This is a genomic window from Chromobacterium sp. Beijing (assembly GCF_021496765.1).
Lineage (GTDB): Bacteria > Pseudomonadota > Gammaproteobacteria > Burkholderiales > Chromobacteriaceae > Chromobacterium.
Genome location: NZ_CP053750.1, coordinates 1,634,707 through 1,750,049, shown reverse-complemented (window position 1 = coordinate 1,750,049; position 115,343 = coordinate 1,634,707). Strand labels below are relative to the sequence as shown.

Annotated in this window: 92 protein-coding genes, 1 pseudogene and 1 riboswitch (2 of these 94 only partly in view); of the genes and pseudogenes, 56 read left to right on the top strand and 37 right to left on the bottom strand. The window is 64.7% G+C overall.

Annotation, left to right across the window (positions count from 1 at the left end):
• On the top strand, positions 1-33 hold the final stretch of the coding sequence (locus HQN78_RS08210) for a YceI family protein (protein WP_107801784.1). Its footprint begins 537 nt before the window's first position; the window shows 33 of its 570 coding nt (coding positions 538-570); its start codon lies beyond the left edge, outside the window; its stop codon occupies positions 31-33.
• Positions 34-125: 92 nt separating this feature from the next.
• Here the strand turns inward: HQN78_RS08210 and HQN78_RS08205 are convergent, their stop codons facing one another.
• From HQN78_RS08205 to HQN78_RS08185, 5 genes are all read right to left on the bottom strand, one after another.
• A complete protein-coding gene (locus tag HQN78_RS08205; protein ID WP_107799387.1) occupies positions 126-695 on the bottom strand; it encodes a hypothetical protein in 570 nt (189 codons plus the stop codon).
• Positions 692-1,345, bottom strand: a complete 654-nt coding sequence (locus tag HQN78_RS08200) for a DUF484 family protein (protein ID WP_235088928.1) — start codon at positions 1,343-1,345, stop codon at positions 692-694. Before HQN78_RS08200 ends, HQN78_RS08205 begins: the two co-directional genes overlap by 4 nt.
• A 67-nt stretch (positions 1,346-1,412) precedes the next feature.
• Positions 1,413-2,243 (bottom strand): diaminopimelate epimerase, encoded by an 831-nt coding sequence (dapF, locus tag HQN78_RS08195; RefSeq protein ID WP_107799385.1) that lies wholly within the window; start codon positions 2,241-2,243, stop codon positions 1,413-1,415.
• A 145-nt stretch (positions 2,244-2,388) separates the two neighbouring features.
• Positions 2,389-2,820: a hypothetical protein gene (locus tag HQN78_RS08190; protein ID WP_235088925.1), complete on the bottom strand. Its 432-nt coding sequence runs from the start codon at positions 2,818-2,820 to the stop codon at positions 2,389-2,391.
• Positions 2,821-2,882: 62 nt separating this feature from the next.
• A complete protein-coding gene (locus HQN78_RS08185; protein ID WP_235088924.1) occupies positions 2,883-3,536 on the bottom strand; it encodes a hypothetical protein in 654 nt (217 codons plus the stop codon).
• Positions 3,537-3,848: 312 nt separating this feature from the next.
• Between HQN78_RS08185 and HQN78_RS08180 the strand changes: the two genes are divergently transcribed.
• From HQN78_RS08180 to HQN78_RS08125, 10 genes and pseudogenes are all read left to right on the top strand, one after another.
• On the top strand, positions 3,849-4,709 hold the full coding sequence (locus HQN78_RS08180) for a methionyl-tRNA formyltransferase (RefSeq protein ID WP_107799382.1): 861 nt from the start codon (positions 3,849-3,851) through the stop codon (positions 4,707-4,709).
• Positions 4,710-4,816: 107 nt separating this feature from the next.
• Positions 4,817-10,171 (top strand): RHS repeat domain-containing protein, encoded by a 5,355-nt coding sequence (locus HQN78_RS25695; RefSeq protein ID WP_304502846.1) that lies wholly within the window; start codon positions 4,817-4,819, stop codon positions 10,169-10,171.
• Between the two features lie 895 nt (positions 10,172-11,066).
• Positions 11,067-11,258: pseudogene (locus HQN78_RS25810) on the top strand (hypothetical protein); the annotation flags it as partial.
• 9 nt (positions 11,259-11,267) lie between these two features.
• Complete coding sequence (locus HQN78_RS08155; protein WP_235088919.1) at positions 11,268-13,697, top strand: hypothetical protein; 2,430 nt, start codon at positions 11,268-11,270, stop codon at positions 13,695-13,697.
• A gap of 458 nt (positions 13,698-14,155) precedes the next feature.
• Positions 14,156-17,638, top strand: a complete 3,483-nt coding sequence (locus tag HQN78_RS08150; RefSeq protein ID WP_235088917.1) for a LysM peptidoglycan-binding domain-containing protein — start codon at positions 14,156-14,158, stop codon at positions 17,636-17,638.
• The gene (locus tag HQN78_RS08145; protein ID WP_235088914.1) at positions 17,635-19,410 is read left to right on the top strand and encodes a hypothetical protein; all 1,776 of its coding nucleotides are present in this window, start codon (positions 17,635-17,637) and stop codon (positions 19,408-19,410) included. Before HQN78_RS08150 ends, HQN78_RS08145 begins: the two co-directional genes overlap by 4 nt.
• A 5-nt stretch (positions 19,411-19,415) precedes the next feature.
• Positions 19,416-19,922 (top strand): hypothetical protein, encoded by a 507-nt coding sequence (locus HQN78_RS08140; RefSeq protein ID WP_235088913.1) that lies wholly within the window; start codon positions 19,416-19,418, stop codon positions 19,920-19,922.
• A gap of 518 nt (positions 19,923-20,440) precedes the next feature.
• A complete protein-coding gene (locus HQN78_RS08135) occupies positions 20,441-20,923 on the top strand; it encodes a hypothetical protein (protein WP_235088912.1) in 483 nt (160 codons plus the stop codon).
• Between the two features lies 1 nt (position 20,924).
• Entirely contained in the window at positions 20,925-21,194 is a 270-nt protein-coding gene (locus HQN78_RS08130; RefSeq protein ID WP_235088911.1) for a hypothetical protein, read from the top strand.
• A 66-nt stretch (positions 21,195-21,260) separates the two neighbouring features.
• The gene (locus tag HQN78_RS08125) at positions 21,261-21,782 is read left to right on the top strand and encodes a hypothetical protein (RefSeq protein ID WP_235088910.1); all 522 of its coding nucleotides are present in this window, start codon (positions 21,261-21,263) and stop codon (positions 21,780-21,782) included.
• 118 nt (positions 21,783-21,900) lie between these two features.
• Here the strand turns inward: HQN78_RS08125 and blaCRH are convergent, their stop codons facing one another.
• Positions 21,901-22,773: a CRH family carbapenem-hydrolyzing class A beta-lactamase gene (blaCRH, locus tag HQN78_RS08120; RefSeq protein WP_235088909.1), complete on the bottom strand. Its 873-nt coding sequence runs from the start codon at positions 22,771-22,773 to the stop codon at positions 21,901-21,903.
• A 273-nt stretch (positions 22,774-23,046) separates the two neighbouring features.
• Here blaCRH and HQN78_RS08115 point away from each other — a divergent pair, with 273 nt between their 5' ends.
• The 3 genes from HQN78_RS08115 to HQN78_RS08105 all read left to right on the top strand — a co-directional run bounded on the left by HQN78_RS08115 (position 23,047) and on the right by HQN78_RS08105 (position 25,366).
• Entirely contained in the window at positions 23,047-23,457 is a 411-nt protein-coding gene (locus tag HQN78_RS08115) for a CesT family type III secretion system chaperone (RefSeq protein ID WP_081544576.1), read from the top strand.
• A gap of 54 nt (positions 23,458-23,511) precedes the next feature.
• The gene (locus HQN78_RS08110) at positions 23,512-24,483 is read left to right on the top strand and encodes a hypothetical protein (protein WP_235088908.1); all 972 of its coding nucleotides are present in this window, start codon (positions 23,512-23,514) and stop codon (positions 24,481-24,483) included.
• 622 nt (positions 24,484-25,105) lie between these two features.
• Positions 25,106-25,366 (top strand): hypothetical protein, encoded by a 261-nt coding sequence (locus HQN78_RS08105; protein WP_227108020.1) that lies wholly within the window; start codon positions 25,106-25,108, stop codon positions 25,364-25,366.
• A 52-nt stretch (positions 25,367-25,418) separates the two neighbouring features.
• On the opposite strand, the gene HQN78_RS08100 is transcribed toward HQN78_RS08105, so the two are convergent.
• From HQN78_RS08100 to HQN78_RS08065, 9 genes are all read right to left on the bottom strand, one after another.
• On the bottom strand, positions 25,419-26,810 hold the full coding sequence (locus tag HQN78_RS08100; protein ID WP_235088906.1) for an efflux transporter outer membrane subunit: 1,392 nt from the start codon (positions 26,808-26,810) through the stop codon (positions 25,419-25,421).
• A 5-nt stretch (positions 26,811-26,815) separates the two neighbouring features.
• Complete coding sequence (locus HQN78_RS08095; protein ID WP_235089772.1) at positions 26,816-29,893, bottom strand: multidrug efflux RND transporter permease subunit; 3,078 nt, start codon at positions 29,891-29,893, stop codon at positions 26,816-26,818.
• A gap of 180 nt (positions 29,894-30,073) precedes the next feature.
• Entirely contained in the window at positions 30,074-33,160 is a 3,087-nt protein-coding gene (locus HQN78_RS08090; protein ID WP_235088903.1) for an MdtB/MuxB family multidrug efflux RND transporter permease subunit, read from the bottom strand.
• Positions 33,161-33,175: 15 nt separating this feature from the next.
• Entirely contained in the window at positions 33,176-33,682 is a 507-nt protein-coding gene (locus tag HQN78_RS25500; RefSeq protein ID WP_255701225.1) for an efflux RND transporter periplasmic adaptor subunit, read from the bottom strand.
• The gene (locus HQN78_RS25495; protein ID WP_255701224.1) at positions 33,622-34,380 is read right to left on the bottom strand and encodes an efflux RND transporter periplasmic adaptor subunit; all 759 of its coding nucleotides are present in this window, start codon (positions 34,378-34,380) and stop codon (positions 33,622-33,624) included. Before HQN78_RS25495 ends, HQN78_RS25500 begins: the two co-directional genes overlap by 61 nt.
• Before the next feature lie 163 nt (positions 34,381-34,543).
• Positions 34,544-35,797, bottom strand: a complete 1,254-nt coding sequence (locus tag HQN78_RS08080) for a nucleotide disphospho-sugar-binding domain-containing protein (RefSeq protein ID WP_235088902.1) — start codon at positions 35,795-35,797, stop codon at positions 34,544-34,546.
• 61 nt (positions 35,798-35,858) lie between these two features.
• A complete protein-coding gene (locus HQN78_RS08075) occupies positions 35,859-37,595 on the bottom strand; it encodes an L-tyrosine/L-tryptophan isonitrile synthase family protein (protein ID WP_235088901.1) in 1,737 nt (578 codons plus the stop codon).
• Between the two features lie 35 nt (positions 37,596-37,630).
• Complete coding sequence (locus tag HQN78_RS08070) at positions 37,631-38,611, bottom strand: isocyanide synthase family protein (RefSeq protein WP_235088899.1); 981 nt, start codon at positions 38,609-38,611, stop codon at positions 37,631-37,633.
• Positions 38,612-39,420: 809 nt separating this feature from the next.
• The gene (locus HQN78_RS08065) at positions 39,421-39,621 is read right to left on the bottom strand and encodes a hypothetical protein (protein WP_235089934.1); all 201 of its coding nucleotides are present in this window, start codon (positions 39,619-39,621) and stop codon (positions 39,421-39,423) included.
• Between HQN78_RS08065 and HQN78_RS08060 the strand changes: the two genes are divergently transcribed.
• From HQN78_RS08060 to HQN78_RS08030, 7 genes are all read left to right on the top strand, one after another.
• Complete coding sequence (locus tag HQN78_RS08060; RefSeq protein ID WP_304502845.1) at positions 39,611-41,077, top strand: amino acid permease; 1,467 nt, start codon at positions 39,611-39,613, stop codon at positions 41,075-41,077. The genes HQN78_RS08065 and HQN78_RS08060 overlap by 11 nt on opposite strands.
• A 267-nt stretch (positions 41,078-41,344) precedes the next feature.
• Positions 41,345-42,046, top strand: a complete 702-nt coding sequence (locus HQN78_RS08055) for a MarC family protein (RefSeq protein ID WP_107801780.1) — start codon at positions 41,345-41,347, stop codon at positions 42,044-42,046.
• Positions 42,047-42,145: 99 nt separating this feature from the next.
• Positions 42,146-43,276 (top strand): L-threonine dehydrogenase, encoded by a 1,131-nt coding sequence (gene yiaY, locus HQN78_RS08050; protein ID WP_235088894.1) that lies wholly within the window; start codon positions 42,146-42,148, stop codon positions 43,274-43,276.
• 270 nt (positions 43,277-43,546) lie between these two features.
• Positions 43,547-43,966, top strand: coding sequence for a DUF488 domain-containing protein (locus HQN78_RS08045; protein ID WP_107799369.1), 420 nt, complete (start codon positions 43,547-43,549; stop codon positions 43,964-43,966).
• Between the two features lie 4 nt (positions 43,967-43,970).
• Complete coding sequence (locus HQN78_RS08040) at positions 43,971-44,399, top strand: MarR family transcriptional regulator (protein WP_107799368.1); 429 nt, start codon at positions 43,971-43,973, stop codon at positions 44,397-44,399.
• 72 nt (positions 44,400-44,471) lie between these two features.
• Entirely contained in the window at positions 44,472-45,122 is a 651-nt protein-coding gene (locus HQN78_RS08035) for a response regulator (protein ID WP_107799367.1), read from the top strand.
• Complete coding sequence (locus tag HQN78_RS08030; protein WP_235088892.1) at positions 45,119-46,504, top strand: ATP-binding protein; 1,386 nt, start codon at positions 45,119-45,121, stop codon at positions 46,502-46,504. Before HQN78_RS08035 ends, HQN78_RS08030 begins: the two co-directional genes overlap by 4 nt.
• A 33-nt stretch (positions 46,505-46,537) precedes the next feature.
• Here HQN78_RS08030 and HQN78_RS08025 read toward each other — a convergent pair whose 3' ends face one another.
• From HQN78_RS08025 to HQN78_RS08010, 4 genes are read right to left on the bottom strand one after another with little or no spacing between them, the layout of a single operon-like run.
• Entirely contained in the window at positions 46,538-47,938 is a 1,401-nt protein-coding gene (locus HQN78_RS08025; protein WP_235088890.1) for an efflux transporter outer membrane subunit, read from the bottom strand.
• Entirely contained in the window at positions 47,935-48,855 is a 921-nt protein-coding gene (locus HQN78_RS08020; RefSeq protein WP_235088887.1) for an HlyD family secretion protein, read from the bottom strand. The genes HQN78_RS08025 and HQN78_RS08020 overlap by 4 nt, the downstream gene beginning before the upstream one ends.
• Positions 48,852-49,571 carry an ABC transporter ATP-binding protein gene (locus HQN78_RS08015; protein ID WP_107799363.1) on the bottom strand — a complete coding sequence of 240 codons (720 nt, stop codon included), beginning with the start codon at positions 49,569-49,571 and terminating at the stop codon, positions 48,852-48,854. Before HQN78_RS08015 ends, HQN78_RS08020 begins: the two co-directional genes overlap by 4 nt.
• 10 nt (positions 49,572-49,581) lie before the next feature.
• Complete coding sequence (locus tag HQN78_RS08010) at positions 49,582-50,709, bottom strand: ABC transporter permease (RefSeq protein WP_107799362.1); 1,128 nt, start codon at positions 50,707-50,709, stop codon at positions 49,582-49,584.
• A 714-nt stretch (positions 50,710-51,423) separates the two neighbouring features.
• Between HQN78_RS08010 and HQN78_RS08005 the strand changes: the two genes are divergently transcribed.
• From HQN78_RS08005 to HQN78_RS07950, 12 genes are all read left to right on the top strand, one after another.
• Complete coding sequence (locus HQN78_RS08005) at positions 51,424-58,131, top strand: type I polyketide synthase (RefSeq protein WP_235088886.1); 6,708 nt, start codon at positions 51,424-51,426, stop codon at positions 58,129-58,131.
• Positions 58,132-58,372: 241 nt separating this feature from the next.
• On the top strand, positions 58,373-62,719 hold the full coding sequence (locus HQN78_RS08000) for a beta-ketoacyl synthase N-terminal-like domain-containing protein (protein ID WP_235088880.1): 4,347 nt from the start codon (positions 58,373-58,375) through the stop codon (positions 62,717-62,719).
• Positions 62,720-64,021, top strand: a complete 1,302-nt coding sequence (locus HQN78_RS07995; RefSeq protein ID WP_235088879.1) for a nitronate monooxygenase — start codon at positions 62,720-62,722, stop codon at positions 64,019-64,021.
• On the top strand, positions 63,925-65,811 hold the full coding sequence (locus HQN78_RS07990) for an aminotransferase class III-fold pyridoxal phosphate-dependent enzyme (RefSeq protein WP_370646605.1): 1,887 nt from the start codon (positions 63,925-63,927) through the stop codon (positions 65,809-65,811). The genes HQN78_RS07995 and HQN78_RS07990 overlap by 97 nt, the downstream gene beginning before the upstream one ends.
• Positions 65,808-66,572, top strand: coding sequence for an SDR family NAD(P)-dependent oxidoreductase (locus HQN78_RS07985; RefSeq protein ID WP_107799358.1), 765 nt, complete (start codon positions 65,808-65,810; stop codon positions 66,570-66,572). The genes HQN78_RS07990 and HQN78_RS07985 overlap by 4 nt, the downstream gene beginning before the upstream one ends.
• Positions 66,573-66,795: 223 nt before the next feature.
• A complete protein-coding gene (locus tag HQN78_RS07980; RefSeq protein WP_107799357.1) occupies positions 66,796-68,052 on the top strand; it encodes a thioester reductase domain-containing protein in 1,257 nt (418 codons plus the stop codon).
• Positions 68,053-68,263: 211 nt separating this feature from the next.
• Positions 68,264-68,896, top strand: a complete 633-nt coding sequence (locus HQN78_RS07975) for a hypothetical protein (RefSeq protein WP_107799356.1) — start codon at positions 68,264-68,266, stop codon at positions 68,894-68,896.
• Positions 68,878-69,657, top strand: a complete 780-nt coding sequence (locus HQN78_RS07970) for an amidohydrolase (protein ID WP_227108047.1) — start codon at positions 68,878-68,880, stop codon at positions 69,655-69,657. Before HQN78_RS07975 ends, HQN78_RS07970 begins: the two co-directional genes overlap by 19 nt.
• A gap of 94 nt (positions 69,658-69,751) precedes the next feature.
• The gene (locus HQN78_RS07965; RefSeq protein ID WP_107799354.1) at positions 69,752-70,699 is read left to right on the top strand and encodes an ABC transporter ATP-binding protein; all 948 of its coding nucleotides are present in this window, start codon (positions 69,752-69,754) and stop codon (positions 70,697-70,699) included.
• Positions 70,692-71,801, top strand: coding sequence for an ABC transporter permease (locus HQN78_RS07960; protein WP_107799353.1), 1,110 nt, complete (start codon positions 70,692-70,694; stop codon positions 71,799-71,801). The genes HQN78_RS07965 and HQN78_RS07960 overlap by 8 nt, the downstream gene beginning before the upstream one ends.
• Positions 71,802-72,203: 402 nt before the next feature.
• The gene (locus HQN78_RS07955) at positions 72,204-74,369 is read left to right on the top strand and encodes a penicillin acylase family protein (protein ID WP_235088878.1); all 2,166 of its coding nucleotides are present in this window, start codon (positions 72,204-72,206) and stop codon (positions 74,367-74,369) included.
• Between the two features lie 110 nt (positions 74,370-74,479).
• Positions 74,480-74,624: riboswitch (yybP-ykoY riboswitch) on the top strand.
• Positions 74,625-74,680: 56 nt separating this feature from the next.
• The gene (locus tag HQN78_RS07950; RefSeq protein ID WP_107799351.1) at positions 74,681-75,661 is read left to right on the top strand and encodes a sodium:calcium antiporter; all 981 of its coding nucleotides are present in this window, start codon (positions 74,681-74,683) and stop codon (positions 75,659-75,661) included.
• Between the two features lie 199 nt (positions 75,662-75,860).
• On the opposite strand, the gene HQN78_RS07945 is transcribed toward HQN78_RS07950, so the two are convergent.
• The gene (locus HQN78_RS07945; protein WP_235088877.1) at positions 75,861-76,184 is read right to left on the bottom strand and encodes a DUF3761 domain-containing protein; all 324 of its coding nucleotides are present in this window, start codon (positions 76,182-76,184) and stop codon (positions 75,861-75,863) included.
• A 216-nt stretch (positions 76,185-76,400) separates the two neighbouring features.
• On the opposite strand from HQN78_RS07945, the gene bla reads away from it, so the two are divergent.
• On the top strand, positions 76,401-77,288 hold the full coding sequence (gene bla / locus HQN78_RS07940) for a class A beta-lactamase (protein ID WP_107799349.1): 888 nt from the start codon (positions 76,401-76,403) through the stop codon (positions 77,286-77,288).
• A 117-nt stretch (positions 77,289-77,405) separates the two neighbouring features.
• Here bla and astE read toward each other — a convergent pair whose 3' ends face one another.
• Positions 77,406-78,404, bottom strand: a complete 999-nt coding sequence (gene astE, locus HQN78_RS07935) for a succinylglutamate desuccinylase (protein ID WP_227108055.1) — start codon at positions 78,402-78,404, stop codon at positions 77,406-77,408.
• A 655-nt stretch (positions 78,405-79,059) separates the two neighbouring features.
• Here astE and speA point away from each other — a divergent pair.
• The 3 genes from speA to HQN78_RS07920 all read left to right on the top strand — a co-directional run bounded on the left by speA (position 79,060) and on the right by HQN78_RS07920 (position 82,313).
• Complete coding sequence (gene speA, locus HQN78_RS07930; protein WP_107799347.1) at positions 79,060-80,940, top strand: arginine decarboxylase; 1,881 nt, start codon at positions 79,060-79,062, stop codon at positions 80,938-80,940.
• A 263-nt stretch (positions 80,941-81,203) separates the two neighbouring features.
• Entirely contained in the window at positions 81,204-81,659 is a 456-nt protein-coding gene (locus HQN78_RS07925; protein WP_107799346.1) for an RICIN domain-containing protein, read from the top strand.
• 219 nt (positions 81,660-81,878) lie between these two features.
• On the top strand, positions 81,879-82,313 hold the full coding sequence (locus HQN78_RS07920) for a hypothetical protein (protein WP_107799345.1): 435 nt from the start codon (positions 81,879-81,881) through the stop codon (positions 82,311-82,313).
• A gap of 44 nt (positions 82,314-82,357) precedes the next feature.
• Here the strand turns inward: HQN78_RS07920 and HQN78_RS07915 are convergent, their stop codons facing one another.
• Positions 82,358-83,218 (bottom strand): LysR family transcriptional regulator, encoded by an 861-nt coding sequence (locus tag HQN78_RS07915; protein ID WP_107799344.1) that lies wholly within the window; start codon positions 83,216-83,218, stop codon positions 82,358-82,360.
• 136 nt (positions 83,219-83,354) lie between these two features.
• Between HQN78_RS07915 and HQN78_RS07910 the strand changes: the two genes are divergently transcribed.
• The 3 genes from HQN78_RS07910 (at position 83,355) to HQN78_RS07900 (ending at position 84,832) form a co-directional block, all read left to right on the top strand.
• On the top strand, positions 83,355-83,804 hold the full coding sequence (locus tag HQN78_RS07910) for a multidrug/biocide efflux PACE transporter (protein ID WP_235088875.1): 450 nt from the start codon (positions 83,355-83,357) through the stop codon (positions 83,802-83,804).
• Positions 83,805-84,046: 242 nt separating this feature from the next.
• Positions 84,047-84,499, top strand: a complete 453-nt coding sequence (locus HQN78_RS07905; protein ID WP_227108057.1) for a multidrug/biocide efflux PACE transporter — start codon at positions 84,047-84,049, stop codon at positions 84,497-84,499.
• Entirely contained in the window at positions 84,500-84,832 is a 333-nt protein-coding gene (locus tag HQN78_RS07900) for a multidrug efflux SMR transporter (RefSeq protein ID WP_081544619.1), read from the top strand.
• 96 nt (positions 84,833-84,928) lie between these two features.
• Here HQN78_RS07900 and HQN78_RS07895 read toward each other — a convergent pair whose 3' ends face one another.
• From HQN78_RS07895 to HQN78_RS25485, 4 genes are all read right to left on the bottom strand, one after another.
• Entirely contained in the window at positions 84,929-86,764 is a 1,836-nt protein-coding gene (locus HQN78_RS07895) for an amidohydrolase (protein ID WP_235088873.1), read from the bottom strand.
• Between the two features lie 138 nt (positions 86,765-86,902).
• The gene (locus HQN78_RS07890) at positions 86,903-88,789 is read right to left on the bottom strand and encodes an amidohydrolase (RefSeq protein WP_235088871.1); all 1,887 of its coding nucleotides are present in this window, start codon (positions 88,787-88,789) and stop codon (positions 86,903-86,905) included.
• Positions 88,790-88,968: 179 nt separating this feature from the next.
• Entirely contained in the window at positions 88,969-89,166 is a 198-nt protein-coding gene (locus HQN78_RS25490) for a diguanylate cyclase domain-containing protein (protein WP_255701223.1), read from the bottom strand.
• Complete coding sequence (locus tag HQN78_RS25485; RefSeq protein WP_255701222.1) at positions 89,130-90,194, bottom strand: response regulator; 1,065 nt, start codon at positions 90,192-90,194, stop codon at positions 89,130-89,132. The genes HQN78_RS25490 and HQN78_RS25485 overlap by 37 nt, the downstream gene beginning before the upstream one ends.
• A 116-nt stretch (positions 90,195-90,310) precedes the next feature.
• Here HQN78_RS25485 and HQN78_RS07880 point away from each other — a divergent pair, with 116 nt between their 5' ends.
• The 6 genes from HQN78_RS07880 to HQN78_RS07855 all read left to right on the top strand — a co-directional run bounded on the left by HQN78_RS07880 (position 90,311) and on the right by HQN78_RS07855 (position 98,567).
• Positions 90,311-93,142, top strand: coding sequence for a valine--tRNA ligase (locus HQN78_RS07880; RefSeq protein ID WP_235088870.1), 2,832 nt, complete (start codon positions 90,311-90,313; stop codon positions 93,140-93,142).
• A gap of 207 nt (positions 93,143-93,349) precedes the next feature.
• Complete coding sequence (dgt, locus tag HQN78_RS07875) at positions 93,350-94,588, top strand: dGTP triphosphohydrolase (protein ID WP_235088867.1); 1,239 nt, start codon at positions 93,350-93,352, stop codon at positions 94,586-94,588.
• A gap of 446 nt (positions 94,589-95,034) precedes the next feature.
• On the top strand, positions 95,035-95,547 hold the full coding sequence (locus tag HQN78_RS07870; RefSeq protein WP_235088866.1) for a hypothetical protein: 513 nt from the start codon (positions 95,035-95,037) through the stop codon (positions 95,545-95,547).
• Between the two features lie 119 nt (positions 95,548-95,666).
• On the top strand, positions 95,667-96,785 hold the full coding sequence (locus HQN78_RS07865; protein ID WP_235088865.1) for a hypothetical protein: 1,119 nt from the start codon (positions 95,667-95,669) through the stop codon (positions 96,783-96,785).
• 38 nt (positions 96,786-96,823) lie between these two features.
• Positions 96,824-97,732, top strand: coding sequence for a tetratricopeptide repeat protein (locus tag HQN78_RS07860; RefSeq protein WP_235088864.1), 909 nt, complete (start codon positions 96,824-96,826; stop codon positions 97,730-97,732).
• A 121-nt stretch (positions 97,733-97,853) separates the two neighbouring features.
• Positions 97,854-98,567, top strand: coding sequence for a hypothetical protein (locus tag HQN78_RS07855; protein WP_235088863.1), 714 nt, complete (start codon positions 97,854-97,856; stop codon positions 98,565-98,567).
• Positions 98,568-98,691: 124 nt separating this feature from the next.
• Here the strand turns inward: HQN78_RS07855 and HQN78_RS07850 are convergent, their stop codons facing one another.
• Positions 98,692-99,765, bottom strand: coding sequence for an alkene reductase (locus HQN78_RS07850; protein ID WP_235088862.1), 1,074 nt, complete (start codon positions 99,763-99,765; stop codon positions 98,692-98,694).
• Between the two features lie 102 nt (positions 99,766-99,867).
• Here HQN78_RS07850 and HQN78_RS07845 point away from each other — a divergent pair, with 102 nt between their 5' ends.
• Complete coding sequence (locus HQN78_RS07845; RefSeq protein ID WP_235088859.1) at positions 99,868-100,737, top strand: LysR family transcriptional regulator; 870 nt, start codon at positions 99,868-99,870, stop codon at positions 100,735-100,737.
• Here the strand turns inward: HQN78_RS07845 and HQN78_RS07840 are convergent.
• Entirely contained in the window at positions 100,706-101,230 is a 525-nt protein-coding gene (locus tag HQN78_RS07840) for a hypothetical protein (RefSeq protein WP_227108081.1), read from the bottom strand. The genes HQN78_RS07845 and HQN78_RS07840 overlap by 32 nt on opposite strands.
• The gene (locus tag HQN78_RS07835; RefSeq protein ID WP_235088857.1) at positions 101,227-101,703 is read right to left on the bottom strand and encodes a MarR family winged helix-turn-helix transcriptional regulator; all 477 of its coding nucleotides are present in this window, start codon (positions 101,701-101,703) and stop codon (positions 101,227-101,229) included. Before HQN78_RS07835 ends, HQN78_RS07840 begins: the two co-directional genes overlap by 4 nt.
• A 263-nt stretch (positions 101,704-101,966) precedes the next feature.
• Here HQN78_RS07835 and HQN78_RS07830 point away from each other — a divergent pair, with 263 nt between their 5' ends.
• On the top strand, positions 101,967-102,641 hold the full coding sequence (locus HQN78_RS07830) for a hypothetical protein (RefSeq protein ID WP_146176637.1): 675 nt from the start codon (positions 101,967-101,969) through the stop codon (positions 102,639-102,641).
• Between the two features lie 447 nt (positions 102,642-103,088).
• Positions 103,089-103,364, top strand: a complete 276-nt coding sequence (locus HQN78_RS07825; RefSeq protein WP_107801776.1) for a hypothetical protein — start codon at positions 103,089-103,091, stop codon at positions 103,362-103,364.
• 4 nt (positions 103,365-103,368) lie between these two features.
• Here HQN78_RS07825 and HQN78_RS07820 read toward each other — a convergent pair whose 3' ends face one another.
• Positions 103,369-104,274, bottom strand: coding sequence for a LysR substrate-binding domain-containing protein (locus tag HQN78_RS07820; protein ID WP_235088855.1), 906 nt, complete (start codon positions 104,272-104,274; stop codon positions 103,369-103,371).
• A gap of 120 nt (positions 104,275-104,394) precedes the next feature.
• Here HQN78_RS07820 and HQN78_RS07815 point away from each other — a divergent pair, with 120 nt between their 5' ends.
• Positions 104,395-105,318 carry a DMT family transporter gene (locus tag HQN78_RS07815; RefSeq protein WP_235088854.1) on the top strand — a complete coding sequence of 308 codons (924 nt, stop codon included), beginning with the start codon at positions 104,395-104,397 and terminating at the stop codon, positions 105,316-105,318.
• An 18-nt stretch (positions 105,319-105,336) separates the two neighbouring features.
• On the opposite strand, the gene HQN78_RS07810 is transcribed toward HQN78_RS07815, so the two are convergent.
• Positions 105,337-105,885, bottom strand: a complete 549-nt coding sequence (locus tag HQN78_RS07810; RefSeq protein WP_235088853.1) for a disulfide bond formation protein B — start codon at positions 105,883-105,885, stop codon at positions 105,337-105,339.
• Between the two features lie 10 nt (positions 105,886-105,895).
• Positions 105,896-106,051, bottom strand: a complete 156-nt coding sequence (locus HQN78_RS07805) for a DUF5993 family protein (protein ID WP_158274275.1) — start codon at positions 106,049-106,051, stop codon at positions 105,896-105,898.
• Positions 106,052-106,317: 266 nt separating this feature from the next.
• On the opposite strand from HQN78_RS07805, the gene HQN78_RS07800 reads away from it, so the two are divergent.
• The 4 genes from HQN78_RS07800 to HQN78_RS07785 are packed head-to-tail and all read left to right on the top strand — an operon-like array spanning position 106,318 to position 109,098.
• The gene (locus tag HQN78_RS07800; protein ID WP_235088852.1) at positions 106,318-107,175 is read left to right on the top strand and encodes a hypothetical protein; all 858 of its coding nucleotides are present in this window, start codon (positions 106,318-106,320) and stop codon (positions 107,173-107,175) included.
• Positions 107,172-107,828 (top strand): urease accessory protein UreF, encoded by a 657-nt coding sequence (locus HQN78_RS07795; RefSeq protein ID WP_235088851.1) that lies wholly within the window; start codon positions 107,172-107,174, stop codon positions 107,826-107,828. The genes HQN78_RS07800 and HQN78_RS07795 overlap by 4 nt, the downstream gene beginning before the upstream one ends.
• Before the next feature lie 30 nt (positions 107,829-107,858).
• Entirely contained in the window at positions 107,859-108,524 is a 666-nt protein-coding gene (gene ureG / locus HQN78_RS07790) for an urease accessory protein UreG (RefSeq protein WP_235088850.1), read from the top strand.
• Positions 108,508-109,098 (top strand): HupE/UreJ family protein, encoded by a 591-nt coding sequence (locus tag HQN78_RS07785; protein ID WP_235088849.1) that lies wholly within the window; start codon positions 108,508-108,510, stop codon positions 109,096-109,098. Before ureG ends, HQN78_RS07785 begins: the two co-directional genes overlap by 17 nt.
• 143 nt (positions 109,099-109,241) lie before the next feature.
• Here HQN78_RS07785 and HQN78_RS07780 read toward each other — a convergent pair whose 3' ends face one another.
• The 4 genes from HQN78_RS07780 to HQN78_RS07765 form a co-directional block, all read right to left on the bottom strand.
• A complete protein-coding gene (locus HQN78_RS07780) occupies positions 109,242-109,484 on the bottom strand; it encodes a hypothetical protein (protein WP_235088847.1) in 243 nt (80 codons plus the stop codon).
• Between the two features lie 8 nt (positions 109,485-109,492).
• Positions 109,493-109,765 (bottom strand): hypothetical protein, encoded by a 273-nt coding sequence (locus HQN78_RS07775; protein WP_107799305.1) that lies wholly within the window; start codon positions 109,763-109,765, stop codon positions 109,493-109,495.
• A 120-nt stretch (positions 109,766-109,885) separates the two neighbouring features.
• Complete coding sequence (locus tag HQN78_RS07770; protein ID WP_107799304.1) at positions 109,886-110,332, bottom strand: hypothetical protein; 447 nt, start codon at positions 110,330-110,332, stop codon at positions 109,886-109,888.
• A gap of 166 nt (positions 110,333-110,498) precedes the next feature.
• On the bottom strand, positions 110,499-111,023 hold the full coding sequence (locus HQN78_RS07765) for an ATP-binding protein (RefSeq protein WP_107799303.1): 525 nt from the start codon (positions 111,021-111,023) through the stop codon (positions 110,499-110,501).
• A gap of 226 nt (positions 111,024-111,249) precedes the next feature.
• On the opposite strand from HQN78_RS07765, the gene HQN78_RS07760 reads away from it, so the two are divergent.
• The gene (locus tag HQN78_RS07760; protein WP_235088846.1) at positions 111,250-111,939 is read left to right on the top strand and encodes an SOS response-associated peptidase; all 690 of its coding nucleotides are present in this window, start codon (positions 111,250-111,252) and stop codon (positions 111,937-111,939) included.
• A 194-nt stretch (positions 111,940-112,133) separates the two neighbouring features.
• Here the strand turns inward: HQN78_RS07760 and fumC are convergent, their stop codons facing one another.
• The gene (gene fumC, locus HQN78_RS07755; protein ID WP_235088845.1) at positions 112,134-113,513 is read right to left on the bottom strand and encodes a class II fumarate hydratase; all 1,380 of its coding nucleotides are present in this window, start codon (positions 113,511-113,513) and stop codon (positions 112,134-112,136) included.
• A gap of 324 nt (positions 113,514-113,837) precedes the next feature.
• On the opposite strand from fumC, the gene acnA reads away from it, so the two are divergent.
• Positions 113,838-115,343 carry the 5' portion of an aconitate hydratase AcnA gene (gene acnA, locus HQN78_RS07750; RefSeq protein ID WP_235088844.1) on the top strand. Its footprint extends 1,167 nt past the window's final position, so 1,506 of the gene's 2,673 nt are visible here — the first part of the coding sequence; the start codon lies at positions 113,838-113,840; the stop codon falls past the right edge of the window.

Sequence of the window (115,343 nt, the reverse complement as noted above, 5' to 3'; positions counted from 1 at the left end):
CTGAACATCACCATCGAAGCCGGCAAGAAGTAAGCGGATTCGATAAAGCGCCGGAGACCTTGCCCGGCGTCAAAAAAACCCGAGTCGAAAGACTCGGGTTTTTTTATGGACGCCGTTGCGGGGGATCAGGTCAGGCCCAGCACGATGGGGGCCAGCCAATCGGACAGCCACATCACCAGCAGGGGGCTGATCACGGTCATGCCGCCGAACACCGTCCAGGGCAGACGCGCTTCCGGCTGACGGCGCATCACGTACAAGAGCGCGCGGTAACAGGCGTAGCTGACGACCATGATCAGCGGCGGAGCCATCAGGTAGGACAGCAGCGGCCGCCAGTCCAGCAAGCGTGAAAAAGCGACGATGCCCAGATGCAGGCTGAGCTGGCTGGCCATCAGCGCCGCCAGCTGCGGCTGGCGTTCGGGGAAGGCCAGGCCAAGCCGGCTGACCCGCAAGCTGCTGGCGGACCACAGCACGGCGGCGATGCCCAGCCAGGCGTAGGCGTAACAGAAGGGCAACAACACCGGCGACAGCACGGTGAGGAAGGGGTCCGCGCGGAAGATCAGCGCCAGGATGAAGAAGGACGCCGCGAAGCATAGCTGGGCGATGCCGTCGCGGCTGGCAATCAAGCGCCACAGAATGTGCAGGTAGAACAGCGCGACCAGAACGAGCAGGAACCAACCGGTGGGCGTCGCCGTCATTGAGCCTCCAGTACGCGGACCAGGACGGCGGACACCTGCTCGCCTATCTGGGCCAGGTAGTGGGTGTGCATGTCGAAGGTGAAGCGTTGCGGATCGTCCGACGCCAGCGCCAGCAGGCCGAAGGCCTGGCCCTTGCCGTCGCGCAGCGCCAGTTGGGCGAAGGACTGCAATACCGGCGCGGCCGGGAACCAGGCCAGCACGTCGTCGTTGACGTAGGGGCCGCAATAGGGCGCGGACAGATTGCGAGCCAGCGCGGCCACCTCGCTGCGGGCGTCGTAGGCCGGGCCGGCGGACTCCGCCGCCGGATGCCACAGCCGCAGCGCCACGCGCTTCAGCTTGAAATGCTCGGCGAAGCAGGCGGGCAGCGCGTTCAGCACGTCTTGCAGGCTCAGGCAGGCTTGCAGCGTCAGCGCCAATTGATGGGCGCTGGCGATGATGCGGTCGTTGGCTTCGCTGTGACGGATCAACTGCTGCAAACGCGATTCCAACTGGCGGTTGCGGTCCTTCAGGTCCAGCATTTGGCGTTCCGCCAGCGAGACCACCACGCGGTCTTGCGGCGCGCCGCCCGGCTTCAGGCCGAGTCTTTCGGCATGGTGGGCGAGAAAGTCCGGGTGTTGGTCCAAAAACGCCAGCACATCATCTGTCTGCATGATTCATAACCCCCTATACGGCTGTGTTGTTGTTGCGAGCCCGCCGCCGTTTGCCGGCGGCGGGCCGTTAAATCTCGATTTCGCCCTGGAACACGGTGACGGCGGGGCCGGTCATGGTGACCGCGGCGTCGTCGGCCGGCCATTCCACCGTCAGTTCGCCGCCGCGGGTGTGCACCCGCACGCGCCGGTCCAGCAGGCCGCGGCGGATGCCGGCCACCACCGCCGCGCAGGCGCCGGTGCCGCAGGCCAGCGTTTCGCCGGCGCCGCGTTCGAACACGCGCAGACGGATTTCATCGCGGGCGAGCACCTGCATGAAGCCGGCGTTGACCCGTTCCGGGAAGCGGGGATGGTTTTCGATGGCCGCGCCGACGCGCGTCACCGGAGCCAAGGCTACATCTGCGACTACCTGCACCGCGTGGGGGTTCCCCATCGACACCACGCTGACCGACAAGGTCGCATCCTCGACTTGCAAATCGTGACATACCGCCTCGCGCTCGGCCTGGAACGGAATCTCGTCCGGAGCGAAGCGCGGCCGGCCCATGTCCACCCGGGCCTGGCCGTCGCCCAGATACTCCGGCGCGATCACGCCCTTGGCGGTTTCCACCCGGATCCGCGATTTGGCGGTGAGGCCGCGGTCGGACACGAATTTGGCGAAGCAGCGCGCGCCGTTGCCGCATTGCTCCACCTCGCCGCCGTCGTTATTGAAGATGCGGTAGCGGAAATCGTTGTCCGGTGAGCGCGGGGGCTCCACCAGCAGTAATTGATCGAAGCCGATGCCGAAGTGGCGATCCCCCAGCTGACGGATGCGCTCCGCGCTCAGGGGAATGGTTTGACTCACGCCGTCGACAACCATGAAGTCGTTGCCGAGGCCGTGCATTTTGGTGAAGTGCAATTTCATTGGCGCGCCAGATCCTGCGTAAACAAGCGGCCCGCTATCGGGCCGGCGGTCGGGCGGCGGGCCGCGCGCGCGGAAGCGCGGACGGGGCGTCGCCGCCAATAAGGCAGGTTAGCACAGTGGCGTAGATAGAGGTACAGGCGCGCGCTCAGGCGCTGCTCAGCGGCTTGCCGGGCGGGGCGCCCGCGCCGGCGTAGGCCTGCAGGGCCGCGCTGGACGCGGCCGTCTGCGGCATGGCTTCGCCGCCGGCTTGAACTGCGGCGGCTTGCGCGTCGGCGGCGGCGGCCTGGCCGGCGTCGTCGATCAGCGAGCCGGACGAAGATGCCGGCGCGTCTTGTCCGGTGGCGAGTTTGAGAGTGTCCTCGGCGGCGTCGCCGGACTGGCTGAGCTTGAGCTGCATTTGCATCAGCAGCAGCCGGACCAGCGTCGCCATGTCCAGGCGTGGATGGCTGGTTTGAGCGGGCTCCGGCGTCGGCTCCGGGGCGGCCGGCGCAAGTTCGGGGTCGAAGGCGGCGGCGTCCGCGGCGCGGGGCCTTGGGGAGAGGGAGGGCGGCGTTATCGGCGTGGAATGGATTTTCATTTCAACGGTAAAAATAATAAGCCGGACCCGGCTTAAACCGAGGTCCGGCGGGAAAAGGGCGCTCAGCCCGCGGAAGCTTGAGTCTGGCCGGCGTCGCCGCTATTGGCCTGGTAGGCCGCCAGCGCCGCCTGAACCTGAGCGCCGCCATGGTGATGGTGGCGATGGTGAGGCGGCTGGTTTTGCGCCGCCGTCTGCAAGCTTTGCTGCAACTGCTGGTAATCCTGCTGCGCCTGCTTAAGGTTGCCGCTGCCCAGATCCTGGCCCAGGTTGTTGAACAGCGAGTTGGGCGATGAGGCCGAGGAAGCGCCGCTCAGCGCGCTTAAGGCGTCGTCGGCGTCGCTATTGCCCGAACCGCCGAAGCTGGCCGCCTGCAACTGGCTCAGCATCTGCTGGAACAGCACGGCCAGATCGCCGTTGCCGCCGGCATTGCTGGCTGACGCGTCACCGGCGCTGGCGACGCTGCCGTCGGTCTGCATGGAGTTGATCAGGCTGGCGAAGTCCTGGCCGCCGGCGTTGGCGGCGTTTGAGCCGCTTGTCGCGCCGCCGGACGCCGCGGACTGCAGGCTGGCGAGGGCTTGCTGCGCGCCGCCCAGATCGCCTTGCCGCACGTCGTTGATCATGGTCTGGAAATCCTGGCGGCGCTGCTGGTGAACGGCTTTACGTTGTTGCCAGGCGTTGCCGCCGGCGTCGATGCCGCTGGTATTGCTGACTGACATGAATGTTCTCCCGCAAAGTCATGATGGAGTTGTCGGTCGTGAGCCTCACGGAGCAGCTCGACTTCCATTGCCGGCCTGGTTCTGACGTTTTGCCGGCGCGGGCGGCAATCCATGCCGCCGTGGCGGAGAGAATTGCCGTCTGGCGGCGAGTTTGGCCTGTTTTCCCGTCAGAACAAGGGCTTGACCCGTTGCCAGTTGCAAACGGCGTGCCAGCCTTGCGGGGAGATTCTGTTAATTTCCGTGAGACAGGCAGTCTCGTTCGGATGGTCTTGTTATAAACAAGTCAGCCCTCTGAACCGCCGGGATGCCGTCATGCGTTTTGCCATTACCTTGTCCGATCGCTTCAAGCCGGTGCTGGACGTGTTCCTGCACGCCGGCTGGCAGCCGTTGAAGTTGTTCTGCACCCCGGTGGACCATCGCATGCATCACCACAAGGAGTCGCTGGCGGCGGCGGAGCGCCTGGGCGTGCCGGTGCAGCTGTCGCGGATGCGCGAGCGCGATTTGCTGGAGCTGGCGGAGCAGGATTGCGAAGTCCTGCTGGTGGCCAGCTACAACTGGCGGGTGCCGGACTGGGAGCCTTATCTGAATTACGCGGTCAACTTCCATCCGTCGCCGCTGCCCATCGGCCGCGGGCCTTACCCCATGGTGAAGGCGATCCTGGACGGCCATAGACAATGGGGCTGCAGCTGTCACCAATTGACCCGGGAAATGGACGCCGGCGATGTGCTGGCGCAGGAGCAGTTCGCGCTGAGGCCGGATGAAACTCATGAATCGCTGGACGCGAAACTGCAACTGGCGCTGTACCGGCTGGCGGGGCGAGTGGCCGGCGACTTCGCCTCCTTATGGGATCAGGCCCAGCCGCAAGGCGAAAACAGCAGCTATTGGCCGCTGTGGCGGGACGAAGAACGGGTGTTGGATTTCAGCCTGCCGGTGGAGGACGTCATGCGTCGAGTGCGCGCCTTCGGCGATTTCGAATGCCTGGCCGCGGTCAACGGCGTCACCGTGCACGTGCACCGCGCGCAAGGCTGGCGAGAGAGCCACGCTTACCCGCCGGGCTCCTTGATCCTGTCCAATGCGCTGAGCCTCCTGGTGGCCGCCGCCGACGGCATGGTGCTGATCAGCGAATGGAGCCTGAACCCGCCCGGCGGCGTCAGCGGCCGGCTGAGGGGGTGAGGTGAGGCGGTGTAGACCTTCGCTGAAATTTTTTTCATTGGCCACCTAAACTTTTTATCGATCGCCTAGATAAGACTCTCCGAACAGTCCAATTTCCGGGGGTCAGCATGGTTGCAGTGGTGGCGGGTGTGGGTTTGGGTTTGCAGAACAGTTCGTTGGCGGCCTTGGGCGGGCAGGGTCAGTTGGGCGAGGCCGCCTTCGGCCGCGGCGGCGAACGGGTCTACGTCAACGCCGGCAACGGCAACCTGGTGCTGCAGCGCCGCGACGAATTCCTCGCCGGCAACGGGCTGCCGATCCAGCTGGTCCGCACCTATAACAGCCAGGGGCAGAGCGGCGACGCCGGCAACTGGCGCCTGGGCTACAGCCGCCAGCTGTTCGACTTCAGCGGCGCCCCGGGCAGCGCCGGCTCGCAACTGCGCCGTCAGGCCGAGGACGGCAGCGACACCCTGTACCGCTACGACGCGGCGCGCGGCCTCTACCTGGCGCAAGGCGCCGCCGGGGCCGAAGACACCGTGCGCTGGGACGGCCAGGCCTGGATCTGGACCGACGGCGACAGCCAGAGCCAGGAGCGCTACGACAGCGCCGGCCGGCTGCAGCAAGTGCAAAGCCGCGACGGCCAGACCGTCGCGCTGGGCTATGACGATGCCGGCCGCATCGTCAGCCTGCGCAGCGCCGATGGCGAGACGCTGTTCATCGACTACGACGCCCAGGGCCATCTGAGCCAGCTGCGCAGCGTGTACCGTGACGGCGAGCAGAACAAGACCCTGACCCGCACCCGCTACGGCTACGACGAGCAGAACCGGCTGAGCAGCGTCACCACCGACCTCAGCCCCGACGACAACAGCGTCGCCGACGGTCAGGTCTACACCACCCGCTATGTGTACGACGGCGCCAGCCAGCGGCTGGCCAGTCTGCAGCAGAGCGACGGCAGCCGGCTGGACTTCGCTTATGCGCAGGTGGACGGCGATTACCGCGTGCTCAGCGTCAGCGACGTGCGCGGCGAGCAGACGCTGACCACCACCTTCGACTACGACGCCGCGGGGCAGCGCACCGTGGTCCGCGACGCCGCCGGACTGCGCACCGAACTGAACTACCGCGACGGCCTGCTGCAACGGGTGGCCGGCGGCGGCGTCGAGCAACGCTTCGACTACGACGGCCACGGCCGGGTCAGCGCGATCACCGACGGCCGCGGCCAAACCGCCCGTTTCGACTACGACGCCGCCGGCAACCGCGTCGGCGTGCGCGACGCGCAGAACCAGCAGACCCGACGCCGTTACAACGCCCAGAACCAACTGCTGAGCGAAACCGTCGACGGCGCCGGCACCCGGCGCAACGTCTATGACGCCAGCGGCCTGCGGCTGCGCTTCAGCCTCAGCGCCGAAGGCCGGGTGGAAGAGCGCCGCTACGACGCCCAGGGCCGCGAAGTCAGCCGGCTGCTGTACCAGGGCGGCGTGTTTGCCGGCGCTGACGACGCCACCGGCGAAGCCGAACTGCAAGCCTGGGCGGCAAAGCAGGACCTGTCCCGCGTCGAACGCAGCGACACCGGCTACGACCTGCGCGGTCTGGTGGCCAGCACCACCCGCTACGCCACCCTGGACGCCGAGGGCAAGGGCGTGGCCGACGGCCGGCACAGCAGCGTGCGCTACGTCTACGACCCGGCGGGCAATCTGCTGCAGAAGCTGGACGGCGTCAGCGGCGCGGTGCTGGCCGACTACCTCTACGACGGCCTGAACCGCGTGGTGCGCAGCCGGGACGGCGCGGGCGTGGCCACCACCACCGTCTACCAGGACGCGCAGCGGCAGACCCGGGTCAGCCTGAGCAACGGCCTGAGCACGGTGAGCAGCTACGATGCGGCCGGCCAGTTGCTGGCCGTGGTGCAGCAAGACGCTGGCGGCCCGCTGGGCACCGCGCGCAGCGAATACAATGCGCGCCACCAGCCGGTCAGGCTGATCGACGCCAACGGCGCGGCCAGCGTCCTGCTCTACGACGAACGCGGCCGCAAGGTCGGCCAGATCGATCCTGCCGGCGACGTCACCGAATGGCGCTACAACGGCAACGACCAGATCATCGCCAGCCTGCGCTACGCGACCCGGATCGACATCGCCCGGCTGAGCGGCGACCCGGCGGCGCTGTCGCTGGCCGCGCTGCGTCCGGCGGCGAATCCGGCGGAAGACCGTATCGAACGCCGGCTATACGACAGCCTGGGCCGCCTGATCCAAACCATAGACGCCGAAGGCGGCGTCGAGCGCCACCAATACGACGCCGCCGGCCGGCTGACCAGCAGCACCCGCTACGCCACGCGGCTGAGCGCCGAACAACTGGCGGCGCTGGCGAGCCAGCCCGGCGAACTGGACCCGTCCGACGCCCAACTGCAGCCGACGGCCGATCCGGCCGGCGACCGCGTCAGCCGCCGCTACTACGACCGCGACGGCCTGCTGCTGGCCAGCCTGGACGGCGAAGGCTATCTGAGCGAAACCCGCTACGACGGCGCCGGCCGCGCGATCGAAACCGTGCGCTACGCGCAGCGCGCCCGCGCCGGCGACACGCTGGAGGCCCTGCGCCCGGCCAGCGACGGCGCCGACCAACGCACGCGCAGCCTGTACGACGGCGCCGGCCGGCTGGTGGGCCGGATCGACGCCGAAGGCTACCTCGACGAAACCGTTTACGACGCCCAAGGGCGCATTGCGCAAACGATACGCTACGCCACCCGCGTCGGTGGCGGCGACACGCTGGCCGCGCTGCGCCCGGCGGCCGACCGCAACGACCGCCAAGTGCAGCGCCAATACGACGCCGCCGACCGGCTGCTGCGCGAAGAACACCGGCCGAGCGGCCTGATCGTCCGCTACCAATACGACGCCCAAGGCCAAGTGATCGCCGTCACCCGCCAGGCCGGCGACGACGCGCGCAGCCAGCTCAAGCGCTACGACAGCCAGGGCCGGGTGACGCAAGAACTGGCCGGCGAAGGCGCCCAAGCGCTGGCCGCGCTCGGCGCCGACGCCGGCGCCCCGCAAATCGACGCCGTCTGGGCGCGCTGGGGCACCCGCCACTACTACAACGCCGGCGGCCAACGCACCGCCAGCCTGGGCCCCGACGGCCAGGGCGGCGCCGGCGCGCGCACCCTGTACTACTACGACGCCGCCGGCCGCCTCAGCCACACCCTCAACAGCCTGGGCGAAATCAGCGAAGTGCGCTACAACGCCTTCGGCGACGTCGTCGCCACCCAGCGTTACGCCACCCGGCTCGGCGCCGGCGCGCTGGCCGCGCTGAACGGCGGCAACCAAAGCGGCCTGCCCGGCGGGCTGAGCAGCGAGGCCGACCGCCTCGAAACCAGCCAATACAACCGGCTGGGCCAACGCCTCGCCGCCGGCGACCGGCTGGAAGCCGAACGCGAACAATGGCGCTACAACGCCTTCGGCGAAGCCGTGGCTTACCGGCAGCGGCTGGACGCCGCGCGCAGCAGCGTGCAGACCAGCGCCTACGACCGGCGCGGCCTGCTGCAAAGCCAGACCCGCGACGCCGAAGGACTGGCGCTGGGATCAAGCTCGAGCTACGACGCCTTCGGCCGGCAGACCGAGCGCGTCGACGCCAACGGCCACCGCAGCCGGATCGACTACGACAAACTGGGCCGCCAGATCAGCGTCCAGGACCCGCAAGGCGGCCGTCAAAGCCACGCCTACGACGCCTTCGGCCGGGTGCTGCGCCAGATCGACGCGCTGGGCCGCGCCACCACCACCGCCTACGACGAAGCCAGCGGCCGCGTCACCGTCACCCAGGCGGACGGCGTCCAGACCATCACCCAGAAGAACGGCCACGGCGACACCGTGCAACTGATCGACGGGCTGGGTCAGGCGACGATCTACCAATACAACCGCGACGGCCAAGTGCTGAGCACCACCACGCCGGCGGGAACCACCCGTAGCGGCTACGACAGCGCCGGTCATCAGATCGAGAGCGTCGACGCCAACGGCACCCGCACCGTCTACCAATACGACGCGGCGGGCCGGGTGCTGCAACGCACCGTGGACCCGGACGGCCTGAAGCTGAGCAGCCGCACCGAATACGACGCGGAGGGCCGCGTACTGCGGCAAACCGAGCCCAACGGCCGGGTGACCGAACAGCGCTACGACGCGGCGGGCCGGCTGCACAGCCTGATCGTCGATCCGGACGGGCTCAAGCTGACGACCACCTACGGCTACGACGCCCAGGGACGGCAGATCCGGGTGACGGAAGCGGCGGGGACGGCGCAGGCGAAGACCACCGAATACGAATACGACGGCGCTGGTCGTCGGGTGCGGGAGACGGTGGACCCGGAGGGGCTGAAGCAGAGCACGGTGTACCAATACGACGGCCAGGGCAATGTGGTGTCCAAGACGGATGCGGCGGGCAAAATTGCTCGCTACGTGTATGACGTTGTGGATCGCCAGACTTTTAGCATTGATGCTGCAGGCTATGTGACCGAACGCATCTACGACGCCGTCGGCAATGTCGTCGAAACCCGGCGTTACGCCGACAAACTCGACGCCAGCGCGCCGCGAGGCCCGACAGCGACCACCCACAGCGGCAAACAGGCGGTACGCATCGGGCATCAGGCCGGCACCAACAATGCGATCAACCACGACATCGGCCGTTTCCAAAAGGGCGACACCGTTACCGCCAGCGTTTGGTTCAAAACCGACAGCGAGACCAAGGGGCATCTGTTTCTGGGCAATCTGGGCGGCTCCCAGCCCTATAACAACGCTGTCGAGAGCATCGAGTATGGCAACGACGGCTGGCGTAAGCTGACGGTCAGCCGCACGTTGAGTGAAGACCTGGCCCTCAACATCCATATCTACGGCCCTCGAGATGGCGCACCGAATCCGGCGGGCCACTCGGTGTTCTACGACGATTTGAGAGTGGAGAGCGTACAGCGCGGCGTGGTGCTGATCGATGGTTTCGAAGATGGCATCAACGGTTGGCATAAAGATGGCACCAGCGAACTGAGCGTGGCCAGCGTGCCGTTGAGTTCGGAAGATTGGACCGATGCGACGCTGCGGCAATATCTGAGCAGCCGGCCGGGCGGGGTGCAGCAACGGAGCCGTACGGTTTACGACACAGTGGGACGCGCCACCTACAGTCTCGATGGCGAAGGCTATGTGACCGAACGCGTCTACGACGCCGTCGGCAATGTCGTCGAAACCCGGCGTTACGCCGACAAACTCGACGCCAGCGCGCCGCGAGGCCCGACAGCGACCACCCACAGCGGCAAACAGGCGGTACGCATCGGGCATCAGGCCGGCACCAACAATGCGATCAACCACGACATCGGCCGTTTCCAAAAGGGCGACACCGTCACCGCCAGCGTTTGGTTCAAAACCGACAGCGAGACCAAGGGCATCTGTTCCTGGGCAATCTGGGCGGCTCCCAGCCCTATAACAACGCTGTCGAGAGCATCGAGTATGGCAACGACGGCTGGCGTAAGCTGACGGTCAGCCGCACGCTGAGTGAAGACCTAGCCCTCAACATCCATATCTACGGCCCTCGAGATGGCGCGCCGAATCCGGCCGACCATCCGGTGTTCTACGACGATCTGAGAGTGGAAAGCGTGCAGCGCGGCGTGGTGCTGATTGACGGTTTCGAAGACGGCATTAATGGCTGGCATAGAGATGGCGTGAGCGAGCTGAGCGTGGCCAGCGTGCCGCTGAGTTCGGAAGATTGGACCGATGCGACGCTGAGGCAATATCTGAGCAGCAGGCCGGGTGGGGTGCAGCAACAGAGTCGCATCGTTTACGACGCTGCCGGGCGGCAGCGCTTTGCGATCGATCCTCAGGGCTACCTGACGGAAACGCGCTACGGCGCGGCGGGTCAAGTCATTCAGACCCGGCGTTACGCGCAGGCCTTGAGCCTGGATCGTTCCCTTAGCCTGGCTCAACTCGAAGCCATGACGGCTCAGGCGTCCAGCCCTCCCACCTTCAACGGTACCGCGGGTACCCAGGACAACGGCCGTCTTCACCTTATCAGCAAGTCGGAAACCGGCGGCAGTTGGGCCTCCCTCAACAGCGTGCGGCAAATGCCGGCGGGTAGCGCTTACCAGTTCGACCTGACGCCGAACCAGATTCAGTCTTCGCTGCATGCGATGCTAGAGAACGTGGGGGGTAAAACCGCACGTCTGGCGATCCTGCTCCAGCCCGACGGCCTCGTCTACGCCCAAATCGCCAACGCCAACGACCAATGGCGCGCCGTGCCGATGGGGGCGTACCAGGCGGGCGTCACCTACACTGTTGAACTGACGACGAACAAGACCGGCGGAACCATACACTTCTACCCCAAAGGCGGCGATCGCCGGCAAGGCTACCGCTATGACGTCACGGGTGAGTATGACTGGTCCACCGTGCAACTGCGCTTTGCGACCCAGCGCGACCCTGGCTTGACGGTGGAAACCACTGCCGATATCGACAATATCGAAGAGCGGGGCTTGAAGCGCAGAGCACCTCCTATGCTTACGACGCCGCCGGCCGCCTGATCGGCGAAACTCGCGGCGACGGCAAACAGCAGGCCAGCACCACCTACCAGCTGGACGCCTTGGGCAAACGCATCGTCGAAACCGACGCGGGCGGCCACACCACCTGCCGCGACTACGACCTGCTCGGCCGGCTGACCCGCGAAACCGACGCGCTGGGCGGCGTCACCGTCACCGAATACGACGCGGCCGGCAACGCGGTCAAGATCACCGACCCGCGCGGCTACAGCGGCTACAACTATTACGACGCGCTGGGCCGCCAGACCCTGCACATCGATCCCGAAGGCTACGCCACCGCCACCGAGTACGACGCGCTCGGTCAGACCACCCGCATCACCCGCTACGCCCAGCGCGTCGACACCGCCGCGCTCAAACCCGGCCTGACGCCGACCCTGATCGTCGATGCCCAGCGCGACGCGGTGACCCGGATCGAACACGATGCGCTGGGACGGCAAACCGTCCTCACCGACGCCGAAGGCGGCATCGAGCGGATGGAGTACGACGGCCTGGGCAACAAGACCGCCTACACCAACCAACTGAATGGCGGCTATCGTTACGTCCACGACGCGCAGGGTCGGGTACTCAAAGAGACCAGTCCGCTGGGCATCGTCAAACGCTTCGAATACGATGGCTTCGGCAACCGCACGCTGCAAGTGGAAGCCGAAGGCAAGCCGGAGCAGCGCACCACCCGCTACCAATACGACGCCAATAACCGGCTGATCCGCCAGACCGGCGACGCGCTGCCGATCTACACCCTGGACGGCGGCGAAGCCACGGTCAGCCCCAGCCAAAGCTGGCGCTACGACGCCGCCGGCCGGCAGATCGAATTCACCGACGCCAACGGCAAGATCACCCGCAGCCGCTACGACGCGCTGGGGCGCAAGGTGGCGGAGCGCAACGGCGACGGCGTGTTGAGCGAATGGGACTACGACGCGGCGGGGAACGTCCTCGTCCAGCGCGTCTACGCCAGCCCGGTGGGCCTGTCGGCGGACGGCGGCGTGCCGGCGCCGGCGAATGCCGACGTTCGCGAAACCCGCTACGTCTACGACGGCAACAACCGCCTGATCGAAACCCGCCTGCCGGCGCAAAGCGTCGGCCAGGGCACGGCCAACGGCGGCTACACCGAGTCAACCCAAGACCTGATCAGCCGCCAGCGCTACGACGCCAACGGCAACCTGATGGAAAGCATTGACGCCCGCGGCGGCAGCCAACGCCACTACTACGACCGCGCCGGCCGCAAACGGCTGAGCGTCGACGCCGCAGGCTACGTCACCGCCTGGGACTACGACGCCGCCGGTCGGGCCATCCGCGAAACCCGCTACGCCAGCGCCCTGAGCGGCGCTTACGACAGCGCCACCCCGCTGGACACGCTGCGTCAGCAACTCAAGCCCCACGCCGACGACCGCGTGCGCGAAACCGACTACGACCAGATGGGCCGCATCAGCGTCGAGCGCAGCCTCGGCGTCCAGATAGCCAGCGCCGACGGCCAAAGCCAGAACGTGGTCACCGCGACCACCCGCTACCAGTACAACGCGCTGGGCAAGGTGACGCAAAAGACCGACGCCGCCGGCCAGGTCACCGACTGGCGTTACGACGCGCAAGGCCGGGAAACCCGACGTCAGGACGCCGCCTATACCGACTACGAAGGCCGCAGCGTGCGGCCGACCAGCGACAGCGAATACAACGGCCTGGACCAGCTCAGCCGCCAGATCCGTCGCGGCCTGGACGAGGCCAGCGAAGCCGACGACCAGATCGTGCGCTATCAATACGGCGCCGGCGGCCGGCTACTGAGCCAGACCGACGCGATGGGCAATGGCATCCGTTACGACTACGACGCCGCCGGTCAACTGACCCGCAGCCAGCGGGCGCGGCGCCAGGCCGACGGCAGCGAAGTCAACGACGTGACCGGCTACCGCTACGACGCGGCCGGCCGCCAGAACGAAAGACGCGACCAGGCGACCGGTATGCGCTTTGAAACGCGTTACAACGCCTACGGCGAGATCGTGGGCAAACGCACCAGCGCCGATGGTCAGGGCGCGTGGCAGGAGTTCGCCGACTACGACGGCGCCGGCCGGGTGTTTCGTCGCAATGAAGGCGGGGTGACGCGCGCCTATTTGTACGACGCCAACGGCAACGCCACGCTGCAGATCGAATCGGACAGCGTGGATCTACGGCAATTGAGCCGGGATCAGATCCTGGCGGCGATCAACCGGCCGGACAGCGGCCTGCGGTTGACGATCAGCGAATACGACGGCCGCAACCAACGGGTACAGACCAAACAGCCGAAGATGGTGAACGCGCGGGACCAGGCCTTGGTGCAGGCGGAGCGCTGGGTGAGCGCGGTGCCGCAGGAGGGCAGTGGAGGGGTGGTGACGGCGGGGTCTACGAAGGCGCCGGGCGTGGCGGTGGAGAAGAATCCGCTGGCGGGGGGGCCTCAAATGCTAATTTACCAATGGGGGAAGTATTTCTTTGACCCCGGATTTTATGTTTGAGCCGCTAGAGTATTCTAACTCGGAGTTTGAGGGGGGCGTAGTAGTAGGGGAGGATCTGAATATAAAGCCTACCTTACAAGTATTAGTTTGAATGCTAATTTGCCGAATTTGAGCGCGTATGGAGATGGAGCATATGAAATTGAGTTGACTCTAGGAGAGGACTATGGAAAACCACAAACAGATACCATACAGGTAGACGCTAATGGTAAAGGGGTAAGGCAGGCCGGGTTCTGGCTTCAATTCCAGTGGGGGGGCCATATCCGACTAGAATGCCGAGTTTCAAATTCAGAGTAAATGTCTATAAGCAAGTCGGTGGTACTCGGCAGAAGTTACCGCTATATAGCAGTTCGGGAGTGCTTCCAGCTGTGGATCTGAGAAATCTGGCTCCCGTAGTTGTATCGGGCTCTTTTGGAGGGAGGGACTTACTGTTTAAAGCGCAGCCCACTGACACCACTCAGATGCTGCTCTATACCCGCCCTGCGGGCAGCAATGCCGGCTGGCAGTATGTCTATGTGCCGCAACTCAAGGCCAATGGAGAGAATGTGAAGGGCCAATTCGCCCTCGACTGGTCCGGCATGGCGCGCCAAGCGTACGAATTCCGCTACGTCGCCATGGATGCCGCCGGCAAGGTGCTCAACACCCGCCAGGGCACGATGAACCTCAACGACAGCGCGCCCACCATCTCTCAGAGCGAGGCCGCCGTCGACAGCGCCTTCATGTACAACACCGGCTGGGTCAATCTGACCCAGCTCGGCGAGGCCGCGGTGTCCTCGCGGCTGCGTTTCCGCACCCCGGGCGGCGAGTGGGGCGCCAGCCAGGTGCTGGCCGCCACCGGCTTTAAGGGCTGGTTCCAGTTCCTGCCGTCCAACTACGGCCTGGCCGCCGGACAGACCTGGGAGTATGAGCTCGATCGTCTCGACGCCAACGGCCAATCGCTGGGCGCGGTGGTCGGCGCCTTCCGTCCGGGCGAAGCGGCTTCCGTCACCCAACCGGTCGCCTGGCGCGACCAGCCGCAGATCGTTCACATCGGCGGCAATCAGCCGGCGGCGGCCACTCGCGGCCTGATCCGCTATCGTACTGCCGGCGGCGCCTGGGCCGAAGCGCCGCTGAGCCGCGCCGCCAACGGCGAATGGGACTGGGACAGCAGCGCGCTGGCCAAGGGCCTGAGCGCGCCGACGGTCTACGACTTCGAATACCAGTTGTTCGACGCCAACGGCCTGATGCTCAACCGCGCCGGCGGCCAGCTGACGCTGGGCGGCGGCGCCGTCAGCGTCAATACCAAGGGCCTGACGCTGCCGCTGATGGTCAGCTTCAATCCGCCGCAGACCCAGGCCGCCCAGCTCTTGCTGTCCTACCGGAGCAAGGGCAGCCAGGGCGCCTGGACCCAGGCGGCGCTGAGCCGCAACGCCCAGGGCCAGTTCGCTTTGAACGCCGACGCGCTGGCCGCCGGCGACTACGAGTACCGCTACCAGCTGGCCGACGCCCAGGGCGCCTTGCTGACCGGCGCCGACGGCGCGGCGCTGGACGTCAGCGGCTATCTGCGCCGCCACAGCGGCGTCGACAGCGCCCGCCTCAACTGGGTGATCACCGGCACCAGCCAGAGCGAGCACAACATCATTCGCCGCCAGCAGTACAACGCCTTCGGCGAAGTGAGCAGCGAAACCGACGGCCGCGACAACACCACCACCTTCGAGTACAGCGCCTTCGGCCAACTGCTGGCCAAGCAAGACCCGCAAACCGTGATCGTCGCGGCCGGCGACAAGGCCCCGCCGCCGGTGCGCACCCTGTACCGCTACGACGCGCTGGGTAATCTGGTGGCCACCGTCGACGCCAACGGCCAGCTTAACCGCCAAAGCTGGCTGGCCGGCGGCGAACGGGGCCAGGGCAAGAGCGGCGGCGAGGCGCACGCCGACGGCGGCGTCAAGCAACTGGGCTACGACGTGTTCGGCAATCTGCGTGTCAGCGTCGACGAAATCGGCCGCCGCAGCGATTACCGCTACAACGCCAACAACCAGCTGATCCGTCAGGACCGCGCCGCGCGCGCCGACGGCCGCCGCGGCTACGACGAATACGACTACGACAGCGCCGGCCAGCGCATCGTCCACCGCAGCACCAGCGACGGCAAGGACAGCCTGGCCGACACCACCCAGTACGACAGCCTGGGCCGGGTGCTGGCCACCGTCAGCGCCGCCGGGCGCCGGGTGAGCTACCGCTACCAGTGGGACGCCGCCATCGCCGGGGCCGGCGGCATCGTCGTCGGCGGCTGGCGCAGCGTCAAGACCGACGCCAACGGCCGCAGCCAGACCGACGACGTCAGCCTGTTCGGCCATAAGGTGGCCCATGTCGACTTGGGCAACCACCGCTTCAGCTACCGCTACAACCATGCCGGCCAGGTGGCTGAACAAAGCGGCAGCACCGGCCAGCGCATCACTTACCAGTACTACGGCAACGGCTATCTGAAGAGCCTGTCCGACCACGCGCTGGACAGCTACACCCTGTACGAGTACGACAACGACGGCAACAAGACCTTTGAAGGCTATACCAGCCTCAACAGCCAGAGCCGCGAGTTCTACCAGTACGCCAGGATAGAGTACGACGCGCGCAACCGGGTGACTCTGATCGAGGATCCCAAATTCCTGATCACCTACCGCTACGACGCCGTCGGCAACCGCATCAACGTCAACAGCGTCTATCACGACGGCGTCGACGGCCAGAAGCGGACCCAGGACTACTGGTACCGCTACGACAGCATGAACCGCTTTGTCACCACCAAGGGCAGCAAGATCGACGGCCAGATCAGCCGCGGCCCCCAGGGCGGCGACGGCGTCGACATCCTGTACAACGCCGCCGGCGAACGGGTGCAGGCCATCAACGCCTCTGATGGAACCACCGAGACCTACAGCTACAGCGCCGACGGCTATCTGGAGAGCACCCGCATCAACGGCAAGCTGGCCTCCCAGCGCGACAACGACCTGCTGGGACGCGCCACCGCATACCGCCAATACCGCTGGAACGGCGACGGCGGCGTCAGCAGCCAGACCCAGTCCCGTTACGACGCCGACCACAAACTGCTGCAGCAAACCCGGGACGGCGCCACCACCACCTACACCCTGATGGCGGACGGCACCGTGGCCAGCAGCGCGCAGAGCAGCAGCGGCACCACCACCACCAGCTATTACGGCTATGAATGGTGGGACGAAGCCAAGCAAAGCACCATCACCGCCCAGCCCTACAACAAGGACGCGCCGGGCTGGGAAAAGGGCTACTCCCATCTCAGCTACAACGTCAACGGCCATCTGGCCGAAGCGCGCGACGAAGTGGGCCAGCGCAGCCTCCGCTACGTCAACAATGCCCAGGGCCTGGTGCTCAAGCGCGAGGAAATCGCCAAGGGCAGCACCTACAAACGGCAGGACTACTACTACCTGGACGGCAAGCAGATCGGCTCGGTGGGCAACGATGGCGCCAGCCGCGTCGACTACGCCCAGGCCTTGGCGCAAAGCCAGATCGGCAACCGCAAAGACCAGTACCGCGAAGGCCAGCCGGTGAACAGCGCCGACTTCGACCAGAACTACGAGCCGATCGGTCCGAGCTACCCGGGCCAGACGCCGGGCTTCGTCACGGTGAAGGCGGGGGACACCCTGCAAAGCCTGGCGGCGGCGCTGTGGGGCGACCAGGCGATGTGGTATCTGCTGGCGGACGCCAACAGCTTGAGCGGCAGCGAACCCTTGGCGGCCGGCCAAGTGCTGAAAGTGCCGAACAAAGTGACGAATGTGCACAACAACAGCGGCACTTACCGGGTGTACAACCCGGGCGAGGCAATAGGCGATGTGACGCCGACGCTGCCGGATCCGCCGCCGCCGCCGCAGCAAGGCGGGGCGGAGGGGGCTGCGGCGGTTTCGGCGCTATCTTCGTTGTTATTGTCGCCGTGGTGGCGGTGGTGACGCTGGGTCCGATTTTTAGCCAGGCGCTGATCCCCCTACTAGGGGCGGCGCCAGCGGCAGCAGGTGTAGCCGCGACAGCGAGCGCCGCGGCCACCTTTGCCGGCTATGCGGCAGCGGGCGCGGTGGCTTCAATGGCCAGCCAGGGCGTGGCGATGGCGATGGGGATGCAGGATCAGTTCTCGTGGAGCCAGGTGGGCTTGAGCGCCCTTGGCGCGGGGGTGAGCGCCGGCGTGGGCGCTGGGATGTTGGGCGACTCGCTGAAAAACGCGCCGATCGCGCTGCGGGCGGCGGCGGGTAACGCCTTGACCCAGGGCGTGGCGGTGGCTACCGGCTTGCAGAAGCGCTTCAGCTGGACCGCGGTGGCGGCCAGTGGCGCGGCGGCCGGGGCCAGCGGCTGGATGGCGGAGGGCTTGGGGTGGAGCAGCGAGAATCCGGTAGCCAGTGTGGGCTACGGCACGCTGCGCGGCCTAGTGTCGGGTGGTATCCAGTCGCAGCTGACCGGCCAACGTCCTAACTGGAGCGCGATCGCAGCGGAATCGTTTGGCAGCGCGCTGGGCGATCAGGTGGTGAATGGTATCCAAGCCCGGGATAAGGAGCAGTCCAAGTCTAAGCTAGAGCAAGAGCGCATGGCTCAAGCGATGGAGGAGACCAAGCAGCCCCGCTACGATAGGCGTGGGGTGAGGGTGATTGGTGACGCCGGTCCTGGCTTCTTTGTGGAAGGGGCCGCGCAACGGGCAATAGCGACCAAGGCGAGCTCGACTGAGGGATTTAATTGGGAGGACACCATAGAGCTTGAGCCGGTCACGGTGAGAGCCTCCCGTCCGGGCACTCTGCAACGCTTTGCAGGCAGCATGTTGGACACAGTGATCGATGGCAGCCTGGGAATGGCCCAATTGATCAGCGACCAAGGCTATCTGGCGGCGAGTCTGCTCAGCGGAGGCTTGATCGATGACCGCGGCGCTGCCGCGCGTAATGCTGCGTTGGTACGAGGTTTGCCGGATGCGCTAGGCAGGACTGCGGGCGAGCTGATGTATTATGCGAAGAATCCCGGAGAACTGAGTGCGGAGCAGGCAGGCGCATTGGCCGGCAATGCCTTGCTGTCCTGGGCGCCAGGGTCACGTTTGCTACGAGGGTCCAGTCTGAGCGTTGAAGCAGGTATGGGCACGCGTTTGCTGGCAAGGGATGCTGTGGAAGCGTTTGGGCCGAGGCTGGATCGCTTGGCGGAGCAGAGCACACCGGGGCTGAGGATGTATGCGGTGCAGGAAGGGCGTGTGGTTCCAAGCAAGGGACTATTGGTACAAAGTAGTGATGGCGCTGTACTAGATATGTTCGGTAGCAACATTTCACCTCGTACTCAGTCGATTCTAGATAAATTTAGTGATGCAAGGCGCGTACTTGTCGAAGATGCTGGCGGGAAACAATCAGTTGTAAACATTGTTGACAATTTAGGACGCCGAGAAGTAAAGGTTAGCGATCTAGGAAGATTGCAGGCTGCAACAGGTAACGAGTTTTCACTATTGCGAGGCCCAGAGGGGCAGCGTGTATTGCTACAGGGTGATCCAACGCAAATGATGATTCCGGAACAGTATGTTGGGAATGGCTGGAAATGGTCTGGTCACTCTCATCCATATGGTATTGATCCAAGCTCGAGTGATCGATTTGTGCTGCGAGCCTTTCAGCAAGAGCAGTCAATTATTAAGAGTGCAGCAGATGGTCGACAAAAATCTTTCACACAGTTTGAAGATTGGTCTAGCTGGCTGCCGGGGATGTAAACATAATGAGTAACAATCAAATTTGTGAGCTGTGTCAGTCTGAAATCTTAAGTGGTCAACCTAGATTTTACTTTCCTAGGCTGCCACCAAATCATGCATTAGCTGACATAAAGGGGGTTTTGCATACGTCATGCTTGTTGGTGGCGGATAATTCTCGAAATATAGGGGCGTCTTTGGCTCAGATTGCGGAAAGTGTTGCGCGCCATTCTGAGTCTGCTCCTCATATTTCCAGGAATGGAAATGTGACTTTACGGAATCGTCTTGATGAAGGTCGAATTGAAGTTCTTGACTTCGAGGATTTTTGCGAAATTAGCATTCCACTCGCAGCCTTGGATAGGCTGAGAGTTATTGCACCTGGTGCATCAGTCTCCTTAGGTATGCAGGTATTGCATGTAAAAGCCGATGGGCAACTAGTGCTTGAGCACAAGTCCCCTGCGTTTGACGTACATCTGTCCGCATTGAGTCTCGAACGATTGCAAGCGATTTTGGCTGATATTGACAAAGTTAGGTAGGGCGGGCTGACCGGAGGTCATGCCCGTGAGTTGAACGAGCAACACTACCTGATCATGACTTGCTATCGAAGATCGGCGTATTCCCATAGGGGATGCGCCGATTGTTGCTCACAACACGGGAGCTACTAGAGTCGCCGTGCCTGGGTAAGCTGATTTTATAGGGCCGCTTCGGCTACTAGCTCAGCTAAAGGTATCAATAACTCTTTAGCAAGTAGGGGGGCAAGCCACAAGGCTTGCCCACGCGGTAGCTTGGCAACACTACCTTTAGGCCGCGCCGTAACTTATAAGCCCAAGCCTCACCAAAAGCCCCTCCCGGAGCTTTGGTCGTTCATAAGGCTCAAGCCAGTTTCTGTATTTGCATTGTGGTTTGCGGTAAGCGGCGGGCGAGCTGATGTATTATGCGAAATCCTGGGAAACTGAGCGCGGAGCAGGCAGGCGCATTGGCCGGCAATGCCTTGCTGTCTTGGGCGCCAGGGTCACGTTTGCTACGAGGGTCCAGTCTGAGCGTTGAAGCAGGTATGGGCACGCGTTTGCTGGCACGGGATGCTGTGGAAGCGTTTGGGCCGAGACTGGATCGCTTGGCGGAGCAGAGTACACCGGGGCTGAGGATGTATGCGGTGCCGGAGGGCAGCAGTCTAAGACCTCCTTATTTATCGTTATCGGAGTTTGCAGATCTTCCAAGAGCAGGAATGATTGATCCTAGAGTTGTGCGGTACAGTCAAAATAACGCTAGTGCATATTTTAAACCTCCATATGGTTCTGTGGATGATTTCATTGGAGAGCTTAAGGCAGGAAGAATTGAACCTAATGCTATTGCCCCGATTCGAATTGTGGAACGAAGTGGGAAGATCTTTACGCTGGATAATCGCCGTTTATATGGTTTTGAACAGGCGGGAATTAATGTTCCGTATGAGAAGTTAGACGTAGTTCCAAAGCGAGAGTTGTTTAAGTTTAGTACGGAAAATGATGGTGTTTCCATTTCTATTCGTAGAGGTAAGTAGAATGACTGGTGATGAATTGTATGAATGTGCAAAGGCGGTGGTCTCAAGGGCGGATTTTATTCGATTTGTTGAATGCCTGAATCAAGATCATAAAAACAATGGCGATGAGTGGCAGAATCTTACCCTTGATCAATTTCTTGCAGGGCTTTCTGGGTTTTCAAGGGATATGAGTGGATATTATAAGAATATGGGTGAAGTTGTGGATGTAGAAGAAATTACTTGGAAGATGGCTGCAGAGATGCTGCTGGCTGCTACTGTTTATGGGGCATGATGACTATATCCTCATCAGGTATATTTCGCCTGGTTGATCAACAGTCTTTTGCATGGTTAGCATAGTGTGGCTTCTGGTTTTTCAGAAAGGGCGCTGGAGAAATTGGAAAATAAAATTGAGCTTGACAGGGTTAGGCTAAAAAGAGGGCTTGACTCAATGCCCTCTAATCCGTGGGAATTTGATGTTGACCTAGGGGGCGATTCTGTAAGTGCTATGGAAAGGTTGCTGAGCATTGTCAGAGCCGTTGCTGAAAATTCCGTGGGAAGTTGGCCATCTGATGATGAGTGGAAAGCGATGCTTCCCGATTGGCTGAAGCATGAAGTACCTGAGCTTTCAAAGGAGCAAACAGATAAACTACTTTCAGTCACTTCTCCTCAAGATTGGGATTCTTTGCCGTGGGAATTTTTCTCTTGGCTTGATGCCATTCGTGATCGAGGATGGCGGTGGTGGGGTTATCAACGGAAGGGGTCAACGGCAACTATTGTGCTGCATATTGCTATGTTCCCGGAGCGAATTGATGCTTTCAGAGAGTTGCTTCGTGCTGTAGGCATGCATATCACTGATGAGCGTTATACAGCGCTAGCTTAGCAAGTAGGATGAGCAAGTCATTTGGCTTGCCCACCCCATGCCGATATCTATTAGAATTGTCATCCGGCCCACTGGCCTTTCCAATCAACGCGGCCCCTCGGCCGCGCCTCATCCCGCCTTATTTCTTCACGTTGAACGCTTCCAACGCCGCCCGCGCCGCGGCGGCGATCACCTCGTCGCTGTGCTTGGCTTCTTTCTTGGCGTGCTTGGTGTAAACCGCCAGCACGATGGGCGCGCGTTTGGGCGGCCAGATCACTGCGAAGTCGTTGGCGGTGCCGTAGACGCCGCAGGTGCCGGTTTTGTCGCCCACTTCCCAGCCGGCCGGCACTGCGGCGCGGATTCTGGCGTTGCCGGTGGTGTTGCCTTTCAGCCAGTTCGCCAGCTGTTGGCGCTGCGGTTCCGGCAGCGCCTTGTCCAGCGCCAGTTTTTGCATGCTTTCCGCCACTGCCTTGGGGGTGGAGGTGTCGCGCGGGTCGCCGGGGATGGCGGAGTTCAGTTCCGGCTCCCGGCGGTCCAGGCGGAAGCTGGCGTCGCCGATGGAGCGCATGAAGGCGGTCAGGGCGGCGGGGCCGTTGATTTCCTCGAGCAGCAGATTGGCCGCGCCGTTGTCGCTGTATTGCACGGAGGCGGCGTTGAGTTCGGCCACGGTCATGCCGCTTGCCTGATGTTTGGTGGTAATCGGGGACCAATTAGGCAGAGTCGTCTTGCTGTAGCGGATGCGTTTGTCCAGCAGGCCCGGTTTTGCTTGGCTCTGCGCCAGCACCCCCGCCGCCAGAAAGCCTTTGAAAGAGCTGCACATGGGAAAGCGTTCGTTGGGACGATTGGCCACGGTGGCGCCGGAACCGGTGTCGATGGCGTAGACGCCGATGCTGCCGCCAAAATCGCGCTCCAGTTTGGCCAGCTTGTCGGCGGCGACGGCGAGCGGGTCCGCGGCGACGGCCTGGGTCAGCGGCGCGGCTAGCGATGCGAATAAAATCAGATGCTTGAACATGGTTTGGGTCCTTCTGTCTGGTGGGAAAGTGTGGCGCTATCCTGATGGCGAAGGCTTGGGCTGTAAATCGCGCAAACTGTAACGTCTGTAACTTTTTGCGCCGGCGGCAGCGGTGAGGCGGGGTGTCGCCGCCGGGCGTAATCAGGCGCGGGGCCGTCTGAGGAGGGGCTGCGTCATGCCGGCGCAGGCGGCGCGCTTGGGCGAATTCTGGAAGTGCGCCGCGCACCGGCGAAGGTATAAAGCGGCATTCGCCATTTCGCTTGTAGGATTTTCATGCCGGACCTGATCGCTTTTCATCGCTGCGTCGCGGAGCTGTTGCAACACCTGGGTTTTGACGCGCCGGAACTGGCCGCGGATCAGGAGGTGCTCAGTCTGCAGTTGGAGCAGCGCTTCTCCCTCCATTTTGTCTGCCTCGATCAGGATAGCTGGTTCATGCAGGCGGACCTTGGCGACGCCTTGCCGTCGCCCGGTCCCGCCGTGTTGGCGCAGGCCTTGCGCCGCAATCAGCTGGCGATTCAAGCCTGGCAGCCGGTGGTCAGCCTGGATCAGGACGAGCGGTTGGGCTGCTGGTTGCGTTTGCCGTGCCAGGGCTGCGATTTGCCGTCGATGGCGTCCGCCCTGGACGCCGTGATTGTCTGCGCCGAAGAGTTGTTGTCGGCGGTGGACGAACTTGTCGTTTGTTAAACCCTTGTTCCGCCTATAAGCCCTGATGGGCAAACTCCTAAGAAAAGGACACTCATGAGCACGATTTCCACCCATATCCCCATGCGCGGGCTGCACTCCGCCCAGGCTTTGCGCGAGAGCTGCGCCGATGTGAACGCCGACAAGGCGCGTATCGGCATGCGCAAGGACGGCACTTTGGTGCTGTATACCGGCCGTTCTTATTTGCTGCATCCGGATCAGACCCGACGCGCCAGCGAGTTTCTGCGCCAGCTGGACCCGCAGCAGGCGGAGTCGGGGTCGCGCCGTTTCCGCCTGGTCGATCTGATCACCAGCCTGAATACCGTCTCCAATGGCCGTCGCGCCGAGCCGCAGGCGGATGAGCCGGCTGCCGCTAGCCGTACCCGCCGTTTGCGTTTTGCCGACGAGACCGCTTCAGTGGCGGAGAAGCGGCCGGTTCAGTCCGCGCCGCGCGCCGAGGCCGATGGCGTCGGCAAGGGTTTCAGCGCCGCCGGCTCTCGCGGCCGAGTGCAGCAGGCCGGCGATATGGTGGTCAAATCCTTCAAGGCGATGGACAAGGGCGCCGTCGCTCATGAGCTGGCGATGTGCAATAGCCATCTCAAGGCCAGCCAGCGGGCCTTGCCGGAGGCGCGGATGCAGGGCGATACGCTGGCGATGCCCTTTATCGCCGGCTCGACGCCGACCACGGAGGAGGTGAAGGGCGCGGTGGGCGACTTGTTCCGCCTGGGCTTCATGATGGGGGACCCGTCGTCGGCCAATTTCGTCAAAACCGAGGGCGGCAAGGTGGTGCCGGTGGATTTCGGCCTGATGTTCAAGACGGGCGAGCGCGGCGCGGTGTGCCGCAGCGTGATGAGCGAGATCGTGCATGACTACGTCAAGGGCGGTTATCGCTTTGTGCCGGAGCCTTTGAAGGGCGATTATCTGGCGGCGATGCGCGAGTTCGATCAGGTGTTGGGCAAGGACAGCCCGGCGCGCAATGTCAACGTCAAAAAGCTGCAGATGGCGGGCTGGTTCAATAAGACCCGCTAACAAAACCCCTGATCCTGCGTTGCGCCTCCTTGCCGTACTACTTGTACTGCCTGCGTCGGCGCGCCTTGGCTCAGGTACGCTGCTCGGTTTTGTTAGCGGTTCTAAGAACGGCTGACAAAACGCCTGATGCTGCGTTGCGCCGACTTGCCTAGGTCGTAAAACTGAGTTTTGTTAGCCATGGCCCATCCGCCTGATGGGTGGCGGTGGAAACGGCGTGCTCCCGCATGGGAAGCACGCCGTTTGGCTTTCTTTCCGCCCGAGACGCCGGCGCCTTGACGCTGCTTGCCCGGCTCAGTACCCTGTGGCTCGCGCTGCGCCCAATCACGCCGCGCCGGGAGTAGAAGCCCAGAGTCACTTGATCGCAGACAGGAGGTGTCCGCTTTGGCACTTCTACGTCTGCTGCCATGCATGCCCATCCTGGGCGGGCCGTGGCAGGGAGCCTTAACGGGCTACCGGTCTTTGGTCGAGTGAACCGGTCTTCTACCCTTGTCACGAGCCTGCTCAAACCTGCCGCTCGAGCGGGCCTTCTCTCAGGAAACGACTTGGAGGCCGCGATGCGATCCTTCCTTTTTTCTCCCCGTTTTTCTCTTGATCCGCTGTCCTGGCCACAGGAGGCGCGGCTATGAACGCCCTATGCGAGGTAGACGAGCGCCGGCAGTTGCTGGGCCGCGTGCTGGACGCGAGCCAGCTGGGGCTGGAGGCTTTGGACCTGGTGATCCCCGCCGTGGAGGCGGCGGAGCGCTTGTGCCTGAGTCTGGATGCCGAGGACGGTGTGCCGATTGCCGGGCTGTGCCGGCTGGTGCGTTGGGCGATGGAGGACTACCACGGCATGCTGGACAATGTGCGTGAGGAGGCGGCCACGGCTTTGAGCGATGAGGGGTGAGAGGGGGCGCTCCGCGAGTCTTGCAATCTCCCGCCCTAGGCGCCGCCGCTCGCTATGGGGCCGGCGTCGGCACCTGCCAGCCGCCGCCCAGCGCGGCGATCAGCGCCACGCTGCCGGCGTATTGCCGGTTCTTCACGTTCCACAGCGTGCTTTCCGCGTTGATGCGGCCGCTTTGCGCGCTTAAGACATTGAGATAGCTGACGGTGCCGGCGCGGTACTGGTTCAGCGCGATGGTTTCCGCGCGCCGGGCGGCGTCCAGCGCGGCCTGTTGCGAGGCGGCTTCCTCGCCCAGCAGTCTTTGCGCGGCCAGATTGTCTTCCACGCTCTGGAAGGCGGACAGCACGGTCAGGCGGTAGCCGGCGACGCTGGCGTCGTAGGCGGCGACGGCTTGCTCTTTCTGGGCGCTGCGCAGGCCGGCGTCGAACAGGCTGAGCGCCAGCGCCGGGCCCAGCGACCAGACGCGGTTGGGCAGGCTGACCCAGTCGGCGAAGCTGGCACCGCGATAGCCGCCGCTGGCGGACAGGGTGAGGGTGGGGAAGAAGGCGGCCTGGGCGACGCCGATTTCGGCGTTGGCCTGCGCCACCGCGCGTTCGGCGGCGGCGATGTCCGGGCGGCGTTCCAGCAGTTGCGAGGGCAGGCCGGCGGGGATGCTGGGCAAGCGCGGTTCGGCGCCGGGCGCCGGCAGGCTGAAGCTGGCCGGTGTCTGCCCCAGCGCGGCGGCGATGGCGTGTTCCAGCTGGGCGCGGGTTAGCTGTTTGTCCGCCCGCTGCGCCTGGGCGCTTTGCCATTGGCTTTCGGCCTGGGCCACGTTGGCGTCGGAAACAATGCCGGCCTGGTATTGATTGCGGGTCAGCTTCAGCGTTTCCGCCAGCGCTTGTTCATTGGCTTGCAGTTGCCGCAGTTGCAGGTCGGCGACGCTGATTTGCAGATAGGCGGTGGCCAGCTGCGCCTGGGCGCTGAGGCGTATCGCCGCCAGTTGCGCGGCGCTGGCTTGGGCTTTGGCGGAGCCGGCTTCCACGGAGCGGCGCAGGCCGCCCCACAGGTCCAGCTCCCAGCTGGCGTTGGCGCTCAGGTTATAGCTGGTGGACGTGGCCTGGCCGGGGGAACTGACGCCGCGGCTTTGGCCGGCGCTGAGGCCCAGGCTGGGAAAGAGCCCGGCTTCGGCCTGCTTCAGCAAGGCCTGGGCCTGGCGGTATTGGGCTTCGGCCTGGGCGATGCCTGGGCTTTGCCGGTTCAGGGTGTCCATCAACTGGTCCAGCCGCGGGTCTTGGTAGATGCGCCACCAGTCGCCGCGAGGCACTGCATCTTGCGGCTGGGCGCTTTTCCAGCGGCCGTCCTCTTTGTATGCAGCCGGCACGTCCAGCTTGGGCTTGGCGTAGTCCGGGCCCAGCGCGCAGCCGGCCAGCAACAGCGCGCAGGCCAGCGTAAGGCTTTGTGTTTTCATGGGTTTCATTCCTCGGCTCCGCGGTTCAGCGCGGCGCGCGCGGGCCGCCAGCGGCGGCACCACAGCCGGAAGCGGTCCAGATACAGGTAAACGACGGGGGTGGTGTACAGGGTCAGCAGCTGGCTGAGCAGCAGGCCGCCGACGATGGAGATGCCCAGCGGGGTGCGCAGCTCGGCGCCGTCGCCGCGGCCCAGGGCCAGCGGCAGCGCGCCGAACAGCGCGGCCAGCGTGGTCATCATGATGGGGCGGAAGCGCAGCAGGCAGGCCTGGCGTATCGCCTGTTCCGGCGTCATCTGCTGTTCGCGCTCGGCGTTGAGCGCGAAGTCTATCATCATGATGGCGTTCTTTTTGACGATGCCGATCAGCAGCAGCACGCCTATCAGCGCGATGACGTTGAATTCGCCGCCGGTGGCGATGATGGCCAGCAGCGCGCCGACGCCGGCGGAGGGCAGGGTGGAGAGAATGGTGACCGGGTGCACCACGCTTTCGTACAGCATGCCCAGCACGATGTAGACGGCGATCAGCGCGGCCAGGATCAGCAGCGGCTGGCTGTCCAGCGAGGCCTGGAAAGTTTTGGCGCTGCCCTGGAAGCTGCCGTGAATGCTGCTGGGCAGGCCGACGCCGGCCAGCGCCTGGTTGATGGCGTCGGTGGCGTCGGACAGCGCGGCGCCCGGCGGCAGATTGAAGGAGACGGTGGCGGCGGCGAACTGGCTTTGGTGGTTGACCGACAGCGCGGTGTTGCCGGGCGCCCAGCGGGCGACGGCGGACAGCGGGGTGGGCTGGCCGCCCGGCGTTTGCAGGAAGATGCTGTCCAGGCCGTCCGGGCCTTGCCAGTATTGCGGCGCCACTTCCATCACCACGCGGTATTGGTTGAGCGCGTTGTAGATGGTGGATACCTGGCGCTGGCCGAAGGCGTCGTTGAGCGCGGCGTCCACCTGGGCCTGGGTCAGGCCCAGCCGCGCCATGGCGTCGCGGTCGAAAACCAGGGTGGTTTGCAGGCCTTTGACTTCCTGGTCGGTGTTGACGTCGGCCAGCATGGGCAGCTTCATCAGCGCTTGCTGCACCTTGGGCGTCCATTCGCGCAGTTCGGCCAGATCATCGCCTTGCAGGGTGTATTGGTATTGGGCGTTGCTGGAACGGCCGCCGATGCGGATGTCCTGCACCGCCTGCAAAAAGAGCTGGGCGCCGGGTTCGCGCGCCAGGGTTTTGCGCAGCCGGGCAATGACTTGGTCCGAGCTTTCTCCGCGTTGGCTCAGCGGCTTGAGGCTGACGAACATATTGGCGCTATTGCGTTGGCCGCCGCCGGTGAAGCCGAGCACGGCGTCCACCGCCGGGTCTTGGCTGACCACGGTGATGAAGCGCTGCAGCTTTTGCTGCATGGCCTGGAAGGAGATGTTCTGGTCCGCGCGTATCATGCCGTTGAGCCGGCCGGTGTCTTGTTGCGGGAAGAAGCCCTTGGGCACCGCCAGATAGAGGTAGACGTTGAGGCCTATGGTGGCGGCCAGGATCAGCATCATCAGCGGGCCGTGGCGCAAGGCCCAGTCCAGGCTGCGGCGGTAGCCGTCCAGCATGGCGTCGAAGACGCGTTCGCTCCATTGAAACAGCCGGCCGGGAGGCCGTTCTTCGCGTGGTTTGAGCCAGCGCGCGCAGAGCATGGGCGTGGTGGTCAGCGAGACCAGCAGCGACACCAGGATGGCCACGGACAGGGTGACGGCGAATTCGCGGAACAGCCGGCCGATCACGCCGCCCATCAGCAGGATGGGAATGAAGACGGCGATCAGCGAGACGCTCATGGACAGCACGGTGAAGCCCACTTCGCGCGCGCCGCGCAAGGCGGCTTGCATCGGTTTCATGCCGTCTTCGATGTGGCGGGCGATGTTTTCCAGCACCACGATGGTGTCGTCGACGACGAAGCCGGTGGCGATGGTCAGCGCCATCAGGCTGAGGTTGTTGAGGGAGAAGCCGGCCAGGTACATCACGGAGAAGGCGCCCACCAGGGACACAGGCACGGTGATGGCGGGGATGGCGGTGGCGCGGCCGTTGCGCAGGAACAGGAAGACCACCAGGATGACCAGGGCCACCGAGATCAGCAGCGAGCGCTCCACTTCCTGCAGCGAGGCGCGGATGGTGGGGCTGCGGTCCATCACCACCTGCATGTTGATGGCGGCGGGGATGGAGGCTTGCAGCTGCGGCAGCAGCGCCTTGACCCGGTCTATGGTTTCGATGATGTTGGCGCCGGGCTGGCGGAACAGCATCAGCATCACCGCCGGCTGCCGGCCCAGGAGGCCGGCGTTGCGTAGGTCCACCACGGAGTCCTTGACCTCGGCCACGTCGGCGATGCGCACCGCGGCGCCGTTTTTGTAGCTGACGATCAGCGGCAGGTAGTCGCTGGCCTTGGTGGCCTGGTCGTTGGCCTGCACCTGCCAGTGGCGCTCGTCGTTTTCCAGAAAGCCCTTGGGCCGGTTGGCGTTGGTGCCGGCGATGGCGCCGCGCACGGTTTCCATGCCGATGCCGTAGTGGTTGAGCTGGCGCGGGTTCAGCTCCACCCGCACCGCCGGCTGCGCGCCGCCGCCCACGTTGACGTCGCCTATGCCCTCCACCTGGGCCAGCTTCTGGCCGAGTATGGTGTCGGCGGCGTCGTACATCTGGCCGCGGCTCAGGCTGTCCGAGGTCAGCGCGATGATCATGATGGGCGCGTCGGCGGGGTTGACCTTGCGATAGGTGGGGTTGGACGGCATGCCGGTGGGCAGCAGGGAGCGGGCGGCGTTGATGGCCGCCTGCACGTCGCGCGCGGCGCCGTCGATGTCGCGGTCCAGCTCAAACTGCAAGGTGACGCGGGTGGAGCCCAGGGAGCTGGACGAGGTCATTTCGGTGACGCCGGCGATGCGGCCCAGCGCCCGTTCCAGCGGGGTGGCCACGGTGGCGGCCATGGTTTCCGGGCTGGCGCCGGGCAGGCGTGCGCTGACGGAGATGGTGGGGAAGTCCACCTGCGGCAGCGGCGACACCGGCAGCAGCTTGAAGGCCAGCAAGCCGGCCAGCAGGATGGCCAGGGTCAGCAGAGTGGTGGCCACCGGGCGGCGGATGAAGGGGCGGAGGGGATCACGAGAAAATCCTCATCGGCCACGGAAACACACGGAAGGACACGGACAAAAACCAGTCATGCAAGAGCTTGATGGCGGTTAGCGTTGTTTGGCTAAGGGCGATCATGTCGGAAATGTCACGGAATTCCGTGTTTTTCCGTGTGCTTCCGTGGCGAATAAAAATCATGCTTCCGCCTCCGCCGTCTTGGCGCCAAAGCGTTTGCCCAGCCGGTCAAAGGCCAGGTAGATCACCGGGGTGGTGAACAGGGTCAGCACCTGGCTGAGCAGCAGGCCGCCCACCATGGCCACGCCCAGCGGCTGGCGCAGCTCGGAACCCATGCCGCCGCCCAGCATCAGCGGCAGCGCGCCCAGCAGCGCGGCCAGCGTGGTCATCAGGATGGGGCGGAAGCGCAGCAGGCAGGCCTGGTAGATGGCGTCGCGCGGGCTCATGCCGCGCTCTCGCTCGGCCTCCAGCGCGAAATCTATCATCATGATGGCGTTTTTCTTGACGATGCCGATCAGCAGAATGATGCCGATGATGGCGATGACCGATAGATCGTTGCCGGATAGCAGCAAGGCCAGCAGCGCGCCGATGCCGGCCGAGGGCAGGGTGGAGAGAATCGTGATGGGATGAATATAGCTTTCGTACAGCACGCCCAGCACGATGTACATGGTGACGATGGCGGCCAGGATCAGCCACAGGGTGTTGGACAGCGAGGCCTGGAAGGCCAGCGCCGCGCCCTGGAACTTGGTGTCTATGCTGGCCGGCAGGCCCAGTTCGGCCTCGGCCTGGCGGATGGCGTCCACCGCCGCGCCCAGGGAGGCGCCGGGGGCCAGATTGAAGGACACGGTGGCGGTGGGGAATTGCCCCAGGTGGTTGACGGCGAGCGCGGCGGGGCGCTCCTCTATGCTGGCCACCGCGTCCAGCGGCACCGGCCCGCCGTTGGCGGTGGGCACGTACAGGCTTTTCAGCGACAGCGGGTCTTGCTGGTGCTGCGGGTCCACTTCCAGCACCACGCGGTATTGATTGGTCTGGGTGAAAATGGTGGAGATCAGCCGCTGGCCGAAGGCGTCGTAGAGCGCGTTGTCGATGGCGGCGGTGCTGACGCCCAGGCGCGCGGCGGTGTCGCGGTTGATGTTGACGTAGGCCTGCAGGCCCTGGTCCTGCAAATCGCTGGCCACGTCGGCCAGCTGCGGCAGCCGGCGCAGCGTCTCCACCAGCTTGGGCGTCCAGGCGGACAGGTCCTCGGCGCTGGTGGCTTGCAGGGTGAACTGGTATTGGGTGCGGCTGACGCGGGAATCTATGGTCAGGTCCTGCACCGGCTGCAGGTAGAGCGCCATGCCCGGCAGCGCGTCGGCCTGGCTTTGCAGCCGGGCGAGCACGGTGCGGATGTCGTCGCGCTCCGCCTTGGGCTTGAGGTTGATCAGCAGCCGGCCGTTGTTGAGCGTGGCGTTGTTGCCGTCCACGCCGATGAAGGAGGACAGGCTGTCCACCGCCGGGTCTTTGAGCAGACGCTGGGCCAAGGCTTCCTGCCGGCGCGCCATGGCGCTGAAGGAGATGGATTGCGAGGCCTCGCTGACGCCCTGGATGGCGCCGGTGTCTTGCAGCGGGAAGAAGCCCTTGGGCATGGCCAGGTAGAGCGCGGCGGTCAGCGCCACGGTGGCCAGCGCCACCAGCAGGGTTAGCGTCTGCCGCTCCAGCACCCAGCTGAGCATGCGGCCGTAGCGGGCGATCACCCGGTCGAAGAAGCGGCCGCTGGCGTGGTAGAAGCGGCCTTGCTTGTCTTCCGGCACGTGTTTGAGCAGGCGCGCGCACATCATCGGCGTCAGCGTCAGCGAGATGAAAGCCGAGATCAGGATGGACACCGCCAGGGTGACGGCGAATTCTCGGAACAGCCGGCCCACCACGTCGCCCATGAACAAGAGCGGAATCAGCACGGCGATCAGCGAGATGGTCAGCGAGATGATGGTGAAGCCGATCTGCTTGGAGCCTTTCAGCGCCGCGGCCATCGGCGTTTCGCCGTCTTCGATGTAGCGCGCGATGTTTTCTATCATCACGATGGCGTCGTCCACGACGAAGCCGGTGGCGATGGTCAGCGCCATCAAGGTGAGATTGTTGATGGAGAAGCCGGCCAGATACATCACGCCGAAGGTGCCCACCAGGGACAGCGGCACCGCCACCGCGGGGATGACGGTGGCCGGCACATTGCGCAGGAACAGGAAGATGACCATCACCACCAGGGCGATGGCCAGCATCAGCTCGAACTCCACGTCCGCCACCGAGGCGCGTATGGTCACGGTGCGGTCGCTCAGCACCTTGACGTCCACCGCGCCGGGCAGGGCGTCGCGCAGCTGCGGCAGCAGGGTCTTGATGCGGTCCGCCACCTGGATCACGTTGGCGCCGGGCTGGCGCTGCACATTGAGAATGATGGCCGGGGTGGCGCCGGCCCAGGCGGCCAGGCGGGTGTTTTCCGCCGAATCCACCACCTGGGCCACGTCGGACAGGCGGATGGGCGCGCCGTTGCGGTAGGCGATGACGACGCCGCGGTATTCGTCGGCGGACTTAAGCTGGTCGTTGCCGTCTATGGTGGAGGCCTGGCGCGGGCCGTCGAAGCTGCCCTTGGCCTGGTTGACGTTGGCGCTGGCGATGGCGGTGCGCACGTCTTCCAGCGTCAGGCCCAGCGAGGCCAGCTGGCGCGGATTGGTCTGGATGCGCACCGCGGGGCGCTGGCCGCCGCTGATGCTGACCAGGCCCACGCCGGGCACTTGCGACAGCTTCTGCGCCAGCCGGGTGTCGACCAGATCCTCCAGCTTGGTCAGCTGCAGCGTGGGCGAGGTGACGGCGATGGTCATGATGGGGGTGTCCGCCGGATTGACCTTGCTGTACACCGGCGGATTGGGCAGATCGGAGGGCAGCAGATTGCCGGCGGCGTTGATCGCCGCCTGCACTTCTTGCTCGGCCACGTCCAGGCCCAGTTCCAGGCCGAACTGCAAGGTAATCACCGAAGCGCCGCCGGAGCTGGTGGACGACATTTGCGACAGGCCGGGCATCTGGCCGAACTGGCGCTCCAAGGGCGCGGTGATGGAAGAGGTGATCACCTCCGGGCTGGCGCCCGGGTATTGGGTGACCACCTGGATGGTGGGATAGTCCACCTCCGGCAAGGCGGACACCGCCAGCATGCGCCAGGCGGCGAGGCCGGTCAGCAGGATGGCGACCATCAGCAAGGTGGTGGCCACCGGCCGCTGGATGAACAGGCGCGAGGGGTTCATGCCGTCTCTCCGCGCTTACTGCGCCGCCGAGGCGCGGCGTTTGCCGGCCGGGCCGCTGCCGTCGCGCTTGTGGCGCCCGTTTTTGCCCGCGCCCTGGGCGGCCTGGCGGTTTTGCGCGGCGCGGTCCACCACGGTGACCTTGGCGCCGTCGCGCAGCTTGTCCAGGCCGTCCACCACCACGCGCTGGCCGGGCTGCAGGCCTTGCTCGACGATGACGATGTCGCCGACGCGCGCGCCGGCGCTGATCTTGTTCAGGCTGACGCTGCTGTCGGCGTTGACGGTGTAGACGTAGCTGCCCGCCTTGCCCAGCTGCACCGCGGCGGCCGGTACGGTGACGGCGTTTTCCTGCTCGCCCAGGCTCAGGCGCACATTGACGAATTGATTGGGGAACAGGGCCTCGTTGGCGTTGGCGAAGCGGGCTTTGAGGTTGACGGTGCCGGTGCTGGTGTTGAGCTGGTTGTCTATGGCCAGCAGCGCGCCGTCGGCCAGCTTGTTGCGGTTGTCGCGGTCCCAGGCTTCCACCGCGAGGCCGGGCTTGGCGCGGCTGGCCCGCAATACCGGCCCAGGCTGACTTCCGGCACCGAGAACAGCACGTTGATGGGCTGGGTTTGGGTGATCACCACCAGGCCGTTGGCGTCGCTGGCGTGGACGATGTTGCCCGGGTCCACCTGACGCAGGCCGGCGCGGCCGGACACCGGCGCGGTGACGCGGCTGTAGCTGAGCTGCAGCCGGGCGTTGTCCACCGCGCCCTGGTCCAGCTTGACCGTGCCCTGGTACTGGCGCACCAGCGCCGCCTGGGTGTCCACCTGTTGTTTGGCGATGGAGTTCTGCTCCAGCAGCTGGCGGTAGCGGTTCAGGTCCAGCTGGGCGTTTTGCAGCAAGGCCTGGTCGCGCAGCAACTGGCCTTCGGCCTGGGCCAGCGCGGCCTGGAACGGGCGCGGGTCCAGTTCCGCCAGCAGCTGGCCTTGTTTGACCGGCTGGCCTTCCTCGAAATGCAGTTTGTCCAGCTGGCCGTCCACGCGGCTGCGCACGGTGACGGTGTAGGTGGAGTTGACGGTGCCCAGCGCGCTGATCTGCAAGGGCACGTTTTGCCGCTGCGCGGCGGCCACGCCCACGGCCGCCGGCGGCGCGGCGCGGCGTTGGCCGGCGGCGTCCGCGGCCGCGTGCTGCCACCACCACCAGCCGCCGCCCAGCGCGAGCGCGACGACAAGGCCCAGCACAGCGGGGAACGGTAAAACGGGCGGCGAGGCGCGGCGGATTGGGTCACGGCGGGGCTCCAGAAAAACGGCCTTGGAGCGGCGAGGGCCGCTCCGGATCATTCGAAGGCGACCGCCGGCGCGGATGGGGCGAGGGATGGCGCCGCAGCAGGCTGAGGGTCGATGCTTACGGCATTATGCGCTCCGTGTTTGAACCGGGCTTTGCTTGCGCCGGCGATTGTATGTCGAATTGTTGCAAGACTTGACGGAATGTAAGGTGAGGCCGGGCTGCGGCGAAATGCCAGGCCAGTTGCTGCGCGCGCTGGCGGTAGGACGGCGTGGCCAGCATGCGCCGCAGCAGCGGCGGCAGCTGACCGGTTTCGATGTGGCGGCGGCGCAGCGTGGCGCCGGCGCCGTAGGCTTCGATATGCCGCATCGCCAGCAGCTGATCCATATTGGACGGGATGCCGATCACCGGCCGGCCCTGTTCCAGCGCCTGGTAGCTGGTGGGGCTGCCGCCGTTGCAAATGACCAGGTCCGCGCGGGCGGCGGCGGCCTCGCCGGGCAGGAAGTCGGCGCTGAACAGGCCGGAGCGTTGCGGCAGCCGCTGGCGGCGGCCGGTGCTGGCGATCACTTGCAGGCCTTCGCCCAGAAGCTGCTCAATCAGCGTGGGCAGCAAGGCCAGGTTGCCGGAAGAGCCCAGCGACAGGTAGACGGTGGGACGGTCTTGCAATTGCGGCCACCAGTCCGGCAGCGCGCCGCCGGGCGACCAAGTGACCGGGCCCAGATAGCGGTGGTGGGCGGGCAGCGGATCCAGCGGCACCAGTTCCGGGGAATCGTAGTAGAGCACTTGATCGCCGTGGCTCCAGGCTTCGAAGCAGTTGGCGAAGGGCGCCAGGCCGTAATGGGCGCGGGCGCGGTTGAGCGAGCGGGCCAGCAGCCGGGTGGCCAGCGGGGTGATCCAGCGCATCAGCGCGGGCATGACGGGCAGGCGGTGCAGATTGATCTTGGCCAGTTCCGGCACCGGCAGCGGCTGCGGCCGGCGGTAGGGGCTCCAGTAGGCGTTGATCAGATTGATCAAGGGCTTGCCGGAGAGCGCGGCGCTGATGCCCAGCGAGTGGCGGAAGTCGCCGACGATGATGTCCGGGTCCAGGCGTTCGATCAGGCGCAATTCTTCTTCGACGTAGGCGATGATTTCCTCGCGCCGGTACAGCGGCTTGCCGTTGTCCACGGCGTCAAGAAAGTCTTCGCAGCGCTTGGTGATCAGCGGGTGGTATTGGATGTCCTGGCGTTGGTAAATATGATCGAAGCGCGGCGCGGCGGCCAGGTGGATGTCGTAGTCCGCTGCGGGCAGCGCGGCGGCCAGGGTGTAGGGGCGGGCGACATGGGCCAGGGTGACGGCCTCGCCGACGAAGAGGATTTTCTGCTTGCGTGGGTTCATGGCGGTTTTCGGGGGATGGGGGGCGATGCCGCCCGGCGGGCCGGACGGCGCGGGGCGGGCCTTAGCCTTTGTGGACCTGGACACGCCACAGCTCGCGTCCGCGCGAGGCGCGGGTCATCGCGCGGCGGCCGTGCAGGCTGTTGTAGTTGTCTATCAGCGCCAGGTCGCCGTCGTGCCAGTCGTGCTCGATCAGGTTTTCCGGCGCATAGGCCCGTTCCAGCAGTTCCTGCACCAGGTTGGGATAGTCGTCGGCGCGCTCTTCCACGTCGACGAAGAACTTCTGCAGTTCGGAGTTGCTGTTTTCCTGGAAGCGCAGCACGGATTCGCCGGTGTCCGGGTGGGCTTCCACCAGCGGGTAGACGCGGGCGTCGCCGCCGAAATAGGTGAACTTGGTGTGGTAGCGGATTTCCAGCCGCTCCCATTCGGCCAGGGTGGCCACCGGCACCTGGCGCAGGATGTTGCGCGCGTCCACCAGGGTGGTCTGGCCTTCGCCGTGCTGCGGCGCGGTCTTGCAATACAGCGCGAACAGGCTGGCGCTGAAGCGCGGATTCTTGCGCACGAACGCATTGTCGGCCGGCAGCATGCTCAAGTCCCAGTGCAGCGGCAGCTCCTCGAAGGAGTGGACGAAGCCGTCGGCGTCTTCCTCCGGCTTGACCTTGTGCACCGCGCCGAACTGCCAGATATACGGGGTGCCGAACTGGGCGCTGAAGTCGATCAGATTGTCCTCGTCGGCCACGGCGAAGCCGCGCAGGGCGACGAAGCCGAACATCTGGGCCAAGCGGGTCAAGGCCGGGCGCGGCAGAGACAGGCAGTTGGCGCCGGGACGGCGGTTTTCTATCAGCAGGCCGAAGCGGCCGGCCCGCATCACCGACAACTCGCAACCTTCCCATTCCGCGCCGGCCTGTTCCAGATAGAGCCAGGGCTGCCCGTCGAAGCGCACCGCCTTGGCGCGGCGCGTATCCAGCGCCTGGCGCTTGGAGACCAGCTCGCCGTGACCGGCCAGGTTCAGCAGGTAGACGCGGTGCCAGGGCAAGGCCGCCTCGGCCTGGGCCGGAGACAGGCGGATGGGGAATTTGCCGCCGGGCGCGCCGGATTGGTGGATGGTCAGCCGGATGGCTTCCGGGAAGTGCTCGGCCAGCATCGCGTCCAGCGCGATGCCGCGCCAGGCCAGGCGCCGCGCGCGCTGCGGCCAGTCCTCGGCCTCGGCGATGCCGCGCGCCGCATTGTCTTCGCGCAGCAGGTCCAGCCATTGCGGCTGGCGTCCGGCCTGGTTTTCCGGCAGCGGCTGGGAGAAGTCCGCGGCCGCGGCGGGCAGGTAGCGGCGCAGCACGCTTTCCGCGCGGTCGCGCAGGCGGTCGAAGCCGGGGCTGACGCTGGCGTAGTCATGCCAGCGCAGCACCGGGCTGGCCAGCAGCTGGCGCAGGCGCAGGTGGTAGTCGTTGGCGGTGTCGCGCGGGATGTCCAGCAGGTCGTGGAAGCTCAGGCCGTCGCTGAACAATTCCAGCGCGCAACCGGCCGGGTAGACGCGGCCGACGGCGCGGCACAGCCGGTCCAGCCGTTCCAGCGCCGCGTATTCGGCGTAGTCGGGGCGGTCGGACGCGGTCTTGTCGCGGGTGTTGGGCGATTTCAGCGGAAAGCCCGGCAGCAGCAATTGCAGCGGCTGTTGCCGGCGCACGAAGCCTTCCACCTGGACGCTCAGCGCCTGGCGGTAGGATTCGCGCTGCGGGTGGTCGGCTTCGCCCTGGAAGGCGTCGAGCAGAATGGAAACAATGGAAGCGACAATAGGTTCGTTTTGCATGGCGATACTCGAAATGAACAATGAAAGGCGGGGCTTCAGGCGGCGGTGGCGATGAAGTGGCTGGGCCGGCCGTCGACAAAGACCAGCGCGGACTGGTTCTCGTCGATGTCGCTGCGTTTTTTCAGCATCACGCCGTGCTCGTGCTTGATCGCGGCGGCGTGCCAGGGCGTCAGCCAGGCGTCGGTGCTGTCCACCAGGCGCACGCCGATTTTGGCGGAGACGCGGAATTGCGGATGAATGGACAGGCGCAGGCTGTCCGGAAACGCGCGCTCCAGCAGCCGGCTCCAGGCATTGCTGCGCTGGATCACCCGGTAGGCGTTGGCGCGCGCCATTTTCTGCAAGCTGGTCTTGCTGTGGCCGGCGAAGCGCGGCATGCCTTGCGCGTCTTCGAACAGGAAACGGGTAATGCCCTGGTACATCGCGCGCATCGCCGGTTCGTCCTGGCATTGGCGTTTGATCTGTTCGATGGAGTCGCTGTAAAGAATCAGCAATTCCTCGCGCTGGGAATCCAGATCGCCGATATAGCTGAAGTGGTCTTTCAGGTCGTAAAAACGGAAGCTGTCGCCATGGCGTTGCCGCGCGTAGCGAATCAAGTCGTCCATATAGGCGGCGACTTCCGCGTCCGGGATATACACCACGTCGGAAAAGCAATAGCCGTCCGAGCAAATGGCGACTTGAGCGCCCGGCGGGTAGATGCTCTGAATGTCCCGGCAGAGTTGGTGCAGATTATCCAGCGCGTGGCGTTCGGCCAGATCGGGCATGGCGCCCAGGGTTTTATTGCGGTTGGGCGATTTGCCGGGAAAGGCCGGCAAAATCATTTGCAGCGGCTGACGTCGGCTGACGGCGGCCTGAATCTTGGGCAGGTGAGGGGCCATTTCCGCGGCAAGGTCCTCCGGCGCGGCAAGGTCTTCCGGGTGGACGCGGCGCAGCTTGAAAACCCGTTCCAGTATTTGCCGGGCGAGATCCGGGGCGGAAACTCCAAAAGGGTGAAAAACAGGGTCGACAATGGCGTTCATGGTTTATCTCAAATGGTTGTGGAATCAAAAGCGATTGAATTGCGACTGGCCCGCGTTCATGCGCGGGCGTTTCACTTATCGTTATGTGATAACCAAAATAAAAATGATGGAAAGAACAGGTTTAGCTTCAGTTAGCGCGGCCATTCTATGGCAGATGTCGGGAGCGGGCGAACAAATTAGCCGCTATAGGGTTATGAGCAATCGTTATATTGATATGTCGAAGGGATTGGATGAATAAAGGCGGATGGAAATTTTATTTGTTTTAGGTGAGTTTTTATTCAATGGGGCGGTGTGAAAATTGTAAATGCGATTGTGACGGTTTGTGATGTCTTATTTGTTTTAATTTGGATTAAATTTAAATTTGTCTTTATATGACAAGATCTTATTTGTCATTTTTGCAAATGAGATTCATTCCTATTTGTAAACGACGGGAGACCGTCGGAGACTGTGAGTTTTCCCATGCAACCACGTTGCGGCGCTGCGGTCGCGGCGCCTTTCCTGCGGCGAGCCGGCGCGGGCGGGGCGGGTGAAAACTGTATGATTCACGCGACAGATGCTGCACGCAGCGACGGCGAAGCGCGGCGAACAAACCTCGGATGCCGCGTTGCGCCGACTTGTCGTACTCAAGGTCCGCCGCGTTTCAGAGCGCCGCGCCGCGGATGGGCAAAGCCGCGTCTTCCGCCGCAGGCCCGGCCCGTGCCGGCCGGCGGGGCTTTGGGCCGGCTTTGGGCCGCAATCCAAGCGGGTGCGGTATTCCTTTGCGAACATGACATTTTCGTTTTTTAAGCTTCAAAGCCATGTTTGACTAGTCAACAGTCGTGGTTGCTGTCATTCTTTTGCGTTTCGATTACGACTGCCTGTCGTAGCGACAGCAGGCCGCCGGCTGGCCGCAGCGAGCCGAAAGCAATGTCGCCGAGCAGGCGCACTTGAGACAAAGAGATGGAAAAAAAGCAAGAAAGCCAAGAGCTTAGGCGCACCTTGCAGGCGCGCCACCTGTCGATGATCGCCATCGGCGGCTCCATTGGCACCGGCCTGTTCCTGGCCTCCGGCGCCACCGTGGCGTCGGCCGGCGCCGGCGGGGCCTTGATCGCCTACGCCCTGATCGGCCTGATGGTTTACTTCCTGATGACCAGTCTGGGCGAAATGGCCGCCTTCATGCCGGAATCCGGCTCTTTCCAGGTATACGGTTCGCGCTTCGTCGATCCGGCCTTCGGCTTCGCCCAAGGGTGGAACTACTGGTACAACTGGGCCATCACCGTGGCGGTGGAGCTGGCCGCGGCCGCCATCATCATGCATTACTGGTATCCGGCGGTGCCCGGCATCGTCTGGAGCGCCGGCTTCCTGTTGATCATCTTCGTGCTCAACTATTTCTCGGTGAAGGGCTTCGGCGAGGCCGAGTTCTGGTGCTCGATGCTCAAGGTGGCCACCATCATCGCCTTCATCGTCATCGGCTTTTTGATGATCTTCGGCATCATGACCGACCCCAATCCGCAGCGCATCGCGCCGGGTTTGTCGGTGATGCAGCAGGGGCAGGGGCCGTTTGTGGGCGGCATGGCCGCTTTCGTGGGCGTGGCCATGATTGTGGGCTTCTCCTTCCAGGGCACCGAGCTGATCGGCGTCGCCGCCGGCGAATCCGCCAATCCGGGCAAGACCATCCCGCGCGCGGTGCGGCAGATCTTCTGGCGCATCCTGATGTTCTACATGCTGTCCATCCTGATCATCGGCCTGATCCTGCCGTACAACGATCCGCTGCTGCTGAAGAACGATATGAAGGATGTCGGCGCCAGCCCGTTCACCCTGGTGTTCAACCGCGCCGGCTTCGCCATGGCCGCCAGCCTGATGAACGCGGTGATCCTGTCCGCCATCCTGTCCGCCGGCAACTCCGGCATGTACGCGTCCACCCGCATGCTGTACACCATGGCGCGCAACAAGATGGCGCCCAAGCGCTTTGCCGAGCTGTCCAGCAACGGCGTGCCGCGCAATGCCTTGTACGCCACCAGCGTGATCGCCGCGCTGTGCTTCCTGACCTCCTTGTTTGAAACCAACGCGGTCTATCTGTGGCTGCTGAACTCTTCCGGCATGACCGGCTTCATCGCCTGGCTGGGCGTGGCCATCAGCCACTACCGTTTCCGCCGCGGCTACGTCAAGCAGGGCCACGATCTGGCGGACTTGCCCTACCAGGCCAAGTGGTTCCCGCTGGGGCCGCTGTTCGCCTTCGCGCTGTGTCTGCTGATCATGCTGGGCCAGAACTACGAGGCCTTCATCGGCGGCCATATCGACTGGAGCGCGGTGATCGCCACCTATCTGGGCATCCCGCTGTTCCTGGCGCTGTGGCTGGGCTACAAGTACAAGCACAAAACCCGGATGGTGGCGCTGGAAGAGATTGATTTCAGCGAGGCGCTGGTCAAGGCTCGCGCTTTGCGCCAAGAGAATAAGGACGGCAAGCTGGCCGCCGCCACGCGCTGATCCTCTGTGAATTCTGCCAGCCTTAGCGCGGCAGTTCGCCAACAGCCCGGCCATGCCGGGCTGTTTTGCGTAAGGGCTTGATTGTTTTGGATTCGGCGCCGGCCCATGCCGGCGCCGCGGACGCGCGCGGCGCGCTGGAAGCGGGGCGGGGCGTCGCAGTCCGAGCGAGAGCCGGCTTGCAATACTGATGAATTGTGTAATATGGCGGCTGGCGCGGCGCCGCCCGCCGACGTTCCCGATCTGAATTCGATGGCTTCGGAGTCATTCATGCAGTTGCTGACAATATTCATAACAAAGTTTCTGTTTGTGATGGCCGCCTTGCTGCCGATCATGAACCCTCCGGGCCTGGTGCCCATCTTCATCTCGATGACGGCGCGCAATACGCCGCAGCAGCGCCGCTACCTGGCGCGCCGCATCGCCATGTATTGCGCCTTGCTGCTGCTGGGCAGCATGTTCACCGGCGGCTATGTGCTGTCCTTCTTCGGCGTGTCCTTGCCGGTGGTGCAATTGTCCGGCGGCCTGCTGATCACCTTCGCCGCCTGGCGCATGCTCAACGACGCGCCGCCGGAAAGCAGCCCCACCTCCACCGATCAGCCCATCCAGGCGGAAAACCAGGACGCCTTGAAGCAACGCGCTTTCTATCCGCTGACCTTCCCGCTGACGGTGGGGCCGGGCTCCATCTCGGTGGCCATCACCATGGGCGCCTCCTTGACCGATACCGGCAAGGGCATCGTCAAATACGCGATCTCGCCGCTGGCCGGCAGTTTCGCGGTGCTGGTGTGCAGCTTGCTGGTCTATCTGTGCTACCGCCACGCCGACAAGCTGCTGCGCTATCTGGGCCAGACCGGCTCGGTGGTGTTCCTGCGCTTGTCCGCCTTCATCCTGCTATGCCTGGGCGTGCAGATCATGTGGGACGGCTTCGGCGCCCTGATCACCCAGCTGGCGCAGGATGTGTTGCCGCATAAGTGAGCGGGGCGATTGGACATCTTTTGATGTGAGGCAAATGCCGCATCGGCCAAATTGAGCATACTGCGATTATGACAAATGTCTTAAGAACAGGAGTTTGCCATGGCCACCAGCGCTTTCTTCATCCCCTGCGTCAATCTGATGGGCGCGGGCTGTCTGCAACAAGCCGTTGAAACCATGCGCGGCTACGGTTACCGCAAGGTCTTGATGGTGACCGACGCCGGCCTGGTGAAAACCGGTCTGGCCGGCCGAGTGACCGAGCTGCTGGGCGGCGTCGGCATCGCCACCGTGCTGTTCGACGGCGTGCATCCCAATCCCACCACCGCCAACGTAGGCGCCGGCCTCGCGCTGTTGCGCGAGCACGGCTGCGACGCCGTGGTGTCCTTGGGCGGCGGCTCGCCGCACGACTGCGCCAAGGGCATCGCCCTGGTGGCAGCCAACGGCGGCAAGATCCAGGATTACGAGGGCGTGGACAAGTCCGCCAAGCCGCAACTGCCCTTGGTGGCGATCAATACCACCGCCGGCACCGCTTCGGAAATGACTCGCTTCTGCATCATCACCGACGAGAGCCGTCACATCAAAATGGCCATCGTCGACAAGCACACCACGCCGGTGCTGTCGGTCAACGATCCGGAAACCATGGCCGGCATGCCGGCCGGGCTGACCGCCGCCACCGGCATGGACGCGTTGACCCACGCGGTGGAAGCCTATGTGTCCACCATCGCCACGCCCATTACCGACGCCTGCGCCTTGAAGGCGGTGACGCTGATCGCCGGCCATCTGCGCCGCGTGGTGCGCAACGGCATGGACATGGAGGCGCGCGAGCAGATGGCTTACGCGCAATTCCTGGCCGGCATGGCCTTCAACAACGCGTCGCTGGGCTATGTGCACGCGATGGCGCACCAGCTGGGCGGGTTTTACGATCTGCCGCACGGCGTGTGCAACGCGGTGCTGCTGCCGCATGTGCAGGCTTACAACGCCAAGGCGGCCGGCCAGCGGCTGGCCGATGTCGGCGCGGCGCTGGGCGTGGAAGCCAGCGCCGAGGCGGCGATCGCCGCCATACGCCAATTGGCGGCCGATGTAGGCATTCCGGCGGGATTGACGCAACTGGGGGTCAAGGAAGAGGATATTCCTGAACTGGCCGCCAACGCCTTGAAGGACGCTTGCGGTCTGACCAATCCGATCCAGGCCAGCCACGAGGAAATCTGCGTGATCTTCAAGGCCGCGCTGTAGCGGTAAAGGGCCGCGGCGATTCGCCGCGGCCTTCACGATCTGCTGCGCTGCGGCGATACGACGTTAACAACCCGCTCAAAATGCTTATGTGCCACGAGTACATTCCGCTTTTGCGCTCGTTTTCGCCTTGTCTCGCTCTAGCTCGCAAGATTTTGAACACAGCTTCCAATGGCGGCCCAGCCGCCTTTTTTTGACCATTAAATATCGTAATACGATATTTCTGACGACGCCGCACCGCCTCCGCCGCCAGATGAAATAAGGAGTGACGCAATGGACGCAACCATTCGCCTATTGCCGGTGAGCGAATACCGGCCGGGGCTTGATAACGCTTTTCTGATCGAGGAGACCTGGCCGAAGGGCTTGCCGCGGCAGGCGCTGGACGCCGCCCACTGGCTCAAAAGCGTGGCGCCCGCGCCCGGCTTGCTGAAATGGCTGCGCCAGGACGACCGTCATTGGCCCACCTTCTGCGAGGTGTATTGGGCCGACCTGGCGGCGAACCCGCAGCGCTGGTGGCCCTTGTGGAAGGCCAGCCGCCGCGGCGGCCTGGTGCTGCTGCACGCGGGCGGCGGCGACAAGCAGCCGGCGCAGGCCTTGGCGCAATTCCTGGGCGACAAGCTGGACGAGATAGCGCGCATCGAGGCCGGAGAGCTGGCGTCGCCGGTGTGCTACCGCGCCTTGCTGGATCATTGACCGCATGCCCGAGCCATCCAGCTTCTCCAAACAGGATTTCGAACGTCTGGCGGACTTCCGCTATCGTTTGCGCCGCTTCCAGCGTTTCAGCGAGGAGGCGGCCCAGCGCCACGGCATCACCATGCTGCAATACCTGCTATTGCTGCAGATCAAGGGCTTTCCCGGCCGCGACTGGGCCACGGTGGCCGAACTGGCCGAGCGGCTGCAGTCGCACCACCACAGCGTGGTGGGCCTGATTAGCCGCTGCGAGCAACAGCGGCTGGTGGCGCGCAGCCCGGGGCGGGACGACCGCCGCTGCGTGGAAGTGCGGCTGCTGCCCAAGGGCGAGGCGCTGGCGGAATGTCTGGCGCGAGAGCATCGCGAGGAGTTGCAGGCCCTGCGGCGGCTGGGCGATGTGCTGTCGCTGGATCATCTCTTGCAGCCCGAGGATTGACGCCGGCGCGGTAGCTTTTGCCATGGCGCTCTGGCATGATTTTGACATTGTTTTGGCGAGCGGAGATATCCCGTGAACATACTGTTGGTGGAGGACGATCTGGCATTGGGCGAGGCGCTGGGGCAGGCTTTGCGCCAGGCCGGCTTTCGCACCGTCTGGGTGAGGCGCTTGAAGGAGGCGCGCACCTTTCTGGCCGAGGAGCCGCAGGACGCGCTGCTGCTGGACCTGGGCTTGCCGGACGGCGAGGGCCTGCATTTGCTGCAGGAGCTGCGCGGCAACGGATCGACGCTGCCGGTCATCATCCTGACCGCGCGCGACGCGCTGGAGAGCCGGCTGGCCGGCCTGCACAACGGCGCCGACGATTACCTGGTCAAGCCCTTCGCGATTCCCGAGCTGCTGGCCCGGCTGCAGGCGGTGACCCGGCGCAGCAGCGGCTTCGTGTCGGCCAATTGGCAGATCGGCGATTTGTGCATCAACGCCGAAACCCGAGAGCTGTCGATGGGCGGCGCGGCGGTGGCCTTGTCGCCGTCCGAGTTCGCGCTGGTGTTCGAACTGGTGCGCAAGGCCGGCAAGGTGGTCAGCCGCGAGCACCTGGTCGAGCATCTGTGCTGCGAGTCCGACAACGCGCTGGAAGTGCATGTCCATAATCTGCGGCGCAAGCTGGGTTCGGACTGGATCCGCACCATACGCGGCGTCGGCTATCTGCTGCCCAAGCCGGCATGATCATCCCCTCGCTGGCGCGGCGCTCGCTCTACCGGCGGCTGCTATGGACCAGTCTGAGCACCCTATTGGCGGTGTGGCTGGTCCTGTTCGCCTGGTTTTATTGGGAAGTGACCCGGGTCGGTTCCGGCTATCTGGACGGCGATTTGCGCGGGCTGGCGCGCACCCTGGCCACCGTCTACAGCGCCGACATCAAGGAAAGCGAGCGGGCCCGCGTCGTCGATCAGTTGATCGGTCAGTTCGGCCACGGCTATAGCGAAAGGCCGCCGGTCAAGGACGAGCTGGCCTACCGCATCGTCGATAAGCGCCAGCGCCTGCTGGCGGTGTCCAGCGCCTGGCCGGAGCTGGAGCAGCCGCCCAGCGGCGGCGCGCCGGCCAACCAGGGGCGCTGGCGCATGCTGACGGCGAGCGGCGACGAGGTCCGGGTGCAGTTGGCGATCGCGCGCAGCTTCGTGCAGCGGGTGCAGGCCGAAATCCTGATCTTCTTCCTGCTGCCGCTGATCGCCGCGGTGCCCATCATCATGCTGCTGCTGCGCGTCGGTTACGGCCGCGCCCTGCAGCCCTTGGCGACGCTGGCCACCACCATCACCTCGCGCGATGTGCAATCGACGGCGCCGCTGGCCTGCGCCGACCCCGAATACCAGGAACTGCGGCCGGTGTTCAATTCCGTCAACGAGTTGTTGTCGCGGCTGGCGACCTTTCGCGAGGGCGAGCAGCGCTTCTTCGCCGACGCGGCGCACGAGCTGCGCACGCCGCTGGCGGCGATAGGCGCGCAAGTGCATCTGCTGGCGCGCGCGGAGTCCGAACAGGAGAGGGCGGCGCTGGCGGCCTTGCTGGACGCCAGCATAGGCCGCAGTGGCGAACTGGTGGGCAAGCTGTTGACGCTGTCGCGGCTGGACGCGGAATCGGCGCGGGTGCTGCCGGTATCCTTCGATCTGGCGGCCTTGGCGCGCGCGGCGCTGGCGCGCCAGGTGCCGCGAGCGATGGAGCGCAACATCACGCTGGCCTACGACGGCGCGCAGACGGCGGCCTGCTGCGGCGACGCCAGCGCGATGGATAGCCTATTGGACAATCTGCTGGACAACGCCATCCGTTACTGCCCGGACGGCGCTTGCATCAATGTGGAAGTCAGCGAGGGGTTTTCCAATGTAAGGCTGGCGGTGCTGGACGACGGGCCGGGCATCGAGCCGCAGTGGCGGGAGCAGGTGCTGAAGCGTTTCGTGCGCCTGCCCGACAATACCGTGACCGGCAGCGGCCTGGGGCTGGCCATCGTCAAGCGGGTGGTGGAGCTGCACGGCGGCAGCCTGCTGTTGACCGACGGCCTGCACGGCAACGGCCTGGGCGTGGAAATCCGCCTGCCGCGCTGCGACGCGCGGCAGGCTTGAGGCCGCCGCGCTCCCGCATCGCTTCATCGCTTCTCAGGGCGCGGTCTTGTCCGCGCCCTCCCAGCCGCCGCCCAGCGCGGCGATCAGATTGGCCGCCGCCAGCAATTGCTGGCGGCGCGCGCCTTGCACGCCCTGTTCCGCCTGCAGTTCCGCCAGTTGCGCGCGCCATTCCGCCTGACCGTCGCTGAGCCCCACGCCGCGCGCGTCGCGCTCGGCGCGCAAGCGGCGGCTGGCGTCCACGTATTGGCGCTGCCTGGCCTCCTGATCGGTTTTGGCGAAATGGGCGGAGGCGGCGGCGTCTTCCACCTCGTACACCGCGCGGGTGACGGCGCCGCGCCAGGCCGCGTATTGCTCGGCGGCGGCGGAGCGCGCGCGCTGGGCCTCGGCCTTGCGCTTGCCGGCGTCGAACAGCGGAATGTCCAGCTGCGGCAGCAGCGACCAGTTCAGCACCTTGCTGCCGCGCAGACCGGACCAGCTGCCGGCGCTGATGCCCAGCCCGCCGTTCAGGGTCAGCGACGGCCAGCGGGCGGCCTCGGCTTCGTCGATGCGCGCGCGCGCGGCGTCGTAGCGGGCCTGGGCCGCGTTCAGATCCGGCCTGCGCTGCAGCAGCCGGGCCGGCACGTCGCCGCCCACTTCCGGCAGCCGGAGTTCACGCAGCGGACGCGCCGGCGGCAGCCCGCAGGCGTCCGGCATCTTGGCGGCCAGCTGGCACAGGCTGCGCTCCACCCGCTTCAGCGCGTCGCCTTGTTGAGCGACCAGGCGGGCGGCTTCGCTGGCCTCGCTGTCCGGTTCCAGCAGTTGCCGGCCGCTGGCCAGGCCGACGCGGCGTTTGGCGGCGACGCCGGCCAGCAGCCGCTGGCGCAGCCGCGCGGCCTCCTGGACCAGTTCGATGTCGGCGGCCAGCTCCGCCCGGGTCAGCCACAGTTCGGCGGTTTGCCGCGCCAGGCTCAGGCCCAGCGCGTCGAGGTCGCCGCCGCTGGCCTTGAGGTCTGCGCGGCCGGCGCGCGTCGCGGCGCTGACCCGGCCGCGCAAGTCCACTTCATAGCCCAGCGCCAGCCGCGTGCTGTAGCGGGTGCTGGGATTGGCGGTGTCTTCGCTCACTTCGCCCAAATCGAATTTGGACAGTTTGCGCCGTTCCACCGATTGTTCGAAGTCCAGCTTGGGATAGCGGTCGGCGTTGAGCACGCCCAGTTCGGCGCGCGCGGCGTCCAGCCGCGCCAGGCTGGCGGCGAGATCGGTGTTGCCCTCGCGCACCGCGGCTATCCAGCGGCTGAGGCCGGGATCGCCGAAACCGTCCCAGGCCTGGGCGTCCGGGCTGGCGCCGGGCAGGGTCCGGCCGTAGCGTTCCGGCAGCGCCGGCGTCGGGTGCGAAGGCTCCAGCCCGGCGCAGCCGCCAAGCGCCAGGAGCAGCAGCAGAGCGATGGGGCGCATCATGGCTTGCCCGCCTTGTCTTGTCGGGCGATGCGCACCAGCACTCGCTGGCCGATGCGGATTTCCGGCGCGTCCACCAGCGCCAGCACGCATTCGATCACGCGCACGTCCTGTTTCTCATTGGGGTCGTCGTTGTCCGGGCGGTTGCCGAACACCTGGCCCAGCCGCAGCACCTTGGCCTTGTAGACCTTGGTTTCGTCCGCTTCCAGCGTCACCTCGGCCGCCTGTCCCGCCGTCACCAAGCCCACATAGCGTTCTTCCAGGTCGGCGCGAACGATGCGCGGCCCGTTGGGGGCGAACATGAACAGCGGCGTCACGTTCAGCGTGGAGGTGCCGTCGCCGGGGCGGGCCTGGCGGCGGATGATGCGGCCGGCCAGCGGCGCGCGGACCACGTGTTGATCCACTTCCAGCTTGCTGGCCGCCACTTGCGCGTCGGCGGTGGCCACCGCCGCCTGCTGGCGGGCCAGTTCGGACGCGCTGAGCTTGACCTGATCGCGGGCGTTGTCTTTTTCCTGCTTGGACACCACCTCGTCGCCGCTCAGCGCGGACACCCGTTGCAGCTCGCGCTGGGCGATGGCGTGCTTGACCTGCAGCAGCGTCAGCGCCTGCCGCGCCTCGTCGCGTTCCTGCTCGCGCACCTTCATCGCCAGATTGGCCTCGCGGTCGTCGATGCGGGCCAGCACCGCGCCGGGTTTGACCTCGGCGCCTTCTTCCACCGACACCTCGCGAATGATGCCGGCGCGCGGCGCGGCGATATTGATCACCCCGCCTTCTATGCTGACGCGGCCCTTGGCGATGGCGGCCCACGGCGATTGCTGGACCGGCGCGGGAGGCGGCGGTTCGGAGCAGCCGGCCAGCAACAGGCTCAAAGCCAGCAGCGGGCCCAGGCGCAGCGGGGTCTTGGGAATAGGGCTGCTCATGCTACCTCCATCGGCGTGTTATGGACGCGCAGGTCTTTGACCACCTGGCCGTCTTCCAGGGTGATGACGCGGTCGGCGTGTTTGATCAGGCGGTTGTCGTGCGACACGCCCAGCACCGTGGTGCCTTGTTCCTGGGCGATCTGGTGCAAGAGGTCGATCACCACTTGGCCGTTATGGCTGTCCAGCGCGCTGGTGGGCTCGTCGGCGAACATCAGCTTGGGCCGCTTGACCAGCGCGCGGGCGATGGCGACGCGCTGCTTTTCGCCGCCGGACAATTCCATGGGCCGCAGCTTGGCGCGCGGGCCCAGGCCCACCAGTTCCAGCGCCTCCTGGGCGCGCTTCTCGGCTTCCGGCTTGCTGATCTTGGGGCCGTAGTTCAGCGGCAGCAGCACGTTTTCCAGCGCGGTCAGCGAGGCGAACAGATTGAAGCCCTGGAACACGAAACCGCAATGCTCCAGGCGGAAGCGGCTCAACTCCTCGATGGAGCGCCGGGTCAGCTCCAGCCCCAGCGCGGTGACGCGGCCGGAGCTGGGCGGCAGCAGGCCGGAGAGCACGGACAGCAAGGTGCTCTTGCCGGAGCCGGACGGACCGATGATCAGGGTCAGTTCGCCGGGCAGGATGGACAGCGAGATATTGGTGAGCACGGTTTGCTCGGTCTTGCCGTTGCTGAACGAGCGGTTCAGGTTTTCGCCGACGATGGCGGGAGAGGCGGACATGAGAGTCTCCTTATCGCAATAGGGTGGAGGGTTCGGCCTGGTTCAGCGCGCGCAGCGCGGACAGACCGGACAGCAGAGCGATGCCCAGCACCAGGGTGCCGGTGGCCAGGCAGCCCCACACCGGCACTTCCAGCGCGATGTGGGCGTGGCGCGCGGCCATCACCAGCAGCGCGCCGACCACGGCGGTGATCACCAGGCCGGCGAGGCCGACCCAGAAGGACTGCTCCAGAATCACGGCGCGCAAGGAGGAGGAGGACACGCCCAAGGCGCGCAGGGTGGCGTATTCGCGCAGTGCGGCGACGATGGCCGCCATCAGCGTCTGGCTGGTGATGACGATGCCGACCAGCAGGCCCAGCGCGGAGGAGAACAGGAAGCCGGAGCCGGCGCCGGACTCGAACAGCCAATACACCTGCGACTGGATGGAGAACTCCTCGGCGGTCCACACCTGGAAGGGCTTGAAGCTGCCGGCCGGTTGCAGCTGGTCGCGCACCAGTTCGGCGCGGCTGGGGTCGCGCAGCCGGGCCAGGAAGTAGTCGGTGGCGTCGTTGCGCAGATTGGGGTCGATGCGGCGCGCGGTGTTCAGCGAGGTCAGGATGTTGGCCCCGCCCATTGCGCGCATGCCGTTGACGGTGCCGCCGATGCGCACCCGCTTGCCGCTGAGTTCGGCGTAGTCGCCGATCTTGACGCCCAGCTTTTCCAGATCGCTCTCATCCACCAGCACGGTGCTGGGCACCGTCAGCTCCTGGCGCAGCGCCGGGGTCAGCAAGGTGGCGAAGGTCATCGCCTGCGGACGCGGGTCGATGCCGATCAGCACCGCGCTGAGCTTGCCGCCGCCGGGACGCTGCCAGTCCGCCATGGTCCAGGTGAAGCGTTCCACCGAGGTGACCTCGGGATGCGCCCAAAGGTTGTTCTCGGTCTTGCCGGGAATCGGCCGGGCCAGATCCACGCTCTGAGTGGCCGGGTAGCCCACCCAGAGGTCGGCGCTGGAGCGGTCTATGTAAACGCCTACCGAGCTGAACATGCCCAAGAGCAGGCTGAGCTGCACTTGCACCAGCAGGCCGGCGAAAGCCACCGCCAGCACCGCCGGCAGGAAGCGGCGCCACTCGTAGATCAGCGAGGCGCGAGCGAGGGAGACCATGGTCAGGCCTCCGCGCTGTCGCCGGGCCGGCAGGGGGATGGTTGGGCTGGGGCATGACTGTCTCCGGGGTGAAATGAGGGCAGTATGCCTATTCCTGCTTAGGGTTTTCTGAGCGCGGCCAAGCGTGAATAAGGCGGAGTCGGCGTACGGGATTTCCCTAGTATTAATACCACTGGTATTAGTCTGGATATTGAATTTGAATGCCAATTCAATAAGCCGCTGTTCTTATTGCCTGCTCAGACTCTCCTCAGTTTTCTTTTTCAAGCTTGGTTTTTTTATTTTTCAGTAATGGATTTACTAAAAAATAATGACTTTGGCATTGGTGTGTCAATAAAGATACATCATTAAAATCAATGACTTGCTTTGTTCTGCATATATTTTTCTCCAGATATGTGGAGGTAAATCAGTCAACTGCAAGAAAGCCCTAAGGAAACACTAAGATTTCAACGTCATAATTTTCCAAAACCGGATTTGACAGTTTCGGTTGTAAAGATTTTGTCAAGTTGAGATCGCGGTTTTGGATGTGGTTTGCGTAATAGGCAGCAGGCGCGTGCGGCGGTTCGCCGGACGCGAATTCGATCCAGGCTTTGCGTGCGGGACCGGATTTAAAGAAAGGCAGTCGACCCTGGCCGTGCGGCCGGCGATTGCGCTTCCCGGTTGGTGCGCGGCGGCAAGCGAATGATGCGAAACAGCAGGTTCACCGCGGGAGGAGCAATGAGCAAGACCGTAGCTAGCAGGATAGGACCGGGCACGGTGGATATCGCGATTGTGGGCATGGCCAGCCACTTTCCCGATGCGGCCACCTTGTACGATTTCTGGACCAATATCGTCGACAAGAAGGATTCCCTGACCGACATCGACCAGAAGAACGGCGATGAATACTGGCGCAAGGAAGACTATTACAGCGCGGACCCGAGCGCCGCCGACAAGACTTACGGCCATCGCGCCGGTTTCGTGCCGGCCATCGATTTCGATCCGGTGGAATTCAAACTGCCGCCGCTGATGCTGGAGTCCATCAGCACCGCGCAGATCTTCGCGCTGCACGTGGCCAAACAGGCGATGCTGGACGCCAGGCTGGTGGGCGAGGACGCCTTGCCGGTGGATAAAGACCGCGTGGGCGTGATCCTGGGCGGCGCCGGCAACGGCAACACTTCCTTCTCGCTGGCCTTCCGTCAGCAGGAGCCGTATCTGCGCAAGGTGCTGAACCACGCCGGCCTGCCCGGCGCGGTGGCCGACGAGGTCATCGACCGCGTCAACCATCTCTATCTGGAATGGAACGAGGACAGCTTCCCCGGCTTCCTCGGCAATGTCGCCTGCGGCCGCATCGCCAGCTACTTCGATCTGGGCGGCACCTCTTATATGGTGGACGCCGCTTGCGCCAGCAGCCTGGCCGCGATCAAGGCGGCGGTGGGCGAGCTGGTGGACGGCAGCTGCGACGTGGTGCTGACCGGCGGCGTCAACCTGGAAAACTCGATCTTCTCCTTCCTGTGCTTCAGCAAGACGCCGGCCCTGTCCAAGAGCAATCTGTCGCGGCCCTTCGACGAATCCTCGGACGGCATGATGCTGGGCGACGGCGTGGGCTTCCTGGTGCTCAAGCGCCTGGAAGACGCCGAGCGCGACGGCGATCGCGTTTACGCGGTGATCAAATCCTTGCAGGCCTCCAGCGACGGCCGCGCCAAGAGCATTTTCGCGCCGCGTCACGAAGGCCAGGTCAAGGCGATGCAACGCGCTTACGCGCGCGCCGGCATTTCTCCGGCCGAGATCCAGCTGGTGGAGGCGCACGGCACCGGAACCCAGTCCGGCGACGAGACCGAGATCAAGAGCTTGCGCGCGGTGTTCGAGGCCGGCGGCGCTCAGCCCGGCTCGGTGGCCATCGGCAGCGTCAAATCGCAGATCGGCCATACCCGTTGCGCCGCCGGCGCGGCGGCGATGATGAAGGCCGCGCTCGGCCTCTATCACAAGGTGTTGCCGCCCACCATCAACGTCAGCCAGCCCAGCCACGAACTGGCGGACAGCGCCAGCCCCTTCTACGTCAACATCGACAGCCGGCCCTGGCTGAGCCCGGTGGACGGCGCGCCGCGCCGCGCCGCCTTGAGCGCCTACGGCTTCGGCGGCACCAACTACCACGCCATCATGGAAGAGCATCAGGCGCGGCCGCAGGGCGATTTCCGCCTGAACCTGCGCCCGGAAGTGGTGCTGCTGCACGCGGACGGCCCGGAGCAGCTGCTGGCGCTGGCCGAGCACAAGCTGGATGCCTTCCGCGCCGAAGACGCCGGTTATCAGTTCCGTCTGCACCAAGGCGCGGCGGCGCGCGCGCCGGCCGCTTCCGCGCGCCTGGCCTTCGTCGCGGGCTCCGCCGAACAGGCGGCCGGCCTGCTGGACGAGGCGATCAAGCTGCTGCGGGCGCGGCCGGATCAGGACTGGGAACACCCGCTGGGCATTTACTACAAGCGCGAGGCGGCCCCGCTGGCCGGCCGCGTGGTGGCCTTGTTCCCCGGACAGGGCGCGCAGTACGTGAACATGGGCCGCGACATCGCCAACGATTACCCGGCGATGCGCGAAACCCTGGAAGGCCTGGACGCCGCGGCGCACGCCGACGGGCTGCCGCTGCCTTCGGCGGCGATTTTCCCGCCGCCGGCCTTCGACGCGGAGACGGCGGACCGCCAGATGGCGGAGCTGACCCAGACCCGCACCGCGCAGCCGGCGATAGGCGCGATCAGCGCCGGCTACTACAAGCTGCTGCGCGGTCTGGGCCTGCGGCCGGACTTCCTGGCCGGCCACAGCTACGGCGAGGTGACCGCTCTGTGGGCCGCCGGCGTCTTGAGCGACGAGAACTTCTACCGCGCCTCGCTGGCGCGCGGCGCGGCGGTGGCCAGCCCGGTGCCGGGCGGCGAGCCGGGCGCGATGCTGGCGGCCTCGCTGCCGGAGAGCGAAGCCAGCGCGGTGCTGGAGCGCTTCCCGGAGCTGGTGGTGGCCAATTACAACTCGCAGCAGCAACTGGTGTTCGGCGGCGCCGGCGACATCATCCGCCAGGCCCATGAGTTCCTGAACGAGCGCAAGGTGCGCAGCCAGGTGCTGGCGGTGTCGGCGGCCTTCCACACCGACTTCGTGCGCCACGCTTGCGCGCCGTTCGAGGCCAGCCTGGCCGGGATTCCGTTCCAGGCGCCGCAAGCCGCGGTGTATTCCACCGCCAGCGGCGAGCGCCACGCCGACGACCCGGCCAAGATCAAGCAGTCCTTGATCGGCCAACTGGTCAGCCCGGTGCGCTTCCAGCAAACCATTGAACGCATTCATCAGCAGGGCGGTTATCTCTTCGTCGAGATCGGCCCCAAGGGCATTCTGGGCAAGCTGGTGGCGGACATCCTCAAGGACAAGCCGCACGCGGTGGTGTCGCTGAACCCCAGCGCCAACGGTGAGGAAGCCCTGCAATTCAAGCGCGCGCTGGCGCGGCTGGCGGTGGAGGGGGTGGAGCTGAGCTCCACCGATCCGCAGGCGGCGCTGCCGCTGGCGACGGCGCCCAAGAAAAAGGCGCTGACTTACACAATGAGCGGCGGCTTCTTCTACTCGGAGAAAGCCAAGCAGCGACGCGCGCATGCCATGCGCAAGGATACGCGCGTCATCGACGCCTTCATCGACGAGCGGCTCGCCGCCAGCTCGCCGCCGCGGGCGCCGGAGACGGAGCGGGATAGTACGGTAGTGGTGGAAACTTTGGTCGACAACAGGGACGACATGGTGTGGCTGGAGCCGGTCCATGTCATAAGCGGAGAGGGAATCATGCAACGCAGTAGCTCGGACAACGAAGTATTGAGCGTATTGGACGCGCAAATCCAGGCGCAGAACATGCTCAGCCAGGTGCACCAGCAGTTCCAGCTGAATCAGAAGGACTACATTCAGCTGCTGGACTCGCTGATGAACAAGCAATACACCTTGCTGGAGAAATTCCAGGGCAGCCAGCAACTGACGGAAGTGGTGGCCAGCCTGGGCCAGAGCCTGCAGCTGCTGGACAAGAACCAGGAGCTCTACCACGTCAACCACGAACATTATTTCGACAACCAGCAAGCTTTGCTGGGCGCCGACGTCGCCGCCCGCGGCGGCCAGGTGGCCGCTCGCCTGCAACAGCGCGCGCCGCTGGAAGTGAGCTTGCCGACGCCGCGCGCCGCGGTGGAATTGCCGGCGGCCGCGCCCCTGGCTCAGCCCGCCGCCGCCCCCGCCGCCCCGGCGCCTCAAGTGAGCGCGGTGCAGGCGCCCAAGCCGACGCTGCAGGAGATTCCGCAAGCAGCCGCTCCGGTCGCGCCGGCCCCGGTAGCCGCGCCCGCTCCGGCAGCCGCCGCGCCCGCCGCCGCGATCAGCGCCGAGGACCAGGCCCTGATCCAGCGCTTCGAAGCCTTGACCGAGGCCGACCTGATCAAGCAACTGATCGCCATCGTCAGCGACCGCACCGGCTACCCGGCCGACATGATCAATGAAGACATGGATCTGGAAGCCGACCTGGGCATCGATTCGATCAAGCGCCTGGAAATCTTCGGCGCCATGTTCGACCAACTGTCCGCCGAAGTGCCGCACTTCCAGGACATGGAAAAACAGAAGGACATGGAAACCTTCGACATCGACGCCTTCAGCAACATCCGCAAGATGGGCGGCTTCTTCAAGCAGACCATCTCCGAACTGCTGACCGAGCTGAAGCAGGGCGGCGCCGCCGCGCCGGCCGCGGAAGCCGCTCCGGCGCCGGAGGCCGCGCCGGCCCCGGTCTCCAGCGAGCCCGCCTTGCACGAAACCCCGGCGGCGGAGGCCAAGCCTTTGCGTCAGCTGGGCGTGGTGTCGTCCACCAAGAAACTGGTGTCCGACGTTGCCGTGGAGGACTCCGCAGCAAAAAAATCCCTAGCTGAGCCCCGGGAGACGGCATCTGCCCTCGCTCAGCAATCCCCTGTAAGTGATGCCCATACGGTAGCCGCGTCCATCCATCGTTTTCAGGCGCGGAAACAAGCTTTGCCCAAGCCGGACCTGCTGGAGCTGGCCGCCGGCCGGCTCTGGCTGCTGACCGACGACGGCAAGGGTTTAAGCGAAGAAGTGGCCAAACAGCTGCTGGCCCACGGCCAGCAGGTGGCGCGGCTGGTGTTCAAGTGGCAGCAGGCCAAGGGCCAGCGCAAGGCGATCAAGCACGTCAACGACTACGTGCTGGAACGCGCCGACGAGCTGGCGCTGGAAGACGTGCTGTCGCGGATCGCGGTGGCCGAAGGCCAGGTGGGCGGCTTCATCCACCTGCAAGCGCCGGCCGGCAACGTCAAATCACTGGCCAACGCCTTCGCCGCGGCCGAGTACGACACCGCTCAGGCCTTGTTCCTGCTGGCCAAGCTGCTGCAGCCCTCGCTGACGCAGCCCGGCCTCGGCCGCGCCTGCTTCTTCGTGGCCAGCCAGCTGGACGGCGAACTGGGCACCGCCCGGCGCGCCGCCTTCCCGGTGGCCGCCGCCGGCGTCAGCGGCCTGTGCAAGGCCTTGAACATCGAGTGGGAAGACGTGTTCTGCCGCAGCGTGGATTTCGATCCCAAGTGCGGCAAGAGCGCCATCGCCGTGATGTTGCTGGAAGAGCTGCGCGACGTGCAGTCCGACGTGGCCGAAGTGGGCCGCGGCGTCAAGGGCGAGCGGATGACGCTGGGCTTCGAGGCGGCGCCGACCGATCCGCAGGCCGTGGCCGGCATCGACGCCAAGACTGTGTTTCTGGTCACCGGCGGCGCGCGCGGCATCACCGCCGAGTGCGTGATCGCGCTGGCCAAGCGTTATCCGGCCCGCTTCGCGCTGCTGGGCCGCACCCGCATCGACGCGCCGCTGCCGGAATGGGCGGAGGGCGGCGGCGAAGTGGCCGAGCTCAAGGCGCGCGCCATCCGTCATCTGCAACAGCAGGGCGAGACGGTGACCCCGGTCAAGGTGGACGCCTTGCTCAAGGAACTGCTGCAACTGGCCGAGGTGCGCGACACCATCGCCCGGATCGAGCAGGCCGGCGGCCAGGCCATCTATCTGGCTTGCGACATCGGCGACGCCAAGGACGTGGCGCGGGCGGCGGCGGAAGCGCAGCGGCAGCTGGGCCCCATCCGCGGCATCATCCACGGCGCCGGCAACCTGGCGGACAAGCGCATCGAGAAAAAGACCCCGGCCGATTTCCGCTCGGTGTTCCACACCAAGGTGAAAGGGCTGGAGAACCTGCTGGCGGCGGTCAAGCCGGACGGCTTGCGTCATCTGGTGCTGTTCTCCTCGGTGTCGGGCTTCTTCGGCAACGCCGGCCAGACCGATTACGCGATGGCCAACGACGCGCTGAACAAGTTCGCCTATCTGTACCAGACCCTGTACCCGAAACAGCAGGTGCGCAGCATCAACTGGGGTCCGTGGGACAGCGGCATGGTCAACGACGTGCTGAAGAAGGCCTACGCCGACCGCGGCCTGGCCATCATCCCCACCGCCGTGGGCGCGCAGTTCTTCGTCGACGAGTTCGCCGCCGGCCTGGTGCCGCAGGTGATCGTGGGCGGCGGGAGCTACAAGGTGGGGCGCAAGCAGAAGACCCTGCCGGCGCTGACCCGGGTGGAGCGCGAGCTGGACCCGGCCGTCAACGGCTTCCTGGGCGATCACGTGGTGGGCGGACAGCCGGTGCTGCCGGCCACCGCCGCGGCCGGCTGGATGGTGCAGCTGTGCGAAGACCTGCTGCCCGGCTATCGGCTGGAGACGCTGACGGACTTCCGCGTGCTCAAGGGCGTGGTGTTCGACGCCGGCGAACAGCGGCGCTTCATCGCCGAACTGCGGCCGGTGGCCGAAGCCGGCGGCAACGGGGACCGCCACACGCTGGAGGTGAGCATCTTCAACCAGGTGGACGGGGCCGCGCTGAACCGCTACCAGGCGCGGGTGACCATGAGCCGGCTGGCGGCGGAAGCGCCGCTGGACGGGCCCAAGGCGCCGGCGGGCGAGCCGCTGGAGCATGCGCCGCTGTACGGCGACATGCGCGACGGCGCCTGGCTGTTCCACGGCCCGGCCTTCCGCGGCGTGCAGTCCTTGTTCCGTCTCGACGGCCAGGGCTTGCAAGCCGGCGGTAGGCTGGCCGCCGCGGGCGGACAGGGGCAGTTCCCGGTGAACTCCTTCAACCCCTACCTGGCGGACGTGGCTTTGCAAACGCCGCTGATCTGGCTGATGTCGCAGTCGGACAAGGCGGGGCTGCCGCTGCAGATCGCCGAGTGGCGGCAGTACGCGCCGCTGGCTTTCGACCAGGCCTTCTATCTGAGCATGGCGGTCACGGCGCAAACCGCGACCACTCTGCTGGCCGACGTCACCGTCCACGGCGCCGACGGCAAGGTGTACAGCAAGCTGTCCGGCTTGCAGTTCACCGTGTCGAAGAAGCTGCGGCAGCTGATGTGCGACCCGGAGGCCAGCGTGGCGGTGTGACGCGAGCAAGGCTGCGCCTGCGGGCGCAGCCGGTCCGGAGCGCGGCGACGCGTTCCGGCCATACAGCCGAGGCGCGGCGGCGGAAGGTCCGCCTTGCCGCCGCCGCACTCGAAATCGGCCCGCGCCGGTTCAATCCTGATCCCGCGCCGCCGCCCGCCGCCTCAACAACGGCCGGCGGCGGAGGGGGACGGTTGCGCCCAAGGTTTGGGAATGTTGGCTCTACTTTAGGCATGAATGCACTATGGAAGAAATCGCCATTATCGGATTAGGCTGCCTGTTTCCAGGCGCCGAAACGCCAGAACAGTACTGGCGCAACCTGCTGGAGCGGCGGGATTGCACCTCGGAATTGAGCCGGGAAGAGCTGGGCGTGGACCCGGCGTTGTATCGCCACCCGGTGCCGGGCACCGCGGACAAGATCGCCTACAACAAGAACGGCCATGTGCGCGGCTTCAAGCTGGACGCCGGCCGCTACCGCCTGCCGGCCGCGCAGCTGGAAGCGCTGGACCCCTTGTTCCAATGGACGCTGTACGCGGCGGAACAGGCTTTGATCGACGCCGGCCAGGGTACCGATCAGGGTGTGGGCCACAGCGCCGAGGCGCTGGAGCGCTGCGGCCTGATCATCGGCAATATCGGCATGCCCACGCACGCCGGCAAGAAGCTGCTCAACGGTTTCTACCAAGGCATCCTGGAACCCTACGTCCAGGAACTGCTGCAACGCGACGATTTCCATTTCCGCCAGCCCTGGCAGGCGGAAGGCTTGTCCGATCTCAATCTGATGACCGGCAGCCACAACGCCACGCTGGCGGCCCAGGCGCTGGGCCTGGCCGGCCCCAGCTTCGCGCTGGACGCGGCTTGCGCCTCCGCGCTGTACGCCATCCGCGTGGCCAGCTACTACCTGCAAAGCGGCAAGGCCGACCTGATGCTGGCCGGCGCGGTCTGCCACGCCGACCACATCTACATCGATCACGGCTTCAATGTGTTGCAGGCTTTCCCGGCCGACGGCCAGTCAGTGCCGTTCGACCGCAACTCCCAGGGCCTGAAGGCCGGCGAGGGCGCCAGCGTGATCGCGCTCAAGCGCTACGCCGACGCGGTGCGCGACAAGGACCGCATCTACGGCGTGATTGAATCCATCGGCCTGTCCAACGACGGCGGCGCCAAGCACATCCTGGTGCCCGACCTCAACGGCCAGCTGCTGTCGCTGAAGCGCGCCTACGACGGCGTGGACAAGAACATCGATTATCTGGAATGCCACGCCACCGGCACCCCGGTGGGCGATCAGGTGGAGCTGGGCTCGGTGGAGACCTTCTTCGCCGACCAGGCGCAGCGGCCGCTGATCGGCGCCAACAAGGGCAATATCGGCCATATGCTGACCGCCTCCGGCATGGCCAGCATCCTCAAAGTGCTGCTGGCGATGCGCAGCGGCGTGATCCCGCCGACGCTGAACGTGGAAGACATGGTCAGCACTCCGGGCGGCCAGCTGGACATCCGCCACGTGGTGCGCGACACCACGCCGTGGCCGCAGCGCGGCCAGGCCAAGCGCGCCGGCATCAACGCCTTCGGCTTCGGCGGCGTCAACGGCCACATGGTGCTGCGCGAACACCGCGCCGACGCGCCGGTGACCGCCTGGCCGCAGCTGCCGGCCGAACAACAAAGCCTGGCCATCGTGGGCGTGGGCGTGGCGCTGGCGGACACTGAAACCCCGGACGCCCTGTTGCGGACGGTGGCCGAGGGCCGCAGCCACTTCCGCCCGCTGCCGCGCACCCGCTGGCTGGGCCTGGAGCGGCGCGCCGACGTGCTGGGCGCGCGCGGCTACCGTCAGGCGCCGGCCGGCGCCTATATCGAGCAGTTCGACTTCGACTGCAAGCGCTTCAAGCTGCCGCCCAAGGTGGTGGGCAGCCATCTGCTGTCGCATTTGTTCCTGATGCCCATCGCCGAGCGCGCCTTCTACGACGCCGGCTACCAGCTGGACGGCCACAAGCGCAATATCGCCGTCATCGTCGCCGGCGACGTCGACTACAGCTGCTCGCGCTATCAGGCGCGCAACGAGATGGCCTGGCAGGTGCGCGACAGCCTGGCGCACAGCGGCATCTCGCTGAGCGAGGCGCAGACCGCGGCGCTGGAAACCATCGTCAAGGACAGCCTGTTCCCGGAGCCGTATCCGGAAGGCATCACCGGCGGCATCGGCAATGTGGTGGCCAGCCGCATCGCCGCCCATCTGAAGCTGGACGGCCCGGCCTTCTCGCTGTGCGCGCATGAAAACGCCGCCTTCAAGGCGATAGAACTGGCGCAGTTCATGTTGTCCGAGCAATTGGTGGACGCGGTCATCGTCGCCGGCGGCAGCTTCGCCGGCGGTCTGGAAAACGTCTTGTGGGCGCCGCGCCGCGGCGCCGGCCATGTCGACGCGCCGGTGGGCGAGGGCGGCGGCGTGGTGGTGCTCAAGCGCGAGCAGGCGGCCTTGGAAGCCAAGGACCGCGTCTACGCGGTGATGCGCGGCCTGGCCATCGGCCACGCCTGCGGCGACAGCACCGAGTTTCAACCGGCGGCGGACGCGGTGGCGCGCTCGGCGGCGGCGGCCTTGCGCCAGGCCGGCGCGGATCCGGCGTCGGTGGGCTATCTGGAGCTGAGCGGCGGCGCGCTGGCCAGCGACAATCAGGTGGAAATCGACGGCTTGTCCCGGGTCTACCGCGACAGCGGCGTCGCCGCCGGCTCGGTGGCCGCCAACTACGGCCAACTGGCCTCGGCCCAGGGCATCGTCAGCGTGATCAAGGCCGCGCTCTGCCTGCATCGCCGGCAGCTGCCCGGCGCGGCGGCGCTGGCCGCCTATCCGGAGGCCGCGCTGCGCGCCGTGTTCCGCGCCGGAGAAACCAGCGCGGCCTGGCCGGCGCCGGCCGGCGGTCTGCGGCTGGCGGCGGTCAACAGTCTGGGCCTGGACCGCGGCTACGCCCATATGATTCTGCAAGAGCCCGGCGAGGCCAATCGCCTGGAAGCCAGAACGCCGACGCCGCCGCAGACGGGCGGTCCGGCCCTGGTCGCCACCGTGCACACCGGCCGCGAACACACCATCGCCGAGATGATCGTCAACGAGGCCAACCGCGCGCTGTTCGGCGACGTCAAGCCCTGGCGGCGTCCGCAGCCGGCGGCGGAAGCCGCGCAGCCGCAGCCGGCCGCCGCGGCGCCGGCCGACAGCGAAGCGCCGGTCTTGCAAAGGCAGCACAGCCGTCAGGCGCAGACCCAGCTCAGCTATCTGCAGGCCGAGCAGCGTTTCTACCAGCGCATCGCGCAACTGCTGGGCGCCGGCGCGCCGGCCGGCCAGCGCCGCGCGGCCAAGCCCAAGGCCGCGGCGCCGGTGCCGCCGCGCCCGCGTCCGCTGTTCGACGAAGCGCAGCTGGTGGAGCTGACCGACGGCTCCATCGCCAAGGTCTTGGGCCCGGATTACGCCGAGGCCGACAGCTACCCGATCCGCACCCGCATGCCGTCGCCGCCGTATATGTTCGCCTCGCGCATCACCGCGCTGTCGGCGCAGCCGGGCAAGCTGGAGCCGTGCTTCATCGAGTGGGAATACGATCTGCACCCCGACGCCTGGTACGTGTCCGACGGCCTGGTGCCGGCCTTCGTGTCGCTGGAAGCCTCGCACGCGATGATCGTCGCCTTCACCTATATCGGCTGCGACCAGCTGTTCAAGGGCCAGCTGCGCTACCGGGCGGTGGACAGCCAGACCACGGTCTACGGTCCCTTGCCCAAGGCCGGCGAAGTGCTGCGCGGACGGGTCAACATCAAGTCCTTCCTCAAGGTGGGCAAGAACGTGCTGATCGCCTACGAGTATCTGTGCTACGTCGGCGATAGGCTGAGCTTCAAGCTGGAGGCCAATTCCGGCTTCTTCCTGCCCAAGGACATCGAAAAATCCAAGGGGGTCAACACCGCGCCCTATCTGAAAGCCGGCCAGCCGGCCGAGCCGTTCCAGCCGCCGCTGCGCTGCGGGCGCGCGTCCTTCGACAATAGCCATATCGAGGCCTTGCAGCGCGGCGATTTCGTCGCCTGCTTCGGCGACGCCGCCTACGCCGCGTCGCGCGCGCCGCGCTTGTACGCGCCGGCCGCCAAGATGCTGGACCGGGTGGTGTCCATCTCCGCCTCCGGCGGCGCCTTCGGCCTGGGCGAGGCGGTGGCCGAACGCGACATCGACCCCAGCCACTGGGTGTTCCGCGCCCACTTCAAGAACGACCCGGTGATGCCCGGCACCTTCCTGGTGGAAGGCTGCGAGCAACTGGTCAAGTTCTACCTGTGCTACCTGGGGCTGTATTCGCTGCCGGGCATGGTGCCGCACGCGCTCAGCCCGCACAGCTACAGCGCCAAGTTCCGCGGCGAAGTGAAGTGCGAGGCCGACACCCTGCGTTACCGGCTCACCTGCAAATCCATCCACTGCGACTACCAGGCCGACGGCCAGCTGGAGCGGATGGCGCTGGTCTTCCTCGCGGAGATCATCTACCGCGGCAACGTCATCGGTATGTGCGACAACCTAGGCGCCGGCTTCAGCCGAGCGCCGGCAGCGGCGGACGCTTCGGCGCCGGCGCTGACAGCGATAGAGGCATGAATGAACCAAGACAAGCTTTGCGTGGCGCCGCGCTTTGCGGCCCCGGTGTACAAATGGCAGGGCCATGCCGGCAAGTTCCAGCAGACGCCGGAGCAGGCCCAGGCCCAGTTGCTGGACCTGGCGCGGCCGCTGCACGTGCTGCGCCAGCAGGATGCGGTGCTGCTGGAACCGGCCGGCGGCCTGGCCGGCAACGGCCAGGTGGATTGCCTGGGCATGGTGCCGGCGATGTTGCCGGAGTACTTCGGCGATCCGTCCTTCCTGCGTGACTACGGCGTGCGCTTCGCCTATTACGCGGGCGCCATGGCCGGCGGCATCAACTCCGAGGACATGGTGATCGCGCTGGGTTCGCGCCGCATCCTCAGCGCCTTCGGCGCCGGCGGCCTGACGCTGGAGCGCATCGGCAGCGCCATCCGCCGCATCAAGCAGGCGCTGCCCAACGGCCCGTACGCGATCAACCTGCTGCACAACCCCAGCCAGCCGGACTGGGAGATGAACTGCGTCAAGCTGTTCATCGAACAGGACGTCAAGGTGGTGGAGGCCTCGGCCTACGTCAATCTGTCCGCCGCCATCGTCTACTACCGGGTCAAGGGCCTGGAGGCCGGCGACAAGGGCGCGGTGATCCGCCGCAACCGCGTGATCGCCAAGGTGTCGCGCCGCGAAGTGGCGCAGCATTTCCTCAGCCCGGCGCCGGAGAAGATCGTGCGCAAGCTGCTGGCCGACGGCCTGATCAGCGAGCGCCAGGCGGAGTTGGCCAAGAAAGTGCCGATGGCCGACGACATCACCGTGGAAGCGGATTCCGGCGGCCACACCGACAACGGCCTGCTCAGCTGCATCTTCCGCTCCATCGCGGAGCTGCGCGACGAAATCTGCGCCGGCCAGGGCTATCCCTTCACCGTGCGCGTCGGCGCCGCCGGCGGCATCGGCAGCCCGCACGCCACGCTGGCGGCGTTCTCGCTGGGCGCCGCCTACGTGGTCACCGGCTCCATCAACCAGGCCTGCGTCGAAGCCGGCACCTCGGACCCTGTCAAGCAATTGCTGGGCAAGGCCAAGATCGCCGACATGGCGATGGCGCCGTCCGCCGATATGTTCGAACTGGGCGCCAAGGTGCAGGTGCTCAAGGCGGCAGCATGTACGCGGTGCGCGCGCAGAAGCTGCACGGCCTGTACAAGCAGTACCCCGGCCTGGAACAGATCCCGGCCGCCGAAGTGGCCAGCCTGGAACAGCAGGTGTTCCGTCAGCCGCTGGCCCAGGTATGGGCCGACACCGAGGCCTTCTTCGCCGGCCGCGGCAACCAGGCGCTGATAGACGCCGCCAACGCCAACCCCAAGAAAAAGATGGCGCTGCTGTTCCAGTGGTATCTGGGCCAGTCCTCGCGCTGGGCGATCTCCGGCGCGGCCGAGCGCGCGGTCGATTACCAGATCTGGTGCGGCGCGGCGATGGGCGCGGCCAACGAGTGGCTGCAAGGCAGCGAGCTGGCGCCGGTGGCCAAGCGCAAGGTGGCCGACATCGCGGTGGAGCTGATGGCCGGCGCCGCCTACCTGAGCCGCGTGGCGGCCTTGCGCCAGCTGGGCGTCCTGACGCCGCAGCGGCTGGAGCGTTACCGCCCGCTCAGCGCCCGCATGACGGCGCTGGACGAAGACGATATCGGACCCGAACCCGAATTGAATGACATCCCGTCATCAACCGTAGCACCAACCGTAGCATCACAGGGCAAGCAAGAGGAGAGCAGGAATATGGAAGGCAATACCAAGCTGTCGCTGATCAAGTCCAAGGATTTTTACAAGCAATGCTGGGAGCTGCTGCCGGGCGGCACCCATTACAACTTCGGCGACCCGGAACGGCCGCTGGTGGTGCCGTTCAATCGCGGCCGCAACTCCCGGGTCTGGGATCTGGACGGCAATGAACACCTGGACCTGTTCTGCAAATTCGGCGCGCTCTTCGTCGGCCACCACAACGAGGCTTACAACGAAGCGCTGATCCGCTACATGCAGAAAGTGACCTCGGTGGACACTTGCGACCTGGAAGTCGAAGTCTGCGAACTGATGGTCAAGCACATCCCTTGCGCCGAGATGATCCGCTTCTGCCTGAGCGGCACCGAGGCGGTGCAGAACGCGCTGCGCCTGGCGCGCGGCTTCACCGGCAAGCAGCGCTTCATCCGCTTCCACGGCCACTACCACGGCAACGCCGACAACATCATGGGCGGCCGCAAGCGCCAGGACCTGAGCTTCCCGGTGCCGGAAACCTTCAAGGGCGACCTGCTGGACACCCTGGGCCGCGCCGACGGCGCGCTGGAAGACCAGTCCTTCATGCTGCCGTGGAACGACATCCAGGTGCTGGAAGCCACCATCGAGCGCTACCACAATGAAATCGCCGCGGTGCTGATGGAGCCGATCTGCGTCAACGGCGGCGGCATCTTCCCGCGCGAAGGCTATCTGGAGCGCGCCAAGGAAATCTGCGAGAAGTACAACATCGTGCTGATCTTCGACGAGATCATCACCGGCGTGCGTCTGGGCCTGTCCGGCGCCCAGGGCATCCTCGGCGTCACCCCGCACCTGTCCACCTTCGGCAAGGCGCTGGGCGGCGGCTCGATGCCGATCTCCGCCATCGCCGGCCGTCGCGACATCATGGACCTCTACACCCGCGGCAAGGTGATCCACGCCGGCACCTTCAACGGCTACCCGCTGGGCCTGGCCGCGATCAAGAGCACCTTCGAGCTGATCGAACAGGACCCGGGCTGCTACGAGCGCATGGGCCGCTTCACCGAGCAGATCTCCGACACCTTCATCAAGGCCGCTCACGCCAACGATCTGCCGCTGGTGGTGCAGGGCATGCCCACCGCGCTGGTCTACCACTCGCAGGACACCATGGTGGACCGCTCCGAGGGCTACAGCGACAAGGTCAAGTTCTGCGACATCATCATCCGCGAGATCTCCAAGCGCTACGGCATCCAGTTCTCGCCGCTGTCGCGGATCTACTCCAACCTGCTGATGAACCAGGACGACGTGCGCTTCTTCGAAGAACGCATCTTCGACGCCATGGCCAACGCCCGCAAAGTGATCGACATCGCCTTCAAGGAAGGAGAGGTGGCGTGACCCGGCAAGTCGCCGTCGTCACCGGCGCGGCCGGCGGCTTCGGCAGCGCCATCGTCAAGTCGCTGCTGGAAGTGGGCTACGCGGTGGCGGCCACCGATGTGGACGCCGCCGCGCTGGAGCAGCTGGGCCGGGAGCTGGATTGCCCGGACAGCCTGCGCGGCTTCGTGATGGACGTGACCGACCCCGACAGCGTGGACGCCGCCAGCGCCGCCATCGTCGAGCGCATGGGCGCCAACATCACGGTGCTGGTCAACAACGCCGGCGTCATCGGCCGCGGCTACTGCATGGCGGAAAAAAGCGGGGAACTGGCGAGACGGGTGTTCGACGTCAACCTCAACGGCGCCTTCAACGCCACCGCGGTGTTCTCCCGCCACATGGCGCGGCTGAAGTACGGCCGCATCATCAACATCGCCTCCGTGGCCGGCATCTGGGGCGCGGCCGGCGGGTCGGCGTACGCGGCGTCCAAGGCCGGCCTGATCAAGGCGTCTGAGTCCTGGGCGCGGGAGCTGGGGCCGTTGAACATCAGCGTCACCGCGATTGCGCCGGGCATCTGCAAGACCAAGATGCTGGGCCAGTTCGTCGACCGTCAGATGGTGGAGCAGTCCGACGAGGCCATCGTCAAGTCCATCGTGCCGGTGGGGCGCTGGGGGCTGCCGGAGGACATCGCCGAGGTGGTCACCTTCCTGGCCACCTGCAAGACCAACTATCTGAACGCCACCGTCATTCCGCTGGATGGAGGCATGCGGGTAGGAACCTTGTAAGAACGTGTTTGCGATCTGCCGCGTGTCGGCGGGATGGATAGAAATGGGCGTTGAAACCAAGCTCAAAATGCTCATGTGCCACGAGTACATTCCGCTTTTTCGCTCGTTTTCGCCTTGTCTCGCCTTAGCTCGCGAGATCGTAAACAGGTTCTGCCGCATAGCGTGACAGGGGCCGGCCGCGCCGGCCCCCGACTGGAACCAAACCAAATTCAGAGGTGAAGTCATGGATTACCGAGCCAAGACCAGCGTCAAGAACATCGTGCTGACCGGCCCCACCGGCGTGCTGGGCGGCCGTTTGCTGCAGGAAATACTGGCCACCACCGACGCCAACGTGTATTGCGTGGTGCGGGCCGAGAACAAGGACGCCGCGCGCGCCCGCATCGAAGACGTGCTGTATTGCTACGACGAGGGCCGCAAACTGGCCACCGAAGCCTGGCGCATCATCCCGGTGCTGGGCGACATCAGCCAGCCCATGCTGGGCCTGGACGCCAGCGCCTACCGCGACCTGGCTCATCTGGCGGACCTGGTGCTGCATTGCGCCGCCAACGTCAGCCTGGTGGCCTCCTACAACAAGATCGCCCCGGTCAACGTGGGCGGCACCGCCAACCTGATCGAACTGTGCCTGGCCGGCAAGGCCCCGCTGGTGTTCACCTCCAGCTTCAGCATGGTGGGCGACAAGCTGTACCAGCCGGACTTCGTGCTGCGCGAAACCGATCTGGACGTGGGCCAGGGCTTCGTCAACATGGACTACGAACGCTCCAAATTCACCGCCGAGCGCATGGTGCACGAGGCCGGCGAGCGCGGCCTGGATTGGGTCATCGTGCGTCCGGGCAATATCTGGGGCGACAGCCGGACCGGCTGCTACCCGCTGAAGCAGACCAAGGTCAAGGGCATCTACTACGAAATGCTCAAATCGCTGGTGGAAACCGGCCTGACCTTCGCCTCGGACGAAGCCTTCGACATCTCCCCGGTGGACTACGTGGCCCAGGCCACGCTGTTCGCGGCGATGAATCTGCAGTCCAGCAATCGTCGCACCTACAACCTGACCAATCCGCGTCCGATCAACTACGACGGCATCGTCGCCCGCCTGCGCGGCTACGGCTACACCCTGCGCGACGTATCGTCCAAGGACTACTTCGAAGCGCTGCAGGAAGGCCGCATGCACCGCGGCGGCACCGGCTACCGCTCCACCTTCACCGATCTGATGGCCATCTTCTACGACGGCAGCGATTGCAAGGAGCACGCCAAGTACGACACCAGCGAGATCCAGGAGCTGCTGGCCAACACCGACATCCGCTGCCCGGACTCGGACCAGGCCTTGTTCGGCCGCTATCTGGACTACGCCTGCAAGGTGGGTTTCCTGAACGCTCCGGCGGAGCAGACCCCGCTGGCGGAAATCAAGCGTCACACCAGCATGGCCGGCGGCTATATGGAGAGCTTGTACGACGCCGACCTGAGCGACGCGGCGGCGGTGCGCTGAGATGCTGGCCGACGAGGAAGCGCTGATCGAAGCGCCGGGGGCGCTCGAAAAACCGTCGCGAGCGGTTCGAGAGCAAGACGCACCGCGCGCAGCGACCGAGATAGTACAAGGAGTACAGCGAGGGAGGGAGCACGGAGCAACGCAGCTATCGGACGGCGCAGCAGGTTTTTCGAGGTCCCCACCGGTCGCGGAACTGCTGCTGGACTATCAGGTGCTGAGCAACGGCGAACCAATAGGCCGGCTGCGGACCGAACGCCGCCGCGGCTGGCTGGACGACATGCCGGTGTTGCAGGTCAGCAACCGGATGGACCTGCGCTGCAGCGGGCTGTGGTTCGACTACTCGCTGCAATCGGACGAGAGCATGGATTTCGGCGCGGACGGCCTGTGCCGCTACGCCGGCGTCTCCGACGAGGACGGCGACAAGACCGTGATCAAGGGCCGGCTGCGTCAGGGCGTGCTGACCCTGCGTCTGCACGACGGCCAGCTGGAGGTGCGCCGCTTCAAGCTGGGGGATTTCGACGCCAGCAGCGAAGACGCCGCCGAGCGCTTTCTCGTCGGCGGCCAGGCCGAGGCCACCTTGCGGGTGCTGGATCTGGAGCACTTCGACATTGACGAGGTCCGCTACCAGCGGCTGCCGGACGAAACCCTGGACCTGCTGGGCCAGCCGCGGCAGGCGAGGGTGGTGGCCTATCAATCAAAGCGGCGCAAGATCAGCGGCACCGGCTGGTATCTGTCCGACGACGGCGGCGAAGTGCTGGTGCGCCAGAGCAGCCGCGAGCGCGGCGACCACAACGAAGTGATATTGACCCATTGGGAAAGCAAACCATGCCAAATCAAGACTTAGCCGTCACCCTGGTGCAAAGCGACATCGCCTGGGAATCGGTGGACCAGAACCTGCAGCGGATGGAGCGCCACCTGAGCGCGGTGAACGACAGCCGGTTGATCGTGCTGCCGGAAATGTTCACCACCGGCTTCAGCATGCGGCCGGAGAAGATCGCCGAAACCATGGACGGCAAGGCGGTGCAATGGCTGCGCGACACCGCGCGCGCCAAGCGCGCCGACCTGGTGGGCAGCGTGGCCATAGAAGAGCAGGGCCGCTACTACAACCGCCTGCTGTGGGCCAAGGCCGACGGCAGCCTGTTCAGCTACGACAAGAAGCATCTGTTCAGCTTCGCCGGCGAGCACGAGCACTACACCGCCGGCGACGCGCCGCTGATCGTCAAGGTGGACGGTTGGTCGGTGGCCGCCTTCGTCTGCTACGACCTGCGCTTCCCGGTCTGGTCGCGCAACAACAACAGCCAGTACGACCTGGCGCTCTACATCGCCAGCTGGCCGGAGCGCCGCGCCAAGCACTGGCAGACGCTGCTGCCGGCGCGGGCGATCGAAAACCAGGCCTTCGTCATCGGCGTCAACCGGGTGGGCGTGGACGGCAACGACATCCGCTACAGCGGCGACTCCATGCTGATAGACCCGCTGGGCGACACCCTGTACCACGGCCGCCAACTGGAAAGCGTGTATCAGGCCAGGCTGTCGCGCGCGCAGCTGGACGATGTGCGCGCCCAGTTCCCTTTCCTGAAGGATGCGGACCGTTATCAACTCGTTTGACCGCGCGGCGGCAATGAAAAGAGGCGGATAAGCCCTGCGGCTGCGCGGGGTTTTCCGCTGCTTCGGTTCTCCTTCGGCTTCTATGGAAAGTGAAATGCACCAAGCCACAACAAGAGAAAAAGTCATCGAATTCCAGTCGGTGACCAAGCGCTTCAACGACTACACCGCGGTCAACGACGTGTCGCTGGACATCTATCGCGGCGAATTCGTCGCCCTGCTGGGGCCCAACGGCGCCGGCAAGACCACGCTGGTGGAAATGCTGGAGGGACTGAAACAGCCGGAGGCCGGCTCCATCCGCATCCTGGGGCGCAGCTGGCAGAAGGACGAAAGCTATCTGCGCCACCGCCTGGCCGGGGTGCTGCAGGAATCGCTGTTCATCAACAAGCTGCGGGTGGACGAAACCGTCAACCTGTTCGCCAGTTTCTACCGCCGGCCGCGCAGCCGCGCCGACGAGGTATTGGAGCTGGTGGAGCTGACCCCCAAGCGCAAGGTGATGGTGGAAGGGCTGTCCGGCGGCCAGCGCCAGCGGCTGGCCCTGGCCATCTCCATCCTCAACCAGCCGGAAATCCTGATCCTGGACGAGCCCACCACCGGCCTGGACCCGCAGGTGCGGCGCGGCACCTGGGACATCCTGCGCAAGCTCAACAAGGAGCTGGGCTCCACCATGTTGCTGACCACCCACTACATGGAAGAAGCCGAATACCTGTGCGACCGCATCTGCATCATGCACCAGGGCCGCATCCTGACCCAGGGCACGCTGGACGAACTGCTGGCCGCGCACGAGCCGGGCGAAGTGGTCGAATACCGGGTCAAGAGCGGCGCCGGCGGCGCCGAGCCCAAGCACAAGGACAACATCATCAGCTACAGCTACGACCAGGCGTCCGCCAAGGCGAGGCTGCTGGTGCGCAACGGCTCGGCCTTCCTGTTCCGTCTGTCCGAGTTCATCCGCGAACAACAAATCGACATCGACGAAATCATCGTGCGCAAAAAAACGCTGGACGATTTATTCCTGTCACTGGCCGGCCGAGGTTTCCATGAATAACGCCTTGCTCAATCTGATCGTCACTCAATTCCGTCAATACCTGCGCGAACCGCAAATCCTGTTCTGGTCCTTCGGCTTCCCGCTGCTGCTGGTGTGGCTGCTGGGCGTGTCCTTCTCCGGCGGCGAAATCAAGGAGCGCACCATAGGCGTGGTGCTGCCGCCCAGCTTGCAGGAGCAGGCCGCGGTCAAGGCCTGGATCAGCAAGGTGGAGGCCCGCAACCAGCCGCTGTCCAGCGTCATCAACGCCGACGAGATCAAGCGCGACCACCTGATACGGATGAAATACCGCTTCCAGTACTACCCGGACCGCGAATCGGTGTTGCGCGGCCTCAAGCGCGGCGACGTGCAGGTGTTCATGGAGCCCAGCGCCGACAGCGGCAAGCGCATCTACTATCTGGACCCGCAGAACAACGAGGCGCTGCTGACCTACTTCTTCCTCGGCGACGACCCGGACGCGCTGAGCCAGGCGGTGGACAAGAATATGTCGGTGCTGGACAGCCCCGGCCTGCGCTACATCGACTTCCTGGTGCCCGGCCTGGTGGCGATGGCGGTGATGGAAACCTGCCTGATCGCCGTCGGCTGGTCGCTGATCGAAAAACGCGCCACCCGCGTCACCCGGCAGATGCGCATCACCCCGATGCGCAAAACCGACTTCCTGCTGGCCCACGTGCTGGCCTGCCTGGTGTTCAGCCTGCTGGAAACCCTGGTGCTGTATTTGTTCGCCAGCAGTTATTTCGACGTGCACGCCCAGGGCGGGGCGCTGCCCTTCATCGTGCTGCTGCTGGCCGGCAACGTCTGCTTCGCCGGCATCGCCATCCTGGCCGCCTCGCGCGCCACCAAGGCGCAGACCGCCAACGGCCTGCTGGAAATGACCATCCTGTTCCTGGTGATCTTTTCCGGCATCTTTTTTAGCTACAAGCACTTCCCGGAGTGGATGGTGGCGGTGATCGAGGTGCTGCCGCTGACCATCCTGGCGGACGGCATGCGCATGATCTTCGTCGAGGGCGCCGGAGTGCTGGAAATCGCGCGTTCGGCGGTGGTGCTCACGCTGATCGGCATTGCCGGCTTCGTCAGCGGCGCGCGGGTGTTTCGCTGGTATTAGGGGCATGAGGCATCCGCTGCGCGGATGATGGTTTTGATTGCCGGGGCGGTCCTGACCGAGCGAGGCAAGCGTAGCGTCGCGAGGGAATAAGGCAGGAAGGGGAACAACTCGGCCAAATTCCCCTATCACTGAGCGAATCAAGGATTCGCTCAGTGATGGCGCGCTAACGTCGCGCTGCTCGAACAGGCAGCCGCTTAAAACGTGCGAAGCGAAGTTTCTGCCTAGCTAAAACCTCGGGCCTGCCACCCGGCGGCAGACTTGAAGGGACTTTGGGCGCGTTGGATACGTGCTTCCTTTCTTGCTGGCCAGTTCCGTCGTTTCAAGAGTGTGAAGAACCGAGCATCGCTGTTGAGCATGCTGGCCGACAGCTCATTGTTAAGTTGTCAAAAAGGAGGAAAGGTAGTGAAACGCTTGATCCTCGCCCTATTGGGCATCGCCATGCTGTCCTTGCTGACGGCCTGCGAACTGGACGAAGACGGCAAGCCGCGCGGCAGCCAAGTGCTGTGGGACCGCAGCGGCGTGCCGCACATCTACGCCGCGCGCGCCGACAGCCTGGCCTACGCCTTCGGCCGCGCCCAGATGCAGGCGCATCCGGAGCTGCTGCTGCGGCTGTACGCCCAGGGCCGCGGCCGCGGCGCGGAATACTACGGCGCGGTGTTCGAGGCCGGCGAGCCCTTCCCCAGCAATATGGCGGAAGTGGACCGCCTGGTGCGCGCGATGGGCTTCCCGGAGCGCTCCAAACAATGGCTGCAACAGCAAAGCCCGCGCATGCGCGCCTACCTGGACGCCTTCGTCGCCGGCGTCAACGACCAGGCCGCCGCCAGCGGCGGTCTGAGCCCGGCGGCGCGCGCGGTGCTGCCGGTGCGCAGCGAGGACGTGCTGGCCCACACCCTGCGCATCTTCTTCGGCTATCTGAGCGGCTCCACCGCCACCGGCGCGGCCAATTGCTCGCTGATCTACCCGGACGCGGTGGCCACCCCCATCAATCTGATCGGCGGCTCCAACGGCTGGGCGCTGGGGCCGGCCAAGAGCCGTTCCGGCAACGCCATGCTGCTGGCCAACCCGCATTTGCTGTGGGGCGGCAGCCACACCTGGTTCGAAGCCCAATTCAAGAGCCCGGAATACGATATCTACGGCGCCACCCTGGTGGGCCTGCCGGTGATGCGCATCGGCTTCAACCAGCGGCTGGGCTGGGTGCACACCGTCAACACCCAGGACGGCTGCGACCTGTACCAACTCAAGCTCAGCGGCCGGCAATACCTGCTGGACGGCGTGGCGCGCGACTTTGAGACCAAGCGCGAAACCCTGTATATCCGTCAGCCGGACGGCAGCCTGCAAGCCGAGCAGCTGACGCTGCGCCGCGCCGAGCAGGGCCCGGTGTTCGACAAGGACGGCCAGAGCTACGCGCTGCGCATCGTCGGCGTCGACCAGCTGCAGACCCCCGGCGTGCTGGAGCAATGGTGGGACATGGCGCAAGCGCCCGACTTCAAGGCCTTCCGCAGCGTCGTGGCGCGGCTGCGCAATCCCTACCACAACATCATCTACGCCGACGCCCAACGCAATATCTGGGCGGCTTTCGGCGGCCTGACCCCGCGCCGCGCCGGCGGCGACGCCGCCTTCTGGGCGCAGCCGGTGGACGGCAGCCGCAGCGATCTGATCTGGCGTCAGGCGCTGCGCCTGGACGAATTGCCGCAGGTGGCCAATCCGTCCAGCGGCTGGGTGCAGAACTCCAATAGCGTGCCCTGGTATATGAGCAAGCCTGCGCTGGACCCGGCCGCCTACGCCGGCTATCTGTCGCCGCGGGCGTCGCCGCTGCTGCGCGAACAGCGCGGCATCGAGCTGATCGAACAGACTTCGGCCTTCACCCTGGACACGCTGCTCAGCGCCAAGCACGACACCCGGCTGCTGCTGGCGGACCGGGTGCTGGACGATTTGATCGGCTATGCGCGCGCCTCCGGCGACGCCGGCCTGATCGCCGCGGCGCAAGTGCTGGCCCAATGGGACCGGCGCAGCGACGCCGCCAGCAAGGGCGCGGTGCTGTTCGCCGCCTGGGTGGCGGCCTCCGGCGGCGAAGAGGCCTTGCGCTACCGCCGGGAAGCGGATCCGGCGCAGCCCTACGACACGCCCGCCGACCTGCGCGACGCCGGCTTCGCGCTCAGCAAGCTGGGCGCGGCCGCCCAGGGCTTGCAACAGGCCGGCGTGCCGCTGGACATCGCCTTCGGCGAAGTCTACCGGCTGCGGCGCGGCCCCGCCGGCGGCGCGGCGCGCTTGGACCAGCCGGCCAGCGGCGGCGCCGAGGGTTTGGGGGCTTTCCGCACCTTCAGTTATATCGGCGACAGCGACGGCCGCCAGCGCGCCATCTTCGGCGACACCTTCACCGCCCTGGTGGAGTTCGGCCGGCCGCTGCGCGCCAAGGTGATCAACACCTACGGCAACAGCAGCCAGCCGCAATCGCCTTACTACGGCGACCAGATGGAGCTGGCGGCGCGGAACGCCATGCGCGACGCCTTGCTCAATCGCGAGCAGGTGGAGGCGGCGCTGGCCAAGCGCGAGTGGTTCCGCCGCTAGCGCCGAGGCGGCCGCGGCGGCGACGTCGCGGCCCTTCGCCTTCATCCGCAGTGGGCGTCGCATGACGGGCGCCTAGGTTTGCGCCATTGCGCCCAGGCTGGCACAATGGCGCCGTTGTCATTGGGGAGTAGCCATCTTCGGCCCCGCCGAAGAGGCCGCGTCAACAAACTTGAGGAGCTTTCCTCATGGCGCGGTCAGCGGCCGGCATTGCCGGCGCCGCCAAGCGAGACCTTTGGCCACGATGCGTTTGCCGCCGGGCAAGCCGCGTCGTTGCGCCATTGTCCATCCGCTTGCCCGGCCCAAGACTATCCATGCTGTTGACCCTGTCGTTTCTGCTCGGCCTCGCCGTCCTGATCTATCTTTCCTGTCAATACTTCGTCAACGCCATCGAGTGGTGCGGACGCCATCTGAACCTGGGCGCCAGCGCCGTCGGCACCGTGCTCGCCGCTTTCGGCACCGCCTTGCCGGAAAGCGCCGTCACCTTGACCGCGATGGCCTTCGGCGGCACGCCGCAACATAAGGACATCGGCGTCGGCGCCGCCCTGGGCGGGCCGCTGGTGCTGGCCACGCTGGCGTACGCGGTGGTGGGTTTCGCGCTGTGGCGCAACCGCAGCCGGCTGGGGCGCGGCGACTACCTGTTGCGCGTCGATCACCGCCGGCTGGCCGGCGACCAATTGGCGTTTTTGCTGATTTTCGCGTTCAAGGTGGCGTTGGGCCTGCTGGCCTTCGCCATCAAGCCCTGGCTGGGCGTGCTGTTCCTGGCCGCTTACGCCGCCTATGTCTGGCGCGAGATCCGCAGCGCGGACACCGCGCCGGAAGAGGAAGAACTGGACGCCTTGAAACTGCGCGCCGGCGGCGGCCTGGGCTGGGCGGCGACGCAGGCCCTGCTGGCCTTGGCGGTGATCGCGGCGGCGGCGCACGGTTTCGTCGCGCAGCTGGAAGCGCTGGCCGGACACTGGGGCATGGCGCCGCATCTGGTGGCCTTGCTGCTGAGTCCGGTGGCCACGGAATTGCCGGAAATCATGAACGCGCTGATCTGGCTGCGCCAGGGCAAGGAGCGTCTGGCTTTGGCCAATATCTCCGGCGCGATGATGATACAGGCGACGATTCCCAGCGCCTTCGGCCTGTTCTTCACCCCGTGGATGTTCGACGGCGTCCTGCTGTGGTCCGGCCTGGCCACGATGGCGGCGATCGCCGGCTTGTGGCTGTTGTTCCGCCGCGGCAGCGTGGACGGCCGCTGGCTCTTGGGCGCGGGCGCGGTGTATCTGCTGTTTGCCGGCTGTCTGGTGTGAGGCGGGAGCCCGTTCAATGCCGCATCACCGATGCGCAGCAGATCGTAAACAGGCTCTCAGAGCCTGTTCAGAGTCTCGCGAGCAAGGGCGAGACAAGGCGAAAACGAGCGAAAAAGCGGAATGTACAGGTGGTACATGAGCATTTTGAGCTTGTTTTCAACGCCGTATCGCTGAAGCGCAGCAGACTATGAACGGGTTCTCAGAGCCAGGCCGCCACGCCGCCATGATGCGAACACGTGCCGCGCCGGTGCTGGCTGAAGCTATAGCTGCCGTCGCGGCAGCGCGCGCTGGCGCCGGCCGGCGCTTTGCCGGAGCGGGTATGGGCCGGGCTGTGGACCTCCACGCCGTCGGAGTTGGTGTAGCTGCCGTGTTCCAGCAACTGCTCTTGCGTCGGCGCGCTGGCGTGCCGATGCGTGTGCGGCGTTTTGGCTTCAAGCGGCGCGGCCAGCAGGGCCAGGCTGAGGCCGAGCAGGCCGGCGATGCGCCGCAAAGCGGGGATACGGAACTGTGCAGGCTTTTTCATGTCATTCGATTGTTTAATGTGTCATTAAAAGTGCTTGAACCTGTTCGTGATGTTTTGACGCATCTGTTTTCGTGGTTCAGGCGCAAAAGAATATGTATCGCACTTTAGTTCATTGTCATTGCGGCGGATAGCGGCAATGCGCATCGGGGGAACTAAACCGCGATGGCCGGCCGTTGCGACGGGCCGCGCCGTCATACCGAATCTGGGGATTGATCTATGGATGATTTTGCGCAGCGGCGCGTCTTGCTGGCGGCCTTGGCCGCCACGCCGTTGATCTGGGGTTGCGCGCGCCCGCCGTTGCGGGTGCCGGGCGAAGCCCCGGCCGCGCGTCAATTGGCGGAGCTGGAACGCAATGCCGGCGGCCGCATCGGCGTGTTCGCGCAAGAGGCGGACAGCGGGCGGACGCTGGCTTACCGGGCCGATGAGCGCTTCCCGATGTGCAGCACGTTCACGCTGCTGCTGGTGGGCGCCTTATTGCAACGCAGCGCGACGCAGCCGGATCTGCTCTACCGCCATGTCGGCTACCGGCGCGAGCAATTGATCGACTATTCGCCCATCGCCGAACAATACGTGGAGCAGGGCATGTCGGTGAAAGACTTGTGCGACGCGGCGATGCGCTTCGGCGACAACACCGCCGCCAATCTGCTGCTGGAGCAGTTGGGCGGGCCGCAGGAGGTGACCCGCTTCGCCCGTTCGTTGGGCGACGGCCTGAGCCGGCTTGACCGCGTCGAGCCGGAACTGAACCGCGCCGAGCCGGACGATCCGCGCGACACCACTACGCCGGCGGCGATGACGGCCAATTTGCGCGCGCTGCTGTTTTCCCCGCTATTGCCGGAGCGGCAGCGCGGTTTGCTGAACGACTGGCTGCTGGGCAACACCACCGGCAATCTGCGCATCCGCGCCGGCTTGCCGGCGGAGTGGCGGGTGGGGGACAAGACCGGCAGCGGCGGCCACGGCGCCGCCAACAACGTGGCCGTGGCCTGGCGGCCGGGCAAGTCGCCGTTGTTGCTGTCGGTCTATTACTGGGGCTCGACGGCGATGATGGACGAGCGCAATGCGGTGATCGCCGCGGTGGCGAGAGTGGCGGCCGCCGAGTTCGCTTGAAACGCCGCGCGGGGCGGACAGGTCCTGCCGGAATGAACGACGCCGCGGCCATGGCCGCGGCGTTGTCGCGCGCGGCCCCTTGAGGGCTGGGTGTCCGCGCGGAACCTTGAATCGCGTTTAAGGCAGCCGCGCCGGCGCCACCACGATGCCGGCGCGCAGTCCGGGCTTGACCGTGGGATTGGGGAATAGGATGCGTTCATCGCCGCCGACGGCCACATAGCGGTGCTCGCCGTCCTCGGCGATCAGGAAGCCGTCCGGCAACGCGGTGAAGTTTTCCACGTCGTCGGCCAGGTGCAGGCGGAAGGCTTCGCTGTGTTTGACGATGTCGTACTTGGCCTGGAACAGCGGCAGGTCGCCGTCGCGGTAGCCGGGCAGTTCTTGCTCCGGCTCCGCCAGCAGCCGGCGCAGCGCCTGGTCGATGCCGGCGAAGCGGGACAGATCGTTTTGGCCGAAGGGCCGCGCCTTGCCCAGCTCCAGCGTGAAGGCGTCCGCCTGGCAGTGGCGGCTGGTGAAGTAGCTGAAGGTATTGGCCGGCTGGCTGTGCAGCAGCACGGTTTCCACCTGGCAACTCTTCAGCCAGGCCAGCTGCGCGCGGCTGTGCGGGCGTTCGTGCAGATAGGGGTAGATGGCGAACTTCTCGAACACCGAGCCGCGGATCGCGGTGTGCAGATCGTAATGCCAGCGCCGGCCGCGGGCGGAGGCGAAAAAGTCCGCCGCCGCCTGTTCCAAACGCGCCGCGCGCGCCGCTTCGCGCGCTTCCGGCTGGCGCGCGTGCGCGCCGTTGAACAGCCGGTTCATATCGTAATCCAGGTAACGCTTGCCCAGCCGCATCGCGTCCAGATTGCCGAAGATCACCAGCAGCCGGCAGCGCAGCGCCAGCCTGCCGCCGGCGATGTCGGCCAGGATGGCGTTGAGCACCTCGATAGGCGCGGTCTCATTGCCGTGCACGCCGCTGGACAGCAGCAGGGAATCGTCGGCGGCGGCGAGGGGTTCCAGCTCGACGACGCCGTAATCCAGCCAGCGCGCCCGCACGCCGGAGTGGAGCTGCCATTCGGCGGAGGCCGGGGAGGCGGGATTCATGGTCCAGGACAGAAAATCGTGGTGATGCTCGCGCATGGGCTGGCTCGTGCTTGCGGCTAGTGATGACCGGGGCATTGTAACCAGAGCCGGCGCGGCAGGTGGCGGCGCGTGGCGCAGATTTGAAAAAACATGCCGTATTTGGGCTAAAAGCCTTGTCCGGCGCGGCTTGGCGCGCCGGGCCGCGCTGTGGTTTTTTGGCGCGGCGGAGCAAGGGGTCGGGGCGCGCTCTTGTTGAATATTTTGGACAAGTCCATTGCCGGAACCGCGAGGTCCCCGGCCGGAGAAACGGCCGCTTGCCGGCATGAGAAAAATATAGGGGGCTGTTTTTGCTCAAGCCTTGCCCGGCAAGGCTTGCCGGGCCGCCCGGCGCGGGCTTGTCGATTAAATTGGACATGCGGATTTTTATACATTTTTTTACTTGTCAAGCCGCGTGATGTTGTTACAATCCGCGCTCGTTTGCAGCTTTGCAAACCTACAATTCAATTGTTTCGCTCCGACATCCCAGGCCCACATAAAAGCTGTTCAGCCCGAAAGCCGCGCACTAAGGAGCGGGGTTATCCATCATAAGGATGCTCCTGCGGCTGGCTCATCGCTTTTTCGGCGGCGGCCTGGGCGCGTCCTTTGGAAATCCCTGTCCACCCATCATTGCGCGGGGTTCAGGGCTTTCCGTCAGTTCTTGAGGGGAAAACTCATGGCTTGGTCTGTGGCTGATAGCCGGGCGTTGTACGGCATCCGGCATTGGGGAGCGGGGTACTTCGACATGGGCGCCAACGGCAATATCGTCGTGCGTCCGAATGTGCGCCAAAACAAGGAAATCGACCTGCATCGCCTGGTGGGCGAACTGTCCGGCAAGGGCCTGGACCTGCCGTTGCTGGTGCGTTTTCCCGATATTCTGCAAGACCGCGTCACGCGTCTGTGCGCGGCCTTCGACAAGGCCATCGCCGAACAAGGCTACGGCAATCGTTATACCGCCATCTATCCGATCAAGGTCAACCAGCAAGAAGCGGTGGTGAAGAGCATCATCGCCACGCCGGACGTGTCCATCGGCCTGGAAGCCGGCTCCAAGCCGGAACTGATGGCGGTGCTGGCGCTGGCGCCCAAGGGCTGCACCATCGTCTGCAACGGCTACAAGGACCGCGACTACATCCGCCTGGCCTTGATGGGCGAACGTCTGGGCCACCAGGTGTTCATCGTCATCGAGAAAGAGTCCGAAGTGGAGCTGGTGATCGATGAATCCCGCAAGCTGGGCATCCGTCCCAATATCGGCATGCGCGTGCGTCTGTCCTCGCTGGCGTCCAGCAAGTGGGCGGACACCGGCGGCGAGAAGGGCAAGTTCGGCCTGTCCGCCGGCCAGCTGATCTCCGCCGCGGACAAGCTCACCGCCGCCGGCCTGGCCGACTGCGTGCGCCTGATGCACTTCCACATGGGGTCGCAGATCGCCCACATCGGCGATTACCGCAGCGGCTTCGGCGAGGCCATCCGCTACTTCGCGGAACTGCGCGCGCTGGGCCTGCCCATCGACCACGTGGACGTGGGCGGCGGCCTGGGCGTGGATTACGACGGCACCCATTCGCGCAACGACAGCTCCATCAACTACGATATGGACGAGTACGCGCACGTGATCGTGTCCATGCTGTCCGAGTTCTGCGGCGAGAACGGCATTCCGCATCCGCGCATCCTGTCCGAGTCCGGCCGCGCGATGACCGCCCACCACGCCGTGCTGATCATGAACGTGACCGATGTGGAGCGCCTGCCGGACGAAGTGCCGCAGGTGGACGACATCGCCGCCTTGTCGCAGCCGGTGCGCAAGCTGTTTGAACTGGTTCAGCTGAACGACGACGACCTGGTCACCGAAATCTACTACCGCGCCAGCCACTACGTGTCGGAAGTCACCGATCTGTACGCCGCCGGCCGCCTGTCGCTGAAGGAAAAGGCGCTGGCCGAAGACGTGCACGCCGCCTTGTGCCGCCGCCTGCACAGCCAGCTGCAAGCCAGCCAGCGTTCGCAGCGCCAGGTGTACGACGAACTGACCGACCGTCTGGCCGACAAGTACTTCTGCAATTTCTCGGTGTTCCAGAGCCTGCCGGACACCTGGGCCATCGACCAGATTTTGCCGATCACCCCGCTGCACCGTCTGAACGAGCAGCCCACCCGCCGCGCGGTGCTGCAGGATCTGACCTGCGATTCCGACGGCAAGCTCAAGCAGTACGTGGACCAGCAGAGCATAGAATCCAGCCTGTCCGTGCACGAGGTGAAGCAGGGCGACGAGTATCTGATCGCCGTCTTCCTGGTGGGCGCTTACCAGGAAATCCTGGGCGATATGCACAATCTGTTCGGCGACACCGACTCGGTCAACGTCTATGTGCGCGACGGCGGCGAGCTGGAGTTCTCCGGCGTGGAAGAGCACGACACCATAGAAGACATGCTGCGTTACGTGCACCTGTCGCCGGAAGACATCCTCAACCGCTACGAAGCCAAGTCGCGCGCCGCCGACCTCAGCAGCGAAGAGCGCAGCCTGTTCTTCGCCGAGTTCTGCCGCGGCCTGAAGCAATCGTCTTATTTGTCGGTCTGATCGACTGCTGGGACGGATCAAAACAGCCGGGCTGACGCCCGGCTGTTTTTGTTGGCGCCGCGTCTGTTGCCGAGCAGACCGTTCTGTGCCGGATGACTTTAAGCAATTTCACTTATCGTCGTCTAAGTTCGTGTTTCTGATCGGATTTTTATCTGGATTTTACGCCGGGCGCGGCCGGTTTCGGGCCGGCGCTTGCAATACGGGCAAACCTTGCTAGTTTGAGAAAGCCAATAATTGATTGGCATAAACATGGGGGTTGCCATATGTCTTTCTCTAGCGTTCCTTACTTCCTCACCTATAGCCAAAACACCGCGCTGGGCATTACCGCCAAAGATTCGATGAGCGGTTCCCAGCTGTACTTGCAGCCCATCCAAGGCAACTTCCTGTCGCTGTTCAACATCGACTTCGCCAACGGCGTGTTCGCGCTGGCCACCAGCGGCAACCAGCTGGTGATCGACATTTCCGACCTGTCCAGCGGCAAGCCCTTGGTGCTGCGTCCGTACAATCCGTCCTCGCTCAGCCAGCAATGGGACCTGTTCTCCCGTCCGGGCTATATCTCCAGCCGTCAAAACAACAATCTGGTGATAGACAACCAAAGCCGCGGCGGCGTGGGCAGCCTGATCTGGCTGTACGAGTTCAACGCTTCGCCGGCTCAGCAATGGGCGCTCAAGCCGCTGACCTCGGCGCAACGCTCGGAACTGGTGCTGGAAACCGCTTAATCAGCGAAGGGCAAAGATCGCGGCGGCGGGCGCAAAGAGTCTGTTCAAGGTTTTGCGAGCAAGGGCGAAACAAGGCGAAAACGGCTGAGAAAGCGGAATGTACGGTTGGTACATGAGCATTTCGAAGGAGTTTTCAACGCCGTCTCGCCAACGCGCAGCAGATCGTAAACAGGTTCTAAGGCTCGCCGCCGCTTTTTGGGTTCATGCAAGGAGCAAACGATGGGTTTCAGCAGCACTTCGTATTTCATCACCTCGGCCTATTTCCCGGATTACGCCATTGTGGCCGAGGATTCGATCAAGGGCTCCCGGCTCAGCCTGCAGCCGTTCCAGAACAATTTCGCCGCCTTGTTCAATATCGACTTCGACCGCGGGCTGTTCGCGCTGGCCACCAGCGGCAATCAATTGGTGATCGCCGCCAATGAAGTGGCCGACGGCTCGCCCTTGCAACTGGATCTGCTGCCGGAACCCGCGCTGCCCAGCCAGCGCTGGGATGTGTTCTCCCAGCCCGGCAACATCGTCAGCCAGGCCGATCGCACCCTGGCCTTCGGCTTCGGCATGGAAAAAATCTTCCCGCCGGCCTTGCGGCTGCGCAAGCTGCATCCCGGCCGGCCGCCGATGTGGATTCTGCGGCCGATGACCGCGCCCGGCGGCTGAGTCCTCGGCGTCCGCCGCGCCTGGCGTCACGCGCGGCGGCCTTGTCAGGAGCGCAGCAACTGCTCGCGCACCCAGACGGCGGCCAGGCCCAGCGGCCGCCGCCGCGACCAGACCAGATCGATGTGGCGCGCCTTGGGCCAGCCCGGCGCATGCAGTTCGCTCAGCCGGCCGGCGCCGAAGGAATCCGCCAGCCAGCGCGGCAACTCGGCCCAGCCGGCGCCGAGAATCGCCATTTCCAGCAGCATCAGATAGCTGGGCGCAAACCAGCAGCGCCGGCTCAGCGTGTCCGGCTTGCTTTCGGTGTAAGTGTTCAGCCGCAACTCCCGGTGGCCGCTCAGCGCCTGCCGGTCCACCTGCTCCAGCGCCGCCAGCGGATGGCTGCGCGCCACGTACAAAGCCACTTCGCTGACCTCGCCCAGCGTGGCGTGGCCGATATCGGCCGGGTACTGCTCCAGCGCCGCCATGCAGCCCAGGTGCGCGCGTCCGGTCTGGATCAAGTCCAGCACGTCGTCCTGCTCGCCCACCAGGCATTCCAGCTCCAAGGCCTCGAAGTGCCGTTCCAACTGCCGCGTCACCTCCTGAAAGCGGGATGACTGGTAGGTGTCGGACAAGACCAGGGTCAGCCGCGGCTCCAGTCCGGCGGTCAGCAATTGCGCCTGCTGGTTCAATTCATCGCCTATGGCCAGCATCTGCCGCGCATAGCCCAGCAGATGACGGCCGGCCTGGGTCAGCGCAGGCTGGCGGCTGCCGCGGTCGAACAACTGCACCGCCAGATCGATTTCCAGATTGGCGATGGCCTCGCTGATGGTGGACTGGCTCTTGCCCAGCCGCCGCGCCGCGGCGGAAAACGAGCCCAGTTCGGCGGCGTTGGCAAACGCCGCCAGCGCGTCTAGCGACATGCTCATATCGGTTTCTCCGATTTAACCCATCTTTATCCTATCCGAAAAACCAATAAAAATCGCGTCATTGTCTTGCCAATCAAGCCGCGGCGCAGCAGGTCGCACACCGCTTCCAAGCGCCGCGGCGGATCAAGGAGAATCGATGCAAGTAAAGAAATCCTGGCTGGAGCGCGCCTTCTATGCCGTGGCTTACGAACTGTGCGCCGTGATGTTGTTGATGCTCTTGGCCAGCTGGCTATTGAATCAGGACACCGCGCAGATCGGCGCGCTGGCCCTGATGATGACCACGGCGGCGATGTCGTGGAACATCGTCTTCAACGCGCTGTTCGAACGCGTGGAACGGCGGCGCGGCTGGACGCGGACCCCGGTGTTGCGGGCGGCGCACGCGCTCTTGTTCGAGGGCGGCTTGGTGATCCTGCTGGTGCCGCTGGCGGCCTGGTGGCTGGAGATCAGTTACTGGCAGGCCTTCTTGCTGGATATCGGCTTTTTCCTGTTCTTCCTGCCCTATACCTTTGTTTTCAACTGGCTGTACGACGGACTGCGCGCCAACCTGTTGCGCCGCCTGAGCCGCGCCCGCGCCGGCATGGCTTGATGTATCGGTTTTATCGATGGTTATTATTTTTTAACCATCCGAAAAACCAATCAGAATAGCGACTATCTTGACGTTCACGATCTTGCGGACCATGGCGAGACAAGGCTTTGCGGCCGAGACAGCGGAATGCGCGAGCGCTTCATGCGCGTTTCGAAGCGGTCTTCAAGCCTCTGTCCAACAATCCCGCTGCGGCGCAGCGGATCGTGAACGGATTCTTTAAACGGTCATGATTGTGAAATAGTATGAACAAACAAAAATCCTGGCTGGAGCGAGGCTTCCACGCCGTGATGTACGAACTGTGCGCGATGGCCCTGCTGGTGCCCTTGGCTTCCTTGGTGATGGAACAAAGCCTGCTGCACATGGGCGCGCTGGCCTTCATGATGTCCACCGCGGCCATGTTGTGGAACGTGGTGTTCAATATGCTGTTCGACCGCCTGGAAGCGGCGATGGGCTGGAGCCGCACGGTGGGCGTGCGCTGCTTGCACGCGCTGATGTTCGAGGGCGGCCTGGTGTTCATGCTGGTGCCCTTGGCGGCCTGGTGGCTGAACGTCAGCTACTGGCAGGCTTTCTTGCTGGATTTGGGCTTCTTCGCCTTCTTCCTGCCTTACACTTATGTATTCAACTGGCTGTACGACGCCCTGCGCGCCAAGCTGCGCGAGCGCGGCGGCAAGCCTTGCGCCGAACTGGAGTCTTGAATGAAAACCTGGTTGTTCCTGGCCGTCGCCATCGTCAGCGAGGTGATCGCCACCTCCTCGCTGAAGGCCTCCGACGGCTTTACCCGGATCGGCCCATCCTTGCTGACGGCCGCCGGCTATATGCTGGCCTTCTACATGCTGTCGCTGACCCTGCGCCAGATCCCGGTGGGCGTGGCTTACGCGCTGTGGTCCGGCGTCGGCATCGTGCTGGTCTCCATCGTCGGCTGGGTCATGTACGGCCAGAAGCTGGACGCGCCGGCGATGATAGGCATGGGCCTGATCGTGGCCGGGGTCTTGGTGATGAATCTGATGTCCAAGTCCGTGGCGCATTGAGTCGAAGTCCCGCTCTCGGCCCGCGCGGCGGAAGAGGGCGGAACGCAAAAACCGGCCGGGAATCCCGGCCGGTTTTATTTTGCGTGATGGCGCCGCTCAGTGCGTCTTGGGATTGTGGAAGACCGGCTTGCCGGCCAGCCAGGTTTGATGCACCGGGATGTCGCGCAGCGATCCGGCCGGCACCGCCGGGTCCAGCGGGTCCTGTTCCAGGATGGCCAGGTCCGCCAGTTTGCCCGGTTCCAGCGAGCCGACGATGTGGTCCATATGGCACTGCCAGGCGGCGTCCAGCGTCACCGCGCGCAGCGCGGAGAGCCGGTCCAGACACTCCGCCGGATTCAGCGCCTGCCGCTCCGGGTCCGCCTCCATCACCCGCGTCACCGCCTGTTCCATCATCCGCAGCGTGCCCAGCGGCGACACGAAGTGATCCGAATGCAGGCTGATGCGCAGACCGGCCTTGAGCGCGGACTGACAGCGGTCCAGCATCTGGGCGCGCTCGCGGCCCAGGATGGTGGTCTTGAAGGTGTGGCCCCAGTAACCGACGTGGCCGATCAGGAAGCTGGGCGACAGCTTCAGCCGCGCCATGGTGGCGATGCTGGCGTCGCTCAGCAGCGAGGCGTGTTCGATGCGCGAGCGCAGCGCCAGCTTGGGATTGGGCGCGCCGTCCTTGGCGTTTTCGTCGTACAGCGCCAGTTCGAAGGCGGCCAGCACGTAATCCACCGCCTGATCGCCGTTGGCGTGCACCAGCACCGGCCAGCCGGCGTTCAGCGCGCGCTGCAACTGGGCGGCGAAGGTGATGGGCGGCTCGAAGTTGAACAGGCCGCGCGGAGAGACATTGGGCACGCTGTGCTGGTCCGCGCAGCAATAGTCTTGCGATTGGTAGCCGGTCAGGCCCTGATTGGAGCCGTCGGCGATCAGCTTGAGCGCGCGGATGCTGAAGCGGTCGTCGTCGTGCGGAATGTGATTGGGCTGGAAGGTGTGCAGCCACTGCTCTTGCAGCCAGTCCTGGTTGGAGTACAGCGCCGCGCCGATGCGCACCGGCGCCAGCGGGCTTTGGGCGAAGGCGCGCAGCAGCGTGATTTCCAGCTGGCCCATGGCTGCGCCCAGGCCGGCGTCGAACAGCGTGGTTATGCCTCTGGACGCGGCCTCGTGCAGGATTTCCTGCAGCTTGCTCAGCAAGTGCGGAGCGGCCAGGCCGGGAATCACCGCCAGCACCTTGCCGACGTCGGCCTCGGTGGTGACCCCCTTGGTGTCGGGGTCCAGCCCGGCCAGCTTCATCGCCGGGGAGTTGGCGTAACCCAGGTGGCCGGAGGCGTTGATCAGGAAGATGGGCGTCTCGGTGCTGATCTGGTCCAGAAAGGGCTGATCCGGCTCCTGCCATTCCGTCATCAGCGAAGGGTCCACGCCAAAGCCGGTCAGCCATTGCGGCGCGTCGGCGCGCGCGTGGCCGTGCCGGGCGGTCAGCTCGTTGCGCAGCTTCTCGGCAATCCAGCCCAGATTGTAGCCCGGGCGCAGGATCTGATCCTCGAAGGGGCTCAGATTGACCCAGTTGCGGTATAGCGCGCTGGGCAGGATGTGCATATGCGGGTCCACCATGCCCGGCAGCAGGGTCTTGCCGCGCAGATCGATCCGCTCCGCGCGCGGCTGGGCCTGCATATCGGCCTCCACCTGCCGCAGGCTGCCCACCGACACCACCTTGCCGTGGGCGACGCCCAGCGCTTCCACCCGGCCGGGCTGTCCGCCTTGCAGCGTGTAGATGGGGCCGCCGTGGAAAATGGCCGCGTCCTGATGCAGCGCCAGCTTGGCGCGCTCGGCGGCGACGCGGATCAGGCCGGACAGGCTTTCGGTCCAGTTGTGATGTTGCAAGGCGTCCAGCTGGGTGGACAGCCGGGGCAGCGTGCAGCACGCGCAGCCGGGTTGATGGGGAAGGGACATGGGCGCTCCTGTGCATGGCGTCGGGACGGCGCGGCGGCGCCGCGCACAGGGCGAATTGTATGCCGATGGCAAGGGCGCCAGGCTGACAAAAGCTGAGCAAGGCCCGGCCCGCGCCGGGCCCTTGCGCCGCCGCGCGCCTCAGACCGGCGGCGCCGACTCCGTCGCGCAACCCAGCTTGGCGTTCAGATACACCGGCGCGCCGGAGCGCCAGGTCTGCAGCACCGCGATATCGCGCAGATTGCTCACCGCCGGGTCCAGCGGGTCCTGCTCCAGCACCACCAGATCCGCCAGCTTGCCCGGCTCAAGCGAACCCACGACGTGGTCCATATGGCATTGCCAGGCGGCGTCCAGCGTCACCGCGCGCAAGGCGCTGAGCCGGTCCAGCCGTTCCGCCGGGTTCAGCGCCGGCTTGCCGCCGGCCTGTTCCGGCGCCGCCTCCATCACCCGGAAAATCGCCTGCTCCATCATGCGCAAGCCGCCCAGCGGGGTGACGAAGTGATCCGAATGCAGGCTGATGCGCAGGCCGGCGCGCTTGGCGGACAGACAGCGGTCCAGCAGCTTGGCGCGCGCCTCGCCCAGAATGGTCTGCTGGAAGGCGTGGCCCCAATAACCGACGTGGCCGATCAAGAAACTGGGCGACAACTGCAGCTGCGCCATCTGGGAAATGTGCTCGTCGGTCAATAGCGAAGCGTGTTCGATGCGATGGCGCAGCCGCGCGCCGGCGCAATCCGGGCGCAGCGGCGCGGACGGGTGATTCAGCGCGTGCTCGTAAGCCTGCAACACCTCGTCGATGGCGCGGTCGCCGTTGGCGTGCACCATGGCCGGCCAGCCGTGCTCCACCGCCTGCCGCAAATGCGGGGTAAAGGCGCTGGGCGGGCGGAAATTGAACAGGCCGGTGGCCGGCACATTGGGCACCTGGTGCTGCGGATAGCATTTATAGGCCTCGGTCTGATAGCCGGTCAGCCCCTGGTTGGAGCCGTCCGACACCAGTTTCAGCGCCTTGATGCTGAAGCGCTTGTCCTCCATGCCGTCCAGGTCCGGGCGGAACAGCCGCGTCCACTCGTCCATCTGCCGCGTCTCGTTGGAAAACAGCGCGGCGGCGATGCGCACCGGGTTCAGCGCGGTCTGGGCCACCAGGTCCAGCAGCAAGACCTCGAACACCCCCTTGCCGGAACCCAGGCCGGCGTCGAACAGCGTGGTGTTGCCCATCTTGGCCGCGCCGTGCAGCACCTGGCTGATGCTGGCGAGCAGCGTGGTCGGGGACGGGGAGGGCAGCGCCGGCATCATCTGCAGCACCTGTTCCTCCACCAGCACGCCCTTGCACTCCAGGCTGATGCCGGCCTTGGCCAGCGCCGGCGTGTTGGCGTAGCCGATATGGCCGGAAGCGTTCATCAGGAAAATGGGGGTCTGATCGCCAAACTGGGCGAACCAGTCCAGATCCGGCTCGGTCCACTCCCGCATCAGCGAGGGATCCAGGCCGAAACCCAGCACCCAGGCCGCGCCGTCCTTGGCCTTTTGCTGTTTCTTGGGGTCGGCCAGCGCCGCGCGCACCGTGTCCACCACCCCGGCGATGTTGTAATCCGGCTTCAGCGTCTGGCCGGAGAACGCGCCCACGTATTGCCAGGACGAGAACAAGGCGCTGGGCAGGATGTGCATGTGGGGATCGACGAAGCCGGGCAGCAGGGTGCCGCCTTCCAGCGACATCTCCTCCGGTTTCTTATGGCCGGCGGCGGCCATGGCCTGCCGCACCTCCTCGCGCGAACCCGTCGCCACGATGCGGCCCTTGGCGATGCCGACGGCGTCCACCGTCTGCCTCCCGCTGCTGGCCAGCGTATGGATGGGCCCGCCGTAAATGATCAGCGTCTGCGGCGGAGAGGGCGGCAACAACCGTTTTTCCTGCTGGCGGATCAGCCGTTTGGCCTCGTCCTGCCAGTCCGGCCGCTCAAACAGCTCATCGTGCAACTGAGCCAACAAGGGAAGAGTGCAGCAGGCGCAGCCTGGACCGTGCGGGTGATGATGACTCATGGCGGATGTCCGGTTGAAACGCCGGCTCCGGGAGAAGCGCGGGGCCGCGCGCGAGGAACGGAAAAAGCGATGTCATTATAGGCGGCGTCCCGGCGCAAAAAAACGCCGAACTGGCCATTCGGGCGGGGGCGGGCCGCCGCGCCCGGCCTCGCGGCGCGCAGCGGATTGTGAACCGGATCTCAGCCGCCGCACACCTGATTGCGGCCGTGCTGCTTGGCGTGATACAGCCGCTCGTCCGCCAGCTTCAGCAGCCGGCTGACCTCGGGCATGTCGGACGCCGCCACGCCTATGCTCACCGTGTAGCGCAGCCCGCCCTTGGCGGTGGTCAGAATACAGCCCTCTATCGCCAGGCGCAGGCTCTCCAGCCGGCACACCATGTCCAGCTCGATGGGCTGGGGCTGAGAATCACGAACTCCTCGCCGCCAAAGCGCGCCACGATGCCGTCCGGGAAAAACTGCTCCATCAGCCGCGCGGTGTTGCAGATCACCTGATCGCCCACATCGTGGCCGTATTGATCGTTCACCCGCTTGAAGTGATCGATGTCCAGCACCGCCACCCCGTAGCCGTTCTTCAACTGCATCACCTGCTCAAAAAAATGCCGGCGGTTGGACAAATTGGTCAGCGGGTCGCGGTCCGCGGTTTCCTTCAGGGATTCCAGATTCTCCACAAACTCCACATTGCGGGTGACGCGGCAGAAGAACTCCTCGAAATTGAACGGCTTTTGCAGGAAATCGTCCGCCCCGGCCTTGATGAAGCGCGTGGTCATGGTGGGATCCTGGTTGCCGGAAATGCCGATGATGGCCAGGCGGTCGTGATCCAGGAAGCGGCGTATCGTGCTGGTCATGCGCACCCCGTCCATGCCCGGCATGTCGTTGTCGCTCAGCACCAGCTTGATGTGCTTGTCGCGGTGCAAGATCTCCAGCGCCTGCTTGGCGTCCTCCGCCTCCAGCACCTGATAGCGGTGGCGCTCCAGGTTCTCGCGCAGAAACTGGCGGTAGGACGCGGAATCGTCCACCACCAGCACCTTGATGCCCGGATTCTTGCGGATGCGGGTCAGCATCCGCATCACGTAATCAAAAGCCGCCGGGCTTTCCTTGCTGACGTAATCCACCACCGGCAGCTGCAAGATGCGGTCGCGCACCTCGCCGTCGGTGCGCGAAGTCAGCACGATGGTGGGGATGGCCTCTTGAAACAGCAAGGGCAAATGCTCGCCGCCGGGCGAATCCGGCAAATTGTAATCCGCCACCGCGGCGAGGAAATGCTGGCCGGACGTCAGCGCCTCGCGCACCTCCAGCAGCGAACACACCGGCACCGGCGTAAGGCCGATTTCCTCCACCATGCGGCACAAGGGGCGGATCAACACCATGCTGTCTTCAATCACCAAAACGCGCGTTTCTTCGCTCATCGTCCGCATATCCCTTGCCTACCGCCTGATCCGCCCGCGCCGGCTCTCGGAGAACACTCCAAAACCGGGTATAATCGACCCATTTTTCCATTCTAGAAGAACTACGATTCATCACCATGGAACTTGCCAAAAGCTTTGAACCCGGCGACATCGAACGTCGCTGGTACGATCAGTGGGAACAGGCCGGCTACTTCAAGCCCAGCATGGACACCGCCAAACCGTCCTTCGCCATCCAGCTGCCGCCGCCCAATGTGACCGGCACCCTGCACATGGGCCACGCCTTCAATCAGACTATTATGGACGGTCTGACCCGGTATTACCGGATGAAGGGCGACAACACCTTGTGGGTGCCCGGCACCGACCACGCCGGCATCGCCACCCAGATCGTGGTGGAGCGCCAACTGGCCGAGCAGGGCGTCAACCGCCACGACCTGGGCCGCGACGCCTTCACCTCCAAAGTGTGGGAATGGAAAGAGCAGTCCGGCGGCACCATCACCAGCCAGATGCGCCGCGTCGGCTGCTCCGTGGACTGGGACCGTGAATACTTCACCATGGACGACACCCGCGCCGAAGTGGTGACCGAAGTCTTCGTCCGCCTGTTCGAACAAGGCCTGATCTACCGCGGCAAGCGCCTGTCCAACTGGGACTCCAAGCTGGGCACCGCCATCTCCGACCTCGAAGTGGTTTCCGAGGAAGAAGACGGCCACATGTGGCACATCAAATACCCGGTGGTGGGTAGCGACGAGTTCGTCACCGTCGCCACCACCCGTCCGGAAACCCTGCTGGGCGACGTGGCCGTGGCCATCGCCCCGGACGACGAGCGCTATCAGCACCTGCTGGGCAAGCAGCTGGAACTGCCGCTCACCGGCCGCCAGATCCCGGTGATCGCGGACGAATACGTGGACAAAGAATTCGGCACCGGCTTCGTCAAGATCACCCCGGCGCACGACTTCAACGACTACCAAGTGGGCAAGCGCCACAGCACCCAGCTCATCAACGTGATGAGCCTGGAAGCCAAAATCCTGGCCAAGGCGCAAATCTTCGGCTTCGACGGCAGCGCCCAGGGCGTGATCGAACTGCCGGCCGCCTACGCCGGCCTCAGCACCCAGGACGCGCGCAAAGCCATGCTGGCGGACCTGCAAGCCCAGGGCTACCTGCTGGACACCAAGCCGCACAAACTGATGGTCCCGCGCGGCGACCGCACCGGCACCGTGATCGAACCGCTGCTGACCGACCAATGGTTCGTCGCCATGGACAAAGTGGCGCTGGACAAAGACGGCAATCCGGATCCCACCGGCCAGTCCATCGCCGCCAAGGCGATTGAAGCCGTGGAAAGCGGCGAAGTGCGCTTCATCCCGGAAAACTGGGTCAACACCTACAACCAGTGGATGAAGAACATCCAGGACTGGTGCATCAGCCGCCAACTGTGGTGGGGGCACCAAATCCCGGCCTGGTACGACGAAGACGGCAATATCTATGTGGCCCGCAGCGAGGCCGACGCCCAGGCGCAAGCGCCGGGCAAGACCCTGCGCCGCGAACAAGACGTGCTGGATACCTGGTTCAGCTCCGCCCTGGTGCCGTTCTCCACTCTGGGCTGGCCGCAAGACACCCCCGAACTGCGCGCCTTCCTCACCTCCAACGTGCTGGTAACCGGCTACGAAATCATCTTCTTCTGGGTGGCCCGGATGATCATGATGACCAAGCACTTCACCGGCAAGGTCCCGTTCCGCGACGTGTACATCCACGGCATGGTGCGCGACCACGAAGGCAAGAAGATGTCCAAGTCCGAGGGCAACGTCATCGACCCGGTGGACCTGATCGACGGCATCGCGCTGGAACCGCTGGTGGCCAAGCGCACCACCGGCCTGCGTCGCCCGGAAAAAGCCCCGGCCATCGCCAAGGCCACGGAAAAGCTGTTCCCGGAAGGCATCCCGGCTTACGGCACCGACGCGCTGCGCTTCACCATGGCCAGCTACGCCACCCTGGGCCGCAGCGTCAACTTCGACTTCAAACGCGCCGAAGGCTACCGCAACTTCTGCAACAAGCTGTGGAACGCCACCCGCTTCGTGATGATGAACGTGGAAGGCAAGGACTGCGGCCAGGACGAAAGCCTGCCGCTGGAGTTCTCCTTTGTTGACCAGTGGATCATCGGCCGCCTGCAACAGGCCGAGATCGACGTCACCAACGCGCTGGAAACCTACCGCTTCGACATCGCCGCCCAGACCATCTACGAATTCATCTGGAACGAGTACTGCGACTGGTACGTGGAACTGGCCAAGGTGCAGCTGCAAACCGGCAACGAAGCCCAGCAGCGCGCCACCCGCCGCACCATCGTCCGCGTGCTGGAAGTGGCGCTGCGCCTGACCCACCCGCTGATGCCCTTCATCACCGAAGAGCTGTGGCAGACCGTGGCCCCGCTGGCCAACGCCAAGACCACCCCGTCCATCATGCTGGCCCCGTGGCCGGTGGCGGATACCGGCAAGATCAACGCCGCCGCCAACGCCCGCATGGACGCGTTCAAGGACATGGTCAACGCGGTGCGCAATCTGCGCGGCGAAATGGGCATCGGCCCGGCCGTCAAAGCGCCGCTGTTCATCGAAACCGGCGACGCCACGGTGGCGGACTTCGTGCCCTACCTCAAGCTGCTGGCGCGGCTGACCGAAGGTTCCATCGTGGCCGCGCTGCCGGAAGACGACGCCCCGGTGGCCATCTCCGGCGACGCCCGCCTGATGCTGAAAGTGGAAGTGGACAAGGCGGCGGAAACCGCGCGCTTGAGCAAAGAGCAGGGCAAGGCGGAAGCCGAACTGGCCAAGCTCACCGCCAAGCTGGAAAAGCCGGGCTATGTCGACAAAGCCCCGGCCCATCTGGTGGAGCGCGACAAGGCGCAGTTGGCCGAGTTGAACGACAAGCTGGACAAGATTAAGGTGCAGTTGGCCAAGCTGGCTTGAACCTAAGCCTGATCTGGAAGTGAAGAAACCCGCCGCGAGGCGGGTTTTTTTATAACACGTACAGAGAAATAGTATTTAAAGTTAAAATCCACATAAGAAATACTTTATTTAAAGTAAATTATGATTTAAATTGTTGATGTGATTTTTGTTTCTTCTTTTCATTTGTCATTTTTTTGTGTAATTTATCTCCTTTCTTAAGGGGGTGAAATGTACAGTTCAGAAGTTAAAGAATTTGCAAAAGAAAAAGAAGAAATAGCAAAACGCCTCTCATCTAGAGAGTATGAAGAAAGTGCGGATGATCGCTCTGAAGGTAGAGATGCCTATATGAGAGACTATGCGCGAGTGTTATATAGTTCTTCATTTAGACGCCTGCAAGGGAAGATGCAGCTTTTAGGGCTATCTAATACGGATTTTATAAGAAATAGATTAACACATAGCTTGGAGGTGGCCCAGCTTTCAAGGAACATAGCTTTTGACCTTGGGCTGAGTAACCCTGTTGTTGCCGAGACCTGTGCACTGCTTCACGATATTGGAAATCCTCCATTTGGACACAGGGGGGAAAAAGTGATTAATGAACTAATATTGTCCGGTAACTCTATGTTTGTTGGTGATGGTGGGTATGAGGGAAATGCTCAGGCAATGAGAATTGTCCGTGCGTTGGAGAAAAAGAATTCTGCTTATCCAGGGTTAAATTTGACATGTAGAACCTTATGGGGGATGGTTAAGTATTTCTACAGGGCGGATCAAGGTGAAAGTAAGTTTTTATATAATGCGGATTATGGGTTCTTGAGGGAAAGGTTGGATGGTGCGGAGATAAGAGACGTCAAAAGTATTGATGCACAAATAATGGATATTTCTGATGAAATAGCATATGCAGCTCATGATTTAGAAGATGCATTAAGTGTTGGGCTGGTTGGTATTGGTGAGGTTGTACATGAGTTTAGAATATCAAGCGACTATTCGGGGGCGTACTCTATTCTTGAAGAATTGGTAAAGGCATCGCAAAAAATAGCAAATGGCTCTAAATTTTTGAAAACATCTGCGGAGTACTCTGCAGTTTTTCGGAAGGAGTTAACTGCTAAGATTGTAAATTTACTTTGCAGGGATATTGATTTGGTTGGAGGTGAGGAGGGGGGGTTAGGTTATCGTAATTATGCGAAGTTGGCGGAAGGTTTGAAGAAGTTGGTTTTTAAAGCTGTATTGAGTAAAACAGAGGTTCAACAGTATGAAATAAGGGGTGAGAAGGTTATTCGTGGATTATTTGAGGTTTATTCTGACGAGAAGTTTAATAAAAAATTGATGTTGTTGCCTGCGGAGTTACGCGAGATGGAGGGTGCGGTGAAGAGAAAGGCCGCTGATTATATTTCTGGAATGATGGATGCGTTTGCGGCAAAGGAGTATATAAAATATTTTGGGGAGGGGGAGTATAATAGGTTGTGTAGCTGATGCTGGGTGGGGCTTATTTGGGGTTGTGCTTGTGATGTGTTGCTGCTTGTGTGGTGATAAGTGGTTTGTCTATGATTTAAATATTTTGTCGTGTTTTTGAATGGGGTCGGTATTTTAGAATTAAGGGGCCCTACATGGTCTATTGAGTTTTGTATGGATTGGTTTTGTTTGCCACTATGCTTGACTCCCCCCGCCATCTAGCCAACAATAGTCCCGCGCTGCCACACAAACAGCGCCGGGACTGGTCTCCTGAGTTTGTATCTTGGCGGACACGCCGCGTAAGCGGCATTTTCGTGTCCGGTTGCTATTGCTTTGCCTAAAATTTGGGCGGGCCATGGCAGGGGCGCCCCATGGGCGCGCCGGACCAAGATACCGGTGAGACCAGCCTTGTCATGTGCCCGCCTTGCCGCGTCTATCGGCCAGGCCCTTCATTTAAGGAGGTTGCAATGGCGAAGTCAGTCCGTCCGATGCCCAACATCGAATCCACTCCATCCCATTCCAAGGATCCCGCCGTCCAGCAGGACAGCGTTCCCCCGCAACAGCCGGCGCTGCGGCGCTCGCAGTACCGCTGTGTTTCCGTGGAAACCAAGGCAACCCGTCTGCCTTTTGTCCGCTTCATTCCGGGCCGCAATCATCCGCATTACTGGCAACCGGCCGAACCCGAGGATTACGCCGAGGCCTGCATGCTGGGCCGCCAGTACGCCGCGCACCTGGCGCTGTGGCTGAAAAGCAATGAGCTGGACGCCGGCCGTGGTCTGCTGCTGCGCATTGCCAGAGATATGGACCACAGCGACCGCAGCCACCGCAACGGTTTGCGCCGCGGCTTTTTCAACTATCTGGAGATCTTGCTGGGCGTGGCCGGGCGGCAGTTGAGCCTGTACCGCCACGTGGAGGCGATGCACCAGTTGCAGCGCAGCCGGGATCTGATGGCGTGGCTGGAGGGCAAGCGTAAGCGCTGAGCGGGCTTAAGCGCGGCTTGGCCTGGGTCAAACCGTGCTTGGCGGCTTTAGGCTAATTTCATAGAATGCCCTGCCAGTTGACGCTGGCGGGGTTTTTTATTGAAAAAGAAAGAATAAGCATGCACAGCATCGTTCAGAAGATTGGCTTGGGCTTACTGTTATGTGGCTCCGTTATGGGCGCGTACGCGGAGGGTTTTCCCGCCGCCAAGCAGTTTTGGATTGTCGAGGATCAGTTCCCGGTTAAGGGCAACCTGGATCTGCGGCATGTGGCGGAAGACGGTTCCTGGGTAGCTGGCACGCTCAGTGGCGGCGCTTTTATCTTCAAGCAGATCAAGGGCCGCTTCGTGGTGATCAGCCAGCAAGGCGTCAAACCTTATGGTGGAGAGAATGCCGAAGCGGAATATCACTTTGTCAAGGACGGTGTCGGCCCGGTGGTGAATACCTATCACAACAACAACGCTTGGGTCAGCTTCTCGGTGGGTAAGGATGGAGAAGCTTATCCGGTGCCCTATGTCGCGGCCGATTACGCTTGCGCGGCGGCGCTGCCGCAGGGCGATACCTGGTGCACCAATACCCGCCAGGAGAAAGTACCGAAGGCGCTTGTGCCTTTGACGCCAGAAAAGTTTGCGCCGGAAATGTATGGCGGACGTTACTTCCTGACCTTGTTGCAGGGGAGGCTGTTGTATGAGGCTGGCCAGTCCACCTTCTTCACCTGGACTCAGGCCCAGGGCTGGCAGCCGCAGAGCTTGCAAGCGCTGTACGACATTGGAGCTGGCCGGCCGGTCTTCTTTGACGGCAGCCAGGATGGTTCGATCATCGTCGGCCATGCCGATCACTATAAGCGGCCAATAAATGGTGGTTGGCTGTTTCAAAGCGTGCCCATTGTCTGGACCCAGAGCGGTGGCGTGAAAGTGTTGAACGGCATTGGCGCGGAACCGGAGGGCGGCGTATCCAGCATCAGCGCTGATGGCCGGGTGATGATAGGCAGTGGGAGCGAATTGAAGATGAATGTGTTCGCGCGCCGCTTGCAAAAAACAGGCGATCCTTACCCGGTGATCTGGAGTGATTCCGACACGGCGATCAAGTTCACCGACTATCTGCAACAACACGGAGTGGAGATTCCCAAAGGCGTGGAGTTGGAGGCGTTTCCCTTCTTGATGAGCAAGTCCGGCGAGGTGTTTATGGGCAAGCTCACGAGCGGCAAGCATTTTGTGGTCAAGGTACCGCGTGCGGACTAGAACTGGCCGTATTTGAGAATGGGTAAGGGCGAAGGCTAATGAAGATAAAACTAGGTGCTGTAGTGTTTGGGTTGTTGGCGTTGACCGGCGGTGTGGACGCGGCCACGCCCTATCAGGCGTGGCTGGACAAGCCGCTGGAACAGATACGACAGCAGGCGCAGAACAACGACGCCGGCGCTCAGGCGGCGTTGGGCGCGATGTACAAGGACGGCGTCAAGGTTGCGAAGGATAAGCAGCAGGCCTTGCTGTGGCTGCGCAAGGCGGCCGAGCAGGGCAATACCAGCGCGCAGATCAACTTGGCGGATCTGTACGAATACGGCAGCGAGGACGAGGGCAGCCAGCAAGAGGCGGCGGAGCTGTACCGCAAGGCTTTCGCCACGCTGCTCAAAGCGGCCCAGCAAGGCGAGGCCGAGCGGCAGCATGATCTCGGTTTCATGTATCTGAACGGCTTGGGCGTGGAGCAGAACGATGCCGAGGCCGCCCACTGGTTCCGCAAGGCGGCGCAGCAGGGGCTGCTGGACGCTGAGGTCAGCATAGGCTGGATGTATGAGGGCGGGCGCGGCGTGGAGCAGGATTATGGCCAGGCGGCGGACTGGTATCGCAAGGGCGTGGCGCGCGGCTACGACCTGGCGCAAACCAACCTGGGCTGGATGTACGCCAACGGTTTGGGCATGCCGGCGGATGCGGCCAAGGCGGTGGAGTTGTACCGTCAGGCCGCGGTGCAGGGCCTGGCCCGCGCGCAGGTCAATCTGGGCTGGATGTATTTGCAGGGCAAAGGCGTGCGTGAAGACCTGGGCGAAGCCTACGCCTGGTTCGCGGTGGCCAAGGAGAACGGCAGCCGTACCGCGCCGGGCAACCTGGAGCTGGCCGAAGCCGAACTAAGCGGCGCCCGGCTGGCGGCGGCCAAGAAGCGTGCGGAGCAGTACATCAAGCAGTATTCGAAGTAAGACAGGCCGGCTGCGTGCCGGTTTTTTTATGCCACCTCCCTTTCTCTCTCTCATACCTATAGCGCTTGGCCTTCACATGGTGTTTGGGAGCGGCGTAACGCAGTATGCTTGATTTTCTTTGTTGAAAATTGATAAATTACGCACTTGTCATTGTTTGTGGGTTTGGGTCAGCATGAAAATAAAAGCACTAATGGGGTTTTCCCTGTCCGCTATTATCACGCTATTGCTTGCGCTGTGGTTTACTTCTCTTGAGAAAGTGTCGGAGGCTGACGGCAAAGGGTACTTGATTAAGTCTATTGTTACATCTTTGAATGATGTCAATGTGGCAGCGGTGAATGCGGGGATTTTAAAATATATCTTGTTGTCGGCTCCCGTTTTCGGTTTGATAATTGTAATAGCAAGATTGGCAGAGGGAGCACCTAAGGGTTATGAAAGGCAATTAGAGCTCTTTGATACTGGTTTTTGGGAAACGGTTGAACTGAGAGTGCATGCTATTTTTGAAAGCCTACATTCTTTAGCCTGTAGAGTGGAAGCTTGGATGCATGCGCAGGGTGTGGCTGGAGTTTTGGAATGGCTAAACGGATGGGTGTTTGTCAAGTTTTCTTCTACCATTGTGGGCTCTTTTTGTGGTTTTCTTTTTGCTGCATTGCTTTTGGGAGAGTTTGGTTTTGCTAGGTTTTTAGGCTATCTGTTAGTGGCCTTTATATTGTATATGACTCTGATGGTTTCTTTTTTCTGGCACTTGTTGTCGCATCATGCCTTTGGAGTAAGGGGGCGGTGGAATTTATTGGTGGGCATTGGGGTGATTATTGTTTTTTTGATAAGTTTTAAATAAGGATATGTAAAAGTAGTTGTACTGCTGTTCCAGAATGTTTTATGTCATTCTGGGTGAACCAGCCATGATGGTTCACCCAGAATGAACGACTCGGATTTTTCAAGTTGTGCGGCTGCCGCCAAGATCAGGCCGGCTGCGCGTCGCTCAGGGCGGGGTAGTCGGTATAACCCTGCTCGTTCCCGCCGTAGAAGCTGTTTTTGTCGGCCTCGTTCAGCGGCGCATTCCGCTTGAGCCGTTCCACAAAGTCCGGATTGGCCAACACCATGGCGCCGTAGGATTCCAGCTCCGCCAGGCCGGCGGCGATATCGGCGCCGATCTGCTCGCGCGGGCGGCCCGGGCGGTTGAGGATCAGCGCGCCTTGCCAGCGTTGACGCAGATCGGCCAGCAAGGCCTCGTCGCCCAGGTGCATCAGGTGCAGGTAGGCCAGTCCCAGCTTGTTCAGTTCGCTCACCAGATAGCGGTATAGCGCCGGGCCTTGTTCGCCTTCGTCTATGCCCCAGATGCTCAGGCCGGGCGATAGACGGATGGCGGTTTTGTCCGGGCCGATTTCCTCGGCGATGGCGGTGGCCACTTCGATGGCGAAACGGGCGCGGTTTTCCAGGGAGCCGCCGTATTCGTCGTCGCGGGTGTTGGCGCTGGGCGCGAGGAATTGCTGGACCAAGTAGGCGTTGGCGCCGTGGATTTCCACGCCGTCGGCGCCGGCTTCAATGGCGCGGCGGGCGGCGCGGCGGAAGTCCTGCACCGTCTGGCGCACTTGTTCGGTGCTCAGCGCGCGCGGGCTGGGAATCGGCTGCATTCCCGTGGCGGTGAACATGCCGGCGCCCGGGGCGATGGCGGAGGGCGCGACGCCCAGCTCATGGCGCGGGGTGTTGTCCGGGTGGCTCATGCGGCCGGCGTGCATCAGCTGGATGAAGATACGCCCGCCCTGGGCATGGACGGCGTCCGTGGTGTGTTTCCAGCCGGCGACATGGGCGTCGGTGTAGATGCCGGGCGTGGCGAGGTAGCCTTGGCCCGCGTCGGACGGCTGGGTGCCTTCGCTGATGATCAGGCCGAGGCCGGCGCGCTGGGCGTAATAGCGGGCGGCCAGCGGGCTCGGGCTGCCGTCCGCCTGGGCGCGGGAACGGGTCATCGGGGCCATGACCAGGCGGTTGCTCAGGGTGAGGCCGGCGAGGCGGGCGGGGTCGAATACGGTGTTCATTGCGCTTTCTCCTATTGGTGGGGTGCTCTCATCATCGCCGGCTTTATTTGTGAGATAAATAGGGTATTTTGGATAATACTGATCCATTTTTGGAGCAATGAGGTGGAATTGCTAAACGATATGGCTTTGTTCGTCGAGGTGGTCAAGGCCAAGGGCTTCCGCAATGCGGCGGAGGCGATCGGGGTGCCGAACTCCACGCTGTCGCGGCGGATTGCCGCGCTGGAGAAGTCGATAGGGCTGCGCTTGCTGCACCGCACCACTCGCCGGATAGAGCTGACCGAGGCTGGGCTGCTTTACTACGAGCGCTGCCGGCGCATCGTCGACGAGGCCCGGCTGGCGCACGAGCAATTGGGCGAGATGCTGGCCCAGCCCAGCGGGGTGTTGCGCGCCTCGCTGCCGGTGGATTTCGCCGTGACCTATCTGGCGCCGATGATCGCCGAGTTTGCGCGGCTCCATCCCGGCATCGATTTCGATTTGGACCTGACTCCCCGGCGTGTCGATCTGGTGAGCGAGCCTTTCGACGTGGCGGTGCGCATGGGGACGCCGGAGAGTTCGCAATTGATCGCGCGGACCTTGGGCGCGCTAACGCCCGGGCTGTACGCCTCGCCCGGCTATCTGGCCCGCGCGGGCGAGCCGGCAAGCCCGGCGGAGCTGGCGGGGCATCAGTGTCTGAGCGTGCTGAAGCCCGACGCCTGGACCTTCCACGGCGAAGGGCGGGAGCTCGCCGTTGCGGCGGGCGGGCGCTTCGCCTTGAACAGCATCGGCTTGGCCAAGCGGCTGGCGACGCTGGACATGGGCATTGTGCTGATGCCGCAGGAGATTGTCGCGGACGAGGTGGCCAGCGGCGGCCTGCGCCGGATCATGCCCGGCTGGCACGGCACGCCGGTGCCGGTGTACGCGCTGACGGAAACCCGTTTGCTGCCGGCCAAGACCCAGCGCTTCATCGAGTTTTTACAGCAGCGCCTGCGTTGACGCCATGGCCGTCCGCCGTGAAGCGGCCGCGAGCGCCGGGCCGCCAAACGCCGACGGCGGCGGTGATCACGATCAGCAGGATGTTGAGCCCGCCGCCTATCGCCTCGCGCAGGGTGGCGGCCTGAAAGTCCGCGCCCGGCGCGCCGCCCGCACCCTCAAGCAGCGCGGCTTGGGCCAGTTGATTGGCCATGTCCACCGCGGGCACCACCACGAAGCTGGCGTTGAGCAGGATCAGCAGCGTCAGGCCCAGCTTGAGCTGGAAGAAGCGGTTGCGCGGGCCGTAACGCCGGTAGCCCAGCAGCAGGCCGCTGATCAACATCAGCCACAGGCCGGGCACGGTCAGCGCCCAGGTGCCGATATGGATGTACTGCCGCGTCTGCGCCAGCAGGGCCGGGGCGGCCGGGCCGGTTTCGGACAGCACGATCCAGGCCAGAATGCTGCCCAGGAACAGGGCCAGCGCGATGAAGTGGATGAGTTTGAGGAAGCGGTTCATTTCTCTTCTCCAATGGGCGGGCTGAGCGTCTCCAGCACGCGCAGCAGTTGTTGCAGGGTTTGGCGGGCGGCGTCGAAGTCCGCGTCGGGCAGCTGTTGCGCCAGTTGCGCGGTCCACCTCGCCTGGCAATCTTGGGTGCCGGCCACGGTGCGTTCGCCCTTGGCGCTCAGCCGGTACAGCGGGGAGCGGGCGTGTTGGGGGTTGGGCAGCACGTCGAAATAGCCTTCCTCCACCAGCTTGTGCAGCTGTTTTTGCGCGCCTTGGCGGCTGATGCCCATGCGGGCGGCGATTTGTGGCGCGGTTTGCGGGCCGTCGGCCAGGCCCACCGCGCCGAGCACCTGCCAGCGCGCGCTATTGATGCCCAGGTGGGCCACCAGCTGGTCGCCTCTTTCCAGCAGGGCGCCGTTCAGGCGGAAGATCAGCAGCATCAGCTCGGTGATGTCTTGAGGGCGATGGTTTTGTTGGGTGGACATGGGGTTTCTCTATTTGACAACCAGTTGCCATTATTGACAACCGGTTGTCAGATTGCAAGCTCATTTTGGTCTGGGCATGAATACGGTTGCTTGGAGGCGGCAAGGCAGGGCGGGGGCTTCAGGCCGGGCGGGCGCGTTCATTGAGCGGCAATGGATGATGAATGCGTATGTACTTGTAAATACAGTCAAAAATGAAAATGTAATTTCTATGTTAGCATCGTCGGCTTCCTAAAAAGCTCTGTTCAAAGCCAATGAAAAAATGCTTGCCCTTCTTGATGTTGCTCAGCCTGCACGCCCATGCCGATGATGAGGCGCTGCGCCAGATGTTCAATTGCGACGGCAGTTTCTTTCGCTACATCGCCCAGCCCGGCAAGGCCGTTCCCGGCCTGCCGGTGACGGTGGAAAACGGCCGCGCCGCGTTGCGGATGCAGCCTGTCCGCGATCAGGCGCAGGAGATGGAGGAGGACGTCAGCGGCGCGTCCGAAGGCTTGACGTCGCTGCTGCGCCATTCCGCCATCGATCAGCCGGTGGCGTTGACGCCGCAGTGGGCCTTGCGCGATTACGTGGAAGAACACTTCCACAACACCAATGGTCCGATGGACGTCAACGGGGTGTTGGAGTCCTATAACTGGGGTTTCCGCTTGCTGGGGCAGCGGGATATGACGCTCCAGCAATTCGTCGCCCAGCGGCCGGATCTGACATTCAGCTGCGACAAGGAAAAGGGCGGCGTCTGTACGTTGTACCGCCAATGGGACAAGGGCGCGTGGAAAACCATCAAGCCCGAGCAGCAGTACGCGGACGTGCCGCGTTTGTTGTTGACGGCCTCCAAGTCCGATCCCCGGCATTTCTCGCTGGAGTGTTCCTTGCTGGTGGAGGGCGAGCGTCTGCCGCCGGGCTTGATCAAGGCCTTGCAACCGGATTGGGCTTTGAATTTCTGAGAACCTGTTTACGATCTGCTGCGCGTCGTGAGACGCGGCACGGCGAGTAGCGCTTCGAAATGCTCATATGCCGTGTGTACACTCCGCTTTCTCAGCGGTTTTCGCCTTGGCTCGCCTTAGCTCGTGAGATCGTAAACACGTTCTGAGAGCCGCTTTACGCTGCGCGTCTGTCCGTATGCTGACGCGATGCCCATGATGAATCCAGCCCCCGCGCGGGGCTTTTTTCATATGAGCGCGGCTTGGCCGGCGACGCCGAGCGGCTGGCCAAAGTCTGTTTGGCGATATGAAAATGATAAATGGGAATTTAGTTTGAAATATGAATTACGTAGTAATAACTAAAGCCTTGCCCTGGCGCGGAAGCCCTTGCTATACCGGCATTGGGCGGGGCAAGCGAAGCGGGCTCCGTGTTGTTTCCAGTGTTGGATAACTCATTACGGGAGCATGATCATGTCTGAACAATTGCTGGGTGGTTGGTCCGGTTTCCAGCCGGTGGATGAAAAAGACCGCAAGGTTTTCCATCAGGCCACGGAAGGTTTGCTGGGCGTGAAATACGTGCCGCTGGCGGTGTCCACGCAAGTGGTGGCCGGAGAGAACTATATTTTCCTGGCCAGCGCGGAGGTGGTGTATCCCGGCGCGCAGCCGCATCTGGTGGCGGTGTACATCTACCAGCCGCTGGGCGGCAAGCCGCCGCATGTGACCCGCATCGAGAACGTGCGTCTGTAAGCCCTTAGCCAAGACGCTGTTGCGCAACAAGCCCGCCGTCCGGCGGGCTTTTGTTTTGGGTCGCCGCGGCTTGTTCCAGCAGCCATTGTTTGAAGACGCCCATTTCCGGGTCGCGCATGAGATCCGGACGGTGTATCAGGTAATAAGCGAGGGCGCTGCGCAGCGGCGGCGCCGGCAGTTCCCGCAGCCGGCCGGCGGCCAGTTCGGCTTGCAGCAAGGAGCGCCGCGCCAGCGCGTAGCCGCGGCCGGCCAGCGCGGCCTCTATGGCGGCGTTGGAGTCCACGCAGACCACGCCTTGTTCGCAGTCCAGTTCCAGGCCGGCGGCGCGGCTCCACAGCCGCCAGTCGCCGCGGTGTTCGTCGTGCAGCAGCCGCTCGCCGCTGAGGGCGTCCAGCCGCGCCGGCAGCGTGGGCGCGCATACCGGCGTCAGTTCGTCGTCCAGCAGCTTGCTGGCGCTGAGGCCGGGGTAATCGCCCAGGCCGTGGCGCACGGCGAAGTGGATGTTTTCGGCGGCGAGGTCGACCACGCGGTTGCCGGTGCTGACGTGGACGTCGATCCGCGGGTGCTCGCGCATGAAGCCCTGCAGCCGGGGCAGTAGCCATTGCGCGCCAAACGAGGGGGTGCAGCTGAGCAGGATTACGCGGCGGGCGCCGGTCAGCCGCGCGGTGGCGTGGTCTATCAGGTCCAGCGCTTGCCGGCAGGCGGCCAGGTAGTCGCGGCCGGCGGCGTTGAGCGTCAGGCCGCGCGCGCGGCGCTCGAACAGCGGCTGGCCCAGGCAGTCTTCCAGCTTGCGCAGTTGCTGGGAGACCGCGCCGGGGGTGACGTGCAGTTCTTCGGCGGCCAGCTTGACGCTGAGCCGGCGCGCGGCGGCTTCGAAGAAGCGCAGGGATTCCAGCGGCGGTTTGGGCATATGAGTTTAGATTTTCTAAATCGTCAGGCAGGAAAAATCGTTTGTTTGCGGCATCTATGCGGTTGATGATTTCAGTATCTGGTTTAGCAAAGTTAAATACAAGGCGAAGGGAGAGGCATCATGGGAATGGCGAGCTTGAGTCGTTTGCTGTTGTTGGCGGCCTTGTGGGGCGGCAGCTTTTTGTTCATGCGCATCGCCGCGCCGGCGCTGGGCGCGTTGCCGACGGCGTTTGGCCGGGTGGCGCTGGGGGCGGCGGGCCTGCTGGGGCTGATCGCCTTATTGCGGGTGGGGCTGTCCTTCAAGGGCAAGCTGGCCGCCACCTTGCTGCTGGGGGTGATCAATTCCGGCTTGCCGTTTCTCTTGTTCGCGCTGGCGGCCCGGGTGTTGCCGGCCGGCTATAGCGCGATCCTGAACGCCAGCACGCCGCTGATGGGGGTGTTGATCGGCGCGGCTTTGTTTGGCGAGCGCATCAGCGCCAACAAGCTGGTCGGCGTGTTGATTGGCCTGGCGGGCGTGGCGGTGTTGACGCGGACGGGGCCGGCGGCGGGGCCGGAGGCGTTGTGGGGCGTGGCGGCCTGCCTGGCGGCTACCGCCTGTTACGGCCTGGCCGGTTTTCTGACCAAGCGCTGGATTGCGGACCGTGGCGGCCTGGACAGCCGCGTGGTGGCCCTGGGCAGCCAGCTGGGCGCGGTGGCGTTGCTGTTGCCGTTCATGGCGTGGCAGGCGAGCGCGCAGCCCTTGGCGTGGCCGGCGGCGGGAGCGGAGGTGTGGCTGGCGATGCTGGCCTTGGGCCTGTTGTGCACTTCGCTGGCCTATGTCTTGTACTTTCGCCTGATCGCCGACGTCGGCCCGCTGAAGGCGCTGACGGTGACGTTTCTGATTCCGCCCTTCGGCATTTTCTGGAGCTGGCTGGCGCTGGGAGAGACGGCGACGCTGTCCCAGGCGCTGGGCGGCGCCTTGATCGCGCTGGCGCTGTGGCTGGTGCTGCGGCCGGAAGCGCCGGCGGCGCGCGCCGCCGCGCCGGACGAGGATTGGTCGATCTAGCGGCGGCGCGGCGCGGGCTTAATTGAGCAGCAGATAGCTGATCGGGCTTTCTCCGCAAGCCGCCAGCCCGCATTCCAGGAATACGGACAGGGCGTTGCCCAGCAGCAGGACCATGGTCAGGGCGACGCCGGCCTTGGCCAGCCGGCTCAGCTGCGCCGGGGGCTGACGGTCGAAGCTGTGTTCGCGCTGGCACTGCATCAGCAGCAGGCCGCAGCCGATGAAGACGGCGAAAAAGGCGATCGCGGCCCAGGTGTAGAAATGCAGGCCCAGGATGGGCGGGCCGAAGCCGGCGTCGCCGGGGGCGATGTGCAGCAGCACTTGACGGCCGGCCACGGCGAAGCCGGCGGCGGCGGCCAGCAGCATCATGCCGTAATGGCCGGGCTTGTCGCCCAGCAGCACATTGGCGGCCAGCGCCACCGCGATGGCGCACAAGGCCACGCGTTGCAGCAGGCAGAGCGGGCAGGGCAGCTCATGCTGGGCGAACTGGAAGTAGAAGGCGACCAGCAGCATCAGGTTGATCAGCAGCAGGCCCAGTTGGTTCAACTTGTCGGTGAGGTTGTGCGTCATGTCGGGTTCCTCACAGCGAAATGGGCAGGCTGCTGGTGGCGTGGAACTTGAACCAGTACAGCGTGAGCGCGAAGGCGAGGCCCCAGCAGGCGTAGGCCCATTGGCGCTTGCGCAGGATCAAGGCCAGCAATGAGGCGGCCAATAGCAGAAACAGCAGGGTATCCATCGGGAATTCCTTAATGTGGCGGGCCGGCGGAGCCGGCCTGGGTGGTGGTTGCCAATCAATATTAGCGCTTGCTTAATGTTGTGTGAATAGCTTGTTTGCAGGCGACGGCGCAAAATTTGCCGCTGAATCAGTACATTCGCCATTCGTATCGTATAAAACGGCGCGCAGGGCGGCGATGGGAAACGGCGGCCTTTTGCCGCGCGCGGCGGCGCTTGGCAGGCTTTTTGCATTAAAGCAGTTGTTAGCATCGCCTCAAGGCCGCCGCCATGTCCGCTTCCCATCCCGCGCCGCTTTACGCGGTGAGAGTTCGCCGCGATTACAACAGTTGGGTGGCGCGCGAGTCGCTGGAAGACTATGCCTTGCGCTATACCCCGCAGAGCTTCCGGCGCTGGTCGCCGTGGCGGGTGGCGCACACCGCGCTGGGCGGCGCCGCCGCTTTTCTGGTGTTGGAGGCGGTGGGCGCGGCGATGCTGACGGCGGGCGGCTTCGTCAATGCGGCCTGGGCCATTCTGGCGGTGGGGCTGGTGATTCTGCTGGCCGGCCTGCCTATCAGCGTCTACGCCGCCCGCTACGGCGTGGACATGGATCTGCTGACCCGCGGCGCCGGCTTCGGCTATCTGGGTTCCGCCGTCACCTCTTTGCTGTACGCGGCCTTCACCTTTATTTTCTTCGCGCTGGAAGCGGCCATCATGGCCTATGCGCTGGAGTTGGGTTTTGGCCTGCCGCCGGCCTGGGGCTATGTGCTGTGCACCGTGGCGGTGCTGCCGCTGGTGGCTCACGGCGTCACCGCCATCAGCCGGCTGCAAGTCTGGACCCAGCCGCTGTGGCTGGGCTTGCTGTTGCTGCCCTATGGTTTCGTGCTGGCGCGCCAGCCGGAGGCCTTGAGCGGCTTTTGGCACTACGTCGGGGCGGAAGGCGGTGCGGGCGGCTTTGATCTGCGTCGTTTTGGTGCGGCTTTCGGCATCGGCGTCGCCTTGATCGCGCAGATGGGCGCGCAGGTGCGGAAAATCGACGCGCCGTTCCAGCCGGAGTCCGGCGCTTACGGCGGCGGCCACCATCACTCCCACGGTAAGGAGGCGGCCTTCCAGTATCCGCCGCGGCTGCATCAGTACGGCGCGGCATGAGCGCGCTGGCGCGGCTGCAACTGATGCGGCTGCAACTGATGAGGCTGGCCAGCCCCGGCCTGCCTATCGGCGCTTATAGCTATTCGCAAGGGCTGGAGAGCGCGTTGGAACTGGGCCTGGTGCATGACGCCGCCAGCGCCGCCGCCTGGCTGGGCGATGCGCTGCAAGGACCGCTGTCCCGTTTCGAAGCCGCGCTGCTGGCCCAGGCCTGGCGCGCGCTGGCCGCCGACGAGCAGCCGGCGCTGACGCGGATCAATCAGCAATTGCTGGCCAGCCGCGACAGCCGCGAACTGCGGCAGGAAACCGTGCAGATGGGGTATTCGCTGCGCCGCCTGCTGCAAGCGTTGCCGGAATGCGCCGGTTTGCCGTGGCCGGCCGGGCTGGAGCAGCCGGAGCTGGCGCTGCCGGCGGTTTGGGCGCAGGCGGCGCGCGCCTTGGGCGTGGACGAGGCCGGCGCGGTGGACGCGTATCTATGGGGCTGGCTGGAGAACCAGGTCACGGTTCTGCTCAAGGCGATGCCGATGGGGCAGACGGCCGGCCAGCAATTATTGTCGGCCTTGTTGCCGGCGGACCAACTGAGCAATTTCGCCCCCGGCCTCGCCTGGGCGGCGATGAAGCATGAAACCCAGTACAGCAGGCTGTTCCGGTCTTGAGCCGGAGGCCGCTATCTCAAGGAGAAAGCAATGAACACGACAGGACTCGCCCAGGGCCGCGGGCCGTTGCGGGTGGGCATAGGCGGGCCGGTGGGCTCGGGCAAGACCCACCTGACCTGGGCGCTGTGCGCGGCGCTGCGCGACAAATACAATGTCGCCGCCGTCACCAACGACATCTACACCCAGGAAGACGCCCAATTCCTGGTCCAGCACCAGGCGCTGGCGGCGGATCGCATCATTGGCGTCGAGACCGGAGGCTGTCCGCACACCGCTATCCGAGAAGACGCGTCCATCAATCTGGAGGCGGTGGCGCGGCTGAACGCGCGCCATCCCGGCCTGGACCTGATCTTCATTGAAAGCGGCGGCGACAATCTGGCCGCCACCTTCAGCCCGGAGCTGTCCGATCTGACGCTGTACGTGATCGACGTGTCCGCCGGCGACAAGATTCCGCGCAAGGGCGGGCCGGGCATCTGCAAGTCGGACCTGCTGGTGATCAACAAGATCGATCTGGCGCCGCTGGTGGGGGCCTCGCTGGAGGTGATGGCGCGCGACGCCGGCCGCATGCGTGGCGAACGGCCCTTCGTGTTCTCCAATCTCAAGCTTGGCCAGGGGCTGAACGACATCATCGCCTTCATCGAAACCCAGGGCATGCTGCAACTTGAGGTCTCGGGAGCTGAAAATGACCTTTCTGCGTAAATTCACGCCGGCCGCGCTGGCGCTATTGCTGGCCAGCGGACTGGCCCAGGCTCACCCCGGCCACGCCGTCGCCGGCTTTTCCAGCGGCCTCGCGCATCCGCTTGGCGGGTTGGACCATTTGCTGGCCATGCTGGCGGTGGGTTTGTGGTCGTGGCGGCTGGGCGGCGCGGCTCGCTGGCAAGGGCCGTTGACCTTCATGGCCATGTTGGCCGCGGGCGGCGTGTTGGGCTGGCTGGGCGTGAGCGTGGCGGCGCTGGAAAGCGGCATCGCCGCCAGCGTGATCGCGCTGGGCCTGCTGCTGGCCTTCGCCTTGCAGCCGCGGCGCGGTCTGGCCTTGGCGGCGATCGCCGGCTTCGCCTTGCTGCACGGCGTCGCCCACGGCCAGGAAATGCCGCACGACGCCTCCGGCCTGGCTTACGCCGCCGGTTTCGTGCTGGCCTCCGGCCTGCTGCACGCGGCCGGCTTGCTGCTGGGACGGACGGAAACGCGCCTTGCCTTGGGCGAGCGGCTGGGGCGCGTCGCCGGCGGCGGCATCGCCGCGTGCGGAGTGTTGATGCTGGGCGGCTGGGTCTAAGCGGCTTCTAAGCCGCTTCTAAGAACGTGTTTACGATCTCGCGAGCAAGAGCGAGACAAGGCGAAAACCGCTGAGAAATGAGCATTTCGAAGTGCTACTCGCCGTGCCCAGTTTCACGAAGCGCAGCAGATCGTAAACAGGTTCTAAGCGCGCGTCGCGGCGTCGCGGCCGGGCTGGGCCGCCCGCTCCCGGATCAGGTCCAGCTCATTGTGGGCGTCCTGCGCCATCTCCGCCGCCAGCCGGCAGAGTTGGGCGATGTGCTCGCGCGTTTGAGGGTCAGCCGTTTCGTTCAGGCGTTCGATCGCGCGCATCAGCGAGGCCAGCGATTGCAGCGTGTCCATGGCGCTGGCGGCGACGGCGCGTTCCGCTTGAGTGGATAAGGGCATGGCGGCGTTCAAACGCTGAGCGCTTGCGGGCACACCTGGAGGCGCAGATTGGTGTGGCGCAGGCTGTAGCCGGTTTCCGCGCAGTAAAGCGCGCCGGTGTGGCGGTCCGCCCACAATCTCCGGCGCTGGATGCTGACCGCGCAGACCCGGCGCGGCAGCACGCCCTTGGGTGTGTGCAGCGCGGCCTTGACCACGGGCAGGGGTTTGAGCAGGCGCAGGCTCTCCACGGCGATGCAGCTGCCGTAGTCGGTAAGCCGGGGGCGAAGCGGCGGGAAGGTCATGCCAATCTCCATTCCTCACAAGGCGATCAGCATAGCCTATCAATAAAGATATTAAGCAACAATAACCACTAGGTTATCTACGGCGGAGTGTTGCGTATCGGCCCATGGCCGCGCGCCGGCTCATTCCGCCGCGCCGCCCGCCCAAGCGTCCGCCGGCTGCGGCTGAGGGGGCTCCTGAGTCAGCGCTTCCACCATGCCGCGCAGGCTGATCAGCGCTTTGCGGCTGAGAGTCTGCCCGCGCACGCCGCGATGCAGATCGTCGATCAACAACTGCAGCAAAGCGCGTTCCGACAGCGCGGCCTCGAACTCCGCCACCCGCGCGTGCAGCGGCGGCAGGGCGTCGATGTCGCCTTCCTGATCCAGCCAGTAGCGGGGCAGGTTCAGCCGGTTTTCGATGTGGCGGGCCAGGTGTTCTCCCATGCCGCGGCCGCTGGGAGCGTCCGAGAACAGGCGGTAGATTTGCGGAGGGCGGCGATCGATTAGCTCCGCGAGTCGGGAAACGGTTCCGTCAAAATCGCGTTCGATCAACAGGCCCAGCTTGTGGCGGCGGATTTCGGTGGTGTTCATGTTTGCTATTCAAGCCTAAATATATCCGGCTGGTAAGCTGTCATATGGTTATTGATTTATATATCCGACAGGCCATGCCTGGGGCGGAGGAGCGATCGCCGCCGCTTGCGCGGCCATGAAAAAACGCCGGCAAGCCGGCGTTTTTCGCAGGGACGGCAGGCGCGTTTCAAGCCTCGGCGCTGAGATGGGCCACGACGTTGAAGCCTTCCTGCGGGCTGGGCGGCACGAAGTAGCGGGTGATGTGGTCGAACTCCGCTTCGCTGACGCTGAACGGGTGGGAGCCCTTGGCGTTGCGCTGGCGCAAGCGCGCCTTGCAGGCCTCGTCGCTGACGTCCAGATGGTGCAGCTGGTGGGCGGCGCCGCTGGACTCGATCAGCTCGCGCATCCAGCGACGGCTGTCCAGGGTGTTGGCCGGCATGTCCAGCACCACGGACAGGCCCTGCCGCAGCAGAGCGGAGACATGGGGCGCCAGCGCGTCTTTCAGCGACTGCGAGCGGCGCACATAGTCGGTCAGCGTGCGGATCTCGCCGGGATAGAGCTTGGCCAGCCAGTCGTCTTCGCTGATCAGCACGGTGCGGGGCTGATCGGACAGGCGGCGGGTCAGCGTGGACTTGCCCGCCGCGATTTTGCCGCAAACCAAGTGCAGTGTCGCCTCAGTGGCCGTATCTTTGAATTGTTCATTACTTGGCATGACAGTCTCCTTGGGAGAGGGCATATATGAAAAAACCCGCCGGTTGGGGCGGGTTGCCGGGCTTCGTCTGGCCGCGCGCCAACCCGCCTCAAAAAAAGGCGTCAATCCAATCTTGGCTGGAGAAGGGGACGAAACGGCGCATAGTGGCCTTATGGTGGCCGCTTGGGCCGGCCTTGTCAAACCGCTGCGGCGGGCCGGCCGGCGCGATATCCGGTAGACTGGACCGATGTGCGTCAATTATCTATGTCCCCATCCGGATCAACTGCCGTTGTTCGGCGTGGAGGCCGGCGAGCTGCTTTGGCAAGAAGAGGCCTGGCAGGATTACGCCGCGCCCTTCATCGTGGCCGGCCGCCGGGGCCTGGAGCCGCGGCTGGGCAATTACGGCCTGGTGCCCAAGCGTCATCAGCCGGACGGCATGCGGCTGTCCACCACCAACGCGCGTTCGGAAACCGTGGCCGAACTGAAAAACTTCCGCTACCCGTGGCGGGCCGGTCAGCGTTGCCTGGTGCCGATGCGGGCCTTTTTCGAACCCTCGTATGAAAGCGGCCGCGCGGTGCGCTGGCGCATCGGCCTGGCCGACGACGCGCCGTTCGCGGTGGCCGGGCTGTGGCGGGCCTGGTCGGAGCCGGACGGCTCGATCAGCCACGCCTTCACCCAATTGACGGTCAACGCCGAGGCGCACGCGCTGATGCGCCGCACCCACAAGCCGGAGGACGAGAAGCGTTCGCTGGTGATTGTGCGGCCGGAGGATTACCAGGCCTGGCTGACGGCGCGGAGGCCGGAGGACGCGCAGCGCTTGCTGCGGCTGTATCCGGCGGAGGAGATGCGCGCCGAGGACGCGCCGCTGGCGCCGCGCCCGGGCGCGCCCAAGCCGGCGCCTCAGCCGCTGCCGCGAACCTTGGGTTTGTTCGACTGAACGCCGTATGAGCAAAGCCGCGAATGCTGGCGGGTATCGCTTATGGCTCCTCCCTCCCTACGCGCGGCGGTTTGCCATGGGTAGGGTGGGTGGAGCGTAGCGATCCCGCGCGGAGGTCTGTCGCAGAGGCCTGGGGCAGCCAGGATGCGCGGTTTTCTGTGCGCCAAGCCAGGTTCAGCGCACTGAAAAAGAGCTTAGATCATCGCCTTCGGATCCACCCACTGATCAAACTGCTCCGCCGTCACATAACCCAGCTCCAGCGCCGCCTGCTTGAGGGTGCCGCCGTTGGCGTGGGCCAGCTTGGCGATGGCGGCGGCCTTGTCGTAGCCGATGTGCGGGTTGAGCGCGGTGACCAGCATCAGCGATTGCTCCAGCAATTGCTCGATGCGCGGGCGGTTGGCCTGCATGCCGCGCACGCAATGATGGTTGAGGCTGTCCATGCCGTCTGACAGCAGGCGCGCGCTTTGCAGGAAATTGTGGACGATCAGCGGCTTGAACACGTTCAATTCGAAATTGCCGGAGGCGGCGCCGATGGACAGCGCCACGTCGTTGCCCAGCACCTGGCAGCACAACATGGTCATCGCCTCGCACTGAGTGGGGTTGACCTTGCCCGGCATGATGGAGCTGCCCGGCTCGTTTTCCGGGATCAGCAATTCGCCCAGGCCGCTGCGCGGGCCGGAGGCCAGCCAGCGGATGTCGTTGGCGATCTTGATCAGCGCCGTGGCCAGTTGCTTGAGCGCGCCGTGGGAGTGCACCAGCGCGTCGTGGCCGGCCAGCGCGGCGAACTTGTTGCCGGCGCTGGCGAAGGGCAGGCCGCAGGCGCGATTGAGCTCCGCGGCCACGCGCGGGCCGAACTCCGGATGGGTGTTGAGGCCGGTGCCGACGGCGGTGCCGCCCACGGCCAACTGGTAGAGGCCGGGCAGCGCGGCGCGGACGGCGTGTTCGGCTTGCTCCAGCTGGTCCACCCAGCCGGACAGCTCCTGGCCCAGGGTCAGCGGAGTGGCGTCCTGCAAATGGGTGCGGCCTATCTTGACGATGTCGGCGAAGGCGGCCGCCTTGTCCGTCAGCGCGGCGCGCAGCCGGCCCAGCGCCGGCAGCAGTCTGTCGTGCACCGCGCGCGCGGCGGCCACGTGCATGGCGGTGGGGTAGATGTCGTTGGAGGACTGGCCGCGGTTGACGTCGTCGTTGGGGTGGACGAGCCGGCCCGGGCCGCGCTCGCCGCCCAGCAGTTCGGACGCGCGGTTGGCCAGCACCTCGTTCATATTCATATTGCTCTGAGTGCCGGAGCCGGTTTGCCATACCGACAGCGGGAAGGCGTCCGGATGTTTGCCGGCCAGGACTTCGTCGGCGGCGGCGGCGACGGCGTCGGCCTTGTCCGCAGGCAGTTTGCCCAGTTCGCGGTTGGCCAGCGCGGCGGCGCGTTTGACCTGAGCCAGCGCCAGGATCAGTTCCGGCGGCATGGTTTCGCTGGAGATGGCGAAGTGGCCGAGCGAGCGCTGGGTCTGCGCGCCCCACAGCGCGTTGGCGGGGACTTCGATGTCGCCGAAGGAATCGTGTTCTATTCTGTGTGTCATGGCATGCCTTTCGCACGGGAATGAGGTTTCGATTGTATGCTAAATGCAAGTTAAGGGCTGAACCATTGACCCTTTTCCCGGTCTGAACATGAGGCGGAGCGCCTCGGACAGACCGCTTGTCGAGGCGCTCCCATGGTTTTCGCCCTTGAGTGCGTGTTTACGATCCCGAGAGACCAGGCAAAAACCGCTGAGAAAGCGAAATGCGCAGGTGGCGCATGAGCGTTTCGAAGCGGGTTTCAAGGCCTTTGTCTAACATCCCGCCGCGGCGCGGCGGGTCGTAAACAGGTTCTTAGCTTGCATCTTGGCTTTCAACAGGAGTCCTTCATGTCGCTTCGTTCCGAATCCACTTTGCGTTCCTTTACCCTGGCCTCGGGCCAGTCCTGTCAATTCCATTCGCTGCCGGCGCTGGCGGAGCTGGGCGTCGGCGATGTCGGCCGGCTGCCGGTGTCGCTGCGCATCGTGCTGGAGTCTTTGCTGCGCCACCTGGACGGCCAGCGCGTAGCCGAGGAGCATGTGCGGCAGTTGGCCGGCTGGCGGCCGCAGGCGCCGCGCAGCGAGGAGATCCCCTTCGTGGTGGCGCGCATCGTGCTGCAGGATTTCACCGGCGTGCCGCTGCTGTGCGATCTGGCGGCGATGCGTTCGGTGGCCGAGCGCTTCGGCAAGCCGCCCAAGCGCATCGAACCGCTGGTGCCGGTGGACCTGGTGGTGGACCACTCGGTGCAGATCGACCACTTCCGCGAGAACAACGCCTTGGACCTTAACATGAAACTGGAATTCCGCCGCAACGCGGAACGCTACCGTTTCATCAAATGGGGGATGCAGGCCTTCGACACCTTCAAGGTGGTGCCGCCGGGCATCGGCATCGTCCACCAGGTGAACCTGGAGTATCTGGCGCGCGGAGTGTTGAGCAAGGGCGGGGTCTATTACCCGGACAGCCTGGTGGGCACGGATTCGCACACCACCATGATCAACGGTCTGGGCGTGGTGGGCTGGGGCGTGGGCGGCATCGAGGCGGAGGCCGGCATGTTGGGCCAGCCGGTGTATTTCCTGACGCCGGACGTGGTGGGCGTGCATTTGAAGGGCAGGCTGCGCGAGGGCGTGACCGCCACCGATCTGGTGCTGACCGTGACCGAGATGCTGCGCAAGGCGCAGGTGGTGGGCAAGTTCGTGGAGTTCTACGGCGCCGGCGCGGCCTCGCTGACTCTGCAGGATCGCGCCACGCTGGCGAACATGGCGCCGGAGTACGGCGCCACCATGGGCTTCTTCCCGCCGGACGAGCAGACCGCCGCCTATCTGACCGCCACCGGCCGCAGCGAGGCGGAAGTGGACGCGTTCCGCCGCTATTTCCAGGCGCAGCAAATGTTCGGCATGCCGCAGGAGGGCGAAATCGATTACAGCAGCGTGCTGGAGCTGGATCTGGCCACGGTCGCGCCCAGCGTGGCCGGCCCGCGCCGGCCGCAGGACCGCATCGCCCTGCCGGACTTGAAGACGCGTTTCAACGAGCTCTTGCACCAGCCGGCCAAAACCGGCGGTTACGGCAAGGAGGGCGCCGGCGGCTTCAGCGGCAAGCTGCGTCATGGTTCGGTGCTGATCGCGGCGATCACCTCTTGCACCAACACCTCCAACCCCGGGGTGATGCTGGCCGCCGGCCTGCTGGCGCAGAAGGCGGTGGCCAGCGGCCTGAGCGTGGCCGGTCACATCAAGACCTCGCTGGCCCCCGGCTCGCGGGTGGTGACCGACTACCTGGGCAAGGCGCATTTGCTGGCGCCGCTGGAGCAGCTGGGGTTCCGCGTGGCCGCCTACGGCTGCACCACCTGCATCGGCAACGCC

What these genes read in the sequence shown, in the direction of transcription:
- HQN78_RS07980 (WP_107799357.1), top strand. Translation starts at nt 66,796, where the DNA reads ATGGATTACCGAGCCAAGACCAGCGTCAAGAACATCGTGCTGACCGGC.
- HQN78_RS07965 (WP_107799354.1), top strand. Translation starts at nt 69,752, where the DNA reads ATGCACCAAGCCACAACAAGAGAAAAAGTCATCGAATTCCAGTCGGTG.
- HQN78_RS08190 (WP_235088925.1), bottom strand. Translation starts at nt 2,820, where the DNA reads ATGAAAATCCATTCCACGCCGATAACGCCGCCCTCCCTCTCCCCAAGG.
- HQN78_RS07915 (WP_107799344.1), bottom strand. Translation starts at nt 83,218, where the DNA reads ATGAGCATGTCGCTAGACGCGCTGGCGGCGTTTGCCAACGCCGCCGAA.
- HQN78_RS07795 (WP_235088851.1), top strand. Translation starts at nt 107,172, where the DNA reads ATGAGCGCGCTGGCGCGGCTGCAACTGATGCGGCTGCAACTGATGAGG.
- HQN78_RS25485 (WP_255701222.1), bottom strand. Translation starts at nt 90,194, where the DNA reads ATGAGCGAAGAAACGCGCGTTTTGGTGATTGAAGACAGCATGGTGTTG.
- HQN78_RS07890 (WP_235088871.1), bottom strand. Translation starts at nt 88,789, where the DNA reads ATGAGTCATCATCACCCGCACGGTCCAGGCTGCGCCTGCTGCACTCTT.
- HQN78_RS07960 (WP_107799353.1), top strand. Translation starts at nt 70,692, where the DNA reads ATGAATAACGCCTTGCTCAATCTGATCGTCACTCAATTCCGTCAATAC.
- HQN78_RS07810 (WP_235088853.1), bottom strand. Translation starts at nt 105,885, where the DNA reads ATGACGCACAACCTCACCGACAAGTTGAACCAACTGGGCCTGCTGCTG.
- HQN78_RS07820 (WP_235088855.1), bottom strand. Translation starts at nt 104,274, where the DNA reads ATGCCCAAACCGCCGCTGGAATCCCTGCGCTTCTTCGAAGCCGCCGCG.
- dgt (WP_235088867.1), top strand. Translation starts at nt 93,350, where the DNA reads ATGTACAGTTCAGAAGTTAAAGAATTTGCAAAAGAAAAAGAAGAAATA.
- yiaY (WP_235088894.1), top strand. Translation starts at nt 42,146, where the DNA reads ATGGCCACCAGCGCTTTCTTCATCCCCTGCGTCAATCTGATGGGCGCG.
- HQN78_RS08140 (WP_235088913.1), top strand. Translation starts at nt 19,416, where the DNA reads ATGAGTAACAATCAAATTTGTGAGCTGTGTCAGTCTGAAATCTTAAGT.
- HQN78_RS07825 (WP_107801776.1), top strand. Translation starts at nt 103,089, where the DNA reads ATGTCTGAACAATTGCTGGGTGGTTGGTCCGGTTTCCAGCCGGTGGAT.
- HQN78_RS07880 (WP_235088870.1), top strand. Translation starts at nt 90,311, where the DNA reads ATGGAACTTGCCAAAAGCTTTGAACCCGGCGACATCGAACGTCGCTGG.
- HQN78_RS07780 (WP_235088847.1), bottom strand. Translation starts at nt 109,484, where the DNA reads ATGCCCTTATCCACTCAAGCGGAACGCGCCGTCGCCGCCAGCGCCATG.
- bla (WP_107799349.1), top strand. Translation starts at nt 76,401, where the DNA reads ATGGATGATTTTGCGCAGCGGCGCGTCTTGCTGGCGGCCTTGGCCGCC.
- HQN78_RS07775 (WP_107799305.1), bottom strand. Translation starts at nt 109,765, where the DNA reads ATGACCTTCCCGCCGCTTCGCCCCCGGCTTACCGACTACGGCAGCTGC.
- HQN78_RS07970 (WP_227108047.1), top strand. Translation starts at nt 68,878, where the DNA reads ATGCCAAATCAAGACTTAGCCGTCACCCTGGTGCAAAGCGACATCGCC.
- HQN78_RS07925 (WP_107799346.1), top strand. Translation starts at nt 81,204, where the DNA reads ATGTCTTTCTCTAGCGTTCCTTACTTCCTCACCTATAGCCAAAACACC.
- HQN78_RS08075 (WP_235088901.1), bottom strand. Translation starts at nt 37,595, where the DNA reads ATGCAAAACGAACCTATTGTCGCTTCCATTGTTTCCATTCTGCTCGAC.
- HQN78_RS07865 (WP_235088865.1), top strand. Translation starts at nt 95,667, where the DNA reads ATGCACAGCATCGTTCAGAAGATTGGCTTGGGCTTACTGTTATGTGGC.
- ureG (WP_235088850.1), top strand. Translation starts at nt 107,859, where the DNA reads ATGAACACGACAGGACTCGCCCAGGGCCGCGGGCCGTTGCGGGTGGGC.
- HQN78_RS08115 (WP_081544576.1), top strand. Translation starts at nt 23,047, where the DNA reads ATGCCGGACCTGATCGCTTTTCATCGCTGCGTCGCGGAGCTGTTGCAA.
- HQN78_RS08150 (WP_235088917.1), top strand. Translation starts at nt 14,156, where the DNA reads ATGCTGCTCTATACCCGCCCTGCGGGCAGCAATGCCGGCTGGCAGTAT.
- HQN78_RS07835 (WP_235088857.1), bottom strand. Translation starts at nt 101,703, where the DNA reads ATGTCCACCCAACAAAACCATCGCCCTCAAGACATCACCGAGCTGATG.
- HQN78_RS07770 (WP_107799304.1), bottom strand. Translation starts at nt 110,332, where the DNA reads ATGAACACCACCGAAATCCGCCGCCACAAGCTGGGCCTGTTGATCGAA.
- HQN78_RS25695 (WP_304502846.1), top strand. Translation starts at nt 4,817, where the DNA reads ATGGTTGCAGTGGTGGCGGGTGTGGGTTTGGGTTTGCAGAACAGTTCG.
- HQN78_RS08005 (WP_235088886.1), top strand. Translation starts at nt 51,424, where the DNA reads ATGAGCAAGACCGTAGCTAGCAGGATAGGACCGGGCACGGTGGATATC.
- HQN78_RS08000 (WP_235088880.1), top strand. Translation starts at nt 58,373, where the DNA reads ATGGAAGAAATCGCCATTATCGGATTAGGCTGCCTGTTTCCAGGCGCC.
- fumC (WP_235088845.1), bottom strand. Translation starts at nt 113,513, where the DNA reads ATGACACACAGAATAGAACACGATTCCTTCGGCGACATCGAAGTCCCC.
- HQN78_RS08065 (WP_235089934.1), bottom strand. Translation starts at nt 39,621, where the DNA reads ATGGCGATCATCGACAGGTGGCGCGCCTGCAAGGTGCGCCTAAGCTCT.
- HQN78_RS08200 (WP_235088928.1), bottom strand. Translation starts at nt 1,345, where the DNA reads ATGCAGACAGATGATGTGCTGGCGTTTTTGGACCAACACCCGGACTTT.
- speA (WP_107799347.1), top strand. Translation starts at nt 79,060, where the DNA reads ATGGCTTGGTCTGTGGCTGATAGCCGGGCGTTGTACGGCATCCGGCAT.
- HQN78_RS07850 (WP_235088862.1), bottom strand. Translation starts at nt 99,765, where the DNA reads ATGAACACCGTATTCGACCCCGCCCGCCTCGCCGGCCTCACCCTGAGC.
- HQN78_RS07785 (WP_235088849.1), top strand. Translation starts at nt 108,508, where the DNA reads ATGACCTTTCTGCGTAAATTCACGCCGGCCGCGCTGGCGCTATTGCTG.
- astE (WP_227108055.1), bottom strand. Translation starts at nt 78,404, where the DNA reads ATGCGCGAGCATCACCACGATTTTCTGTCCTGGACCATGAATCCCGCC.
- HQN78_RS08040 (WP_107799368.1), top strand. Translation starts at nt 43,971, where the DNA reads ATGCCCGAGCCATCCAGCTTCTCCAAACAGGATTTCGAACGTCTGGCG.
- HQN78_RS08030 (WP_235088892.1), top strand. Translation starts at nt 45,119, where the DNA reads ATGATCATCCCCTCGCTGGCGCGGCGCTCGCTCTACCGGCGGCTGCTA.
- HQN78_RS08055 (WP_107801780.1), top strand. Translation starts at nt 41,345, where the DNA reads ATGCAGTTGCTGACAATATTCATAACAAAGTTTCTGTTTGTGATGGCC.
- HQN78_RS08185 (WP_235088924.1), bottom strand. Translation starts at nt 3,536, where the DNA reads ATGTCAGTCAGCAATACCAGCGGCATCGACGCCGGCGGCAACGCCTGG.
- HQN78_RS07895 (WP_235088873.1), bottom strand. Translation starts at nt 86,764, where the DNA reads ATGTCCCTTCCCCATCAACCCGGCTGCGCGTGCTGCACGCTGCCCCGG.
- HQN78_RS07950 (WP_107799351.1), top strand. Translation starts at nt 74,681, where the DNA reads ATGCTGTTGACCCTGTCGTTTCTGCTCGGCCTCGCCGTCCTGATCTAT.
- HQN78_RS07765 (WP_107799303.1), bottom strand. Translation starts at nt 111,023, where the DNA reads ATGCCAAGTAATGAACAATTCAAAGATACGGCCACTGAGGCGACACTG.
- HQN78_RS08180 (WP_107799382.1), top strand. Translation starts at nt 3,849, where the DNA reads ATGCGTTTTGCCATTACCTTGTCCGATCGCTTCAAGCCGGTGCTGGAC.
- HQN78_RS07870 (WP_235088866.1), top strand. Translation starts at nt 95,035, where the DNA reads ATGGCGAAGTCAGTCCGTCCGATGCCCAACATCGAATCCACTCCATCC.
- HQN78_RS08080 (WP_235088902.1), bottom strand. Translation starts at nt 35,797, where the DNA reads ATGAACCCACGCAAGCAGAAAATCCTCTTCGTCGGCGAGGCCGTCACC.
- HQN78_RS08100 (WP_235088906.1), bottom strand. Translation starts at nt 26,810, where the DNA reads ATGAAAACACAAAGCCTTACGCTGGCCTGCGCGCTGTTGCTGGCCGGC.
- HQN78_RS08025 (WP_235088890.1), bottom strand. Translation starts at nt 47,938, where the DNA reads ATGATGCGCCCCATCGCTCTGCTGCTGCTCCTGGCGCTTGGCGGCTGC.
- HQN78_RS07860 (WP_235088864.1), top strand. Translation starts at nt 96,824, where the DNA reads ATGAAGATAAAACTAGGTGCTGTAGTGTTTGGGTTGTTGGCGTTGACC.
- HQN78_RS08045 (WP_107799369.1), top strand. Translation starts at nt 43,547, where the DNA reads ATGGACGCAACCATTCGCCTATTGCCGGTGAGCGAATACCGGCCGGGG.
- HQN78_RS07800 (WP_235088852.1), top strand. Translation starts at nt 106,318, where the DNA reads ATGTCCGCTTCCCATCCCGCGCCGCTTTACGCGGTGAGAGTTCGCCGC.
- HQN78_RS08105 (WP_227108020.1), top strand. Translation starts at nt 25,106, where the DNA reads ATGAACGCCCTATGCGAGGTAGACGAGCGCCGGCAGTTGCTGGGCCGC.
- HQN78_RS08135 (WP_235088912.1), top strand. Translation starts at nt 20,441, where the DNA reads ATGGGCACGCGTTTGCTGGCACGGGATGCTGTGGAAGCGTTTGGGCCG.
- HQN78_RS08205 (WP_107799387.1), bottom strand. Translation starts at nt 695, where the DNA reads ATGACGGCGACGCCCACCGGTTGGTTCCTGCTCGTTCTGGTCGCGCTG.
- HQN78_RS07920 (WP_107799345.1), top strand. Translation starts at nt 81,879, where the DNA reads ATGGGTTTCAGCAGCACTTCGTATTTCATCACCTCGGCCTATTTCCCG.
- HQN78_RS07805 (WP_158274275.1), bottom strand. Translation starts at nt 106,051, where the DNA reads ATGGATACCCTGCTGTTTCTGCTATTGGCCGCCTCATTGCTGGCCTTG.
- HQN78_RS07900 (WP_081544619.1), top strand. Translation starts at nt 84,500, where the DNA reads ATGAAAACCTGGTTGTTCCTGGCCGTCGCCATCGTCAGCGAGGTGATC.
- dapF (WP_107799385.1), bottom strand. Translation starts at nt 2,243, where the DNA reads ATGAAATTGCACTTCACCAAAATGCACGGCCTCGGCAACGACTTCATG.
- HQN78_RS08130 (WP_235088911.1), top strand. Translation starts at nt 20,925, where the DNA reads ATGACTGGTGATGAATTGTATGAATGTGCAAAGGCGGTGGTCTCAAGG.
- HQN78_RS07840 (WP_227108081.1), bottom strand. Translation starts at nt 101,230, where the DNA reads ATGAACCGCTTCCTCAAACTCATCCACTTCATCGCGCTGGCCCTGTTC.
- HQN78_RS08015 (WP_107799363.1), bottom strand. Translation starts at nt 49,571, where the DNA reads ATGTCCGCCTCTCCCGCCATCGTCGGCGAAAACCTGAACCGCTCGTTC.
- HQN78_RS07910 (WP_235088875.1), top strand. Translation starts at nt 83,355, where the DNA reads ATGCAAGTAAAGAAATCCTGGCTGGAGCGCGCCTTCTATGCCGTGGCT.
- HQN78_RS07945 (WP_235088877.1), bottom strand. Translation starts at nt 76,184, where the DNA reads ATGAAAAAGCCTGCACAGTTCCGTATCCCCGCTTTGCGGCGCATCGCC.
- HQN78_RS07760 (WP_235088846.1), top strand. Translation starts at nt 111,250, where the DNA reads ATGTGCGTCAATTATCTATGTCCCCATCCGGATCAACTGCCGTTGTTC.
- HQN78_RS08020 (WP_235088887.1), bottom strand. Translation starts at nt 48,855, where the DNA reads ATGAGCAGCCCTATTCCCAAGACCCCGCTGCGCCTGGGCCCGCTGCTG.
- HQN78_RS07995 (WP_235088879.1), top strand. Translation starts at nt 62,720, where the DNA reads ATGAACCAAGACAAGCTTTGCGTGGCGCCGCGCTTTGCGGCCCCGGTG.
- HQN78_RS08060 (WP_304502845.1), top strand. Translation starts at nt 39,611, where the DNA reads ATGATCGCCATCGGCGGCTCCATTGGCACCGGCCTGTTCCTGGCCTCC.
- HQN78_RS08010 (WP_107799362.1), bottom strand. Translation starts at nt 50,709, where the DNA reads ATGGTCTCCCTCGCTCGCGCCTCGCTGATCTACGAGTGGCGCCGCTTC.
- HQN78_RS07815 (WP_235088854.1), top strand. Translation starts at nt 104,395, where the DNA reads ATGGGAATGGCGAGCTTGAGTCGTTTGCTGTTGTTGGCGGCCTTGTGG.
- HQN78_RS08110 (WP_235088908.1), top strand. Translation starts at nt 23,512, where the DNA reads ATGAGCACGATTTCCACCCATATCCCCATGCGCGGGCTGCACTCCGCC.
- HQN78_RS25490 (WP_255701223.1), bottom strand. Translation starts at nt 89,166, where the DNA reads ATGGTGTGCCGGCTGGAGAGCCTGCGCCTGGCGATAGAGGGCTGTATT.
- HQN78_RS08070 (WP_235088899.1), bottom strand. Translation starts at nt 38,611, where the DNA reads ATGAACGCCATTGTCGACCCTGTTTTTCACCCTTTTGGAGTTTCCGCC.
- blaCRH (WP_235088909.1), bottom strand. Translation starts at nt 22,773, where the DNA reads ATGTTCAAGCATCTGATTTTATTCGCATCGCTAGCCGCGCCGCTGACC.
- HQN78_RS07905 (WP_227108057.1), top strand. Translation starts at nt 84,047, where the DNA reads ATGAACAAACAAAAATCCTGGCTGGAGCGAGGCTTCCACGCCGTGATG.
- HQN78_RS08090 (WP_235088903.1), bottom strand. Translation starts at nt 33,160, where the DNA reads ATGAACCCCTCGCGCCTGTTCATCCAGCGGCCGGTGGCCACCACCTTG.